The 112489-nt window shown below is 72.6% G+C and carries 111 protein-coding genes, 1 tRNA gene and 1 riboswitch (1 of these 113 only partly in view); of the genes, 40 read left to right on the forward strand and 72 right to left on the reverse strand.

Annotated features, from left to right (window positions below; all coding sequences use genetic code 11):
* The 6 genes from pafA to dop form a co-directional block, all read right to left on the reverse strand.
* A protein-coding gene (gene pafA, locus Q0858_RS12920; protein ID WP_299055003.1) for a Pup--protein ligase crosses the window boundary here: on the reverse strand, positions 1–1084 show its 5' portion. It extends 278 nt beyond the left edge of the window; the window shows 1084 of its 1362 coding nt (coding positions 1–1084); it begins with the start codon at positions 1082–1084; its stop codon lies beyond the left edge, outside the window.
* Positions 1085–1120: 36 nt separating this feature from the next.
* Positions 1121–2083 (reverse strand): hypothetical protein, encoded by a 963-nt coding sequence (locus Q0858_RS12925; RefSeq protein ID WP_299055004.1) that lies wholly within the window; start codon positions 2081–2083, stop codon positions 1121–1123.
* 283 nt (positions 2084–2366) lie between these two features.
* Positions 2367–3236 carry a proteasome subunit alpha gene (prcA, locus tag Q0858_RS12930; protein WP_299055007.1) on the reverse strand — a complete coding sequence of 290 codons (870 nt, stop codon included), beginning with the start codon at positions 3234–3236 and terminating at the stop codon, positions 2367–2369.
* A 10-nt stretch (positions 3237–3246) separates the two neighbouring features.
* Positions 3247–4086, reverse strand: coding sequence for a proteasome subunit beta (gene prcB, locus Q0858_RS12935; protein ID WP_299055010.1), 840 nt, complete (start codon positions 4084–4086; stop codon positions 3247–3249).
* Positions 4083–4286 (reverse strand): ubiquitin-like protein Pup, encoded by a 204-nt coding sequence (locus Q0858_RS12940; RefSeq protein ID WP_299055012.1) that lies wholly within the window; start codon positions 4284–4286, stop codon positions 4083–4085. The genes prcB and Q0858_RS12940 overlap by 4 nt, the downstream gene beginning before the upstream one ends.
* 102 nt (positions 4287–4388) lie before the next feature.
* A complete protein-coding gene (gene dop, locus Q0858_RS12945) occupies positions 4389–5897 on the reverse strand; it encodes a depupylase/deamidase Dop (protein ID WP_299055014.1) in 1509 nt (502 codons plus the stop codon).
* Between the two features lie 86 nt (positions 5898–5983).
* On the opposite strand from dop, the gene Q0858_RS12950 reads away from it, so the two are divergent.
* Positions 5984–6880, forward strand: a complete 897-nt coding sequence (locus Q0858_RS12950; RefSeq protein WP_299055017.1) for a sulfotransferase — start codon at positions 5984–5986, stop codon at positions 6878–6880.
* 30 nt (positions 6881–6910) lie between these two features.
* Here the strand turns inward: Q0858_RS12950 and Q0858_RS12955 are convergent, their stop codons facing one another.
* The 4 genes from Q0858_RS12955 to Q0858_RS12970 form a co-directional block, all read right to left on the reverse strand.
* The gene (locus Q0858_RS12955; RefSeq protein ID WP_299055019.1) at positions 6911–7330 is read right to left on the reverse strand and encodes a hypothetical protein; all 420 of its coding nucleotides are present in this window, start codon (positions 7328–7330) and stop codon (positions 6911–6913) included.
* A 135-nt stretch (positions 7331–7465) separates the two neighbouring features.
* A complete protein-coding gene (gene arc, locus Q0858_RS12960; protein ID WP_299055712.1) occupies positions 7466–9112 on the reverse strand; it encodes a proteasome ATPase in 1647 nt (548 codons plus the stop codon).
* A gap of 382 nt (positions 9113–9494) precedes the next feature.
* Complete coding sequence (locus tag Q0858_RS12965; RefSeq protein ID WP_299055021.1) at positions 9495–10481, reverse strand: tRNA (adenine-N1)-methyltransferase; 987 nt, start codon at positions 10479–10481, stop codon at positions 9495–9497.
* A 10-nt stretch (positions 10482–10491) separates the two neighbouring features.
* The gene (locus Q0858_RS12970; RefSeq protein WP_299055024.1) at positions 10492–11691 is read right to left on the reverse strand and encodes a site-2 protease family protein; all 1200 of its coding nucleotides are present in this window, start codon (positions 11689–11691) and stop codon (positions 10492–10494) included.
* Positions 11692–11740: 49 nt separating this feature from the next.
* On the opposite strand from Q0858_RS12970, the gene Q0858_RS12975 reads away from it, so the two are divergent.
* Entirely contained in the window at positions 11741–12631 is an 891-nt protein-coding gene (locus tag Q0858_RS12975) for a PD-(D/E)XK nuclease family protein (RefSeq protein WP_299055027.1), read from the forward strand.
* Positions 12632–12783: 152 nt separating this feature from the next.
* On the opposite strand, the gene Q0858_RS12980 is transcribed toward Q0858_RS12975, so the two are convergent.
* The 7 genes from Q0858_RS12980 to metH all read right to left on the reverse strand — a co-directional run bounded on the left by Q0858_RS12980 (position 12784) and on the right by metH (position 23226).
* Positions 12784–13881, reverse strand: coding sequence for an oligopeptide/dipeptide ABC transporter ATP-binding protein (locus Q0858_RS12980; protein WP_299055030.1), 1098 nt, complete (start codon positions 13879–13881; stop codon positions 12784–12786).
* Entirely contained in the window at positions 13878–14924 is a 1047-nt protein-coding gene (locus Q0858_RS12985) for an ABC transporter ATP-binding protein (protein WP_299055032.1), read from the reverse strand. The genes Q0858_RS12980 and Q0858_RS12985 overlap by 4 nt, the downstream gene beginning before the upstream one ends.
* Entirely contained in the window at positions 14921–15904 is a 984-nt protein-coding gene (locus tag Q0858_RS12990; RefSeq protein WP_299055035.1) for an ABC transporter permease, read from the reverse strand. The genes Q0858_RS12985 and Q0858_RS12990 overlap by 4 nt, the downstream gene beginning before the upstream one ends.
* Positions 15901–16905 (reverse strand): ABC transporter permease, encoded by a 1005-nt coding sequence (locus tag Q0858_RS12995; RefSeq protein WP_299055037.1) that lies wholly within the window; start codon positions 16903–16905, stop codon positions 15901–15903. Before Q0858_RS12995 ends, Q0858_RS12990 begins: the two co-directional genes overlap by 4 nt.
* A gap of 93 nt (positions 16906–16998) precedes the next feature.
* Complete coding sequence (locus Q0858_RS13000) at positions 16999–18654, reverse strand: ABC transporter substrate-binding protein (protein ID WP_299055039.1); 1656 nt, start codon at positions 18652–18654, stop codon at positions 16999–17001.
* A 107-nt stretch (positions 18655–18761) separates the two neighbouring features.
* Positions 18762–19484, reverse strand: a complete 723-nt coding sequence (locus tag Q0858_RS13005) for an HAD family phosphatase (protein WP_299055042.1) — start codon at positions 19482–19484, stop codon at positions 18762–18764.
* Complete coding sequence (gene metH / locus Q0858_RS13010) at positions 19477–23226, reverse strand: methionine synthase (protein ID WP_299055044.1); 3750 nt, start codon at positions 23224–23226, stop codon at positions 19477–19479. The genes Q0858_RS13005 and metH overlap by 8 nt, the downstream gene beginning before the upstream one ends.
* A gap of 97 nt (positions 23227–23323) precedes the next feature.
* Between metH and Q0858_RS13015 the strand changes: the two genes are divergently transcribed.
* A complete protein-coding gene (locus Q0858_RS13015) occupies positions 23324–24169 on the forward strand; it encodes a PAC2 family protein (protein ID WP_299055047.1) in 846 nt (281 codons plus the stop codon).
* 347 nt (positions 24170–24516) lie between these two features.
* Here the strand turns inward: Q0858_RS13015 and mshC are convergent, their stop codons facing one another.
* The 4 genes from mshC to Q0858_RS13035 are packed head-to-tail and all read right to left on the reverse strand — an operon-like array spanning position 24517 to position 27933.
* The gene (mshC, locus tag Q0858_RS13020) at positions 24517–25755 is read right to left on the reverse strand and encodes a cysteine--1-D-myo-inosityl 2-amino-2-deoxy-alpha-D-glucopyranoside ligase (protein ID WP_299055049.1); all 1239 of its coding nucleotides are present in this window, start codon (positions 25753–25755) and stop codon (positions 24517–24519) included.
* Between the two features lie 24 nt (positions 25756–25779).
* Positions 25780–26574, reverse strand: coding sequence for an SCO1664 family protein (locus Q0858_RS13025; RefSeq protein ID WP_299055051.1), 795 nt, complete (start codon positions 26572–26574; stop codon positions 25780–25782).
* A gap of 25 nt (positions 26575–26599) precedes the next feature.
* Positions 26600–27178: a DUF3090 domain-containing protein gene (locus Q0858_RS13030; protein WP_299055053.1), complete on the reverse strand. Its 579-nt coding sequence runs from the start codon at positions 27176–27178 to the stop codon at positions 26600–26602.
* 32 nt (positions 27179–27210) lie between these two features.
* A complete protein-coding gene (locus Q0858_RS13035) occupies positions 27211–27933 on the reverse strand; it encodes an MSMEG_4193 family putative phosphomutase (RefSeq protein ID WP_299055055.1) in 723 nt (240 codons plus the stop codon).
* A gap of 61 nt (positions 27934–27994) precedes the next feature.
* Between Q0858_RS13035 and Q0858_RS13040 the strand changes: the two genes are divergently transcribed.
* Entirely contained in the window at positions 27995–28978 is a 984-nt protein-coding gene (locus tag Q0858_RS13040; protein ID WP_299055057.1) for a magnesium and cobalt transport protein CorA, read from the forward strand.
* 138 nt (positions 28979–29116) lie between these two features.
* Here the strand turns inward: Q0858_RS13040 and Q0858_RS13045 are convergent, their stop codons facing one another.
* Positions 29117–29953 carry an undecaprenyl-diphosphate phosphatase gene (locus Q0858_RS13045; RefSeq protein WP_299055059.1) on the reverse strand — a complete coding sequence of 279 codons (837 nt, stop codon included), beginning with the start codon at positions 29951–29953 and terminating at the stop codon, positions 29117–29119.
* Between the two features lie 100 nt (positions 29954–30053).
* Here Q0858_RS13045 and Q0858_RS13050 point away from each other — a divergent pair, with 100 nt between their 5' ends.
* Together Q0858_RS13050 and Q0858_RS13055 are read left to right on the forward strand one after the other, a co-directional pair.
* Positions 30054–31001, forward strand: a complete 948-nt coding sequence (locus Q0858_RS13050) for an aldo/keto reductase (RefSeq protein WP_299055061.1) — start codon at positions 30054–30056, stop codon at positions 30999–31001.
* 22 nt (positions 31002–31023) lie between these two features.
* The gene (locus Q0858_RS13055; RefSeq protein WP_299055063.1) at positions 31024–31266 is read left to right on the forward strand and encodes a DUF5703 family protein; all 243 of its coding nucleotides are present in this window, start codon (positions 31024–31026) and stop codon (positions 31264–31266) included.
* A 113-nt stretch (positions 31267–31379) separates the two neighbouring features.
* On the opposite strand, the gene Q0858_RS13060 is transcribed toward Q0858_RS13055, so the two are convergent.
* Positions 31380–32705, reverse strand: a complete 1326-nt coding sequence (locus tag Q0858_RS13060) for a M20/M25/M40 family metallo-hydrolase (protein WP_299055065.1) — start codon at positions 32703–32705, stop codon at positions 31380–31382.
* Between the two features lie 62 nt (positions 32706–32767).
* Here Q0858_RS13060 and Q0858_RS13065 point away from each other — a divergent pair, with 62 nt between their 5' ends.
* On the forward strand, positions 32768–33991 hold the full coding sequence (locus tag Q0858_RS13065) for a GAF domain-containing sensor histidine kinase (RefSeq protein WP_299055067.1): 1224 nt from the start codon (positions 32768–32770) through the stop codon (positions 33989–33991).
* A gap of 4 nt (positions 33992–33995) precedes the next feature.
* On the opposite strand, the gene Q0858_RS13070 is transcribed toward Q0858_RS13065, so the two are convergent.
* Complete coding sequence (locus Q0858_RS13070; protein WP_299055069.1) at positions 33996–34424, reverse strand: hypothetical protein; 429 nt, start codon at positions 34422–34424, stop codon at positions 33996–33998.
* A gap of 63 nt (positions 34425–34487) precedes the next feature.
* Here Q0858_RS13070 and Q0858_RS13075 point away from each other — a divergent pair.
* Positions 34488–34573 (forward strand) — tRNA-Leu (locus Q0858_RS13075).
* A 179-nt stretch (positions 34574–34752) separates the two neighbouring features.
* Positions 34753–35856, forward strand: coding sequence for a site-specific integrase (locus Q0858_RS13080; protein ID WP_299055071.1), 1104 nt, complete (start codon positions 34753–34755; stop codon positions 35854–35856).
* A gap of 8 nt (positions 35857–35864) precedes the next feature.
* Here the strand turns inward: Q0858_RS13080 and Q0858_RS13085 are convergent, their stop codons facing one another.
* The 6 genes from Q0858_RS13085 to Q0858_RS13110 all read right to left on the reverse strand — a co-directional run bounded on the left by Q0858_RS13085 (position 35865) and on the right by Q0858_RS13110 (position 39042).
* Positions 35865–36278: a hypothetical protein gene (locus Q0858_RS13085; RefSeq protein WP_299055073.1), complete on the reverse strand. Its 414-nt coding sequence runs from the start codon at positions 36276–36278 to the stop codon at positions 35865–35867.
* Between the two features lie 35 nt (positions 36279–36313).
* The gene (locus Q0858_RS13090; protein ID WP_299055075.1) at positions 36314–36469 is read right to left on the reverse strand and encodes a hypothetical protein; all 156 of its coding nucleotides are present in this window, start codon (positions 36467–36469) and stop codon (positions 36314–36316) included.
* Positions 36466–36909 carry a hypothetical protein gene (locus Q0858_RS13095; RefSeq protein WP_299055077.1) on the reverse strand — a complete coding sequence of 148 codons (444 nt, stop codon included), beginning with the start codon at positions 36907–36909 and terminating at the stop codon, positions 36466–36468. The genes Q0858_RS13090 and Q0858_RS13095 overlap by 4 nt, the downstream gene beginning before the upstream one ends.
* Positions 36910–37118: 209 nt before the next feature.
* Positions 37119–37643, reverse strand: a complete 525-nt coding sequence (locus Q0858_RS13100) for a hypothetical protein (RefSeq protein WP_299055078.1) — start codon at positions 37641–37643, stop codon at positions 37119–37121.
* Between the two features lie 356 nt (positions 37644–37999).
* Positions 38000–38611 (reverse strand): hypothetical protein, encoded by a 612-nt coding sequence (locus tag Q0858_RS13105; RefSeq protein WP_299055080.1) that lies wholly within the window; start codon positions 38609–38611, stop codon positions 38000–38002.
* 71 nt (positions 38612–38682) lie between these two features.
* The gene (locus Q0858_RS13110) at positions 38683–39042 is read right to left on the reverse strand and encodes a hypothetical protein (RefSeq protein WP_299055082.1); all 360 of its coding nucleotides are present in this window, start codon (positions 39040–39042) and stop codon (positions 38683–38685) included.
* Between the two features lie 366 nt (positions 39043–39408).
* Here Q0858_RS13110 and Q0858_RS13115 point away from each other — a divergent pair, with 366 nt between their 5' ends.
* On the forward strand, positions 39409–39954 hold the full coding sequence (locus Q0858_RS13115) for a hypothetical protein (RefSeq protein WP_299055083.1): 546 nt from the start codon (positions 39409–39411) through the stop codon (positions 39952–39954).
* A 62-nt stretch (positions 39955–40016) separates the two neighbouring features.
* Here the strand turns inward: Q0858_RS13115 and Q0858_RS13120 are convergent, their stop codons facing one another.
* Positions 40017–41276: a hypothetical protein gene (locus tag Q0858_RS13120; RefSeq protein WP_299055085.1), complete on the reverse strand. Its 1260-nt coding sequence runs from the start codon at positions 41274–41276 to the stop codon at positions 40017–40019.
* A 293-nt stretch (positions 41277–41569) separates the two neighbouring features.
* On the opposite strand from Q0858_RS13120, the gene Q0858_RS13125 reads away from it, so the two are divergent.
* From Q0858_RS13125 to Q0858_RS13140, 4 genes are read left to right on the forward strand one after another with little or no spacing between them, the layout of a single operon-like run.
* The gene (locus Q0858_RS13125) at positions 41570–41737 is read left to right on the forward strand and encodes a hypothetical protein (RefSeq protein WP_299055087.1); all 168 of its coding nucleotides are present in this window, start codon (positions 41570–41572) and stop codon (positions 41735–41737) included.
* 35 nt (positions 41738–41772) lie between these two features.
* On the forward strand, positions 41773–41937 hold the full coding sequence (locus tag Q0858_RS13130) for a hypothetical protein (RefSeq protein WP_299055090.1): 165 nt from the start codon (positions 41773–41775) through the stop codon (positions 41935–41937).
* Positions 41934–42191: a holin gene (locus Q0858_RS13135; RefSeq protein ID WP_299055092.1), complete on the forward strand. Its 258-nt coding sequence runs from the start codon at positions 41934–41936 to the stop codon at positions 42189–42191. The genes Q0858_RS13130 and Q0858_RS13135 overlap by 4 nt, the downstream gene beginning before the upstream one ends.
* Positions 42188–42328 (forward strand): hypothetical protein, encoded by a 141-nt coding sequence (locus Q0858_RS13140; protein WP_299055096.1) that lies wholly within the window; start codon positions 42188–42190, stop codon positions 42326–42328. The genes Q0858_RS13135 and Q0858_RS13140 overlap by 4 nt, the downstream gene beginning before the upstream one ends.
* An 80-nt stretch (positions 42329–42408) precedes the next feature.
* Here the strand turns inward: Q0858_RS13140 and Q0858_RS13145 are convergent, their stop codons facing one another.
* Positions 42409–43194 (reverse strand): hypothetical protein, encoded by a 786-nt coding sequence (locus Q0858_RS13145; protein ID WP_299055098.1) that lies wholly within the window; start codon positions 43192–43194, stop codon positions 42409–42411.
* Positions 43195–43453: 259 nt separating this feature from the next.
* Here Q0858_RS13145 and Q0858_RS13150 point away from each other — a divergent pair, with 259 nt between their 5' ends.
* Positions 43454–44185, forward strand: coding sequence for a RusA family crossover junction endodeoxyribonuclease (locus tag Q0858_RS13150; protein WP_299055100.1), 732 nt, complete (start codon positions 43454–43456; stop codon positions 44183–44185).
* Between the two features lie 389 nt (positions 44186–44574).
* Here Q0858_RS13150 and Q0858_RS13155 read toward each other — a convergent pair whose 3' ends face one another.
* The 4 genes from Q0858_RS13155 to Q0858_RS13170 all read right to left on the reverse strand — a co-directional run bounded on the left by Q0858_RS13155 (position 44575) and on the right by Q0858_RS13170 (position 46704).
* Positions 44575–45345 (reverse strand): hypothetical protein, encoded by a 771-nt coding sequence (locus Q0858_RS13155; RefSeq protein WP_299055102.1) that lies wholly within the window; start codon positions 45343–45345, stop codon positions 44575–44577.
* A gap of 18 nt (positions 45346–45363) precedes the next feature.
* On the reverse strand, positions 45364–45609 hold the full coding sequence (locus Q0858_RS13160) for a hypothetical protein (protein WP_299055104.1): 246 nt from the start codon (positions 45607–45609) through the stop codon (positions 45364–45366).
* Positions 45610–45777: 168 nt separating this feature from the next.
* Positions 45778–46083 (reverse strand): DUF3263 domain-containing protein, encoded by a 306-nt coding sequence (locus Q0858_RS13165; protein WP_299055107.1) that lies wholly within the window; start codon positions 46081–46083, stop codon positions 45778–45780.
* Positions 46084–46119: 36 nt separating this feature from the next.
* The gene (locus Q0858_RS13170) at positions 46120–46704 is read right to left on the reverse strand and encodes a hypothetical protein (protein WP_299055110.1); all 585 of its coding nucleotides are present in this window, start codon (positions 46702–46704) and stop codon (positions 46120–46122) included.
* A 212-nt stretch (positions 46705–46916) separates the two neighbouring features.
* On the opposite strand from Q0858_RS13170, the gene Q0858_RS13175 reads away from it, so the two are divergent.
* Positions 46917–47288 (forward strand): hypothetical protein, encoded by a 372-nt coding sequence (locus Q0858_RS13175; RefSeq protein WP_299055113.1) that lies wholly within the window; start codon positions 46917–46919, stop codon positions 47286–47288.
* Positions 47289–47590: 302 nt separating this feature from the next.
* On the opposite strand, the gene Q0858_RS13180 is transcribed toward Q0858_RS13175, so the two are convergent.
* Complete coding sequence (locus Q0858_RS13180; RefSeq protein ID WP_299055114.1) at positions 47591–47944, reverse strand: hypothetical protein; 354 nt, start codon at positions 47942–47944, stop codon at positions 47591–47593.
* A 127-nt stretch (positions 47945–48071) separates the two neighbouring features.
* On the opposite strand from Q0858_RS13180, the gene Q0858_RS13185 reads away from it, so the two are divergent.
* The 4 genes from Q0858_RS13185 to Q0858_RS13200 all read left to right on the forward strand — a co-directional run bounded on the left by Q0858_RS13185 (position 48072) and on the right by Q0858_RS13200 (position 54960).
* Positions 48072–49430 (forward strand): glycoside hydrolase family 6 protein, encoded by a 1359-nt coding sequence (locus Q0858_RS13185; protein ID WP_299055116.1) that lies wholly within the window; start codon positions 48072–48074, stop codon positions 49428–49430.
* A 297-nt stretch (positions 49431–49727) separates the two neighbouring features.
* Positions 49728–51926 carry a catalase/peroxidase HPI gene (gene katG, locus Q0858_RS13190; protein WP_299055715.1) on the forward strand — a complete coding sequence of 733 codons (2199 nt, stop codon included), beginning with the start codon at positions 49728–49730 and terminating at the stop codon, positions 51924–51926.
* Between the two features lie 168 nt (positions 51927–52094).
* On the forward strand, positions 52095–52856 hold the full coding sequence (locus tag Q0858_RS13195) for an isocitrate lyase/phosphoenolpyruvate mutase family protein (protein ID WP_299055118.1): 762 nt from the start codon (positions 52095–52097) through the stop codon (positions 52854–52856).
* A 208-nt stretch (positions 52857–53064) separates the two neighbouring features.
* The gene (locus Q0858_RS13200) at positions 53065–54960 is read left to right on the forward strand and encodes a BCCT family transporter (protein WP_299055120.1); all 1896 of its coding nucleotides are present in this window, start codon (positions 53065–53067) and stop codon (positions 54958–54960) included.
* Between the two features lie 33 nt (positions 54961–54993).
* Here the strand turns inward: Q0858_RS13200 and Q0858_RS13205 are convergent, their stop codons facing one another.
* The 3 genes from Q0858_RS13205 to Q0858_RS13215 form a co-directional block, all read right to left on the reverse strand.
* Positions 54994–56442, reverse strand: a complete 1449-nt coding sequence (locus tag Q0858_RS13205) for a GuaB1 family IMP dehydrogenase-related protein (RefSeq protein ID WP_299055123.1) — start codon at positions 56440–56442, stop codon at positions 54994–54996.
* 11 nt (positions 56443–56453) lie between these two features.
* Positions 56454–56840: an ankyrin repeat domain-containing protein gene (locus tag Q0858_RS13210; RefSeq protein WP_299055126.1), complete on the reverse strand. Its 387-nt coding sequence runs from the start codon at positions 56838–56840 to the stop codon at positions 56454–56456.
* Between the two features lie 108 nt (positions 56841–56948).
* On the reverse strand, positions 56949–58436 hold the full coding sequence (locus Q0858_RS13215) for a S8 family serine peptidase (RefSeq protein WP_299055129.1): 1488 nt from the start codon (positions 58434–58436) through the stop codon (positions 56949–56951).
* 107 nt (positions 58437–58543) lie between these two features.
* On the opposite strand from Q0858_RS13215, the gene galK reads away from it, so the two are divergent.
* On the forward strand, positions 58544–59728 hold the full coding sequence (gene galK / locus Q0858_RS13220; protein WP_299055131.1) for a galactokinase: 1185 nt from the start codon (positions 58544–58546) through the stop codon (positions 59726–59728).
* Here the strand turns inward: galK and Q0858_RS13225 are convergent.
* Genes Q0858_RS13225 through Q0858_RS13240 form a run of 4 tightly spaced genes read right to left on the reverse strand, consistent with a single transcriptional unit; the run spans position 59719 to position 63386 of the window.
* Positions 59719–60384 carry a GntR family transcriptional regulator gene (locus Q0858_RS13225; RefSeq protein WP_299055132.1) on the reverse strand — a complete coding sequence of 222 codons (666 nt, stop codon included), beginning with the start codon at positions 60382–60384 and terminating at the stop codon, positions 59719–59721. The two genes, galK and Q0858_RS13225, sit on opposite strands and share 10 nt — an antisense overlap.
* Entirely contained in the window at positions 60365–61288 is a 924-nt protein-coding gene (locus Q0858_RS13230) for an EamA family transporter (RefSeq protein ID WP_299055134.1), read from the reverse strand. Before Q0858_RS13230 ends, Q0858_RS13225 begins: the two co-directional genes overlap by 20 nt.
* Positions 61289–61335: 47 nt before the next feature.
* Positions 61336–62658 carry a DUF2252 domain-containing protein gene (locus tag Q0858_RS13235; protein WP_299055136.1) on the reverse strand — a complete coding sequence of 441 codons (1323 nt, stop codon included), beginning with the start codon at positions 62656–62658 and terminating at the stop codon, positions 61336–61338.
* Entirely contained in the window at positions 62655–63386 is a 732-nt protein-coding gene (locus tag Q0858_RS13240) for a hypothetical protein (RefSeq protein ID WP_299055139.1), read from the reverse strand. Before Q0858_RS13240 ends, Q0858_RS13235 begins: the two co-directional genes overlap by 4 nt.
* Positions 63387–63471: 85 nt before the next feature.
* On the opposite strand from Q0858_RS13240, the gene Q0858_RS13245 reads away from it, so the two are divergent.
* Together Q0858_RS13245 and Q0858_RS13250 are read left to right on the forward strand one after the other, a co-directional pair.
* Positions 63472–63768: a YiaA/YiaB family inner membrane protein gene (locus tag Q0858_RS13245; RefSeq protein ID WP_299055142.1), complete on the forward strand. Its 297-nt coding sequence runs from the start codon at positions 63472–63474 to the stop codon at positions 63766–63768.
* A 98-nt stretch (positions 63769–63866) separates the two neighbouring features.
* A complete protein-coding gene (locus tag Q0858_RS13250) occupies positions 63867–64790 on the forward strand; it encodes a hypothetical protein (RefSeq protein WP_299055144.1) in 924 nt (307 codons plus the stop codon).
* Between the two features lie 81 nt (positions 64791–64871).
* Here Q0858_RS13250 and Q0858_RS13255 read toward each other — a convergent pair whose 3' ends face one another.
* Both Q0858_RS13255 and Q0858_RS13260 read right to left on the reverse strand, forming a co-directional pair.
* Entirely contained in the window at positions 64872–66098 is a 1227-nt protein-coding gene (locus Q0858_RS13255; RefSeq protein ID WP_299055146.1) for an acyl-CoA dehydrogenase family protein, read from the reverse strand.
* Between the two features lie 63 nt (positions 66099–66161).
* On the reverse strand, positions 66162–67523 hold the full coding sequence (locus Q0858_RS13260) for an acyl-CoA dehydrogenase family protein (protein ID WP_299055148.1): 1362 nt from the start codon (positions 67521–67523) through the stop codon (positions 66162–66164).
* A gap of 112 nt (positions 67524–67635) precedes the next feature.
* Here Q0858_RS13260 and def point away from each other — a divergent pair, with 112 nt between their 5' ends.
* The gene (gene def, locus Q0858_RS13265; RefSeq protein WP_299055151.1) at positions 67636–68271 is read left to right on the forward strand and encodes a peptide deformylase; all 636 of its coding nucleotides are present in this window, start codon (positions 67636–67638) and stop codon (positions 68269–68271) included.
* A 48-nt stretch (positions 68272–68319) separates the two neighbouring features.
* Here def and Q0858_RS13270 read toward each other — a convergent pair whose 3' ends face one another.
* From Q0858_RS13270 to cobA, 3 genes are read right to left on the reverse strand one after another with little or no spacing between them, the layout of a single operon-like run.
* On the reverse strand, positions 68320–68664 hold the full coding sequence (locus Q0858_RS13270; RefSeq protein WP_299055153.1) for a hypothetical protein: 345 nt from the start codon (positions 68662–68664) through the stop codon (positions 68320–68322).
* On the reverse strand, positions 68661–69464 hold the full coding sequence (locus tag Q0858_RS13275; RefSeq protein ID WP_299055155.1) for an RNA methyltransferase: 804 nt from the start codon (positions 69462–69464) through the stop codon (positions 68661–68663). Before Q0858_RS13275 ends, Q0858_RS13270 begins: the two co-directional genes overlap by 4 nt.
* 4 nt (positions 69465–69468) lie before the next feature.
* Positions 69469–70698: a uroporphyrinogen-III C-methyltransferase gene (cobA, locus tag Q0858_RS13280; RefSeq protein ID WP_299055158.1), complete on the reverse strand. Its 1230-nt coding sequence runs from the start codon at positions 70696–70698 to the stop codon at positions 69469–69471.
* 77 nt (positions 70699–70775) lie between these two features.
* On the opposite strand from cobA, the gene Q0858_RS13285 reads away from it, so the two are divergent.
* On the forward strand, positions 70776–71300 hold the full coding sequence (locus tag Q0858_RS13285) for a YbhB/YbcL family Raf kinase inhibitor-like protein (RefSeq protein WP_299055160.1): 525 nt from the start codon (positions 70776–70778) through the stop codon (positions 71298–71300).
* A gap of 19 nt (positions 71301–71319) precedes the next feature.
* Here the strand turns inward: Q0858_RS13285 and Q0858_RS13290 are convergent, their stop codons facing one another.
* Together Q0858_RS13290 and Q0858_RS13295 are read right to left on the reverse strand one after the other, a co-directional pair.
* Positions 71320–71994, reverse strand: coding sequence for a CE1759 family FMN reductase (locus tag Q0858_RS13290; RefSeq protein WP_299055162.1), 675 nt, complete (start codon positions 71992–71994; stop codon positions 71320–71322).
* A complete protein-coding gene (locus Q0858_RS13295; RefSeq protein ID WP_299055164.1) occupies positions 71991–73073 on the reverse strand; it encodes an LLM class flavin-dependent oxidoreductase in 1083 nt (360 codons plus the stop codon). The genes Q0858_RS13290 and Q0858_RS13295 overlap by 4 nt, the downstream gene beginning before the upstream one ends.
* A 120-nt stretch (positions 73074–73193) precedes the next feature.
* Here Q0858_RS13295 and Q0858_RS13300 point away from each other — a divergent pair, with 120 nt between their 5' ends.
* From Q0858_RS13300 to Q0858_RS13315, 4 genes are read left to right on the forward strand one after another with little or no spacing between them, the layout of a single operon-like run.
* On the forward strand, positions 73194–74402 hold the full coding sequence (locus Q0858_RS13300; protein WP_299055167.1) for an ATP-binding protein: 1209 nt from the start codon (positions 73194–73196) through the stop codon (positions 74400–74402).
* Entirely contained in the window at positions 74399–75424 is a 1026-nt protein-coding gene (locus Q0858_RS13305; RefSeq protein ID WP_299055169.1) for a tetratricopeptide repeat protein, read from the forward strand. The genes Q0858_RS13300 and Q0858_RS13305 overlap by 4 nt, the downstream gene beginning before the upstream one ends.
* Entirely contained in the window at positions 75421–76470 is a 1050-nt protein-coding gene (locus Q0858_RS13310; RefSeq protein WP_299055172.1) for a tetratricopeptide repeat protein, read from the forward strand. The genes Q0858_RS13305 and Q0858_RS13310 overlap by 4 nt, the downstream gene beginning before the upstream one ends.
* A gap of 31 nt (positions 76471–76501) precedes the next feature.
* Positions 76502–76951 (forward strand): Fur family transcriptional regulator, encoded by a 450-nt coding sequence (locus Q0858_RS13315; RefSeq protein ID WP_299055175.1) that lies wholly within the window; start codon positions 76502–76504, stop codon positions 76949–76951.
* 52 nt (positions 76952–77003) lie between these two features.
* Here Q0858_RS13315 and katG (Q0858_RS13320) read toward each other — a convergent pair whose 3' ends face one another.
* Positions 77004–79271, reverse strand: coding sequence for a catalase/peroxidase HPI (gene katG, locus Q0858_RS13320; protein WP_299055177.1), 2268 nt, complete (start codon positions 79269–79271; stop codon positions 77004–77006).
* Between the two features lie 105 nt (positions 79272–79376).
* Here katG (Q0858_RS13320) and Q0858_RS13325 point away from each other — a divergent pair, with 105 nt between their 5' ends.
* On the forward strand, positions 79377–80888 hold the full coding sequence (locus Q0858_RS13325) for a catalase (RefSeq protein ID WP_299055179.1): 1512 nt from the start codon (positions 79377–79379) through the stop codon (positions 80886–80888).
* A gap of 232 nt (positions 80889–81120) precedes the next feature.
* On the opposite strand, the gene Q0858_RS13330 is transcribed toward Q0858_RS13325, so the two are convergent.
* Positions 81121–81435: an SMR family transporter gene (locus Q0858_RS13330; protein WP_299055182.1), complete on the reverse strand. Its 315-nt coding sequence runs from the start codon at positions 81433–81435 to the stop codon at positions 81121–81123.
* 11 nt (positions 81436–81446) lie between these two features.
* Positions 81447–81511, reverse strand: a riboswitch (guanidine-III (ykkC-III) riboswitch).
* A gap of 119 nt (positions 81512–81630) precedes the next feature.
* Here Q0858_RS13330 and Q0858_RS13335 point away from each other — a divergent pair.
* Positions 81631–83049, forward strand: a complete 1419-nt coding sequence (locus Q0858_RS13335) for a glutamate decarboxylase (protein ID WP_299055185.1) — start codon at positions 81631–81633, stop codon at positions 83047–83049.
* 77 nt (positions 83050–83126) lie between these two features.
* On the opposite strand, the gene Q0858_RS13340 is transcribed toward Q0858_RS13335, so the two are convergent.
* From Q0858_RS13340 to Q0858_RS13365, 6 genes are read right to left on the reverse strand one after another with little or no spacing between them, the layout of a single operon-like run.
* Positions 83127–84836, reverse strand: coding sequence for an L-lactate permease (locus Q0858_RS13340; protein ID WP_299055188.1), 1710 nt, complete (start codon positions 84834–84836; stop codon positions 83127–83129).
* 25 nt (positions 84837–84861) lie between these two features.
* On the reverse strand, positions 84862–86277 hold the full coding sequence (glcF, locus tag Q0858_RS13345) for a glycolate oxidase subunit GlcF (RefSeq protein ID WP_299055190.1): 1416 nt from the start codon (positions 86275–86277) through the stop codon (positions 84862–84864).
* Positions 86277–87539, reverse strand: coding sequence for an FAD-binding oxidoreductase (locus Q0858_RS13350; RefSeq protein ID WP_299055193.1), 1263 nt, complete (start codon positions 87537–87539; stop codon positions 86277–86279). Before Q0858_RS13350 ends, glcF begins: the two co-directional genes overlap by 1 nt.
* A complete protein-coding gene (locus tag Q0858_RS13355) occupies positions 87539–89005 on the reverse strand; it encodes an FAD-linked oxidase C-terminal domain-containing protein (protein ID WP_299055196.1) in 1467 nt (488 codons plus the stop codon). The genes Q0858_RS13350 and Q0858_RS13355 overlap by 1 nt, the downstream gene beginning before the upstream one ends.
* 17 nt (positions 89006–89022) lie before the next feature.
* Positions 89023–89460, reverse strand: coding sequence for a heme-binding protein (locus Q0858_RS13360; RefSeq protein ID WP_299055198.1), 438 nt, complete (start codon positions 89458–89460; stop codon positions 89023–89025).
* Entirely contained in the window at positions 89457–91631 is a 2175-nt protein-coding gene (locus tag Q0858_RS13365; RefSeq protein WP_299055201.1) for a malate synthase G, read from the reverse strand. The genes Q0858_RS13360 and Q0858_RS13365 overlap by 4 nt, the downstream gene beginning before the upstream one ends.
* Before the next feature lie 110 nt (positions 91632–91741).
* Between Q0858_RS13365 and Q0858_RS13370 the strand changes: the two genes are divergently transcribed.
* Positions 91742–92530 (forward strand): IclR family transcriptional regulator, encoded by a 789-nt coding sequence (locus Q0858_RS13370; protein WP_299055203.1) that lies wholly within the window; start codon positions 91742–91744, stop codon positions 92528–92530.
* A gap of 30 nt (positions 92531–92560) precedes the next feature.
* A complete protein-coding gene (locus Q0858_RS13375) occupies positions 92561–93514 on the forward strand; it encodes an alpha/beta hydrolase (protein WP_299055205.1) in 954 nt (317 codons plus the stop codon).
* A 304-nt stretch (positions 93515–93818) separates the two neighbouring features.
* Here Q0858_RS13375 and Q0858_RS13380 read toward each other — a convergent pair whose 3' ends face one another.
* From Q0858_RS13380 to Q0858_RS13405, 6 genes are read right to left on the reverse strand one after another with little or no spacing between them, the layout of a single operon-like run.
* On the reverse strand, positions 93819–95069 hold the full coding sequence (locus tag Q0858_RS13380; RefSeq protein ID WP_299055208.1) for an MFS transporter: 1251 nt from the start codon (positions 95067–95069) through the stop codon (positions 93819–93821).
* Positions 95070–95076: 7 nt separating this feature from the next.
* On the reverse strand, positions 95077–95868 hold the full coding sequence (locus tag Q0858_RS13385; protein WP_299055211.1) for a sulfite exporter TauE/SafE family protein: 792 nt from the start codon (positions 95866–95868) through the stop codon (positions 95077–95079).
* Positions 95865–96950: an SPFH domain-containing protein gene (locus Q0858_RS13390; protein ID WP_299055214.1), complete on the reverse strand. Its 1086-nt coding sequence runs from the start codon at positions 96948–96950 to the stop codon at positions 95865–95867. Before Q0858_RS13390 ends, Q0858_RS13385 begins: the two co-directional genes overlap by 4 nt.
* A 56-nt stretch (positions 96951–97006) precedes the next feature.
* The gene (locus tag Q0858_RS13395) at positions 97007–97459 is read right to left on the reverse strand and encodes an NfeD family protein (RefSeq protein ID WP_299055216.1); all 453 of its coding nucleotides are present in this window, start codon (positions 97457–97459) and stop codon (positions 97007–97009) included.
* Positions 97460–97468: 9 nt separating this feature from the next.
* Positions 97469–97915, reverse strand: coding sequence for an SPFH domain-containing protein (locus Q0858_RS13400; protein WP_299055219.1), 447 nt, complete (start codon positions 97913–97915; stop codon positions 97469–97471).
* 8 nt (positions 97916–97923) lie between these two features.
* On the reverse strand, positions 97924–98718 hold the full coding sequence (locus tag Q0858_RS13405; protein WP_299055221.1) for an ABC transporter ATP-binding protein: 795 nt from the start codon (positions 98716–98718) through the stop codon (positions 97924–97926).
* Between the two features lie 61 nt (positions 98719–98779).
* Between Q0858_RS13405 and Q0858_RS13410 the strand changes: the two genes are divergently transcribed.
* Positions 98780–99538 carry a hypothetical protein gene (locus tag Q0858_RS13410; protein ID WP_299055224.1) on the forward strand — a complete coding sequence of 253 codons (759 nt, stop codon included), beginning with the start codon at positions 98780–98782 and terminating at the stop codon, positions 99536–99538.
* 10 nt (positions 99539–99548) lie between these two features.
* The gene (gene serB, locus Q0858_RS13415) at positions 99549–100778 is read left to right on the forward strand and encodes a phosphoserine phosphatase SerB (protein ID WP_299055227.1); all 1230 of its coding nucleotides are present in this window, start codon (positions 99549–99551) and stop codon (positions 100776–100778) included.
* Here serB and Q0858_RS13420 read toward each other — a convergent pair.
* Complete coding sequence (locus Q0858_RS13420; RefSeq protein ID WP_299055229.1) at positions 100775–101284, reverse strand: histidine phosphatase family protein; 510 nt, start codon at positions 101282–101284, stop codon at positions 100775–100777. The two genes, serB and Q0858_RS13420, sit on opposite strands and share 4 nt — an antisense overlap.
* A 23-nt stretch (positions 101285–101307) precedes the next feature.
* Between Q0858_RS13420 and Q0858_RS13425 the strand changes: the two genes are divergently transcribed.
* Positions 101308–102312 carry a cyanophycinase gene (locus Q0858_RS13425; RefSeq protein WP_299055231.1) on the forward strand — a complete coding sequence of 335 codons (1005 nt, stop codon included), beginning with the start codon at positions 101308–101310 and terminating at the stop codon, positions 102310–102312.
* Positions 102309–105074 carry a cyanophycin synthetase gene (gene cphA, locus Q0858_RS13430; protein WP_299055232.1) on the forward strand — a complete coding sequence of 922 codons (2766 nt, stop codon included), beginning with the start codon at positions 102309–102311 and terminating at the stop codon, positions 105072–105074. Before Q0858_RS13425 ends, cphA begins: the two co-directional genes overlap by 4 nt.
* A gap of 13 nt (positions 105075–105087) precedes the next feature.
* Here the strand turns inward: cphA and Q0858_RS13435 are convergent, their stop codons facing one another.
* From Q0858_RS13435 to Q0858_RS13455, 5 genes are read right to left on the reverse strand one after another with little or no spacing between them, the layout of a single operon-like run.
* Positions 105088–106362 carry a hypothetical protein gene (locus tag Q0858_RS13435; RefSeq protein WP_299055235.1) on the reverse strand — a complete coding sequence of 425 codons (1275 nt, stop codon included), beginning with the start codon at positions 106360–106362 and terminating at the stop codon, positions 105088–105090.
* Positions 106363–106370: 8 nt separating this feature from the next.
* Positions 106371–108104, reverse strand: coding sequence for a Mur ligase family protein (locus Q0858_RS13440; RefSeq protein WP_299055237.1), 1734 nt, complete (start codon positions 108102–108104; stop codon positions 106371–106373).
* A gap of 16 nt (positions 108105–108120) precedes the next feature.
* Positions 108121–108894, reverse strand: coding sequence for an enoyl-ACP reductase FabI (fabI, locus tag Q0858_RS13445; RefSeq protein ID WP_299055239.1), 774 nt, complete (start codon positions 108892–108894; stop codon positions 108121–108123).
* A 47-nt stretch (positions 108895–108941) separates the two neighbouring features.
* Complete coding sequence (locus tag Q0858_RS13450) at positions 108942–109646, reverse strand: beta-ketoacyl-ACP reductase (RefSeq protein ID WP_299055241.1); 705 nt, start codon at positions 109644–109646, stop codon at positions 108942–108944.
* 55 nt (positions 109647–109701) lie between these two features.
* Entirely contained in the window at positions 109702–109914 is a 213-nt protein-coding gene (locus tag Q0858_RS13455; protein ID WP_240236049.1) for a dodecin, read from the reverse strand.
* Positions 109915–109990: 76 nt separating this feature from the next.
* Here Q0858_RS13455 and Q0858_RS13460 point away from each other — a divergent pair, with 76 nt between their 5' ends.
* Together Q0858_RS13460 and Q0858_RS13465 are read left to right on the forward strand one after the other, a co-directional pair.
* On the forward strand, positions 109991–110329 hold the full coding sequence (locus Q0858_RS13460) for a DUF3099 domain-containing protein (RefSeq protein ID WP_299055247.1): 339 nt from the start codon (positions 109991–109993) through the stop codon (positions 110327–110329).
* 20 nt (positions 110330–110349) lie between these two features.
* Positions 110350–110577: a hypothetical protein gene (locus Q0858_RS13465; RefSeq protein WP_299055250.1), complete on the forward strand. Its 228-nt coding sequence runs from the start codon at positions 110350–110352 to the stop codon at positions 110575–110577.
* A 30-nt stretch (positions 110578–110607) separates the two neighbouring features.
* On the opposite strand, the gene moaA is transcribed toward Q0858_RS13465, so the two are convergent.
* Complete coding sequence (moaA, locus tag Q0858_RS13470; RefSeq protein ID WP_299055255.1) at positions 110608–111606, reverse strand: GTP 3',8-cyclase MoaA; 999 nt, start codon at positions 111604–111606, stop codon at positions 110608–110610.
* A 56-nt stretch (positions 111607–111662) separates the two neighbouring features.
* On the opposite strand from moaA, the gene Q0858_RS13475 reads away from it, so the two are divergent.
* Positions 111663–112478: an SURF1 family protein gene (locus tag Q0858_RS13475; RefSeq protein WP_299055256.1), complete on the forward strand. Its 816-nt coding sequence runs from the start codon at positions 111663–111665 to the stop codon at positions 112476–112478.
* The last annotated feature ends 11 nt before the right edge of the window (positions 112479–112489 follow it).

The following is a 112489-nucleotide window of genomic DNA, read 5'->3' on the forward strand; positions in this document are numbered from 1 at the left end:
GGATGTCGTGGTAGGCGAGGTCCAGCTGTGCGACGCGCGGGTGGCTCAGCGGCAGCCCGTGCTTGGCGCGGTAGGCCTCGATCAGCTTCCACTTGATGACCCAGTCGAGCTCCCGGTCGACGAGGCCCAGGTCGTCGGACTCGACCGCCTTGAGACCGCGCTCCCACAGGTCGAGGCTGCGGTCGATCACGGGGGTCCGCAGGCCGCGGCGGTCCACGAACTCCTGCGCCTTCGCCAGGTACTCGCCCTGGATCTCCAGCGCGCTCGCCTCGCGGCCGTTCGCCAGCGGGACCTTCCGCCGGCCGGTCATGTCGTGCGAGATCTCCCGAATTGCGCGAATCGGGTTCTCGAGGGTGAGGTCCCGCATGACCACGCCCTCCTCGATCATGCGCAGCACGAGGTCGCAGCTCGCGACCTTGAGCATCGTGGTGGTCTCGCTCATGTTGGAGTCGCCGACGATGACGTGCAGGCGGCGGTAGCGCTCGGCGTCCGCGTGCGGCTCGTCTCGGGTGTTGATGATGGGCCGGCTGCGGGTGGTGGCGCTCGAGACGCCCTCCCAGATGTGCTCGGCGCGCTGGCTCACGCTGAAGCTCGCGCCGCGCGGCGTCTGGGTGACCTTGCCCGCCCCCACCACGATCTGGCGGGTGACCAGGAACGGGATCAGCACGTCGGCGAGGCGCCCGAACTCCCCGGAGCGGGTGACCAGGTAGTTCTCGTGGCAGCCGTAGGAGTTGCCCGCGGAATCGGTGTTGTTCTTGAACAGGTAGATGTCGCCGGCGATGCCCTCGTCGTGCAGCCGCTGCTCGGCGTCGAGGAGGAGCCCCTCCAGCACCCGCTCCCCCGCCTTGTCGTGGGTCACCAGGTCGATCACGTCGTCGCACTCGGGCGTCGCGTACTCGGGGTGGGAGCCCACGTCGAGGTACAGCCGGGCGCCGTTGCGCAGGAACACGTTGCTGCTGCGCCCCCAGCTGACGACCTTGCGGAACAGGTAGCGCGCCACCTCGTCCGGGCTCAACCTGCGCTGCCCCCGGAACGTGCACGTCACGCCGTACTCGTTCTCGATCCCGAAGATCCGCCGGTCCACTCGTTCACCCTAGTCGGCCGAACGGCACGACCGGGCTCACCACCGCGCGATCGCGCCCATGGCGACCGCCCATCGGGAGCGCAACCGGGCGCGCCCCGCCGGGGTGTACGCCGAGTGGGCGACGAGGCTGCGCCACAGCTGCAGGCGTCGGAGGTGGGTGGTGCGCCCCAGGAGGCGGTCGAGCTCGGCCATCACCACCACGGGACGATCGAGCAGCTCCGGCAGGGTGTACGCCCGTCGCGGCAGGGCCAGGTCGGCGAGGAGACGCTCGCGCCGCAGGTCGGCGGCCTGCTGCGCGGGCTCGCGGTGCACCCCGCCGTCGTACTCGAGGATCAGGTCGGTGCCACGCACCCGGAGGTCAGCCCGACCCACCTCGCGCCCGTCGGTGTTGAGGATCGGGGACTGCACGAGGACCGGGACGTCCGCACACCACAGGAACAGCCGCAGCAGCGTCTCCATCGGGGACTCGCTGGCCGGCTCGGCCAGGGCGACGGCCTGGCGCAGCAGCCGGACGCCCGGCCGGCGGGTCGCGGTGATCGCGTCGAGGGCCTGGCGGGTCACGTGACGCTTGCGCAACGCGGACTCCACCAGGACGACGAGGTCGAGCAGGTCCAAGTCCCGTGCGCAGCGGAGGAGCACCTCGGCGGGGTGGTCGACCGGCAACCCCTCGAGCATCCACGGCTGGTCGTCCTTGGCGCGGCGGTGCTGGCTCGTCACCAGGCCGACGCGTCGCACGGTCGGGTCCGGTGCGGCCACGGCCGCGAAGACCGGCACCCAGTCCCGGGACACCGGGGGCAGCTGCCACCCCGCCAGCCGGGCACCCGTCAGACCGGTGAACCTCCCGCTGCCGGGCAGCACCAGCAGCCACGCACCGAGGTCGCGCAGCCACTCGCGCCGCTCGTCGGGTGCCTCGAGGACGGGCACGAACAGGCCGTGGCTGACACGGCGGAAGCGAGGGCTCCGGATGTTGCCCCGCACCGGGGCCGGATCAGTGCTCATGCAGCGAGCCTGACCCCGATCGAGCTCGGTCGCACACGGCCGGGCCCGGCCTGTGGGCAACTCGCCCCGCCGGTGGCCTGTGGACGGAACCCGACCGCGTCGGCGCGCTCGGTCGGCGCTCCGGGCCCGCGGTGGGTGGCGGGGCGGGAGTCGCGCCGTTTCGTCGGAAACGGCGGTCGAACGGCGCTTCCGGGTGCCGATTCGTGCGAAACGGGGGCGCTCGCGCCCGACACAGCAGCCGAGTTCGGCCCGCCGGCGCACGCGCCGACGAGCCGGACCGGCCTCAGGACGGCGGGGCGACCGGCGGCTCGTCGTCCGAGACGGGGAACGGCGCGGGCTCGGGTGACGTCGACGCGGCGCCGGTGGACGGTGCGGCAGCAGCGTCGTCCGCAGCGCCGGCCGGGGCTGCGGCGGAGTGCGCGCCGCCGTCCACGCCGGAGACCGCCGTGTCGGCGTCCCGCTCCCCCAGCAGCTCGGTGAGGCGGGCGGGGCGCAGGCGCGAGAACTTGCGGGCCCGCGACCGGGTGCGGTCGAGCACGGCGACCTCGAGGTCCTCGATCGGGATGACCCGGTCGGCGGTCTCGGAGTGGCCGAGCGCGGTGACCGCGATCTGCAGGGCGGTCGCGAGGTCCGAGCCGGCCCGGTACGACGCGGCGAGGGAGGAGGCCACCACGTCGGCGGCGCCGCCCATGACGGCGTACCCGTGCTCGTCGGCGACCTGGCCGTCGTAGGTGAGGCGGTAGATCTGGTCGTCCTCGGCGGACGCGCCCACCTCGGCGACGAACAGCTCGACCTCGTACGGCTTCTCCCCGCCCGAGGAGAAGATCGTGCCGAGGGTCTGGGCGTAGGCGTTGGCCAGGCCGCGACCGGTCACGTCGCGGCGGTCGTAGGAGAAGCCCCGCATGTCCGCGAGCCGGACGCCGGCGATCCGCAGGTTCTCGAACTCGTTGTAGCGGCCCACCGCCGCGAACGCGATGCGGTCGTAGATCTCGGAGACCTTGTGCAGCGCCTGCGACGGGTTCTCGGACACGAACAGGACGCCGTCGGCGTACTGCACCACCACGACGGACCGGCCGCGGGCGATGCCCTTGCGGGCGAAGTCCGCCCGGTCCTTCATCAGCTGCTCGGGCGAGACGTAGAACGGGGTGCTCATCTGGGGGTCCTCAGCTCAGGGCGGCGGCCGGGCCGTCGGGGCGCTGCATGCGGGCGGCGATCACGACGTCGGCCACGGCGGCGACGTCCGCGTCGGGCAGGCGGCGCCCGCCGTCGGCGGTGATGACGTGGACGACCGGGAAGATCCGTCGCGCGATGTCGGGCCCGCCGGTGGCGGAGTCGTCGTCGGCGGCGTCGTACAGCGCCTGCACGGTCGCGAGCACGCACTCGTCCTGGGTCAGGTCGTCGCGGTACAGCTTCTTCAGCGACCCGCGGGCGAACACCGACCCGGACCCGGTGGAGTGGAAGGCGGTCTCCTCGTACCGGCCGCCCGTGGCGTCGTAGGAGAAGATCCGGCCGATGCCCGCGTCGACGTCGTACCCGGCGAACAGCGGGACGACCGCGAGGCCCTGCATGGCGAGGCCGAGGTTGCCGCGGATCAGGGCGGCGAGGCGGTTGGCCTTGCCGTCCATCGACAGCGTGACGCCCTCGATCTTCTCGTAGTGCTCGAGCTCGGTCTGGAACAGCCGCGTCATCTCGACCGCGATGCCCGCGGCGCCGGCGATGCCGACCGCTGAGTGCTCGTCGGCGGGGAAGACCTTCTCGATGTCGCGCTGGGCGATGACGTTGCCCATCGTGGCGCGGCGGTCACCGGCGACGACCACGCCGCCGGGGAACGTCGCGGCGACGATCGTGGTCGCGTGGGGCGTCAGCCCCTCCCCCGCCGTCCCGGCCGGGAGCGCCCGGGTGGTGGGCAGCAGGTCGGGCGCCTGGGAGGCGAGGAAGTCGGTGAACGACGACCCGCCGGGGGCCAGGTACGCCGCGGGCAGACGGGGGCCGTCGGCGGTCATTCGCCGCCCTTCTGGATGAACGACTTCACGAAGTCCTCGGCGTTGGACTCCAGCACCTCGTCGATCTCGTCGAGGATGCTGTCGACGTCGTCGTCGAGGGCGTCCTTGCGCTCGGTCGCCTCGGTCGAGACCTCGGCGGTCTCCTCGGTCGACTCCTCGGTCTGCGAGGTCCTGCGGGGCTGCTTGTGCTCCTGGGCCACGGCACACCTCCTTCACCCGTCGGGCGGTCCCTGCGGTCCGGGCGGCGTGCCCGCGACCTCGTCGCCAACCTAGCGCGCGGGACCGACAGCGGGGGCGTTACCTCAGCCCGCGAGCGCGTCGACCAGCTGCTGGGCGTCGTCGCAGCGGTCGAGCAGGTCGCCGACGTGCGCCTTGCTGCCGCGCAGCGGGTCGGTGGTCGGCACCCGCTGCAGCGAGTCGCGCCCCGGCAGGTCGAAGATGACGGAGTCCCAGGACGCGGCGGCGACCTGGTCGGCGTACTTCTCCAGGCACCGGCCGCGGAAGTAGGCCCGGGTGTCGGTCGGCGGCTCGTGCATCGCGGCCTCGACCTCCTCGTCGCCCAGCAGACGGCGCATCCGGCCGCCGGCCACGAGCCGGTGGTACAGGCCCTTCTCGGGACGGGTGTCGGAGTACTGCAGGTCCACCAGGGCGAGCTTGGCGTCGTCCCAGCCGAGGCCGTCGCGGGAGCGGTACTGCTCCAGCAGCCGCAGCTTGGCGACCCAATCGAGCTCGCCGGCGAGCTGCATCGGGTCCTGCTCCAGCCGGGTGAGCACCGACTCCCACGTGGCGAGCACGTCGAGGGTCTGGCTGTCCGCGTCGGAGCCGAGCCGGTCCTCGACGTACTTGCGGGCGAGGTCGAGGTACTCCATCTGCATCTGCAGGCCGGTCAGACGGCGACCGTCGGTCAGGCGAAGCAGGTGCTTCAGCGACGGGTCGTGGGAGACCTCGCGGAGCGCGGCGACCGGCGTGGCCACGGTCAGGTCGCCGGCGAGCCAGCGGTCCTCGATCATGGCGAGCACGAGGGCCGTGGTGCCGACCTTGAGGTACGTCGAGGTCTCGGCGAGGTTCGCGTCGCCCAGGATGACGTGCAGGCGCCGGTACTTGTCCGGGTCGGCGTGGGGCTCGTCGCGGGTGTTGATGATGGGGCGCTTCAGCGTGGTCTCGAGGCCCACCTCGACCTCGAAGAAGTCGGCGCGTTGGCTGATCTGGAAGCCGTGGTCCCGACCGTCCTGGCCGATCCCGACCCGGCCGGCGCCGCACACCACCTGCCGGGACACGAAGAATGGCGTCAGGTGCCGCACGATGTCGGCGAACGGGGTGGAGCGGCGCATCAGGTAGTTCTCGTGGGCGCCGTACGACGCGCCCTTGTTGTCGGTGTTGTTCTTGTACAGCACGATCGGCGCCCCACCCGGCAGCTGCGCGGCCCGGCGCGCGGCGTCCAGCATCACCAGCTCGCCGGCCTTGTCCCAGCGCACGATGTCAAGCGGCCCGGTGACCTCCGGGGTGGAGAACTCGGGGTGGGCGTGGTCGACGTACAGCCGGGCGCCGTTGGTGAGGATGATGTTGGCGAGGCCCAGGTCCTCGTCGGTGAGCTGGGAGGCGTCCGCGACCTGCCGGCTCATGTCGAAGCCGCGGGCGTCCCGCAGCGGCGACTCCTCCTCGAAGTCCCACCGTGCCCGCCGGGCCCTCGCAGACGCTGAGGCGTAGGCGTTCACGACCTGCGACGACGCGAGCATCGGGTTGGCGTGCGGCTGGCCCGAGACGGTGATCCCGTACTCGACCTCGGTCCCCATCACCCGGCGCACGCTCATGCGGCGAGCCTACGCGGCAGCGGGGTGGCCGCTCGGGGCGCCAAGGTGCCGATTCGTGCGAAACGGCACGTGGGAGACTCGCCGCCGTGGAGCGAGGAGACCTGCCGCGACGCGTCGCGCGCCGTACCCGCAACCGGCTGAGGACCGTGGTCCCGGCCCGCCGCAGCGAGGTGGAGACCCTGCGCGCCGAGCTCGGAGCGGCGCGCGAGCGCGCCGAGGTCGCCGAGCGGCAGCGCGACCGGGCACGGACCCGGGTGGGTCGCCTCGAGGAGCGGACCCGGCAGATGCGCGCCCGCATCAAGCGGCTCGAGGGCTCCGACGACCTCGGCTACGTCTTCATCGTCACCTACGGACGCTCCGGCTCGACGTTGCTGCAGGGGATCCTGAACAGCACCCCCGGCGTCCTGATCCGCGGCGAGAACCGGCAGTCGCTGCGCCATGTCTGGCAGTACGACGCCGCCGTCCACAAGATCCGCCGCAACCAGCGACGCGAGCGCCGCCGCAAGGGCATCGAGGACGGCAACGACACCACCCACCCGTTCTTCGGGATGGACCAGCTGCCGAGCCGCCGCACCCGCCTCGCGGAGCGCAAGCTCGCCCTCGACTCCCTGCTGCGTCCCGAGCAGGACACACGGGTCACCGGGTTCAAGGAGATCCGCTGGGACGAGCCCGACACGCCGGGGTACGTCGCCTGGCTGCAGGAGGTGTTCCCGGGCGCCCGGTTCGTCGTGAACACCCGCGACCTCGACGCCGTCTCGGTCAGCAAGTGGTGGGGCAAGGACCCCGAGTCGCGGGCCCTGCTCGAGCAGACCGAGGCCGACCTGCTCGCCCTGGCCGCCGACCTGGGCGACGCGGCGTACCGGGTCCACTACGACGACTGGGTGGCCGACCCCGGCGTGCTCGAGGGCCTGTTCGCCTGGCTGGGCGAGGAGTGGGACCCCGAGCGGGTCCGCGCCACGATGGAACGGCCACACTCCTACTGAGGACGCGGCCGACCGCCCGGGCTGCGGCGCTCAGCGACGCCTGTCGTCCCGGTAGGCGTCCCGGTACTCGTCACGGCGACGCCGCGGACCGTTGATCGACGCCGCGTGGGCGACGTTCACGCCGACGATGCCGAGCCAGGCGATCACGACTGCGGGCAGGCCGCCGTCGGTCGCCACCATCGGCACGATCGTGAGGGGGATGCCCGCGACGAGGGAGACGACCCCGAGTGCGAACTGCCGACCCCTGTCACCGCCTGAGGGTGCCCCGGCGTACGGCGTGGGCTCGTCGGGCCGGCCGCGACGCCGCAAGCGCTCGTCGACCCGGTCCTCGACGGCCTTCTCGATCCGGTCGGCGAACGACTCCACCAGCTCCCGGTCGGACGCCGGCCCCAGCTCGCGTCTCGTCTCGAGCAGGGCCTCCGCCTCTGTCCGCTCGATGTCTTCAGCCATCGGTGCGTCCCCGGGTCGGAGCCGGCGCTGGGACCGCAGACCGGCCCCGTTTCGGCAGAAACGGCGGCGCCGGGCGTCCGGGAGCCACCGTTTCGGCAGAAACGGCAGCGCCGGGGTCGCCCGACGCCGGCCCGGTCACAGGTACTGACCGGTGTTCGAGACCGTGTCGATGGAGCGGCCGGGCTCGGTGCCCTGCTTGCCCGTGATGAGGGTGCGGATGAAGACGATCCGCTCGCCCTTCTTGCCGGAGATACGTGCCCAGTCGTCGGGGTTGGTGGTGTTGGGGAGGTCCTCGTTCTCCTTGAACTCGTCGACGCAGGCCTGCAGCAGGTGCTGGACCCGCAGACCCTTCTGGTCGTGGTCGAGGAGGTCCTTGATGGCCATCTTCTTCGCCCGGTCGACGATGTTCTGGATCATGGCGCCGGAGTTGAAGTCCTTGAAGTACAGGATCTCCTTGTCCCCGTTGGCGTAGGTGACCTCGAGGAACCGGTTCTCGTCGGTCTCGGTGTACATCCGCTCGACGGTGGCGCGGATCATGCCCTCGACGCAGGCCTGGCGGTCGCCCCCGAACTCGCCGAGGTCGTCGGCGTGCAGCGGCAGGCGCGCGGTCAGGTACTTCGAGAAGATGTCGCGCGCCGACTCGGCGTCCGGACGTTCGATCTTGATCTTCACGTCCAGCCGGCCGGGGCGCAGGATCGCGGGGTCGATCATGTCCTCACGGTTCGAGGCGCCGATGACCAGCACGTTCTCGAGCGTCTCGACGCCGTCGATCTCGCTGAGCAGCTGCGGGACGATGGTGTTCTCCACGTCGGAGGACACCCCGGAGCCACGGGTGCGGAACAGCGAGTCCATCTCGTCGAAGAACACGATGACCGGCGTCCCCATCGACGCCTTCTCCCGGGCCCGCTGGAACACCAGCCGGATGTGCCGCTCGGTCTCCCCGACGTACTTGTTGAGCAGCTCGGGGCCCTTGATGTTCAGGAAGTACGACTTCCCCTCCTGGCCGGTCTTGGCCGCGACCTTCTTCGCCAGGCTGTTCGCGACCGCCTTGGCGATCAGGGTCTTGCCGCAGCCGGGTGGGCCGTACAGCAGCACGCCCTTCGGCGGCTTCAGCTCGTGCTCGACGAACATCTCGGGGTGCAGGTACGGCAGCTCCACCGCGTCCCGGATCTGCTCGATCTGGCCGACGAGCCCACCGATGGACTCGTACGCGATGTCGGGCACCTCCTCGAGGACGAGCTCCTCGACCTCCGACTTGGGCACGACCTCGTAGACGTAGCCGGACCGGGTGTCGAGCAGGAGCGAGTCCCCGGCGCGCAGCGTCACGTCGGGGCGCCGCAGGGGCTCGGCCAGGCGGACGACGCGCTCCTCGTCGGCGTTCGCGATGACCAGGACGCGCTCGGCGTCGGCCAACACCTCCTTGAGCATGACGACCTCGCCGACCTGCTCGTAGTCGAAGGCGGCGACGACGTTCAGGGCCTCGTTGAGGAGCACCTCCTGGCCGCGGCTCAGGTCGTCGAGCCCGACGTTCGGGCTGACGTTGACCCGCAGCTTGCGTCCCCCGGTGAACACGTCGACGGTGTCGTCGTCGTTGCGGGTCAGGAAGGTGCCGAAGCCCGCCGGCGGCTGGGCGAGCCGGTCGACCTCCTCCTTCAGCTTCGTGATCTGGTCGCGGGCCTCGCGCAGCGTCGAGGCGAGCCGCTCGTTCTGCGAGGTCACCGACGCCAGCGACCGCTCGGTGTCGTTCAACCGCGCCTCGAGGCCGGACGTCGACCCCGACATCCGGCTCGGCGCGAGCCGGCGGCGCAGGTCCCCCACCTCGGCCTCGAGGTGCGCGACCTGGCGGCGCAGCTCCGCCGCGGTCTGGGCTTCAGGCTGTTCGGGCACGACGACCACCTCCGGTAGGTCCGCTCACTGTGGACATTACTGCCCCGTCCCCCGTCGCCACGAGGTTGGACGTCTCACACGCCGGGACGTCATCAACTCGTCACACCGCGGCACGCGGGCAGGTGGTTCCGGTGCCCGGACGAGGGCTCTGGTGCACGCCGTCCGGGCCCGCAGGACCGCCGTTTTGTCACAAACGGCAGCCGTTCGGCGCCGTGACTCGCCGTTTGTGACGAAACGGCGCGCGACCGGGGCCGGACCACGCCCACCGACCCAGAGCTCAGCGCGCGTCGTAGGCCTCGGAGATCACCTGGGGCGGCAGGTCGGGCGGGCGGGGGCCGGAGTAGTCGACGCCGTAGGCGCCGGGGGCCGGGCGGCGCTTCTTGGCGGGTGCCTGCTCGCCGGGTGCCATGCGGCGGGCGGTGACGAGGAAGGCGGTGTGGCCGGTCATCGAGTGGCCGGGGCGTACGGCGAGGCCCTCGACGTGCCAGTCGCGGACCAGCGACTCCCACGCCCGCGGCTCGGTGAACCCGCCGTGGGCGCGGAGCGTCTCGGTGACGCGGGAGAGCTGGGTGGTGGTGGCGACGTACGCGCAGACGATCCCGCCGGGCAGCAGGGCGTCGGCGACGTCGTCGACACACTCCCAGGGCGCGAGCATGTCGAGCACCACGCGGTCGGCCCGCTCGCCGGTCTCCTGCAGGCCCTCGACCAGGTCGCCGACCCGGAGGTCCCAGGCCGGGTGGTCGCCGCCGAAGAACTGGGTGACGTTTCGGTGCGCGACGTCGGCGAACTCTTCGCGTCGCTCGTAGGAGATCACCCGGCCGGTCGGTCCGACGGCGCGCAGCAGCGAGCAGGTCAGGGCGCCGGAGCCGACTCCCGCCTCGATGACGTGGGCGCCGGGGAAGACGTCGACCATCGCGACGATCTGGGCGGAGTCCTTCGGGTAGACCACGGCCGCACCACGCGGCATCGAGACGACGAACTCGCTGAGCAGCGGGCGGAACACGACGTACTCCCCACCCACCGACGAGGTGACCGCGAAGCCCTCCTCGCGACCGATCAGGTCGTCGTGCTCGATGTGGCCCCGGTTCGAGAAGAACCGCTTGCCCGGCGTGAGCTCGAAGTTGTGGCGCCGGCCCTTGGTGTCGACCAGTCGGATCCACTCCCCCTCGGCCAGCGGGCCACGGCGTACGCCGGCCCACGCGGGCGCGGCCTCGAGAGGGGGGTGACCGGCGTCGCCGGACGGGTCGGGATGCGGCTCGGACATGGCCAGCAGGCTAGTGGCCGGTCGTCGTCGCCCTCGCCGGGGAGGTGGCGTCGGTCGTACGCCCGGGGTCGCGGCCGGAGCGGCGGTCCAGGCGCCGGAACGCCCGCTCGACGTCGGCGGTGACCAGGACGCCGTGGAGGTGGCCGTCGGGCTCGACGACGAGGTACTCCGGCGCCGGCGACCGGCCGAGGGCCGCGACGAGGTCCTCGCCGGTCAGGTCGGCGGCCAGCGCGATCCGGTCGGACAGGGTCCGGGTCACGCTCGAGACCGGGAGCCAGGGCCGCCGGTCCTCGGGGACGGCCGCCAGGGCGGCCTCGTTCACCAGTCCGGTGGGCACGCCGTGGGCGTCGAGGGTGACGATCCCGCCGGCCTCGGCGGCGTGGGCGCGGCGGACGGCCTCGGCGACCGGCGTGTTCGCCGGGACGGTGAGGGACCGGCGCGCCAGCGAGCGGGCGGCCAGCCCGGGCAGGCGGCTGCGGACACGTGCCGACGTGATCGAGGCACCGGCCCCGGTCCACAGGAAGACCGCGACGATGAACGCGATGGCGTAGTCGATGAGCTGCGGCGTACGCCGGAACCCGAGCTCGAGCGCGACCGGCCACAGCAGCACGAGCAGCGCGACGACGCGTCCGCCCCACCCGGCGACGAGGGTGGCGCGGTGCTGGTCGCCGCTGACGGTCCAGACCGCGGACTTCAGCACCCGTCCGCCGTCCAGGGGCAGGCCCGGCACGAGGTTGAGGACGCCGACCAGCAGGTTCGCGCCCGCGAGCGCCTCGACCGCGAGGCGCGGGATGCCGTCGGGGGTGACGGGCAGGGCGGCGAGCGCCACCAGGCCCACCCCCAGGGAGGTCAGAGGGCCGACGACGGCGATCCAGAACTCCTGGCGGGGACGGCGTGCCTCGCCCTCGATCGCGGTCATGCCGCCCAGGAAGTGCAGCGTGATGGCGCTGACGCGGAAGCCGAAGAGCCGGGCGACGACCGCGTGGGAGGCCTCGTGGAGCAGCACCGAGCCGTACAGCAGCACGGCGAAGCCGAACCCCACGACGTACGCCCACGGCCCGAGGCCCGGGGCGACCAGCTCCGCGCGGGGGGCGACGAGGACGGCGATCAAGGCAGCGACGAGGAACCAGGAGCCGGACACCAGCACGTCGCTGCCGGCGACCCGGCCGAGCCGGATCGTCCCGCGGGGGTGGGCACGGTTCTCCGGCACTCCCCGAGCCTAGCCGGGTGGTGTCGGAGGGCTGGCCTACTGTCGAGCCATGGGTCCCGCGGAGCTGCTCTCGACGCCGGTGGACGGCGTCGAGGTGATCGGCTCGCTGTCGCCGAGCCGGGCCGGGGACTTCACGACCTGCCCGCTGCTGTACCGCTTCCGCACCATCGACAGGCTCCCCGAGCCGTCCTCCCCGGAGGCGGTGCGCGGGACGGTGGTGCACCGCGTCCTGGAGGACCTGTTCGACCTGCCGGCCGCCGAGCGCGTCCCCGAGCGCGCGCGGGCCCTGCTGCGGCCGGCCTGGGAGGCGGTGTGCGAGGCCGACCCGGAGGCGGCGACGGCGGTCGTGCAACCCCTGGACCTGTGGCTCGCGACGTGCGAGCGGGCGCTGGACACCTACTTCACCCTCGAGGACCCGACCCGGCTGGAGCCGGCGGAGCGTGAGCTGTACGTCGAGACGGTGCTGGAGTCGCGGCTGCTGCTGCGGGGCTTCGTGGACCGCGTCGACGTCTCCCCCGACGGTCTCGTGCGGATCGTCGACTACAAGACCGGACGGGCGCCCAGCGAGCTCTTCGAGGCGAGGGCGCTGTTCCAGCTGAAGTTCTACGCGCTCGTGCTGTGGCGCACGCGCGGCCAGGTGCCGGCGATGCTGCAGCTGATCTACCTCGGCAACGGCGAGGTCCTGCGCTACGCCCCCGACGAGCAGGACCTCCTCGCCACCGAGCGGAAGATCGAAGCCATCTGGGCCGCCATCCGCGATGCCGAGAGCACCGGCGACTGGCAGCCCAGCCCGGGTCGCCTGTGCGACTGGTGCGCCCACCAGGCGCTCTGCCCGGCGTACGGCGGCACGCCTCCGCCGTTGCCGACGCCCGCCGCGGACACCGACGCCGGCGGCGACGCGGGCAGCGACGCCGACGAGTCGGTCGTCACCGACGCCTGAGGGCGTCGCGGCCGGCGGTCCGGCGGGTCCTGTTGCGCCGCCGTTTTGCACGAATCGGCGCCGTGACCGGCGCGACCGCTGCCGTTTGCGCAGAAACGGCACACCGGCGGCGGGCCCGCGTGACTGGCCGCGCGCGTGGACGCCGCCGAGAGTCAGACCTCGGCGGCCTCCTCCGGCGTCACCTCGTGCGGGGTGACGGTGCCGGCGAGGATCTCCTCTGCGTAGTGGCAGGCCACGGCGTGGCCGGGGCGCAGCTCACGGAGCTGGGGGCGCTCGGTGTCGCAGCGCTCCGCCTGCCGGAAGGGGCAGCGGGTGTGGAAGCGGCAGCCGGTCGGCGGGTCGGCCGGTGAGGGCAGGTCGCCGGTGAGCAGGATCCGCTCCCGGGTCGCCTCGATGACTGGGTCCGGCACGGGGACCGACGACATGAGCGCCTTCGTGTACGGGTGCAACGGCTCGGCGTACAGGTCGTCGGAGGGTGCGCGCTCGACGATGCCGCCGAGGTACATCACGGCCACGACGTCGGAGACGTGGCGCACCACCGCCAGGTCGTGGGCGATGACCAGATAGGTCAGGCCGAGGGACTGCTGGAGGTCCTCGAGCAGGTTCAGCACCTGCGCCTGGATCGACACGTCCAGCGCCGAGACCGGCTCGTCGGCGATGATGAACGACGGCTCCAGGGCGAGGGCGCGCGCGATGCCGATGCGCTGGCGCTGTCCGCCGGAGAACTCGTGGGGGTACTTCGCCGACGCGGACGCCGGCAGTCCCACCTGGTCCAGCAGCTCCCGGACACGGGTGTCGGACACCGGACGCCGGTGGGCCCGCAACGGCTCGGTCAGGAGGGTCTCGACGCTCTGGCGGGGGTTCAGGCTGGCCAGCGGGTCCTGGAAGACCATCTGCATGTCCTGGCGCTTGGCGCGCAGGGCCTCCCCCTTCAGGGAGGCCACGTCGACGCCGTCGAACTCGACCCGACCACCGGTGGGCTCCACGAGCCGGAGGACGGCCCGACCCAGCGTCGACTTGCCGCAGCCCGACTCGCCCACCAGCCCGACGGTGCCGCCACGGGGGACGTCGAGGTCGACGCCGTCGACGGCCCGGACCGCTCCGACCGTGCGGTTCAGGATCAGCCCGTCACGGATCGGGAAGTGCACCTCGAGGTCCCGAATCCTGAGCAGGACGTCGGGGGCCGGAGGTGCCGTTTCTGACGAAACGGCGTCCCCGGAGGACGCCGCCGGCTTGCTGAGGTCGCTCATGTGCCGCTCCCGGGGGTGGCGGGTCGGTCGGCGTCCAGGGGGTGGAAGCAGCGCAGCTCCCCGTGGTCGTCGGCCTGGAGGGCGGGGGCCGTGGTGCGGCAGTCGTCCGCAGCGTTGGCGCACCGGGGTGCGAATGCGCAGCCGGTGGTCCACGGCAGGGTCTGGGTCGGTGAGCCGGGGATCGGCGTCAGCGGGCGGCCCCGGGGGGTGTCGAGCCGCGGGATGCTCGCCAGCAGTCCGCCGGTGTAGGGGTGGCGGGGCCGGGCGAACAGCTTCTCGCGGGTCGCTGACTCGACGATCCGCCCGGAGTACATGACGTTCACCTCGTCGCACAGGCCGGCGACGACGCCGAGGTCGTGGGTGATCATCAGCAGCGCGGCGTCGGTGTCGGCGACGAGGTCCTTGAGCACCTCGAGCACCTGGGCCTGGATGGTGACGTCCAGCGCCGTGGTCGGCTCGTCGGCGATCAGGAGCCGCGGCCGGCACGCCAGCGCGATCGCGATCAGCACGCGCTGGCGCATGCCCCCGGACAGCTGGTGGGGGTACTCCCGCAGCCGTCGGCCGGGGTCGGGGATGCCGACCTGGGCCAGGAGCTCGCGGGCGCGGTCCTGCGCTGCCGATTTGTTCGAATCGGTGTGCCGGGTGATCACCTCCGTCAGCTGCACGCCGATCCGGACGACCGGGTTGAGCGAGGTCATGGGGTCCTGGAAGACCATGGCGATCTCGCGGCCCCGCAGGCCGGCCATGGCCTTGCGGTCCTTGGTCAGCAGGTCCTCGCCGCGGTAGAGCGCCTGGCCGCCGACCTTGACGCCGCGCTTGGGCAGCAGGCCCATCAGGGCCAGCGAGGTGACGGACTTGCCGCTGCCGGACTCCCCCACCAGGCCGACGTGCTGGCCGGGGCGGATGTCGAACGACACCTCGTCCACGGCGCGGACGGCGCGCTGGCCGCGCAGACCGAAGGTCACCGACAGGTCGCGCACCGACAGCAGCGGCTCGCCGTGGTCGCTCACGGTGGGCTCCTTCTCCAGCGCGGGCCCGGTCATCGCCGCGTCCTCGGGTCGAGGGCCTCGCGCAGCGCCTCACCGAACAGCGTGAACCCGAGGGCGGTGATGGCGATCGCGACACCGGGGTAGATCGCGAGCTGCGGGGACTCGTCGAAGCGGTCCTGCGCCGCGACCAGCATGCGACCCCACTCGGCGACGGCGGGGTCGGCGGTGCCGAGCCCGAGGTAGGACAGGGCGGCGACCTCGATGATGGCGGTCGCCAGGTTCAGCGTGGCCTGGACGATCGTGGGTCCGACCGAGTTCGGCAGGACGTGGCTCATCACGATCCGCCGCTTCCGCAGTCCGAGTGCGCTCGCGGCGAGGACGTAGTCGGAGCGTCCCTGCGCCAGCATCGAGCCACGCAGCAGCCGCGCGAAGATTGGGACCTGCGCGGCGCCGATCGCGATCATCACCGCGTACGCCGACTGCGTGAGGATCGCGGCGATGCTGACGGCGAGCAGCAGGCTGGGGATGGAGAGCCAGATGTCCACGACCCGCATGACCGCGGTGTCGACCCACTGGCCGACCCGGCCGCCGACGGCGCCGAACCCGCCCGCCAGGGCGCCCATCGCCGTCCCGACGGCCAGGCCGATCGCGGTGGACACCACGCCGTAGATCAGCGACTGGCGGGCGCCGTACACGAGCTGGGTCCACAGGTCGGAGCCGAAGCTGTCGAGGCCGAGCCAGTGGTCCTCGGACGGGCCGGGGACGCTGCTGGGCGTGATCTCGCCGGCGTCCTGGGCCGCGCCGGGCTCGTAGCCGGTCAGCAGCGGCGCGAGCAGCGCGACCAGGATGAACGCCAGGACGATCACCGCGCCGACGATGGCGGTCGGGTTGCGGCGCAGGCGCCGGAACGCGCCGCGCCACAGGCTGACGCCGCGGTCCTCGTCGGAGGTGCCGGGGCCGGCGGCGCCGGGCGTGCCGGGTGCCGTTTCGGCAGAAACGGCACCTCCACCGGACGGCGGCAACGGGATGGTCACGAGACCCTCACCCTCGGGTCGATGACGCCGTAGGCGAGGTCGACCAACAGGTTGATCAGCGAGTAGATGATCGCGATGAACAGGATGTAGCCCTGCAGCACCGGGTAGTCGCGGCGTCCGATGGACTCGAACAGGTACTGCCCGATCCCCTGCAGGCCGAAGACCGTCTCGGTCAGCACGGCCCCGGAGAACAGCAGGCCCGCCTGGAGACCGATGGTGGTGACCACCGGCAGCAGCGCGTTGCGGAGCACGTGGCGGCGGGAGACGACGCCGGCGGAGAGCCCCTTGGACTCGGCGGTGCGGACGAAGTCCTCGTTCATCACCTCGGCCACCGACGCGCGGGTGATGCGGACGATGATCGCCAGCGGGATGGTCGCCAGGGCGATGCTGGGCAGCACGAGGTGGGCCACGGCGTTGATGGCGGCGTCCCACTCCCGGGTCAGGATCCCGTCGAGGACGTAGAAGTTCGTGATGTGCGTGGCGTCGATCGTCACGTCCTGCCGCAGCGACGACGGCAGCCAGCCCAGCCAGGTCGAGAAGACCAGCTTGAGCAGGATCGCGAGGAAGAACACCGGGGTGGCGACGCCGAGCAGCGAGCCCGAGACGACGAAGGTGTCGAGCGCGCGGCCCTGGTTGCGGGCGGCGAGGTAGCCCAGCGGCACGCCCACGATCACGGCGATCAGCAGGGCCGCGATGCCGAGCTCGGCGGTGGCGGGGAACTTCTCGAGGAACGTGTCGACCACGGGCCGGCCGTCGCGGACCGAGGCGCCGAAGTCGCCGCGCAGCAGCGACCCGACGTAGCGGAAGTACTGCTGCCACAGGGGGTCGTCGAAGCCGTACGCCGCCCGGACCCGCTCGACCGCCTCGGGCGTGGCGCGCTCGCCGAGCAGGGCGCGGGCGGGGTCGCCGGGCAGGGCACGGACCCACGCGAACAGCAGCACCGACAGGCCGATCAGCACCGGGACCAGGAGTCCGAGGCGTCGCAGCACGAAGCGGAGCATGCGTCAGGAGCCTTTCCGGCAGGGGGAGGGAGGTGGGGAGCGGACGTGACCGCGCCCGTCCCCGGGCGGACCGGGGACGGGCGCGGACGGTGCTCAGTCGAGGGTGACGGTGTTCCAGACCTCGTCCTGGACGGGGCTGGCCTCGTAGCCACTGACCCCGGGGCCGAAGGCGAGGGACGGCACCGGGTGCGCCAGCGGGACGCCGGGCAGCAGCTCCATGACCTCGCGGTTCAGGTCCTCGTACAGCGGGGCGGCGTCGTCGACGCTGGGCTCCTGACGAGCCTCGCTGAGACCCTGGAACAGCTGCGGGTCGTTGAAGCCCCACTCGGGCTTCTCCGAGCCGAAGAACTGCCCGATGAAGTTGTCGGTGTCGTTGTAGTCACCGGTCCACCCGAGCAGGTGGATGCCGTGGTTCTCCGAGCCCTGGATCTTGTTCAGGTAGTCCGGGTCCCAACGGTCGGCGACGGGCTCGATGTCGAGGCCCACCTCCTCGAGCTGGGTGCGGATCACGTTGAAGGTGTCCTCCGGCGAGGGCATGTACGGTCGGCTCACGTCGGTCGGGTAGTTGAACTGGATCGTGTCGCCCGCGACGCCCGCCTCCTCGAGCAGCTGGCGCGCCCGGTCGGGGTCGTAGTCGTAGGTCTCGACGTCGTCGGCCCAGCCGCTCACCGACGGCGGCATGAACTCGATGGCGACCTCGCTGCCCTCGGGCAGGGAGGCGCTGACGACCTCCTCCTTGTCGATCGCGTAGGCGATCGCCTGGCGGACCTTGATGTCGTCGAACGGGGCCTTGGCCTGGTTGAAGCCGAGGTAGAGCACGTTGAACGGGTCGCGGTTGACGACCTGGTAGCCCTCGTCCTCGAGCCCGCCGATGTCGGCGGGGCCCACGAGGTCGTAGCCGTCGATCTCGTCGGCGCGCAGGGCGTCGGCGCGACCGCGCGGCTCGGCGATCGGGACGACGACGGCCTCGTCGATGGTGGACGGCTCGCCCCAGTAGTCGTCGTACGCGGTGAGGCGGACGTCGGTGCCCTGGTTCCACTCCTCGAGCTGGAACGGGCCGGTGCCGCTGGGCTCGGCGGTCGCGTACTCGGTGGTCGTCGGGTTCTCCGCGCCGTCGTCCTGGAACTCCTGCAGCGCCGTCGGGCTCTGCATGGCGAACGCCGGCAGGGACAGCGCGGCGATGAAGCCCGAGAACGGCTGGGTGAGGGTGATCGTGGCCTCGGTGTCGCCGTTGGTCTCGCACGAGTCGTAGATCGCCTTGTCGGCGTTGTCGCCCGTGGCGAAGCCGCCGAACAGGGCGCCGTAGTAGTAGGCCAGCGACTCGACCTGGGAGGACTCCGGCATGTTGTACCAGCGGTCGAAGTTGAAGCAGACCGCGTCGGCGTTGAACTCGGAGCCGTCGTGGAAGGTGACGCCCTCGCGGAGGGTGAAGGTGTGGGTCAGGCCGTCCTCGGAGGACTCCCACTCGGTCGCGAGGCCGGTCGGGGCCGGGTCGGCGGTGCCGGGCTCGACACCGACGAGGCCCTCGAAGATCTGCCGCGAGACGCGAAAGCTCTCGCCGTCGGAGGCGAAGAACGGGTCCAGCGAGACGGGCTCGGCCGAGGCCGCGAAGCGGAAGGTGCCCCCGCCGTCGCCCTCGCCACCGCCGCCGGAGGACGAGTCGCGCTCGCTCTCCGCGCACCCCGTGAGGATCACCGCGCCGGCCGCGAGGCCGACCGTTGCCAGACGTACTTTCCTGCTGAGACCCACGAGCCACCTCTTGACCTGGCGCCCAGACACCGAATCGCCCGAGCAGACTGCCGCGGAATCTAGTCCGCGGGCGTGTCCCGGGTCACCCCGGAACCGCCCGACCGAGGTCACGATCGGCTAACAGACTCCTGGGCGCCGGGTGCGAGGCCGAGAAGGGCGTCCAGGGACACCGTTTCGAGCGAATCGGCGTGCACCAGCCCCGGCGCGGACGCCACCGGCACGTGGTGGGGGACGACGAGGGTCCGACACCCGGCGGCGACGGCGCTGGCCGCGCCGGTCGGGGAGTCCTCGACGGCGACGCAGTCCGCCGCGTCGAGACCGAGCAGCTCGGCGCCGCGCAGGTACGGGTCGGGGTGCGGCTTGCCCCGGCGTACGGCGTCGCCGGTGACGACCGCGTCGAAGGTCCCGGGCGGCAGCGCCGCGACGACCGGGGCGGCGAACCGCTCCCACGACATCGTCACGAGCGCGCAGGGGACGCCGGCCGCGCGGACCGCGCCCAGCAGCTCGCGTGCGCCCGGGCGCCAGGGGATGTCGGCGGTGACCACGCCGACGACACGGTCGAGGAGCTCCTCGACGATCTGGTGCGGGGTGAGATCCACTCCCCCGTGCTCGCGCAGGTAGGCGCCGGCGTCCAGCAGGTCCGCGCCCACGAGCGCCATCGCGTGCTCGTGGGTCCAGGTCCCGCCGTGCTCCGTGACGAGCGCGTGCTCCGCGGCGATCCAGGCTGGCTCGGTGTCGACGAGCGTGCCGTCCATGTCCCACAGGACGGCGCGGGCCCGCGGCCCGGCCGGCCCGGCTGGCTCGGCTGGCTCGGCTGGCCGCTCACTCATCGGGGTCGTAGCCCAGGCTCGGCGAGAGCCACTTCTCGGCCTCGGCCAGCGTCCAGCCCTTGCGCTCGGCGTACTCGGAGACCTGGTCGCGTCCCAGCCGGCCCACGACGAAGTACTGCGAGGCGGGGTGGGAGAAGTACCAGCCGGACACCGCCGCGCCGGGCCACATCGCCATCGACTCGGTCAGCGTGATGCCGGCCTTCTTCTCGACGTCGAGCAGGTCCCACAGGGTGAGCTTCTCGGTGTGCTCCGGGCAGGCCGGGTAGCCGGGCGCGGGGCGGATGCCGGTGTACCGCTCGGCGATCAGGTCCTCGGCCGACAGGCTCTCGGACGGCTCGTGGGCCCACGCCGTGGTGCGGACGTGCTCGTGCAGCCACTCCGCGAACGCCTCGGCGAGCCGGTCGGCGAGCGACTCGATGAGGATCGCCGAGTAGTCGTCGTGCTCGGCCCGGTAGGCCTTCACCCGCTCCTCCAGCCCGATGCCGGCGGTGACGGCGAACGCCCCGACGTGGTCGGGAAGGCCGGTCTCCTTCGGGGCGACGTAGTCGGCCAGGGAGCGGTTCGGCACGCCCTGGCGGTGCTCGCCCTGCTGGCGCAGGTGGTGCAGCACGGCGAGGACCTCGGTGCGGTCGTCGTCCGCGTACAGCTCGGTGTCGTCGCCGACGCCCGCGGCGGGGAAGAAGCCGTAGACGGCGCGCGCCGTCACCCACTTCTCCGCGATCATCGCGTCCAGCATCTGCTGGGCGTCCTCGTACAGCCGCGTCGCGGTCTCGCCGGTGGTCGGGTTGTGCAGGATGTCGGGGAAGCGGCCCTTCATCTCCCAGGCGTTGAAGAACGGCTGCCAGTCGATGTAGTCCCGCAGCACCGCGAGGTCCTGGTCCTCGATGACGTGGACGCCGGGCTGCGCCGGCGCGGGGGGCTCGTAGCCCTCCCAGTCGATGGGGGTGGCGCGCTCACGGGCCTGCTCCAGGGTGACCAGCGGACGGGTCTGCTTGCCGGCGTGACGCTGCCGCAGGCCGTCGTAGTCCGCCTTGACGCTGTCGAGCAGGGTGGCGCGGCGCTCGTCGTGCAGCAGCGCCGAGGCGGTGGGCACCGACCGGGAGGCGTCCTTGACCCACACCACGGGCCCGTCGTACGCCGGGTCGACCTTCACCGCGGTGTGCGCCCGGGAGGTGGTCGCGCCGCCGAGCAGCAGCGGGATGTCCATCCCGCGGCGCTGCATCTCGGTGGCGAAGCCGACCATCTCGTCCAGGGACGGGGTGATGAGGCCGGACAGTCCGATGATGTCGGCGTCGTGCTCGGCGGCGGCGTCGAGGATCTTCGCGGCGGGCACCATGACGCCGAGGTCGATGACCTCGTAGTTGTTGCACTGCAGGACGACGCCGACGATGTTCTTGCCGATGTCGTGGACGTCGCCCTTCACGGTCGCCAGGACGATCGTGCCGTTGGTCTCCTTCGCGGTGGCCAGCGAGGGGTCCCGGAGCTTCTCCTCCTCGATGAACGGGATGAGGTAGGCGACGGCCTTCTTCATCACGCGCGCGGACTTCACCACCTGCGGCAGGAACATGCGCCCGGCGCCGAAGAGGTCGCCGACGACGTTCATGCCGTCCATCAGGGGTCCCTCGATGACCTCGATCGGACGGCCGCCGCGGGCCGCGATGTCGCCGCGGAGCTCCTCGGTGTCGGCCTCGACGTGGGCGTCGATGCCCTGCACCAGGGCGTGGGTGATGCGCTCCCCCACCGGCAGCGAGCGCCACTCGAGGACCTTCTCCTCGACCTCGCCGGCCTCCTGGTTGTAGGTCTCGGCGACCTCGAGGAGCCGCTCGGCGGCGTCGGGGCGTCGGTTGAGGATGACGTCCTCGATGCGGTCGCGCAGCTCGACGTCGACGTCGTCGTACACGGCGAGGGCGCCGGCGTTGACGATGCCCATGTCCAGGCCCGCCTCGATGGCGTGCAGCAGGAAGACGGCGTGGATGGCCTCGCGGACCGGGTTGTTGCCCCGGAAGGAGAACGAGACGTTCGAGATGCCGCCCGAGACGCGGGCGCCCGGGAGGTTCTGCTTGATCCAGCGGGTGCCCTCGATGAAGTCCAAGCCGTAGGTGGCGTGCTCCTGGATGCCCGTGGCGACGGCGAAGACGTTGGGGTCGAAGATGATGTCCTCCGGGTCGAAGCCGACCTCGTCGACCAGGATCCGGTAGGCGCGACCGCAGATCTCCTGGCGGCGCTCGAGGTTGTCGGCCTGGCCGTCCTCGTCGAAGGCCATGACGACCGCGGCGGCGCCGTACTTGCGGCACAGGTGGGCGTGGGCGCGGAACGCCTCCTCGCCCTCCTTCAGGGAGATCGAGTTCACGATCGGCTTGCCCTGGACGCACTTGAGCCCGGCCTCGATGACCTCCCACTTCGAGGAGTCGACCATGACCGGGACGCGGCTGATGTCCGGCTCGGAGGCGATGAGCTTGAGGAAGCGGTCCATGGCCGCGACCCCGTCGATCATGCCCTCGTCCATGTTGACGTCGATGACCTGCGCGCCGTTCTCGACCTGCTGCAGGGCCACCGCGAGCGCGGCGTCGTAGTCGTTGTCGCGGATCAGCCGCCGGAACCGGGCGGAGCCGGTGATGTTGGTGCGCTCGCCGATGTTGAGGAAGAGGGAGTCCGCGTCGACGGTCAGCGGCTCCAGGCCGGACAGCCGCAGCGCCGGGGCGGGCGTCGCGGGCTCGCGCGGGGTCATGCCGCGGGCCGCGCGGGCGAGCGCGGCGACGTGCTCGGGGGTGGTGCCGCAGCAGCCGCCGAGGATGTTGACCAGGCCCGACGAGGCGAACTCGCCGACGATGCCGGCCATCTCGTCGGCGTCCTGGTCGTACTCACCGAACGCGTTCGGCAGGCCCGCGTTGGGGTAGCAGGACACGAACGTGTCCGCGACCCGGCCGAGCTCGACGACGTACTGACGCATCTCCTCGGCGCCCAGGGCGCAGTTGAGGCCGACCGCGAGGGGCTTCACGTGGCGCACCGAGTACCAGAACGCCTCGGTGGTCTGGCCCGACAGGGTGCGGCCGGACGCGTCGGTGATCGTGCCGGAGATGACGACCGGCCAGCGGCGGCCGCGCTCCTCGAACAGGGTCTCCAGCGCGAAGATCGCCGCCCGGGCGTTGAGGGTGTCGAAGATGGTCTCGATGAGCAGCAGGTCGGCGCCGCCGTCGACCAGGCCCGAGGCGGCCTCGTGGTAGGCCGTGACCAGCTCGTCGTACGTCACGTTGCGGGCGCCGGGGTCGTTGACGTCGGGCGAGATGGACCCGGTGCGGTTGGTGGGGCCGATGGCGCCGGCGACCCAGCGGGGCCGGTCCTCGGTCTCGACGGCGTCGCAGGCCTCGCGGGCCAGCCGCGCGGAGGCGTGGTTGAGCTCGTAGGCGACGTCCTCGAGGCCGTAGTCGGCCTGGGCGATGGACGTGGCGGAGAAGGTGTTGGTCTCGACGATGTCGGCGCCGGCGTCGAGGTACTCGGTGTGCAGCGATCGGATCAGGTCGGGCTGCGTGAGGCTCAGCAGGTCGTTGTCGCCCTGCAGGTCGCGGTGCCAGTCGGCGAAGCGCTCGCCCCGGTAGTCGGCCTCGCCGAGGGTCTGGCGCTGGATGAGGGTGCCCATGGCGCCGTCCAGCACGAGCAGACGCTGGCGCAGGGCAGTCGTCAGGGCCTCGGTGGCGTCGGGGCGGACGAGCTCGTCCGTGCCCGGATCTACAGCGGTGGACACGCGTTCCATGATCCCACCGGGCCGCGAGGTGACGTAATCGTGAACGCGCGTCGGACGGCGCCCCCGCCCGCGCCGGCCCGGCACCTAGGCTGGAGGGGTGATCGAGATCGAGGACGTCGGCGAGCTGGTCGACCCCGTCGTCATCGCCGCCTTCGAGGGCTGGAACGACGCCGCGGACGCCGCGTCGGGGGTGGTGGACCACCTCATCCGGGCCTGGGACGCGCGGGTCGTGGGGGCGATCGACCCCGAGGACTTCTACGACTTCCAGATGCACCGGCCCCTGGTCGGCACCGACCCCGCCGGGCACCGCCAGATCACCTGGCCGAGCACCCAGATCGCGATCGCCTCGCCGCCCGACCTGCACCGCGACGTCATCTTGCTGCGCGGGATCGAGCCGAACATGCGGTGGCGTCAGTTCTGCGCCGAGCTGCTCGCCGCCTGCGACGAGCTCGGCAGCTCGCTCGTCGTCACCCTCGGCGCCCTGCTCGCCGACACCCCGCACACCCGGCCGGTGCCGGTGACCGGGACGGCGACCGAGCCGGAGCTGCTCGACCAGCTGAAGGTCGAGGCGTCGACGTACGAGGGGCCCACCGGGATCGTCGGGGTCTTCTCCGACGCCTGCGGACGCCTCGACATCCCCAACGTCTCCTACTGGGCGGCGGTGCCGCACTACGTGGCGCAGCCGCCGTGCCCCAAGGCGACGCTGGCGCTGCTGGGCCACGTCGAGGACCTCCTCGGCGTCTCTGTCCCGCTCGGTGACCTGCCCGAGGAGTCCCGCGCCTGGGAGCGCGGCGTCGACGAGCTCGCCGAGGAGGACGAGGACGTCGCCGAGTACGTCAAGGCCCTCGAGGAGGCCCGCGACACCACCGAGCTCCCCGAGGCGTCCGGCGAGGCCATCGCCCGCGAGTTCGAGCGCTACCTCAAGCGGCGCGACACGGACTGAGCGCGGCGCGGTTCGGCTCGGCGGGTCTGGTTCGGCGGGTCTGGTTCGGCGGGCCGCGGGCCCGATTTGCGAGAAACGGTGGCCTGCAGGCCCGGTTCACCACCGTTTGTGACGAAACGGGGTGCCAGCAGCCACCCCGGTTCGGTGCGATCGGGCCGGTGCGCCGCTCGGCGGTCTGTGCCGTCGCGCAGGCTCGCGGCGCGCCCCGGGCGGCCGGCCGCGGGCCCGATTTGCGAGAAACGGTGGCCTGGAGGCCCGGTGGACCACCGTTTGTGACGAAACGGCACGCCGGGGGCCACGACAACCCTCTCAACCAGACCGACGAGCGCGGCCGGCGGGACGATGGGTCAGAGGCGGACGCCGAGGGCGGCGTCGACGACGGCGGAGACGGCGGCGCCGGCGTGGCGGTCGGTGGTGTCGGCGAGGCCGTCGACACCGAGGGTGTCGGCGGCCCAGCGGTCGACGACCGCAAGGGCGGTGGGGGCGTCGAGGTCGTCGGCGAGGGCCGCGAGGACCCCGCGGACGACGGGCTCGGACGGGGCGCCGGAGCCGACGGCGACGGCGCGGCGCCAGGTGTCGAGCTGGTCGAGGGCGCTGAAGAGGTCGGGGTCGGTCCACTCCCAGTCGGTGCGGTAGTGCTCGCGCAGCAGCCGCAGGCGGACGGCCATCGGGTCGACCTCGGCGTGGCGCAGCGCGGAGACGAAGACCAGGTTGCCCTTCGACTTCGACATCTTCTCGCCGTCGAAGGCGACCATGCCGGCGTGGGCGTACAGCTGCGCGAACGCCGTCCCGGGCGTCGCCGCGTGGGCCTCGGCGGCGCACATCTCGTGGTGGGGGAAGACGAGGTCCGAGCCGCCGCCCTGGACGTCGAACGCCCCGCCGAGGTGCTCGCGGGCGATGGCGGTGCACTCGATGTGCCAGCCGGGGCGGCCGCGGCCGTGGCGGGAGTCCCAGGCGGGCTCGCCCGGGCGCTCGGCGCGCCACACGACGCAGTCCAGGGGGTCCTTCTTGCCGGGACGCTCGGGGTCGCCGCCACGCTCGGGGTAGACCCGCAGCATCTCGTCGCGGCTCCAGCCGGAGACCTGTCCGAAGTCGGGGTCGGCGGTGACGGAGAAGTAGAGGTCGTCGTCGACGCGGTAGACCGACCCGCCGGTCTCGAGCTCGGCGATGAGGTCGGTGACCAGCGGGATCGACTCGACGGCGCCGACGAAGTGGTCGGGCGCGACGACGCGCAGGGCGGTCATGTCCTCGCGGAACAGCTCGGTCTCCCGCTCGGCCAGCGCCCGCCAGTCGGTGCCGACGGCCTCAGCGCGCTCCAGCAGGGGGTCGTCGACGTCGGTGACGTTCTGCACGTAGACGACGTCGTGCCCGGCGTGGCGCCAGGCACGGACGAGCAGGTCGAACGCGACGTACGTCGCGGCGTGGCCGATGTGGGTGGCGTCGTACGGCGTGATCCCGCAGACGTAGAGCCGCGCCGGGCCGTCGGGCCGCGTCTCACGCCGCTCCCCCGACGCCACGTCGTGCAGCACCACCGGCGGACCCGCCACGTCGAGGGTGGGCACCGACGGGGAGGTCCACGAACGCATGGGACCGAGCCTAGTGGGACCGGCTCAGAACGGCGGCCACGGGATCGCGGGGCTCATCCCCCGCGGCGCCGGCATCTCCGCGGTGCGCAGCAGTCGCAGGCAGCGTCGCAGCAGCACCGTGATCTCGGGCTCGCTGACGTGCTCGACGAGCTCGAGCGCCAGCGGACCGTCCAGGGTCTCGCTCAGGTCGGTCACGACCCGGCGCACCCCGTCGAGCTCCTCCTCGCCCAGCCGCTCGCCGACCCACCCCCACAGGACCGTGCGGAGCTTGGTCTCGACGTGGAAGGTCAGGCCGTGGTCGACGCCGTACCGGTGGCCGTCGGCCATCGCCAGCACGTGCCCGCCCTTGCGGTCGGCGTTGTTGGCGAGGACGTCGAAGACCGCCATCCGGCGCAGCGGGTCGGAGTCCTCGTGGACCAGGGAGACGTCGCGGTCGTCGGAGTCGAGACCGTCGAAGACGTGCAGCCACCCCTCGGGCACGTCGCCGGCCTCCACGATGTCGACGGCGTCCTGGGCCTCGTCGACGTCCTGCCAGAGCTGGACCATCCCCGGACCGTGGGGGCCGTCGCGCAGGACGGTCGGCGGGACGACGTCCCAGCCCAGCGCCTCGGACAGCAGGTACGCCGCGACCTCGCGGCCTGCGAGCGTGCCGTCGGGGAAGTCCCACAGGGGCCGCTCCCCCGCGACGGGCTTGTAGACCACCCGCACGCCCTCGATCTCGCCGAGGAAGGTGGCGTTCGACGCGGGCATAATGCGTCCGCGCAGCTCCAGCGGCGCGGTCAGCAGGGCCTCGTCGAGCAGGCCGGCGGGGTCGGTCACCTGCTCGCTGTACCCCGGAGGCGGCTCAGGGGTCACGCCGACGGAACCCGTTGGCCCGGACGCACAGGTGGCCGGCGGGGTCCATGGGGTGCCCGCAGAACGGGCACGCCGGGCGCCCGGCCTCCAGCACCTGCTCGGCGCGCTTCACGAACGCCCGCGCGTGGCCGGGGGCGAGGCGCACCAGCAGCAGCTCCTCGGGCTCCGGCTCGTCCACCTCCTCCTCGGGCTGCTCGGGGCGGACGACGGCGGCCTCGGAGTAGGGGAAGACCTCGATGACGACCCGCTTGTCCTCGGGGTCCCACGACAGCGTCATGGTCCCGGCGCGGAACTCCTCCTCGATCGGCTGCTCCAGCGGAGCGGTGTCCTCGAGGTCGAGAGGCGCCACGGCGGGGACGACGGCGTCGGCGCCGGCGGCGTCCATGACCTCGTCGAGGAGCTCGTCGACACGCTCGGCGAGCGCTTGGACCTGCTGCTTCTCCAGCGACACCGAGACCAGCTGCACGCCGGCCCGGGCCTGGAGGAAGAAGGTCCGCTGGCCGGGCTCACCGACCGTTCCCGCCACGAACCTCTCGGGCGGGTCGAAGGAGTGCACCACGGGCGGCATGGGTCCCAGCCTAGGACCGCGACCCACCCGGGCTACGCGGTGCCCGGGCCCGCGCCGCCGCCGACGACCGCGTCGGCGGGTCCGGCAGCGCCGCGACGGCGTCGTCCGGGCTTCTTCGGCGGCACGAGCCAGCCGAGGTCGCCGGCGTGGGTGTTGGTGCACAGCACGGACGGCGACCCGCCCGAGATGCGGACCACCGACACCGACGCCGGGTCGACGTGGAGCCGCTGGAACAGGTCGAGGTGGGTGCCGAGCGCCTCGGCGAGGATCGACTTGATGACGTCACCGTGGCTGACCGCGACCCACACCGCCTCGGGGCCGTGGGCGGCCTCGATCGCCGCGTCGTGGCGTCGTACCGCGTCGACCCCGCGCATCTGCATCGCGCGCATCGACTCCCCGCCGGGGAAGGTCACCGAGGACGGCGTGCGCTGCACGCTCGCCCAGAGCTTCTCCTTGGCGAGCTCCTTGAGCGGCCGGCCCTGCCACTCGCCGTAGTCGCACTCGGTGATCGCCTTGTCGAGCTCGGCCTCGACCGTGCCCGCCTGGGCGCCCGTGATGGCGGCGGCGGTCTGGCGGCAGCGCACCAGTGGGCTGGAGACGACGGCCGCGAGCGGCACCACGGCGAGGCGCTCCGCGGTGCGCGCGGCCTGGCCCTGGCCGACCTCGTCGAGCTTGACGCCCGGGGAGCGTCCCGCGAGGACGCCGGAGGCGTTGGCCGTCGTACGGCCGTGACGGACGAGGACGACGGTGGCCATGGCGCCCGAGCCTACGGGGCGGCGACGAGCCGGCGTCCGTCGCGCGGCCTAGCCTGAGGTCGTGATCGTCGACGCCGCCCGCTACCGCGACGGGCATCGCCTCTCCGACGCGCCCGGCCACGACCTGGACCACCTGCGCGACCTGCGCGCCGGCTGCTCCGACGGGGACGTCGCCTGGGTCGGCCTGCACGACCCGGAGGACGACGAGCTGGCCGAGGTCGCCGCCGTCTTCGACCTGCACCCCCTCGCGGTCGAGGACGCCCGCGACGCCCACCAGCGGCCCAAGCTCGAGCGGTACGGCCAGACGCTGTTCCTGGTCCTCAAGACGCTCTGGTACGTCGACGCCGACGACGCCGTGGAGACCGGTGAGATCGACGTCTTCGTCGGCCCCGACTTCGTCGTGACGGTCCGTCACGGCGTCGGCGCACCCCTCGACGGCGCCCGCAGCAGCCTGGAGTCCCACGAGGAGCTGCTGCGCCACGGCACCGCCGCCGTGCTCCACGCGGTGTGCGACCGGGTGGTCGACGAGTACGAGAAGGTCGTCGCCGAGCTCATGGTCGACGTCGACGAGGTCGAGGCCTCGGTGTTCTCCGACGAGAGGACCCAGGACGCCGACCGGATCTACGTCCTCAAGCGCGAGCTCGCCGAGATGCGTCGGGCGGTGATGCCGCTGCGCGAGCCGCTCCGGCGCCTGTCCGGCGGCGAGGTCGACGGCGTCGCCGTCAAGGCGGCGCCGTACTTCCGGGACATCGCCGACCACCTCGACCTGGTCGCCGAGGACGTCGAGTCGCTGGACGGGCTGCTCTCGACCGCCTTCGACGCCCACGCGACCCGGATCTCGATGCAGCAGAACGACGACATGCGCAAGATCTCCGCCGGCGCCGCGCTCGTCGTCGTCCCCACCCTCATCGCCGGCGTCTACGGCATGAACTTCGAGCACATGCCCGAGCTCGCGTGGCGCTTCGGCTACGCCTACGCCCTGCTGCTGATGGGCGGCACCGTCGCCGGCCTCTGGTGGCTGTTCAAGCGCTCCGGCTGGCTGTAGCGCGGGCGGCGGGGGCCCGTCGGAGCGCCGTTTCTGCACAAACGGCGGTCTCCCGGGCCCGGTCGGTGCCGATTCGGCAGAAACGGAGGGCCTGGAGCCCCGGGACCCGCCGGGACCGTGGCGGCGCGGCGGGACCCGTCAGGCGCCGGCGAGCGGCGTGAGGACGCCGAGGCCGAGCAGGGCCAGGACGGCGGCGCCGAGGAGGACCCGGTAGACGACGAACGGCGTGTAGGAGCGGGTGGAGACGTAGCGCAGGAGCCAGGCGATGGCGGCGTACCCGACGACGAACGAGACGAGGGTGGCGACGGCGGTCTCGCCCCAGCCGTAGGCGTTGGCCTCCTCGCCGATGTCCTTCAGCTTGTAGACCCCGGCGCCGACGACGGCGGGGATCGCGAGCAGGAAGGCGTAGCGGGTCGCGGCGGCCCGCTCGTAACCCAGCGCGCGGCCCATCGAGATGGTCGCGCCGCTGCGCGAGACCCCCGGGACGAGGGCAGCGGCCTGCGCGAGACCCATGAGGACGGCGTGGCGCAGGGTCAGCTTCTCGATCGGCTTGTCGTTGCGGCCGTACCGGTCGGCCACCCCGAGCACGACGCCGAAGACGATCAGCGTGGTGCCGACCACCCACAGGCTGCGCAGGGCGGAGTCGATGGCGTCCTCGAACAGCAGGCCGAGCACCACGATGGGCAGGGAGCCCAGGATGATGAACCAGCCCATCCGGGCGTCGCGGTGGCCCCTGTACTCCGGCTTCACCAGCGACCGCAGCCACGTCACGGCGATCCGCCAGATGTCCTTGCGGAAGTAGATGAGGACGGCGAGCTCGGTGCCGATCTGGACCACGGCCGTGAACGCCGCGCCCGGGTCGCCCCACCCGAACAGCTGCGGGTAGATCCGCAGGTGCGCGCTGGAGGAGATCGGCAGGAACTCCGTCAGGCCCTGGATCAGCCCGAGAACGACGGCCTGGAGGTAGTCCCACACGGGGAGCCAGGCTACGGACCCCGACCGACCGCCCGCGCGGGACCCGCGGGCGGCGTGCCGTGCGGATCGACGGGCGGGGCGGCCGGATAGGTTGACCCGCATGCAGCAGCGCTCCGTGGGTGCCACCGGCCTGCGGGTCTCCCGCCTCGGTCTGGGGACCATGACCTGGGGCTCGGACGTCGACGAGCACGAGGCCCGCGGCCAGCTCGTCGGCTTCGTGGACGCCGGCGGCACGCTCGTCGACACCGCGGCCTCGTACGGCGAGGGCGCCTCGGAGGAGCTGCTCGGCTCGATGCTCGGCACCGTCGTGTCGCGCGAGGACGTCGTCCTGGCGACGAAGGCGGGCCTCTCGCGCCGCGACGGCGTCCGCCACCTCGAGGCGTCGCGCCGGGCGCTGCTCGCCACCCTCGACGCGTCGCTGGACCGGCTCGGCACCGACCACGTCGACCTGTGGCAGGTCCACGCCTGGGACCCCGCGACCCCGGTCGCGGAGGTGATGGCGGCCCTCGAGACCGCCGTGACGTCCGGGCGGGCGGCGTACGTCGGGATCTCGAACTACGCCGGCTGGCAGACCGCGCAGGCCGCGACCTGGCAGGCCGCCGTGCCCGGCCGGGTGCCGCTGGCCTCGACGCAGGTCGAGTACTCGCTGCTCAACCGCGACGTGGAGGACGAGGTCCTGCCCGCGGCGCGGGCGCTCGGGCTCGGCGTGCTGCCGTGGTCCCCGCTGGGCCGCGGCGTGCTGACCGGGAAGTACCGCACCGGCACCCCCACCGCCTCGCGGGCCGCGTCACCGCGCTTCTCCGGCTTCGTCGACCCCTACCTCGACCCCGTCTCGGCGCGGGTGGTCGAGGCGGTGGCCAAAGCCGCCGACGGGCTGGAGTGGACGCCGCTGGAGGTGGCGCTGACCTGGGTGCGCGACCGGCCGGGCGTCACCGCCCCCATCGTGGGCGCACGGACGGCCGCCCAGCTGCGTGCCACCCTGGCGACCGAGGAGCTGGTCCTGCCCGCCGAGATCAGCGACGCCCTCGACGACGTCTCCGGCGCCTGAGCCCGCACCAGGAGGAGGACTGATGGCCCGCGACCCCTCGCAGCACCCCGCCCTCGCCGCCCGGCACGCCCAGCGCTCCGGCGTCGAGTGGGAGTTCGACCGCATCACCTACCACCGGGACTTCCCCCGCGGCGTGGTCACCCGGATGCTCGTCGACCGCGCCGAGCACGGCGGGTGGGAGCTCGACCGCGTCCGCATCACGCCCGACGGCACCCGCCGGGTCGTGCTGCGGCGGAGGATCATCCGGCAGGTGCGGACGGCCTGACGGGAGCGGTGCCGGCCGACTTCCGTCTCACCGGGTCTCGACACGCTCGGTCGTGACCTCGCGAGCTCGGTCACGCTCGCTGCTCGACCACCAGTGGTGAAGCCTTCGCAAGCTCAGGCTTCACCGAGGAACCGGTCCAGCACCCGCGCACCGAACTGCAGCGCGTCGACGGGCACGCGCTCGTCGACGCCGTGGAACAGGCTCATGAAGTCGAGGTCCTCGGGAAGCCGCAGCGGCGCGAAGCCGTAGCTGCGCATGCCGAGCTTGCGGAAGTGCTTGGCGTCGGTCCCGCCGCTCATCAGGTACGGCGCGACCATCGCGCCCGGGTCCTCGGCGAGGAGCGAGCGGGTCATGGTGTCCACGAGCGCGCCGTCGTACGGCGTCTCCCAGGGCTGCTGGTGGGAGACGAAGTCGATCTCGATCCCGGGGCCGCAGAGCTCGCGGAGGGTCTCGAAGAACTCCTCCTCGTGGCCGGGCAGGAAGCGCCCGTCGACGTGGGCGGTGGCCTCGGTGGGGATGACGTTCACCTTGTAGCCCGCGCCGAGCATCGTGGGGTTCGTGGTGTTGCGGATGACCGCCGACAGCATCCGGGCGGTGCCCCCGAGCTCCTCGACGAGGGCGTCGGCGTTCTCCGGGGTGGGGTCGACCCCGGCGAGCTGCCCGATGCTCGCGAGCAGGACCTCCATGGTCGGGGTCAGGCGGACGGGCCACTGGTGGGCGCCGATCCGCCCGACGGCGGCGGCGAGCTCGGTGACGGCGTTCTCGCGGTTGATCATCGAGCCGTGCCCGGCGCGGCCGCGGGCGGTGAGCCTCATCCAGGCCATGCCCTTCTCGGCGGCCTCGATGAGGTAGATCCGCTGGCCCTTGACGGTGGCGCTGAAGCCGCCGACCTCGCCGACGGCCTCGGTGCAGTCGGCCAGCAGGTCCGGGTGCTCCTCGACGAGCACCTGGGCGCCGTGGTGGCCGCCGGCCTCCTCGTCGGCGGTGAAGCACAGCACCATCGGGCGCTCCGGAACGGCGCCGGCCCGGGCCCGGGCACGGACGGCGGAGAGCAGCATCGCGTCGAAGTCCTTCATGTCGACCGCCCCGCGGCCCCACAGGTAGCCGTCGTCGGTGATCTCGCCGGAGAACGGGTCGACCTGCCAGTCGGACGCCTCCGCCGGGACCACGTCGAGGTGCCCGTGCAGCAGCAGCGGGTCGCCCTCCGAGCCGCCCCAGCGGGCGACCAGCGACGTCCGGCCGGGGGTGCCCTCGACCAGGGTGGACTCGATCCCCACCTCGTCGAGCAGCGTCGCGACGTGCTCGGCCGCCTTGCGCTCCCCCGGCCCGGAGTGGTCCCCGTAGTTGGAGGTGTCCATCCGGATCAGGTCGCGGCACAGGTCGACGACCTCCGCCGCGGGGTCGTACGCCGGCTGCTCGCTGCTGCGCTCTTCACCCATCGGTCCATCCTGACAGGCCCAACCTCCCTCGCGACGGACTCGTCGGCGATAACCTTCGGTTTGTGACTGACACAGCGGCGCCCGGGGCTGAGGTCGGACTGGATGCAGCGGTGCGGGCCGCGGCCATCGCACGGTACGGCGTCCTCGCCGACCCGCACCGCGACGACCTCCAGGCGCTGGTCGAGGTCGCGGCGATGGTGGCCGACGTCCCGATGGCGACGATCAACCTCATCACCGAGCACGAGCAGCACCAGGTCGCGGTCGTGGGCTTCGACGCGGCCGTCTGCTCCCGCGAGGACTCGATGTGCGCGACCGTGCTCCACGAGCCCGAGCCGGTGGTGCTGTCCGACGCCAGCGAGGACCCCCGTTTCGCCGCCAACCCGTTCGTCACCGGCGAGCTCGGATCGGTGCGCTTCTACGCGACCCACCAGCTCGTGACCCCCTCGGGGGAGACGATCGGCACGCTCTGCGTGTTCGACACCCGGGCCCGGACCATCACCACGGAACGGCGCGCGGCGCTGCAGGCGCTGGCCGACCGCGTCGTCGACCTGCTCGAGCTGCACCTGCGCTCGGAGGAGCTGGCCCTGGCGGTGGCGGACCTCGAGAGCGCCCGCAAGGAGCTGCAGCGCTCCAACGACCACCTCACCGCGTTCGCGGGCCAGGTCAGCCACGACCTGCGGGGACCGCTGACCGCCGTGTCGACGTCGCTCATGATGCTCGCCGACGACATCGGGACCCAGAGCAGCAGCGACTCGGACTTCCTCGTCACCCGTGCGCTGAGCGGCGCGACCCGGATGCAGTCCTTGATCGACGGGCTGCTCTCCTTCGCCCGCGTCGGGGGCGAGCTGCGTCGCGAGCCCGTCGACCTCGTGACGGCCGTGCGGACGATCCAGCAGGATCTCGCCGTCGACCTCGTCGGGGCCACCGTGGAGGTCGAGGAGCTGCCGATCGTGACCGGCGACCCCGTCCAGCTGCGGGCGGTGCTGCAGAACCTCGTCGCCAACGCCGCGAAGTACACGATGCCCGGCGAGCCCGCGCACCTCACCGTCCGCGGCGAGCGCCGCCCGGGCTGGTCGCGCATCGAGGTGCACGACCGCGGTCCCGGGGTGCCCCCGGAGCAGCGGGAGGCGGTGTTCCGGCCGCTCGTGCAGCTCGACAGCGGCGCCCAGGGCTCGGGGATCGGTCTGGCGACCTGCCGGCGGGTCGTGGAGTCGCACGGCGGCCGGATCGGCCTCGACGCCTCGCCGTACGGCGGCACGCTCGCCTGGTTCGAGCTGCCTGACTGACCCCTCAGCCCACCAGGCGCGCCGTCAGCGAGACCGCGCAGGCGACGAGCCCGACGCTCAGGGCCGTGAACGACGCCAGTGAGACCGCGACGTACGGACGGCTCGTGTACCAGCCCGACGAGAACGCCAGCGGCGCGAACAGCAGCGGGTTCACGATCGCGCCCGCGGTCACCAGCAGGTGCGCCCACGCCGGCGCGGTCGGGACGGCGAGGCCGACCGCCACCATCACGCAGCCCATGATGATCCAGTCGAGGTGCAGCTGCAGCACCCGTCGCGGGTGCCTCACCCCGACCCGGGCGAGCATCTGCGAGGGGTGGAACGCTGCCGCGACGGCCCACCCGGAGACCCCGCCGAGGGCCAGCGACCACACCCCCGCGGCGACCAGCAGGCTTGCCGTCGGGCCGGTCTCCAGGAGCGTCTCGGGGAGGGTCACGGGGTGCACGGTACGGCGATGTCAGGTCCGCCCGAGGCCTTTGCTAGTGTCGCCGTCGCACTCGTCCGGGTGGCGGAATTGGCAGACGCGCTAGCTTGAGGTGCTAGTGCCCGTATTAGGGCGTGGGGGTTCAAGTCCCCCCTCGGACACCCAGGTCAGAGGCCATATGGCCTAGGCCACGTACCCACAAGTACCCACCCCGGCTCCGGCCGGGGTGGGACTGTCGGTCGTCAGCCCTACTGTCCGGCTACATGGACCCACGGCCGAGCACACCGCGCCCCACAGGCTCGGGCCCGCGCGTTCTCACCGAACACCGCGAGGTGCACCCGTGAGGACCCCCAGCAAGCACGAAGGCCGCGACGGCGCCGTGACGTACAAGGTCCGGTTCCGCCACGGCCGCCGCCAGACCAGCGAGTCGTTCACCACGCTGAAGCAGGCGAAAAAGTTCGCCGCGTGGCTCGACGTCCTCGGACCCCAGGGCGCCTTGGACCAGCTGTACGCCGGCGAGCAGGTCGACTACGTGCCCACTCTCGACGAGCTCGCCGCCGACCACATCCGGCACCTGACCGGCATCGAACCCGGCACCCGGGTCACCTACACCCGGCTGTGGGAGCGCACGTGGGCGCCGCTCATCGGGCACCTCCCCGCGAACCTCGCGACCCGCGACGCGATCGCCGAGGCCGTGAACGAACTCGGCAACCGCTACTCGGCGAAGTCGCTGAAGAACCAGCGTGGCCTCCTCGCCGCTGTGCTCGGCCGCGCCGTCGATCAGGGCGTGCTCACGAAGAACCCGGTGGCCCGAATGCGACTCCCCCGCGGCCAGGAAGGCGACGCCGTCGAGATGCGGATCCTCGACCAACTGGAGTTCAGCACCGTCGCGCTGCGGATGCACCCCCACCACCAGCCGCTGCTCCGGTTCCTCTACGGCACGGGGTGCCGGTGGGGCGAGGCGGTCGCGCTCGAGGTCCGCGACGTGCAGCTCCCGAACGTGCGGATCCGCCGCGCGGTGAAGTGGTCACCGGAGGGTGGGCGGACCGTCGGCGCGACGAAGACCCGGAAGTCGAACCGCACGGTCCTGATCCCGCCGGCGCTGCACGGCGAGCTCGACATGCTCTGCGCCGGTCGCGCCTCGACCGACCTCGTCTTCACCGCCCCGCGCGGCGGCCCCGTGCTGCACCGGACGTTCTGGTCCGACATCTGGCTGCCCGCCGTGAAGCACCTCGACCCGCGGCCACGGATCCACGACCTGCGGCACAGCCACGCCTCGCTCCTGCTGGCCAACGGAACACCGATCCACGTCGTGCAGGCCCGCCTGGGGCACGAGTCGATTCAGACGACCGTCGACACCTACAGCCACCTCCTGCCCGACGCCCAGCTCGCAGCAGCGGCCGCCGCCGACCAGGCCTTCGGCGTCCTGCCCTCGGGCGCCTGAGTCGCGGCTCAGGCGACCGAGGGCCCGTCCTCGAGCCTGCGCTTCAGGTACGCCCGCTCTGCAGGGTGGAGGTGGGCCAGGCGCACGTCGAGTAGGTCGCGGTCCACCCAGAGCTCGTCGGCGGCCTCATCAAGCGTGTGAGACCACGCGATCGCCTCACCGAGCGGGCGAATGGCGATCAGCCGGCGGGCCGCCGCCTGGTCGCAGGCGAGCTCCTCACGCTGCGGGTGTCCCCCAGGGCCGCGCGCCCCGTGCTCAAGCTCGTGCGCCAGTGTCGAGCGCCGCTGAGCCTGGTCGAGCCCGGTCGTGATGGTGAGCGTCCGCGCGCTGAAGTCAGTCAGCCCGAATGTCCCGGCCGGCAGCGGAGCCAGATGGAACGTCCACTGGCCGAGCCGACGAAGGATCCCCCATGGGTTGTGCATGCCGGCGACCGTAGGTTGACGCGCCGACAGTCGGCTCAGGAGTCGCCGCGAGGGTCCTCCTGAGACCCGGTCTCGGCGGCATCCTGGGCATCGGTCTTCTTCTGCACGCGGCGAGGCCTGCTCGACTTCCGCGCAACCTTGGCGCTGTCGTCGCTGGTGGTGCGGTGCTGGTAGCCGTAGTCGTTGGTCACGACGTCCTACCGTGCGCTTTGTCCCACGCGCGCTCGAGGCTGTGGGTCTCGGCGAGGAACACGGCGAGGTGGTCGACCATCAGCTCGAACTCACGGCGCACCCGGCGGGTCCAGTCGCGGTGGTCGCCGTTGCGCATCAGGGGCTTGGAGTCCTCGATGACCGTGTCGGCCAAGCGCATGTGGATGAGGTGGCAGACCTCGTGGGTGATGGTCTCGCGGCGGGTGTCGTATGGCTGGGTCATCCAGTCCTCGCACAGCCAGATCCGGGCGGTCCACTTCCCGTCGACGGTGTCGACGGTGGCCATAGCGTCATCGCCGCACGGGTCGGTCATCACGAGGATCCGCCAGCGGGGGAGAGACAGGGCGTAGGCCACGTCGGTCGCGTAGTCCGCGACGGCTTGGGCTTCCTTCTTGTTGACGTGGCTCTTCGCCTTGCCCACCGTGTGACCTTCGACCGGGCATGCCGAGGGCCACGTCGCATGGGGTCGACGTGGCTCTCAGGATTGTGGGGCTGGTCCGACGCTGCGGAGCTAGAGCTCGACGTGGTCAGACCGTGCTGTGGATATACCTCTTCCGCTGGCGCAAAGATTACGCCTGCTTGGGCCAGCTCGCAAGAGTGGATGGCCGCGGCATACGGCGATGAGGGTGTTCAGTCAAGGATTTCTAGAGCGTGTGGGAAGCCTGTGACCGTCTGCCTGTAGTCGTCTTCGGTCTGATTCTGAAGTTCTTCGGGCGCGATGATCCAGCGATCAATCTGGTCTACCGCTAGCTCGATCGCGATCCACGTCCGCTCACGGTCCGTCACGTCGTCCTCCCAAGCAGACACTTTGGTGCACGCCTCTCTGCCAAATTCAGCCTGCAGCCATAGCCCATTGAGAGTTCGCGCAAGTTCGCTGTGGTGGGTTTGGGCCCACTTAGTTACCGCTAGGACATCGACCTCTGCGTCGTCGAACATTGGTCCGAACTCCGGTCTCGGATCGTGGGGGTAACCCTGGAGGACTTTCATCTTGCGACGCAGTGTGAGTAGCCGATCGAGTAGCCGTTCTTCATCCCGGCGGCGCTGTTCCATGTCCCATGCGGCCTGTCGAATGGCGTCCTCTTGCTTGCGTGCTTCGAGCCTGAGTTCGTCTTCGTATGAGCGGTCGGCAGCCCGACGGTTCTCGTCGTTCTGCATGTCCTTTCGGTGGCGGTCCTCCTGGAGACGCCAAGACCAGCGAAGCACCAAGATGGCGATTACTGCTGACAGAGCCGCGCCCACGAAACCAGCCATCGCCGTGTCTAGCCACCAGTCGGCGGTTGCCAATCGCTCCAAGTCGAGGCCCCCGCCAAAATTAGGATCGGCATCGCTCGAGCCAGTCAGCCGCGAGGGCCTCAAGCTCGGCGAGAGTGTATAGCGGGACAGGCCGGCCTGGCTGGTGCAGTTTTGCCAGGCCGATAGGGACGACACGCCCACGATGCTTCCACACCCGGATGGTGGACACCGGGATCCCGAGGACTGCAGATGCTTCTTCCGCAGTGACCTGCCGGGGGTCACTCATTGGTGGCACTCCTGCCAAATATGCCGCGCCGCGACCTCTCCCTTCGTCTTGCTTCAGTTTCCTCAATCTGCGCCCGAATGATGGCTAATTGGACATCAGAGCGAAACTGGCGACGACGCGCTTTGACGTAAGCCTCCATCCGGTATCTCTGGCGAACCAGCATGTAAATCACGGCGATAGCCGCCATCACGTACAAGCTTCCCAGGCCGACACTGGTGACCTGAATATCTAGGTATTCGAGAGGATTCGTGTCAATCGAGACCATGGTGCTAAAACCTCGCGGTTCCATGCCTTCAGCGGATCTTCCTTGGACTGTTTCTGATGGATCGATTATTTGCTCCGCAGCCAACTGCAGGTTGAAGGCCGTCGCTCCCGAGGCGATGGCAATGCCAGTGAATCCTAGAAGCAGAGACAAGAGACTCAAGGGCAGCGAGCTGCGGAGCTGCGCAACGTCCGTCTCCGTCTCTCGATAGAGAGTCAGGCATTCTGCTTTAAGGAGGTCTCGTCTGGCCCCGGTGACGTCGGCTTTGGCGGTGAGTCGTGATAGTTGGCGTCTCCGTTGGAACGGCGTTTCGCCCTGACTCTTTTTCCTAAGTGACTTCATGGTCTGAACTCCTCCCTTTCGCCACGAGGGTAAGGCGAGATCATGTCGCTGGGGCAGACCGAAGCAAGCCCTCAGGTGTTGGTGCCGTCGGCGACCGTGATGACGCCGTCGTCTTTGAGCCAGGTGCGATGGGCCGGCGGGGTGACCGCGAGCTCGACGGGCTCGAGGGTCGGGTTCTGCTCGGCGTGGAGGAGCCAGCCATTGCCGAGCGCCAGCGCCCGCTGGGACTCGACCAGCAGGTGGCAGCCCGCGGGACTGGTTGCGGAGCCGCAGATGAGCAGCAGGTTCGACGGCCGGTTCGTGGCCGGGTCGCTCGAGCCGCCCATCCGGCGGGGCCGGCGGTGGTGGAACGAGTGCTCGCCCACCCAGCCGTCGCCGTCGTGGATCAGGACCCCGCAGATCTCGCAGCATCCGTCAGCCCGGTCCAGCACTAGGCGTCGGGTCGCAGCGTCCGGCCCGGTGGCTTTCACCCGCTTCGCCGGCCGCGGCGCTGGACCATCCGTCCCCGTCCCACCCTCCCGGCCGCGGGACAACGGCTTCCCCCGCTGCAGCGGCGACACCACACGCAGCTCGGTGCGGCGGTTCAGCGGCGTGCGCTTCACGGGTGGTCCTTTCGGCAGCGGGGGCAGATCAGGCGTAGGTGGCGGCGGGCCGAGCGATGTCGATGTGCGCGCCGACACGGCGGGGCGAGGCGTTGAGGCAGCACGGACACGTCGGCGCGTTCGTGCGTGTCGAGACCCTGTGCAGGAACCTGCAGTGGAGCGCCGCTGCTGAGGTGGTTCGCGCATAGTTCACGCATGGCGATCATTGGTTTCTTGAGGCCGGCGGCGGTCGTGGCAGCCGCTCTGGTGATGTCGATGTCTCTTCTGGTGCAGCCCGCAAGCGCTGCAGACCGCTACGCGCCCACCTCCACGGACAGCGACAGCGCTCGCGTCGTCGAGGGGAGGGCGACCGGGAGGCAGCTTGCGAACACCAACGTGACTCGAGCCCAGTACCTCGTCCGAACCACTCGCGGCGGCAAGAAGCGGATGTTCATCGCTAAGTTGAAGATCGCGAACCTGCGTCCCTACCAGAGCGGACAGGCGACTCGAACAGGCGTTTACATCTACAACTTCAAGGGCTTCAATCAGAACTTCCAGTTCTCCAATTCGCAGAACCAGAGCAGCTGCCCAAGCGCGCGGCTCGCGAACTATCAGCGGCTGAATCTGGTCGTCATCAAGATGCGCGTGAACTGCATCTTCAGCGGCCCGACCCTCATTCAGGTGTCTCGCGAGATTTTCGCTCCGCGAGGTTCGACGGTGGACAGCACCAGGCAGGTGCGCTGGACCATCCGGCGCAACTGATCCGTCGATGCCGCGCTCATTCCTGTTGACGAGGGCGTAGGGCTCGGTTTCGGTACGGCCGCTCACGGGTGAGGCTCCAGACAGTCCCGCTCCCCGCACTTCCCCGGGACGTCCCGGGGCTCCACGGTGAGGATCGACCCGAGGTGCGCGGACAGCCACGACTCGACCAGACGGTCACGCTCCTCGTCGGTCAGCGACTGGTCATCGGTCCCAGGCACCCGCACCCGGGTGAACAGGCCACGGCGGCTGCGGAGCACCACGTCGCTCGCGTACCGCGGGGTATCGGCCAGCCGGCGTGGCCGCGCCGAGGCGACCTGCGAGCTGATCACTTCGACCTGGTCGACCTCGTCCAGACGGATCCAGGTCCACGGTGCCTGCGCGCCGACGGTGTCGAAGACGCTGACCTTCCACTGGCTGGTGAACCCGGTCAGCTGGGACAGCACGTAGATCCGCTGCCCGATCACCGTGAGACCCGCGACCGCGGTCGCCTGGGTCGTGGCGCCGGTGTGGAACGTGGCCTGCGCACCGGTGGTCTTCATCACCGACCGCAGGCCGACCCGCTGCGGGGTCTGCGAGGTGAACGGGACGACGTAGGCGGTGACCCAGCGGGCCGCGTTGCTGGGGTCCAGCGCCAGACCCGCCGTGCCGGCGGTGGTGGCCACCGCAGGCCAGTGCGGTGCGACGGTGGGCGCGAGGCTCGGGGCGGACACGCCGTCGGCGGCCATCGCGCGACGGCGGAACGTGACCCGGTCGAGGAACTCAGCGACACCCTGCACCGACAGGCGGGTCGCGATCAGGTCGATCAGCATCACCATCGGCGAGACCCCGTCGAACGGGATCCGCGACCACGTCCGGTCCCCGCCGTTGGGCGGCGGCGGGTTGGGGATCATGAACCCCTCGTCGGCGTCGATGTACGCCTGGCCGATGTCGAGCCGGTCGAGGATCGCACGGAGCGACTTGAGGGTGTCGGTGATGAGCGACCGGGGTCGGGACCGGTCCGGGCTGCCCGAGGCCGCCGGTCCCGCGGGAGCGTCACCCACGGCGTTGGAGGCGACGGCCCGGGCCCAGTACGTCGTGCCCTCGGTCAGCGGTGTGCCGTCGGGCAGCGTGGTCGGGGACGCGATCGACGACGCCGTCGCGGGGCCGACCGAGGTCGCGGCCGAGGGAACGAAGCTGCCGGCAGCGGTCTGGTCGCCGGAGAGGTGGAACGTCACGACGGCCCCGGCCTCGAGCTGGTCGACCAGCGCCAGGATCAGCCCGTCGGTCACCCCGCTCACCTCGACCGCGGGCGACGACGCCGGCGGGACGGTCGGCTCGAACACCACCCCGTCCGGCGGGGGCAGCGGCGGGAGGGTGTCGACGTCGACGCCGGTGCCGTCGATCCAGGGTTCGCGGCTCGACCGGCCTGGACTTCGACGCTCTCGCCCCGACATGCGCCCTGTGCGGCCAGCGGTCACCTCTGGTGGACTGCGAGACCGGCGCCTGCCCGGCCTGCGCGCCGGGTGTGCCGGCCAAGCCGAAGCAGGCCCCGCCGCCGGAGAAGAAGCCCGACGGGCGCAGGGGCCGCCGAGCGACATTCGACGTCGACCATGCCGCTCGCCTGTACCGCAGCGGGATGAACCTCCGCGACGTCGCGGAGAAGGTCGGCAGCAGCGCCCCGACGGTCCGGCGGGCCATCGTGGAGGCCGGTGTCGCGCTCCGCCCGAAGGGCCGCCAGGCGGCACCCTCCTCAGAGCCCTGGCCTGAGGACGACGAGTTCCAGGGGGCGACCCCCGACCGATGACGACGAGCTCGACGGCGGCTACTGGGTCACCCGCGGTGGTGTCGCCCACTGGGTCCAGGACGGCGAAGATCCGCAAGCTCCCCACCAAGGAGCAGGCCGCCGCGATCGCCCGCGAGCTCGAGCGGCTCGCCGAGGCCGTCGCCGGCGTCGTCGCCGACCTCGACGAGATCACCGACCAGGACGCGGTGGCCACCCCGTGAGCGCCGTGGTGTCGCGGGCCGTCCTGCTCGCGTTCGTGCTCGCCATGCTCGAGCGCGCGATCAAGACCGCCGCCCAGGTCTTCTTGGCGGTCGCGGTCTCTGGCGCGACCGGGGTCACCGACCTCGACTGGGCTCAGGTCGCCTCGGTCATCTGCCTGGCCGTCCTCGCGTCCGTCGCGACGTCGCTGCTGTCCATCAGCCTCGCCCCCGGCAGCGGCCCCGCCGCGTTCGGACCCGAGAAGGTCGAGCCGTGAGCGACAGCAACGGCCGCCTTGAGGTCGCGTTCGAGCCGCTGACCGTCCTCGCGGTCGGCGGGCTAATTGTCGGCCTCAGCATCGCTGCGGGGATCCTCGCCGGCGTCACCGCCTGGGAGCGCGCCCAACGCCGCTGACGACGTGCAGAGCAGCCCCGACGTACCGTCAGCCCGGCCGCCCCACCTTGACCCCATGCGAGGTTGGGGCGGCCTTCTGTCTAGTCGGCGCCCCGACGGCCGGGCAGCAGCGCGCGAACCTTGCGCAACTGCATGACGCGCCGGTTCTTCCATGCCTGCAGCCGCGGGTGTCGCGGCGGCTGGCGCGGGGGGTGGTGTTGAGGCGCCAACACCCCAGTCCTGCTCCACCGCAACCCCGCGGAGTCGGTGAAGTAGACGGTCACCTTCGTCCGGCCCGGCTCGAGCTCCGTGTTCGATCCGCGCAGCTTGAGGACGGCGTAGCGCTCGGAGTTCGGGCCTAGCCGCTTCAAGTCGTCCGGTCGCGTGCGCCCTTCAAGCCATCGAGGCCCCTCGCGCCGGACGCCAGACCGATCCCACATGCGACGAGGAATCTCGACCTTGACGCTGAGCCTGCCGATCGGGGCGTCGCTCGCGTTGTGCAGCTTGACGCCGACGTAGGTCGTCGCGGCGCTGTGGATCGAGCCCACCACGCCGTCCTGATCGACGCCGCGGGTGTAGTCGTCTGGCCGGTCGCCGAAGACGAAGGTGCCGTAGGGGACACCAAGGAGGTCATGGCGGTCGTGCGCAGCAGTCGCTGATCCGCCGGCCTTCACACCAAAGCGGCCCGTCGGGTTTGCCCAAACCTGGCGCGCCTGCGCAACACGTCCCTGATCAAGGCTCTGCTGGTAGCTCCGCTGACTGATCCTGAGATTGCGGTAGGTGTTCAACGCCGCAGCGACGGCAGCCAGAGCGGTGATCCACGCCAGCACGCCGTCGAACCCGCCCAGGTCGACGGCGGTCTCTGCCGTTCCTTGCCCCATGCTCACGACGGCTCAGGCTAGACGTTCTCGCTACGCGGGCGGTGGAGGCAGCGGGACCGACCGCAGCTCCGCCTTGTGTATCCGATCCCGCCGCCGGAAGGCGCCCCGGACACCGCCCCGCAGGTGACCGCGGGGGCCGCTGGGCCGAGGTAGTCAGTTCCTAAGCGCCAGATGTAGGACACGCCCCCGCTTGGCTACTGCCGCGCGGGGGCCTTTACTGTTCGGCAGCCCTAGTCACCTCCCGGCTGATGCGAGAATCCCCCGGGTGGACTGGCCGCAGTTTGAGCAGCAGGTCATTGCGAGTTCACACCTGCCTCCCGACACCCGGCTCGAACTCGTGTGGGCGGCCTTCGAGCGTGACTACGACACCACGCTCAGCAGGCCGCCTACCGCTCATGAACGCGCGGCCGTCTCCATCTGGTTCCACGACCACCAGGCCCGTAACGACGCACTCTCCGTCGTCATGGCCGACCGGACTCTGCGCCATCTACTTCATCGCACGCCGAGCGAGAAGTCACTGACGCTGACACCCTTCACGTGCAGGTGTTGCGAGGAAGTGGAGACCAGCCCGGGCGTCCCGCTGTTGTCGATGCAGGCTTCGATCAACGTCGAACCATGGACTGCCCAGTCGACCCGGGATCGGCAGACCAACAAGAGCGCGGTGGCGCAAGGCCTGGCCGAACGGAACTGGCACCGCCCAGTCGCAGACCAGCAGCTCTGTCTGACCATCCTCTCCATCGTCCCCCGGTCCCGGGGGCATATGGACGTCGACAACCTCGTCAAGGGATTGCTCGACAGCCTCGTCGGGATGCTCTATGCGGACGACTACCAGGTGCAGTGCCTGACCACACGTCGCTTGCTGACCGCCGGACCGAGCGGGAGCTACCGCCTCTCCGCCCGCGTCGTCCACCCCTACGACGCAGATGTCATTCACGAAGACGGCGAGTCAATCCGGAACCTCTTTCCACGTATCGACCGCGGCCCGCACCCGAGCTAACTGTTCGGCGTGGTCACGACGGACCCACCACCTGCCGCCGTGCTTCGTCGCAGGGATCCGCCCCTCCCACGCGCGCAGCTTCACCCAGGAGCGGGACACGCGGAGGACGGCCGCGGCCGCGTGGTCGTTGAGCCACACGTGCTCATCGTCGGGTGGGGTGCCGCGGATGGCTGCGCGCTCGGCGGCCGCGGCCCGCTCGGCGCGTCGCTGCTCCCGAGTCGCGCGGAGCCTCTCTACGGACGCTGCATTGACGGCGGGGTCCCGCCGGCGCCTGTCCTGGTCCCGCGCACCCGGCCGACGGACGAGGTCGCCGCGGTTGAGCATCTCTCGTACCGTGCCCGGCGTCACGCCCAGGCGGCGGGTGGCCTCGAGGTAGGTGAGCCACTCGGTCATCGCTTGCCAGCAGAACCAGGATCGCCATCTCGCCTGTCGCCCCGGCGGGGTTCCTGGCTGCCGGGTGACCTGTCGTCGGGCTCGTTCTCGAGCTGCTCGATGATGCGCTCGATCTGGTCGTAGGTGGGTGGCTCGGGCGAATCCGCCGTCACGTGGAGGTAACTCAGGAGGGCGATGGCCAAGCCTGCGAGCGCGATGCCGCGGTCGACGAGCTTGCCGCGGTTGGCGATGAGGTATTCGCGGACGAATGCGGCGCGAGGTTCTCGCCCCAGGACAGACAGGACCTCATCGAAGGTGGCACCTTCCTGCAGGGATCGGAGTTCGTGCAGAACAGAGTCGATCCATGCCTGGCCGTCGGGCCCGTCGATCGCGAAGCCCGCGATTGCGTGCTCGTTGTCCGAGGCCTCGTAGACGTTGATGCCCATGCCCATGCCGCCGCATCGGGGGCACATCGAAGAGAAGATGCGCTCGGTGTGGATCTCGACTCCCGCGGTCGACACGGCGCTGTTACCCACGACGACGTCTTCGTTCTCGGTCCACTCGTGCCCGCAGCTCTTGCAGCGGTACTCCGCGACGGTGCGGGCCCCCTTGCTGCGACCGACAAACAGGTCGATCTCTCCCCCGCCGTCGGCGAGCGTCAACTTGACGGAGTGTCCGGGATGGTCGTCATCGATCGGTCTGTACGAGTCGTCGCGCCGTCGTCGGGCGCGGTCCAAGGCGCGACGACCCTTTCGCGTGCGGGGTTGGCCCAGCTCGTCCATCCCCATCCGCCGGAGCCTACGGGCTCAGACCGGCGTCGCCCAGGCATCCAGAGGGGACAGCACCTCAGCTCGCTCCCACCACACCCTCATCGCTCCGCCCTGGTAGGCGACCGCGACGAGGCCCCGCCAGTGGGGTTCGGCGGCTCGAGAGTGCGCGGGCCCGTCGTGCTCGACGCGACGCCACTCGAGGAGCAGCGCGATCATCGGCGGCTTCCGGCTGTTCGTGGAGTGGTCGACCAGCCAGACGTGCGCGGGGAGGGTGACGGTCACGACCTCCAGCGTAGAAACCCGAGCGAGGTCAGCGGTTCCCGTGCCGCACAGCGGTGCGGATGATCAGGTACAGGCCTCCACCGACGACGGCGAGCAAGACGAAGAGGATCAGCAGCACCCAGAGCATGGGGCGGACGGTACTCGGGCCGGGAGCTGAGCGCGACGGGCTCAGACCGGCCGGCGGCCCAGGGTCCGCTGCCGGCAGGCGCCGCGGATCCACTGGAGTCGGTGGATCAGGTGCGGGTCGTAGGCCTCGGCGGCGGGGTTCGACAGGAGCGCGTTGAGGATCATCGCGTACCGGGTCTCGGAGATCCCGAGGGAGTCGAAGATGACGCCCCGCTTGTGCGGGCTGATCATCGGGCCCTGAGCGGTGGCCTGGGTGGCGGGCCACTGGATGCGCTCGATCTCAAGGACGGCGCGCTGCTGGTCGGTCAACGGCTCGACTGCCGGCTGGGTGGCTGAGGGGGCGCTCATGGCCAGGACGCTACGACCGGGCGCCGACAGCAGACGCTAGGCGGGCGGGTCGATGCCGATCGTGATCGACTTGTCCATGCCGTTGAATGTCAACGTCGCGGGCTCTCGAGGAACGTCGACCATGCTGCACCCGATGGTCCGCTGACCCGGCTGAAGGTCGTACTCGAGCTCGGGCTCACAGAACACGCCGACATCTGTGTCGACCAGCTGCTCGTCGTTCGCCCAGTCGAACCCAAACGACCGCAGGTCCGCTGCCTCCTCACCGATGTTCTCGGCCTCGAAATCGAGGATGGCGTACACGTTGCCGCGGGTGTTGGTGCTGTCTTCATAGCGGATGCCGGTCAAGGTCATCTCGACGTAGGAGGGCGGCTGGGAGTCGTCGCTGAAGGTGTTGGGCGGGATGACCGTCTCGAAGGTGTCACCCACCACGATCTCGTCACTGAAGTCGAAGTCGTCGCCGTAGGTCTCGAGGTCCTTGGGGTCGCCCTCGATCAGGGTGTCGCCGTCTGGCGCTTCGATGACCGTCACAGTCTCCGAAGGTTGCTCGGCCGCGGTGTTGCTGCCGCCGCCACAGCCCGTCAGTCCGGTCAGCAGCAGCGCGCCTGCGATGGCTCGTCTCATCGGTCTCCCATGTCGGTAGAGCGGCATCATAGGTGACATCCGCAGTCCTTTCGCCCCGGTGAACTGCGCCCTCACACGTCTTCCGAGGGAGCGGAGAATCGGCCGCCGACGTCGGCTAGGTCAAACTCGTTGGGCGTGTCTACTATTCGGCGTCTGCCACGACGCATCGCCCACTCGGGGCCTGTCGTTACGCGGCGACGTGGGGGTTTCAAATGAACAAGATCTTCGCCGCGCTCCTCGGAGCCCTGCTGTCCACCGCTCTGCTGCTTGGTGTATCGCCGGCCATGGCTAGCGCCGCACCCGCGGCAGCTTCTTCTGCCGGAGCTGAGACTCAGGCGAAGCGCGGCATCGCCACCCGCAAGGAGTTCCGACGAGTCAAGAAGAACATGCCTATGCAGCGCGTTCACCGTATCTTCGGAATTGGCGGCAAGCAGACCTACTTCTCCTCCGGATGCTGTGGCGGAGAGGTCCCGGCCTATCAGAGCCGCGAGTACAACGCCGGCCGGTTCAGCTATGTCAACGTCAACTACGAGCGCCGCAACGGGACCTGGCGGGTGGAGTCGAAGTACGGCTACTGGTACTGAGTCCTGACCACACCCGAAGGCCTCGGTCGACAGCTAACGCCGCCGGCCGGGGCCTTTTGTCGGCCTCGTCATGCGCTGGGAATGCAGCCACCACCGGCGGTAGCGACAAGCCGAGGGTCCCGGCCGCCGGTTCGTCTCAAGGCTGCCGCGCGGTGGGTACGGTGTACCCACTTGTAGCGTCAGCAAGGGGCTACTACCGACTACAACCGCAGAGAACGTGCAGGTCAGAGCCACAACAGGCGACTGGGCCGCGACGGCGAATGGGGTTCAGGTCCCCCCTCGGACACCCAGCATCACCAGCATCACGGGACGCAGGGCCCCGTCCACGGGGCCGCCGGCACCACGCCGCGTCGGAGGTCCTCGAGGGCCTGGGCCGCGCGGGCGTCGTGCTCGGCGTGCGTGATCACCTCGAAGCCGAGCGCCCGGCGGCCGAACGCGGCCTCGACGGCGTCCACCCCCGTGGTGGCCGCCCCGTGCGCCGTCGGGGCGGGGACGTCGACCGTGACCTGCCAGGGCCGCCGCCGTCCGGTGAGCGGGTCGGCGGTGCCCCCGTCGAGCATGGGCGTCAGGTCGGCGAGCTCGTCCAGCACCTCGGTGACGTCGTAGACGTCGAAGACGGTCGACGGGACGGTGGCCAGGACGATCCAGGTGCTCATCGGCACTTCCCTTCCGAGATGCCCAGTAGACGCCCTCGGCCCCCCTCACACATCGGCTCGGGGGTACAAGGTTCTCGCAAGACGGGTGCCGCCGCGGGCCCGACCGCCCGCGACCTACCCTGACCCGGTGACGAACGGACCCGGAGGCGACCTCGACGTCCTGGCGGACCGCCGGGCCGTGCTGGGGACGGTCGCCGCCGTCGTCGCCCTGCTGCTGGTCGCCGGTCTCGTGTGGACGGTGACGCGCGCGAGCGGTGAGGACTCCCCCGTCGCGGCGACCGAGGCGACCACGGCCGCCACCCCGCAGGCCACCCCGGAGGCCACCCCGGAGGCCACCCCGGCTCCCCGGGCCACGGAGCGCCCGCAACGCCGCCCGCGCGAGCCGGAGCTGACGGTGCCGCCCGGCCTGCAGACCCCCGAGGCCCGGACGTCGGCGCGCAAGGCCGCCCGCGCGGCCCGGGCGATGTCGGAGAACCCGTTCGAGGCCCACCCCTGGGGCAGCTACACCGGTCCGGGCGACCACGCGCACCCGCCGTACACGCAGGCGACCGGCGCCACCCGCGACATGCTCGGACGCATCGCCCTGACCCCCAAGGCCATGTGGTTCGGGGCGTGGATGCCGAACGACCAGATCGCCGGACGGATCGCCGAGTACATCGAGAACTCGCAGGACGGCGACCCCGACGCCCTGGTCCAGATGACGCTGTTCCGGCTCGACCCCTGGTACACCGACTCCTGCAAGCGGGCGCCGACGGCGGAGCAGGCGGCGTCGTACCGCGACTGGTTCGACCGGGTCGCCGCCACGATCGGCGACACCCCGACCGCGATCGTCCTCCAGCCCGACCTGACCTTCGCCCTGTGCGCACCCGACGGTCCCGAGGGCGTGGCGACCAGCCTCGTCGACTACTCCGCCGAGGTGCTCTCGGAGCTGCCGAACACGACCGTCTACCTCGAGGCCGGCGCCTCCGACTGGCCGCACCCCGGCCAGGGCGGCGTGGACAGCGTCCTGCGCTACCTGATCCCGGCCGGCATCGAGCACGCCGACGGGGTGGCGCTGAACTCGACCCACTTCGCGGCGACCGAGGACGAGGTACGCCGGGTGGCCGACCTGTCGCAGGCGCTCGCCGCCCGCGGCATGCCGGGCAAGACCGGGGTCATCAACACCTCGTCGAACGGCAACCCGTTCGAGTTCGGCACCTACCGCGGCAGCGGCGAGAACACCATCGCCGACAACGCGCGGGTGTGCACGACCCCCACGCCGGCGCCGGGCGACACCTGCGTGCAGCTCGGCATCCCCCCGACCGCGGACGTGGACGCCGCGACGTGGGGCCTCGACGCCGAGACCCGCCGCCTCGCCCGCCAGTACGTCGACGCCTACCTGTGGTTCGGGCGGCCGTGGCTGTTCTGGCAGAACTCGCCGTACCAGGTGGAGCGCGCCCTTCCCCTGGCCCAGAACTGGCCGTACGCCGACGAGGCGGGCTTCTGACGCTCCTCCGGGAGACCGCCGGCCCGCTTCAGGGCGGCGCGACCTCGCCCGAGGCCGCGACCGCCGCCGGCAGCAGCAGGACGACGGCTCGGAGGCTCCGAACCGGCGGACGGACGACGGGCACGGAGGGGCCTGCCCACCGGCGCGACGGCCCGTGCCCCCCGCCCGGTGAAACCTGTGACGGACAGATCTGGAATCGTTCCAGAAAGTGAGGCAGAGTGGGGACCAGCCCCGCACCCGACGTACGCAGGAGGATCGCCCGTGTCGCAGCAGGACCACGAGACCGTCGAGGCCGACATGAACACCGAGGAGGCCGGGGGCTGCCCCGTCCACTCCGGTGCCATGGGTCACCCGACCGAGAGCGCCGACAACACCGACTGGTGGCCCAACCAGCTGAACCTGCGGATCCTGCGCAAGCACCAGCAGGTCGCGGACCCGATGGACGCCGATTTCGACTACGCGAAGGAGTTCCAGCGCGTCGACCTCGACGAGCTGGCCCGCGACGTCGACGCCGTGCTGACCACCTCGCAGGACTGGTGGCCCGCCGACTTCGGCCACTACGGCGGCTTCATGATCCGGATGGCCTGGCACTCCGCCGGCACCTACCGCGTCGGGGACGGCCGCGGTGGCGCGGGCGCCGGCATGCAGCGCTTCGCGCCCCTGAACAGCTGGCCCGACAACGGCAACCTGGACAAGGCCCGCCGTCTGCTGTGGCCGGTCAAGCAGAAGTGGGGCCGCCAGGTCTCCTGGGCCGACCTCATCATCTTCACCGGCAACCGCGCGCTGGAGACCATGGGCTTCTCGACCTTCGGCTTCGCCGGCGGCCGCGCCGACGTGTGGGAGCCCGACGAGGACGTCTACTGGGGTCCCGAGCGCACCTGGCTCGGCGACGAGCGCTACACCGGCGACCGTGAGCTCGAGAAGCCGCTCGGCGCCGTCCAGATGGGCCTCATCTACGTGAACCCCGAGGGCCCGAACGCCAACCCCGACCCGCTGGCCTCCGCGCGCGACATCCGCGAGACCTTCGGCCGGATGGCGATGAACGACGAGGAGACCGTCGCGCTGATCGCCGGCGGTCACACCTTCGGCAAGACCCACGGTGCCGCCGACCCCGACGAGTACGTCGGCGCGGAGCCCGAGGGTGCGTCCATCACCGAGCAGGGCCTGGGCTGGAAGCAGAAGTTCAACTCCGGCAAGGGTCGCGACACCATCACCAGCGGCCTCGAGGTCACCTGGACCTCCACCCCCGTTCGGTGGTCGATGGGCTACTTCGACAACCTGTTCAAGCACGAGTGGGAGCTCACCAAGTCCCCCGCCGGCGCGTGGCAGTTCGAGGCCAAGGGCGACGAGGCGGCAAACACCATCCCCGACCCCGAGACGGGCGAGATGAACCGGCGTCCCACGATGCTGGTCTCCGACATCGCGCTGATCGCCGACCCGGTCTACAAGGAGATCTCGCAGCGCTTCCACGAGAACGAGGCCGAGTTCGCGGACGCCTTCGCGCGCGCCTGGTTCAAGCTGACGCACCGCGACATGGGCCCGATCCAGCGCTACCTCGGCCCCCAGGTGCCGTCGGAGGAGCTGCTGTGGCAGGACCCGGTCCCGGCCGTCGACCACCCGCTCGTGACCGACGCCGACGTGGCTGCGCTGAAGCAGCAGGTCCTGGACTCCGGGCTCACCGTGTCCCAGCTGGTGAAGGCGGCGTGGGCCGCGGCGTCCTCGCACCGCGTCAGCGACAAGCGCGGTGGCGCCAACGGCGGTCGCATCCGCCTCGAGCCGCAGCGCGGCTGGGCCGCGAACGACCCCGACGAGCTCGACCGCGTCATCCGGGTGCTGGAGGGCGTCAAGGCCGACTTCGACGCCCAGGGCGAGACGAAGGTCTCCTTCGCCGACCTGGTCGTCCTCGGCGGCGTCGCCGCCGTGGAGAAGGCCGCCAAGGACGGCGGCGTCGACGTCACCGTGCCGTTCACCCCGGGCCGCACCGACGCCACGCAGGAGCAGACCGACGTGGACTCCTTCGCGTGGCTCGAGCCCGACTCGGACGGCTTCCGCAACGTGCTCGGCAAGGGGGGCCGCCTGCCCGGCGAGTACCGCCTGGTCGACCGGGCCAACCTGCTCGGTCTCTCCGCCCCGGAGATGAGCGTGCTCGTCGGCGGTCTGCGGGTCCTCGGTGCGAACACCGGCGACAACCCGAAGGGCGTGCTCACCGACCGCGTCGGCGTGCTGTCGAACGACTTCTTCACCCAGCTCCTCGCCCCCGGCCTGGAGTGGCACGAGGTCGAGGGTGACGAGGACGGCTTCGTGGCCACCGACGCCGCCACCGGCGAGCAGCGGTGGACCGGTAGCCGGGTGGACCTGGTCTTCGGCTCGAACTCCGAGCTCCGCGCCGTCGCCGAGGTCTACGCCAGCGCGGACGCCGGGGAGAAGTTCGTCCGGGACTTCGTCGCCGCGTGGGACAAGGTGATGATGCTCGACCGGTACGACATCCAGGGCTGATCACGTCCGAGCCTGAGACCGCTCGAGGAACGAGAGCGGAATCAACGCGAGGAGGTCGAGCGAGCCCGCGACCGAAGGATGAGGTCGCGAGGGCGGGTCGAGACCCGGTGAGCTGACTGACCACCTCGGCGACGGAACAAGCACAGGGCGGTGCGCCTTGTCGGAGGCATGACTTCCGACAAGGCCACCGCCCTGCTGCGTCTCCACACCGACCCCGAGCTGCTCACCGTCGTCAACGTCTGGGACGCGATCACCGCCCAGGTCGTCACCGACCTCGACGGCACCCGGGCGCTCGCGACCGCGAGCCACTCGATCGCCGCCTCGCGCGGCTACGAGGACGGCGAGAACATCCCCGTGGACGAGATGATCGCCGAGGTCGGCCTCATCGCCCGGTCCACGCACCTGCCGGTCAGCGCCGACCTCGAGGGCGGGTACGGCGACGCCGCCGCCACGGTGCGGAAGGCCATCGGCGTCGGCATCGTCGGCGCGAACCTCGAGGACCAGCTGAAGCCGGTCGCCGAGGCCGCCGCGCAGGTCGAGGCCGTCATGGCCGCCGCGGCTGCCGAGGGTGTGGGCGACTTCGTGCTGAACGCCCGCACCGACGCGTTCGTCCGGGGCGCCGAGGACCCGCTGGCCGAGGCCGTCACCCGCGGGAAGGCCTACCTGGACGCCGGCGCGCCGGTCGTCTTCGTGCCCGGCAAGCTGGACGAGGAGCAGATCCGGACCCTGGTCGACGCCTTCGGCCCCCAGCGGCTGACGACCATCGCCGTGCCCGGCTCCGTGGCCCTGTCGCGCCAGGCCGAGCTGGGCGTCGCGCGGGTCTCGTACGGCCCGTGGTCGCAGCGCGTCGCCCTGACGGCGCTCGCCGAGCTGGTGGAGTCGGTGCACGCGGACGGCGGCCTTCCGGACGGCACCCGCCCCCTGAACTGAGCGTGGGCCGCCGTCGCTCGCCGGGTGACGGCGGTCTCGTCGTGGTCGTCCCGTGACTGTGCGGGTCGAGCTATCCGGGCGACAGGCGTACCGTTGCACCTCGCTGCACAACTTTGCTGAGGCAACAATTGGACAGCGTGGACCGCTTCGCTGCCGACTCGGGCCGCACTCGGGGCACGCCGTCCTCGCCCCCGCCGGAGAGGACTGCATGACGACTTACCAGACGCCCCGCACGGGCAACGAGGGCCCCGAGAGCTCTCAGGAGAAGCCGCACTCGAGCCGCACGGAGCGGGCCAAGGGCGCGCTGAGCCGGGCCATGCACCAGCCGTCCGTCCGGACGCACCCGGCCCTCGACGTGGACCACCCGGTCGACGAGGCCCGGCACCCGATGGACAAGGTCGTGTTCGGCGTCACCGCCGTCCTGGCGATCGCCTTCTGCGTCTGGGGGGTCGTCGACACGAGCAGCCTGTCCGGCAGCGCCCAGACCGCGCTGAACGGCACCATGGGCGGCGCCGGGTGGCTGTTCGTGCTGGCCGCCACCGGCTTCGTGATCTTCGTGCTGTGGCTCGCGGCCAGCCGCTTCGGCAACATCACGCTCGGTCGCGACGGCGAGAAGCCCGAGTTCCGGACCGTGTCCTGGATCGCGATGATGTTCAGCGCCGGCATGGGCATCGGCCTGATGTTCTACGGCGTCAGCGAGCCGATCTCGCACTTCACCGCTCCCCCGCCCGGCACGGGCGCGGCGGGCAACCCCGAGGCCGCGCAGACCGCGATGGCGACGACGCTGTTCCACTGGACGCTGCACCCCTGGGCGATCTACGCGGTGGTCGGTCTCGCGATCGCCTACGGCACGTTCCGCAAGGGCCGCAAGCAGCTCATCAGCGCGGCCTTCGAGCCGCTCCTCGGCAAGCGGGTCCACGGCCCGGGCGGCAAGGTCATCGACATGCTGGCGATCTTCGCCACGCTGTTCGGCTCCGCCGCCTCGCTCGGCCTCGGTGCCCTGCAGATCACCTCGGGCCTCGAGATCGTCGCCGGGATCGGTGAGGTCGGCAACGGCGTCCTCGTCGGCATCATCGCCGTGCTGACCGCCGCGTTCGTGGTCTCGGCCGTGTCCGGCGTCGCCCGCGGCATCCAGTGGCTCTCGAACATCAACATGGTGCTGGCGCTGCTGCTGGCGGCGTTCCTGTTCATCGTCGGACCGACCATCTTCATCCTGAACCTGCTCCCGACCTCGCTCGGGACCTACGCCGCCGACCTGCCGATGATGTCGGCCCGCTCCGGCGCGGAGGGCGCGGCGGTCGACGAGTGGCTGGCCAGCTGGACGATCTTCTACTGGGCCTGGTGGATGTCTTGGACGCCGTTCGTCGGCATGTTCATCGCCCGCATCTCGCGGGGTCGGACCATCCGCCAGTTCGTGACCGGCGTCCTGCTCGTCCCGAGCGTCGTGAGCCTCGTCTGGTTCGCGATCTTCGGTGGCACGGCCATCGACCTGCAGGAGAGCGGCGTCGACATCGCCGGGGCCGGGGGCCAGGAGTCGCAGCTGTTCAACACCCTCGCCGAGCTGCCGTGGGCGACGCTCACCAGCGTCGTGGTGATGCTGCTCGTCGCGATCTTCTTCGTGTCCGGCGCGGACGCCGCGTCGATCGTCATGGGCACGCTGTCCGAGCGCGGCACCATCGAGCCCAGCAAGCCGACCGTGATCTTCTGGGGCATCGCGACGGGGGCCGTCGCGGCCGTGATGCTCATCTCCGGTGGCGCCGACGCGCTGACCGGGTTGCAGAACATCACGATCGTCGTGGCACTGCCGTTCGTGTTCGTGATGACCGCGCTGTGCGTCTCGCTGGTGAAGGACCTCCGCAACGACCCGATGGTGGTGCGCAAGGAGTTCGCCGGTGTCGCCATCGAGCACGCGGTCGTGACCGGGGTGACCCAGCACGGCGACGACTTCGCGATCCACGTCGAGCGCGACGAGTCCGGCGCGGTCAGCAAGGCCTGGCAACGGACCCACCCGGGCCCCTGCCCCACCGGGGAGAACCCCGAGCCCGGCCCCGCCGACGACCCGGAGCGCTCCGACGTCGTGGTCGAGGACCAGAGCAGGGCGTAGCCGGACCCGGCGCCCGACCCGGACGCCCTCTCCTCACCAGCTGGTGGGGAGGGGGCGTCCTTCTGCGTAGCCGGCGGCCGACTGGACCCCGACCACCGCGCGCTCGCGGAACTCCGCCAGCGACGACGCGCCGGCGTACGTGCAGGCGGAGCGGACGCCGGAGCAGATCTCGTCGATCAGGTCCTCCACCCCGGGGCGGGCCGGGTCGAGGTACATCCGTGCGGAGGAGATGCCCTCCTCGTAGAGGCCCTTGCGGGCGCGGTCGAACGCCGACTCGCCCCCGGTGCGGTTCGCCACCGCGCGGGCCGACGCCATCCCGAAGGAGGTCTTGTACGCGCGGCCGTCGGCGTCCGTGACGAGGTCGCCCGGCGACTCGTGGGACCCCGCGAACCACGACCCGACCATCACCGACGACGCCCCGGCGGCGAGGGCGAGGGCCACGTCGCGCGGGTGTCGTACTCCCCCATCGGCCCAGACCCGGGCGCCGAGGGCGCGGGCCGCCTCGGAGCACTCCAGGACGGCGGAGAACTGCGGGCGGCCGACGCCGGTCATCATCCGGGTGGTGCACATGGCGCCCGGGCCGACGCCGACCTTCAGCACGTCGGCGCCCGCGGAGACGAGGTCGCGGACGCCGTCGACGGTGACGACGTTGCCCGCCACGACGGGCACCGACGGGTCCTGGGCGCGGATCGCCTCCAGCGCCTCGAGCATGCGCGCCTGGTGGCCGTGCGCGGTGTCGACCACGAGGGCGTCGACGCCCGCGTCGAGGAGCGCGCGGGCCTTGCCGGCGACGTCGCCGTTCACGCCGATGGCGGCGGCGACCGCGAGGCGGCCCTGGGCGTCGGTGGCGGGGCGGTAGACGGTGGCGCGCAGCGCGGCGGCCCGGGTCAGCACGCCCAGCAGGTGGCCGTCGGCGTCGACGGCCGGGGCGACGCGGACGCGACCCCGGTCGAGCGTCTCGAAGGCGGTGCGGGGGTCGGCGTCCGCGGCCAGGGTGACCATCTCGGTCGTCATCACCTGGCCGACCTGGGCGAAGCGGTCGACGTCGGTGCAGTCCTCCTCGGTGAGGATCCCGACGGGCCGGACCTGCCCGTCGACCTCCTGCACCACGACGGCCGCGCGGTGGGCCCGCTTGGGCAGCAGCGACAGCGCCTCGGCGACGGTCTGGGTGGCCTCGAGCGTCACCGGGGTGTCGAACACGAGGTGGCGGCCCTTGACCCAGGAGACCACCTCGGTGACCACCGGCAGCGGGATGTCCTGCGGCAGCACCGTCAGGCCGCCCCGCCGGGCGGTGGTCTCGGCCATCCGGCGACCCGCGACGGCGGTCATGTTGGCCACCACGAGCGGGATCGTCGCCCCGGTCCCGTCGTCGGTGGACAGGTCGACGTCGTACCGGCTGGCGACCGCGGAGCGGGCCGGGGCCATGAAGACGTCGCCGTAGGTGAGGTCGTACGGCGGGGTGATGTCGTTCAGGAAGCGCACGGGTCGCGAACCTACAGGTCCGTGCCGAACATCTCCGCCGTCGCGCGTGCGGTGGGGTGACCGGCGTCGAGGTCGGCGCCGTGGTCGCGGAGGACCGCGACGACGTCGGTCTCCCCCTTGAACACCGCGCCCGCGAGCGGCGACTGGCCGCGGTCGTTGAGGCGGTCGACGTCCGCGCCGCGCTGCGCCAGCCCCCGGACGACCTCCGGGTGGCCGTGGTAGGCGCCGAGCATCAGCAGGGTGTTGCCCTGCGCGTCGGTGAGGTCGACGGGCACACCGGCGTCGACGTAGGCGAGCAGCTCGTCCGCCGCGCCCTCGCGGGCCAGGTCGAGGAGTCGCTGCGCGAGCGCGACCGCCTCCTCGGACGGTCCGTCCGCCTCCGTCCCGGGAACGACCATGGCCCCAGTCTCACACCCGCGTGCGGAGCGGGGGTGGGACCGGGGCCGATGGTCACCGAGACACCGTGCCGTCGGGGTCCGAGATCCCCGACGGTCCGGACGTGTGGGTCAGCTCAGCGCGTTCGCGGCGGCGACGACGTCGACGAGGCCCGCGCCCTTGTCGAACGACGTGGTGCCGCCCGTGCCGCCGGCCTCGTACGGCGCGCCGAACTCGTACTGGTGGGCGGTCGAGGTGATCGCCTGCTCGATCTGCGCGGGTGTCGCGTCAGGGCTGTCCTGGAACAGCTGGGCGACGATGCCCGCGACGTGCGGGGCCGCCATCGACGTGCCGCTGATGGTGTTGAAGGTGCCGATGTCGAGGGCACCCGGGCCGTTGCGGGGGTCCATCCCGGTGCTGCAGATCACCAGGTACGGGCGGCAGGAGGACGTGATGGTGTCGCCGGGGGCGGACACGTCCGGGTAGGTGCCCTGCGCGCCGGCGCGACCGCGGGAGGAGAACTCGCTGAGCTCGCCGTCGCGGGTGCCGGTCCCGAGGTCGTTGTACGACGCGACCGAGAGGATGCCGCCGGTCGGGTCCTGGCCGGGCGGGTTCGTCAGCGACTGCGAGCCGTCACCGCCGTCGTTGCCGGCGGCCCACACGGTCACGACGCCCTCGGCGGCCAGCGCGCGCTGGAGCTTGACGGTCGCGGACTGCGGGTCGAACTCGCCGCCGCCGGTGGGGCCGTAGGAGTTGTTCGTGACCTTGATCGGCGGGCACTGCGCCGCGCTGACGTCGGGGCCGCAGGGGGCCTCGTGGTTCTCCAGCACCCAGTTCAGGGCGGCGTCGGCGCCGACGATGACCAGCGCCGCGCCGGTCGACAGAGAGACCACCTTGGCGCCCGGGGCGGCGCCCTGCAGCCTCCCGCCGTCGGTCAGCTCGGTCGGGCGGCCGGCGGCGATGCCGGTGACGTGCGTGCCGTGACCGCCGACGGACAGGGTGTCGGTGTCGACGGAGGTGCCGACGTCGATCACCTGGCAGGCCGCCTCGAACGGGTCGCAGAGCACCTTCTGGTTCGAGACGACGGCCTTGGTGCCGTCCGCGTCGCGGAGGTACGGGTGGTTCGGGTCGACGCCGGAGTCGATGACGCCCACGCTGACGCCGCGGCCGGTGAGGGCGGTGCCGTCGGCGCCGGTGAGCGTCTCGGCCGCCTCCTTGCCGCGCGTGGCGATGTTCGAGGTCTCCTGCGTGAACGCGATCGGCTGGTTGCCCTCGAGGTAGGTCACGCCGGGCTCGGTGCGGGCCTGCTCGACCTGCTCCGCGGTGCCGCGGGCGACGACGACGCCGATGGCGTCGAACGTGGTCGCGGTCCGCATGCCGGTGGCCTCGACCGCGGCCTCGGCGGCCGCGAGGTCGGTGCCGTGGACCAGGACCGTGGTGCGGTCGCCGGCGGCGAGGTCACCCAGCTCGCCGGCGAGGAAGTCCTGCACCTCGGCGAGCGGCTGACCCGCGGCGGCGGGCGCCGGGGCGGCCTGGGCGGTGAGCTGGGCGGTGAAGATGGACGCGAGCGCGGCCCCCGAGGCCACTGCCAGCGTCGCGGTGCGCGCGGTTCGGCGCATCGGAGCACTCCTGTCGTCGACGACTCTCCCACCACGACAACGGCGCGGTCCCCGGAAGGTCACGGCGGGACCGGGCCGGGACTGGGCCGGCACTAGGTTGGGGTCCCGTGGAGATCCTCGACCCCGGTTCACCGATGGCCCTGGCGCAGCGCGTGGGCGAGGTGTTCACCGCCTGGACCGGGCAGGGCCCGGAGGCCGTGGTCCGCGCCCCCGGCCGGGTGAACCTCATCGGCGAGCACGTCGACTACAACGGCGGGCCCGTGCTGCCCTTGGCGCTCCCCCACGCCACGTACGCCGCCGCCCGGCGCCGCGAGGACGGCGTCCTGCGGCTGCGCAGCGACGACCCGGCCGCCGAGGACTGGACCGGGGCCGTCGCCGACCTGGCCCCCGGCGCCGTGCCCGGCTGGGCGTCGTACGCCGCAGGGATGGTGTGGGCGATGGGCGCGGACGGGATGGCGGACGGGCTGGCCGGCGGGCTCGACCTCTGCGTCACGAGCACGGTGCCGACCGGCGCCGGGCTGTCGAGCTCGGCGGCGCTGCTGTGCGCGGTCGGGGTGGCCGTCACCGAGTGCCTCGGGCTGCCGTTGGACGACCCGCTGCGCGACCGGCTCGTCGCGGCCGGCGTCCGCGCCGAGTCGGAGATGGCGGGCGCGCCCACCGGCGGCATGGACCAGACCGTCGCCATGCACGCCCGGCGCGGCGAGCTGCTGCTCGTCGACTTCGCCGACGGTCACCGGCGGCGTGTGCCGTCGTCCTTCGGGGCCGCAGGGCTGTCGCTGCTGGTCGTCGACACCCGCGTCTCGCACACCCACACCGACGGCGGGTTCGCCGAGCGGCGGGCCTCGACCGCTGAGGCGGCGCGGGTCCTCGGCGTCGAGCACCTGGCCCGGGCCACCCCCGAGCAGGTCGCGACGCTCGAGGACGCCCGGCTGCGGCGTCTCGCCGGCCACGTCGTGACGGAGACCGGGCGGGTCCACGACGCCGTGGCCGCACTCGAGGGCGAGGACTGGGTCGGGCTCGGTCGCCTGCTGGACGCCTCGCACGCCTCCCTGCGCGACGACTACGAGGTCTCGTGCGCCGAGCTGGACCTCACCTGCGAGGTCGCCCTCGCCCACGGCGCGTTGGGGGCGCGGATGACCGGCGGGGGGTTCGGCGGCTCGGCCGTGGTCCTCCTCGGCCGCGAGCACCTGCCCGGGGTCGCCGCCGCGCTGGAGGCGGCGTACGCCGACCGCGGCTGGCGCCCGCCCCACCTGCTGCTGGGCGAGCCCGCAGCGGGCGCCGGTCACTGCTGAGGCGCCCCCCGGCCGCTGCGCAGCAGCGCGGTGGAGCGCGCGACGTGCCGGCGTACGGCGTCCGTGTCCCCGCGGCGCACCTCCTCGACGTAGGCGCGGTGCTCGGCAGCGAGGGCGCCGGGCGGGTAGTGCGGCCGCACGCCGCGGAGCAGCAGGAGCAGCTCGGCGTCGAGGCCAGCGCAGACCTCGCTGATGCGGGGGCTGCCCGCCGCGTCGACCAGCGAGCGGTGGACGGCGGCGTGCGCACGGGCCGTCGCGGCCGGGTCGCCCGCCTGCTCGGCGGCCTCCAGGGCGGCGAGCGCGGCCTCGACGGGGGCGCGGACGGCGGTGGGCCAGGCGTCGCCGTGGGCGTCGTGCAGCAGCCGGACCGCCTCGGTCTCCAGGGCGCAGCGCAGCTGCTGGAGCGCGACGAGGGCGTCGTCGTCGAGGTCGGCCACGCGCGCGCCGCGGTAGGGCTCGGCGACCACGAGTCGCTCGGCGACCAGGGTCGCCAACGCGCTCCGCAGCGTGTGGCGGGACACGGCGTGGCGCTCCGACAGCTCCTCCTGCCGCAGCGGCTGTCCGGCCGCGAGGCGTCCGTCGAGGATCTGCTCGCGCAGCGCGCCCGCCAGGACCGCCGCGGAGGTGGGCCCCGGGTCAGGCCGGCGCGACGGCACGCGCCTGCTCCCGGTCGCGGACGGGGGCGGTGAGCACGAGGATGCCGACCGCGATCAACGCGAGACCCCCGGTGGCGGCGGGGGTGAGCCGCTCCCCCAGCACCACGAGGCCGAGCAGCGTGGCCGTCAGCGGCTCCGCGAGGGTGAGCGTGGCCGCGGTCGTCGCGCGGAGCCGGGCGAGCCCCCAGCCGAACAGCAGGTAGGCCACCGCGGTGGTGACCAGGCCGAGCCAGAGCCCGAGGGCGACCCCGCGGGCCCCGAGCAGGGACGGCGTCGCGGTGAGGGCGAGCAGCGGCACGCTGCCGAGGGCCGCGAGGCCGAAGACGGAGCCCATCGTCTCCGTCGGGCCCCACCCCGAGTCCATCAGCACCTTCCCGACCACCGCGTAGACCGCGTACGACGCCCCCGCCCCGACCGAGGCCAGGACACCGAGCGGGTCGACCGACCCGGGGTCGACCCCGACGGCGCCGCTGACCAGGACGACGCCCGCGAGCGCCACGGCGGTCGCGACCGCCCAGCGGGCGCCGGGCGCCCGACGACGGACCACGCCCTCGAGGACGCCGGTCGCGATCGGGGCGGTGCCGAGGGCCACGACGGTGCCGACCGCGACGCCGTTCGCCGCCGTCCCCGCGAAGAAGGTGGGCTGGTAGGCGAGCACCCCGAGGGCGCCCACCGCGGCCAGCCCGAGACCGGGCCCCGCCCGCCGGGGCGCCGCCGGGTCCGCACGGCGACGTCCTCGGGCCGCGAGCAGCGCCACCACCCCGAGGACGCCGCCGCCGACGAGCACCCTCAGCGCGCCGACCGCCATCGACGACGCGTCCACGTCCGCGAGGGCCACGGCACTGCCGGTGGTCGCGAAGCAGACGGCGGCCGCGAGCACGGCGAGGTGGGGCGTCGATCGCACGGACGATTGTTACACAATCAGCCCGGCCGCGGAGTGGCCGAGTGGCCTCAGGTGGCGCTGACGCCCACCCGTCCCTCGCGGAAGGCCTCGACGAACAGCGCGTGGTCGGCGCGCACCTGGCCGGCGTAGGAGATCCCGAAGTCCACGACCCACTCGGTGAACTCCCGGCGACGCGACCGCAGGCTCTTCTCGACGGCGTCCTCGACCTGGAAGTCGACGAGCGTCTGGTCGGAGTCGGAGTCGGAGGCGCAGTGGATCTTCGCGGTCGCGCGACCGAGGTCCTCGACGACGGCCTTGATCTCGTCGGGCTCGACGAGGTCGTCCCAGTCGAGGTCGATCTCGTACGGCGACACCTCGGAGACGACGTACCCGACACCGTCGATCTCCGTGTAGCCCAGCAACGGGTCGGTGTGGACCTGGAGCGCCCGCTGCGACACGACGGTCCGGTGTCCCTCGTGGTCGAAGTAACGCTCGACGTCCCCCATCTCGACGAAGCGGCCCATGGCGGGGGTGTTGGCCTGCTTCATCGACAGGAGGACGTCGTTCTCGAGGGCCTCGCTGTGTCCCTCGACCAGGACGCTGTACGCCGGGAGGCCCGCGCTGCCGATGCCGAAGCCGGACTTCCCCACGATGTCGTGGACCCGGTAGAAGAGGTCGCGGTCGAAGCGCTTGTCCGCCGGGATGGTGTCGAGGTAGGCGTCGAAGGCCTTCTCGACGGTGCGGCGCTCCTTCGCGGGCAGCCGGCGGGTGGTCGCGTCCTCACGGAAGACCCGTGAGCCGCCGGTCACCGTCGACGACTTGGCCAGCAGCGCTGACCGGCTCTGCTCCCGCGCCTCCTGCAGCGCGTCGTGGATCGGCCCCTCGGTGTTGTCGAGGCGCAGCGCGAAGTCCTGGTCGTCGGCGACCTCGCGGTAGTGGTCGACCTGGCTGAGGTAGCCGCGCAGGTAGGTCCGGATCATCTTCCGCACCTCCTCGGTCGGCAGCGCCTTCTGCCAGCCCACGAGCGCCAGGGAGGCGGCGAAGCGACGCAGGTCCCAGGTGAAGCTGCCGAGGTAGGCCTCGTCGAAGTCGTTGACGTCGAAGACCAGACGGCCGTCGGAGTCGAGGTAGGTGCCGAAGTTCTCGACGTGGAGGTCGCCGTGGACCCAGATCCGGCCGCTGCGCTCGTCGACGTACGGGTCCTCGGCCGCGGTCACGTCGGCGTAGTACAGGCACGCGGTGCCGCGGTAGAACGCGTGCGGGTCGGCGGCCATCTTGCGGTACTTCACGCGGAACGCGGCCGGGTCGGCCTTCATCAGCGGCGCGAAGGCGTCGTTGAGGGTCGAGATGATGGTGTCGGTGCGGGCGTCGTCGGTGTCCTGGGTGGTCACGGGCGGTCCTCTCGTGGTGCCGGTCGTCGGATGGCGGTGGTGGAACCACCTGGCGGACCAGGGGGCGGAACGGGACGTCCGGAGGCGGGCCCGGACGGCGGGGACGCGGGGGCGCGGACACCGCAGGCTCGCAGCTCCAGCGCCGCGAGGTCACGGACGACGGCGGGGTCGCCCTCCCGCCAGCGGGCCGCGACGTCGTCGCCGAGCCCACGCAGGACGGCGAGCGGCTCGCGGGTGAGGGCACGCAGGGCCAGCAGGTCGAGCTCGGCCGGCCCGAGGCCGCGACCGCCGAGGCGGCGCAGGGCGAGGGCCTCGCGGACGAAGCCGATGCGGCCGGGCAGGTACTGCACGCTCACCGCGAGAATCGGGATGGCCGCCACGACCACGGCGAGCCAGAACGCCAGCCGCTCGATGGCCGCGGACGCGTCGTCCCCGGCCGAGGCCATGGAGTCGGCGCCGGCCGCGGCCCGGTCGAACGGCACCGCGACCTCGTCGGCGATCTGGTCGCCGATCAGCGGGATGCCGCCCAGGAAGTCGCCCGCGTCCTGCAGGCCGCCGCCGAGGTCGCGCCCGGCGTCCCCGACGTCGCTGGTGGGTCCGGTCAGCCCGAGCACCGCGTCGTTGACCCGCAGCGCCAGCCACACGGCCGCGGCGAGCACGAGGACGTAGAGCACGTCGGAGACGATCTGCCGCGTACGACGGGCCGGCTGGACGGCGTACAGGCTCATGAGGGTCATCCTTGAGTACGCGGGCTCAGGGAGTCGAGTAGGCCGACGGCTCCGCGCGTCCCTCCCGAGCAGGATCCTCGTCGGCATGAGCAAGGACACCTCCACCCCGCCCAGCAGCACCACCACCGCCTTCTACGCCCAGGCCGCGCTCTCGTTCGCCCTGGCGCTGCTCACGATGGTCGGCTCGGTCTTCTACCTCCCGGTCGACCCGTGGGTCCGCGCCTTCATCGGTCTCGGCCTCCTCTACCTCACGACCTCGACCTTCACCCTGGCCAAGTGCGTCCGGGACCACCAGGAGTCCCAGCAGGTCGTCACACGTCTCGACCAGGCCCGCGTCGAGGCGATCCTCAGCCAGCACGACCCGTTCAAACCCCTGTCCTGAGGCGGCATCCTGGGCCCCGTGTCGTACGACAGGCCCGCCCGGCGGGCATGCTTGACTCCGGGAGGGATCCCCCTCGGCCCGACAGACAGGAGCGTCACGTGGCGCGAAAGAACCCGCTGAACAAGATCAAGGACGCGGCGAAGGACACCCTGAGCACGGCCACCGACGTCGGCATCGGCGTGGGCCGCACGGCCGTCGGTCTCGCCGGCGAGGCCGTCGAGGCCGTCCGCTCGCGCGTGGTCCCGGACTCCGGGTCCGGCGACTCGGCCTCGTCGTCCGCTCCGACGCGTACCCCCGAGCCCGCCTCCGCCCGCGGTGACTCCGCGTCCGCCGCGGCCGCGACGCCGCCGGCGAAGAAGGTCGCCCAGCCCACCAAGAAGACCGCCGCCAAGAAGACCGCCGCCAAGAAGGCCGCGAAGACGACGGCCAAGAAGACCGCCGCCACGACGACCGCCGCGGCCCGGACCGTCGAGGAGACCACCGCGGCCCCGGCGACGACGACGGCCACCCCCGCGAAGAAGGCGACCGCCAAGAAGGCGCCGGCGACGAAGACTGCGTCTGCGGCGAAGAAGGCCCCGGCGACGAAGACTGCGCCTGCGGCGAAGAAGGCGCCCGCCGCGAAGAAGGCGACCACGGCCACCACCGCGGAGGCCCCGGCCGCGACCACGTCTGGGTCTGCTGCGACGAAGAAGGCACCCGCGGCCACGAAGAAGGCGACCGCGAAGAAGGCCACTCCCGCCACGAAGGCTCCGGCGGCCAAGAAGGCCCCGGCCAAGAAGGCCCCGGCCACGACGGCGCCGGCGTCGGAGAAGCCCGCGGAGAAGCCCGCGGAGAAGAAGCCGGCGGAGAAGCCCGCGGAGCCGAACAGCCCCGCGGCGGACACGGCTCCCGAGCCGACGCCGACCACGCCGCCGCCCCCGGCGACGCCCGCGGACATCGCGGAGAACGTCGGCACCGACGGCCCCACCCCGGACGAGACGCCGGGCGCGCAGCTGCCGCCGAGCAGCACCGACCTGTCGTAGTCCGGGGCGGACACGACACCGTCGTCCGCCGGCCTCCCCCCCGGACGGCCGGCGGACGAGGGTGGTTCAGGGAGCCGGGCGCTACTTGAGCTCGGCGCTGGAGAGGCCGAGCACGCGACGGGCGATGATCAGCTGCTGGATCTGCTGGGTGCCCTCGAAGATGTCGAGGATCTTGGAGTCGCGGGCCCACTTCTCGAGGAGCTCGCCCTCGCCGTACCCCACGGCACCGCACAGCTCGACGCACCCGAGGGTGACGGCCGAGCCGACCCGGCCGGCCTTGGCCTTCGCCATGGAGGCCTCGAGCGAGTTCGGCTTGCGGTTGTCCGCCATCCACGCCGCCTGCATCGTGAGCAGCTGGGCGCCCTCCCACTCGGACTCGAGCTCGAGGAACCGTGCCGCGGCCGCGGACTGCAGCTGACCGGGACGGTCGTAGTCGACCTCGACGCCGGCGTCGGCCAGCAGCTCGCGGGTCAGGTCGAGCGCGGCGCGCGCGCAGCCGACGGCCATCGCGGCGACGAGCGGACGGGTGTTGTCGAAGGTCGCCATGGCGCCGCCGAAACCGGCCTTGACGTCGACCTCGGGCGAGCCCAGGAGGTCCTCGGCCGGCACCCGGCAGTCGGAGAAGATGATGGTCGCGGTGTCGGAGGACTTGATGCCCAGCTTGTGCTCGAGCCGCTCCACCCGCATCCCGGGGTTGTCCTTCTGCACGACGAACGACTTGATGGCCGCGCGGCCGAGCGACTTGTCGAGGGTCGCCCAGACCACGACGGCGTCGCAGCGCCCGCCGGCGGTGACGTAGATCTTCTCCCCGTTGATGACGTAGGAGTCACCGTCCTTGACGGCGGTGGTGGAGATGTTCGCCGAGTCCGACCCCACTCCGGGCTCGGTGATGGCCATCCCCGCCCACACGCCGGCGAAGCGCTCACGCTGCTCGGGGCTCGCCACCGCGGCGATCGCCGAGTTCCCGAGCCCCTGACGGGGCATCGACAGCAGCAGGCCCACGTCGCCCCAGCACATCTCCGCGATGGACAGCACGGAGGCGAGGTTCGAGCCGTTCTTGGTGCGGCCGTCGTCGTCGGGCCGCTCCTTCTTCTTCTCACCGCCCCCGACACCGGAGGCGCCCGCACCGTTCGCCGCGCCGGACTCGGAGAGCCCGTCGATCATCGCGGCGAGCATGTCGAGCTCCTTGGGGTACTCGTGCTCGGCCTTGTCGTACTTGCGCGAGATGGGTCGCAGCATGTTCATCGCGACCTGGTGGGCCTGGTCGACGAGCGCGCGGTGCTTCTTCGGGGCGTCGAGGTTGATCACGGTGTCTCCTGGCTGTGCGGCGGGACGACTGGTCGGGCGGGGCGGACGGGGTGGAGGCGGTCCTCAGACGAGGACGGCGCCCTCCATCACCCCGATGGCGCGGAGGTCGCGGTACCACCGCTCGACCGGGTGCTCCTTGACGAAGCCGTGGCCGCCGAGCAGCTGGACGCCGTCCAGGCCGATGCGCATGCCGTGCTCGGCGCAGGCGCGGCGGGCCAGGGCGACCTCGCGGGAGAAGTCGCGGCCCTGCGCGGCGCGGGAGGCCGCCTTGTACGTGAGCAGCCGCATGGCCTGCAGCTCGGTGGCGATGGTCGCGACCATGAAGGCCACCGACTGGCGGTGGGCGACGGGCTCGCCGAACGCCTTGCGCTCCTTCACGTACGGCGTCACGTAGTCGAGGACCGCCTGGCCCACGCCCAGCGACAGGGCGCACCAGGCGAGGCGGGAGAGCCGCACGCACTCGGTGTACGTCGACCCGTCGGCGGCACCGAGGAGGTTCTCGGCGGGGATGCGGACCCCGTCGAGGTGCAGGCGGCCGAGACCCGCGGCACGGACGCCCATGCCGGGGTCGGCCTCGATCCCGACGCCGTCGGTGCCGGACTCGACGAGGAACAGCGCGGGGCTGCCGTCGAGGTCCGCCCCGACGACGAACAGCTCGGCGGTCGAGGCGAGCGGGACCAGGGCCTTGGTGCCGTCGAGCACGTACTCGGCGCCCTCGGCGCGGGCAGTGGTCGCGGGGCTCAGCACGTCGAAGAGCACGGTGGGCTCGGTGAGCGCCAGGGCCGCGGCGGGCACGTCGTTTCCGGTGAACGCGGGGAGGTAGGTCTGCTGCTGGGCGTCGGTGCCCCACAGCGAGATCGTGGTGGCCACGGCGCCGGGGGCCAGGCTGGCCACGGCCAGGCCGAGGTCGCCCTTCGCCAGCGCCTCGGCGACGAGGGTCCCCGCCATCGCCGAGCGCTCCTCGGAGATACCCCCGAGGGCCTCGGGGACCCCGAGGGTGGGCAGCCCGAGCTCGTGGCCGGCGGCGAGGACCTCCGCGGGGGCCTCGCAGGCCTCGTCGGCGTCGTGCGCGGCCGGGCGGACGACGTCCGTGGCGAGCTCGGTGACGACGTCGACGAGCATCTGCTCGTCCTCGGTCGGGGTGAGGTCGAAGACACCGGGCCGGCTCGCCGCGGGGACGCGGGCCCCGGCGCTGCCGCGCTTGCCGGCGCGCTGGAAGGTGCGTCCGGCGGCGCCCACCGTGGTGAACCCGCCGCGGGTCAGCGTGAAGACCGCCTGCTCGGTCTGCTTGCGCAGCCCGAGCCGGTCGATCAGGTCGCTGCGCGCGACGGCGCCGAGCGCGGCGACGGCGTACCCGATGGGGTCGCGCCGCTCGCTCGAGGCGAGTCCGTGACGGCTGGAGCGAGGTGACTTCGTCGTGGACATGTGTTCACTGTAACTCGGAGTTACACCTCGCACCACACCGGCGCGGCGTGGCCCCACCCACACGGTCGGCCGCCCCGGCGGGCCCACGCAGGGCTCGTTACGATGACGCGCCATGAGCAGGAGCGCCACCGACGACCCGCCGCCGCTGGCACCCCACGGGCCGCTGCCCACCGGCGGGACGGTCCGACCGATCACCCGCTGGGGCACCCCGGTGATGCACCGCGTCAACACCGCCGTGACGTCGTACGACGACGAGCTGCGCGGCCTGGTCGCCGACATGGTCGCCACGATGTACGCCGCCGACGGCGTCGGCCTCGCGGCCTGCCAGATCGGCGTCGACGCCGCGGTCTTCTGCTTCGACTGCCCCGACGACGAGGGCCAGCGCGTCGTCGGCGTCGTCTGCAACCCCGAGCTGACGCTGCCGGAGGGCGGCGAGCGCCACCTGGACGACGGCGACGAGGGCTGCCTGTCCTACCCCGGCGCGTTCGTGGAGCTCGCGCGCCCCGACTTCGCCACGGTGACCGGCACCGGCGTCGACGGCGAGCCGGTCACCTTCTCCGGCGACGGCCTCCTCGCCCGCTGCCTCCAGCACGAGACCGACCACACCCGCGGCACCGTCTTCGGCGACCGCCTGCCCACCAAGCAGCGCAAGCGCCTCGCCAAGGACCACGACCGCTCGGCCGAGGACTACCCGGTGGACTGGCCGGCGGTCGACGGCGGCGCCGTTTCTGCAGAAACGGTGGTCTAGGGGGTCCGGAAGGTGCCGTTTCTGCAGAAACGGCGGTCCTCCGGACCCCTACGAGCAGACGCCGCCGAGACGCCCGAGCCCGGTGAGCAGGTGGTAGACGCCGAGGCCGCCGAGGAACACGACGAGGCCCATCAGCAGCTGCGGCTGGCAGCGGCGCTCGCGGGGGCGGCGCACCTGGACGACGATCCCGGCGAGCACGAGCAGGACCGCGAGCGAGCCCGAGACCAGGTCCGCCCAGTCCAGCAGCGCGCAGCCGGCCAGGTCCGCCGGCCATCCCTGGACGACGTCGCGCCAGCTGACGACGAAGCCGGCGAGGACGGGCAGCACGGCCCACCACATCGGCTCGGGGACCCGTCGCCACCAGGGCGCGGTCGGGCCGGCGGGCTCGCTCACCGCCGTGCCGCCACGTAGCAGGCCACGGCGCTGGCCGCGGCGACGTTGAGGGAGTCGATGCCCGCCGCCATGGGGATGACGGCCCGGCGGTCGGCCGAGGCCTGCCAGCGCTCGGAGAGTCCGTGGCCCTCCCCGCCGAGCACCAGCGCGAGCCGGTCGACCCCGGCGACGGCCTCGGTCACGTCGACGGCGTCGTCGGCGAGGGTGAGCGCCACAGTCGTGAAGCCGCGCGCCGACAGCGAGGGCAGGGCGTCGTGCCAGTCGGGGAGGCGGGTCCAGGGCAGCGCGAACACCGCACCCATCGCGACCTTCACCGCGCGGCGGTAGAGCGGGTCGGCGCAGCGCGGCGAGAGCAGCACCGCCTCGAACCCGAGCGCTGCGCCGCTGCGGAAGATCGCGCCCACGTTCGTGTGGTCGACGACGTCCTCGAGCACCAGCACGGAGCGGGCGCCCGCGAGGACGTCGTCCACCGTCGGCAGCGGCTGCCGCTCCAGCGACGCGAGGGCGCCGCGGTGGACGTGGAAGCCGGTGACCTCCTCGGCCAGCCGCTCGTCGAGGACGAAGCACGGCGCGTCGCTGCGGTCGAGGACGTCGGCGAGCCCGTCCAGCCACCGCGGCGCCATGAGGAACGACCGCGGCGTGTGACCACCCTCCACCGCCCGCCGGACGACCTTCTCCCCCTCCGCCAGGAACAGTCCGTGCTCGGCCTCGAGGTGCCGGCGCAGCTGGACGTCGCGCAGGTCGCGGTAGTCCGCGAGCCTCGGGTCGGCCGGGTCGGTGACGTGCTGGATCGTCGCCACGCCGTCACTCGCCGGTCCGGGACACCCGAGGGTGCGCGACGCCCACGACGTCGCCGACGACGAGGATCGCGGGCGGACGGACCTGCTCGGCCTCGAGGTCGTCGGCCAGCGTCGCGAGGGTGCTGAGCACCAGCCGTTCGGTCGGCATCGTGCCCTCGACGACGACGGCGACCGGGAGGTCGGCGGGCCGGCCGTGCTCGACCAGGACCGAGGCGATCGCGGGGGCGTTCTCGACCGCCATCATCAGGACCAGGGTGCCGCGCAGACGGCCCAGGGACGGCCAGTCGACGAGCGAGTCGGGGTGGTCCGGCGGCAGGTGGCCGGACACGATCGTGACCTCGTGCGCGACCCCCCGGTGGGTGACGGGGAGCCCCAGCTGGGCGGGTACGGCCAGCGACGAGCTGAGGCCGGGCACGACGGAGACCGGGACGCCGGCCTCGCGGCAGGCGAGGACCTCCTCGAACCCCCGGCCGAAGACGAACGGGTCGCCGCCCTTGAACCGCACCACCCGACGTCCCGCGCGGGCGTGCTCGACGAGCGTGTCGTTGATCTGCTCCTGCTTCACGTGCCGCCCGCGCGGCAGCTTCGCCACATCGATCACCTCGACGTCGGACGGCAGCTCGTCCAGGACCTCGCGGGGGGCGAGCCGGTCGGCGACGACGACGTCGGCGCTCGCCAGCGCCCGGCGGGCGGCCGCACTGACGAGGCCCGGGTCCCCCGGTCCCCCGCCGACGAGCACGACCTCGCCCGGGCGGACGGCGTCCTTCCGCGAGGCCTCGAGCGTGCCCGACCGCAGCCCGTCGAGGACGGCGTCGCGCAGCGCCGCCGAGCGGCGCGGCTCCCGGTTCGCGAGGACGCCGACCCCGACGTCGCCGTACCGCCCCTGCGCGGGCGTCCAGGCGGTGGCCCGGGTGGCGTCGTCGGCGCGGACGCAGAAGACGCGCCGCTCCTCGGCGGCCGCGGAGACGGCCTCGTTGACGGCCGTGTCGTCGGTGGCGGCCACGACGTACCAGGCCTCGTCGAGGTCGCTCGCGGTGAAGCCGCGGGCGTGCCAGGTGATCTCGTGGGCCAGGCCCTCGAGCGCCGGGGTGACCTCCGGCGCCACGAGGACGACGTCCGCGCCCGCTGCGATCAGCGTCGGCACCCGCCGCTGCGCGACCGCTCCCCCGCCCACCACGACCACGCGGCGGCCGGCGAGGCGCAGGCCGGCGAGGTACGGCGGGGCGTCGGTCACGCCCCCATCCTCCCGGATCGCGTCCGAGGACGGGGATCCGGTGGTCCGGCTTCGTGCCGGGGGTTAGCGTCTGCCCCATGAGCCTCGACCGCCCCGTGCACCCCGATCCCTACGAGCTCCTCCCGACGGTCCCGTCCTTCGACGTGACCAGCACCGACGTCAGCGACGGCCAGCCGCTCGCCCCCGCGCAGGTCGCCGGCGACGACGGCAACGTCTCCCCGCAGCTGAGCTGGTCGGGCGCGCCGGAGGGCACCAAGTCGTTCGTCGTCACCTGCTTCGACCCCGACGCCCCCACCCCGTCCGGCTTCTGGCACTGGGGCGTCGTCGACCTCCCGGCCGACGTGACCTCGCTCGACACCGGCGCCGCCTCGGGGAGCCTGCCCGGTGGCGCGTTCCAGCTCCGCAACGACGGCGGCGAGCACGGCTTCATGGGCGCCGCCCCGCCGGAGGGCGACCAGGTCCACCGCTACTACTTCGTCGTCCACGCGGTCGGCGAGGAGAAGCTGGGCGTCGACGAGAACGCGTCGTTCGCGGTGACCTCGTTCAACCTCGCGTTCAAGACCCTGGGCCGCGCGATCCTGACCGGTACCTACCAGCACTGAGACCCGGCCCGCACCAGCGTCAGCGCGGGTGCAGCAGCTGCTCGAACGGCACGGGCTCGGGGAGGTCGTCGACCTCCTCGGGCCCGTTCCGCGTCCCGGCCCCGTCGTCGTCGGGCACCGCGTGCAGCGGCGCACGGCGGGTGGGCAGACCGGCGACCAGGGCGGCGAGCTCACGGGCGGCGCGGGTGACCCGCGACCCGAGCGCGTCGACGCCGTCGGTCGCGCCGGCGCCGAAGTCCTCGCTGGCCGCGAAGACGCCGGTGGGGACAACGACCGCCCGCAGGTAGGCGAACAGCGGCCGCAACGCGTGGTCGAGCACGAGCGAGTGGCGCGCGCTGCCGGCCGTGGCCGCCACGAGCACCGGCGTCCCGACCAGCGCGTCGGGGTCGAGGGCGTCGACGAACGTCTTGAACAGCCCCGAGTACGACGCGGTGAACACCGGCGTGGCCACCACGAGGGCGTCGGCCCGGGACACCGCCCGCAGGGCGTCGGCCAGGTCCCCGGTCGCGAAGCCGGTGAGCATCCGGTCGGCCAGCGCGTGCGCCAGCGGCCGGAGCTCCACGTGGGTGACCTCGACCTGATCCCCCGCCCCGCGCAGCGCCTCCGCGGCGGCGACGCCCAGGCGCTCGGCCAGCGCCGTGGTGGACGACGGGACGCCCAGGCCGGCGGACACCAGGACCAGCGATCGGGTCACGCGGCGACCTCGTCGCGGGCCGACAGCCGGCCGGCGTGGGTCGGCGCGTCGGGCACGTGGGCCGGACGGCCCTCGGCGAAGCCCGCCCGCAGGTCCGGGAGGATCTCGCCGAGCAGGTCGAGCTGCTCGAGCACCGTCGACAGCGGCAGACCCGCGTGGTCGATGAGGAACAGCTGGCGCTGGTAGTCGCCGACGTAGTCGCGGAAGCCGAGCGTGCGCTCCAGCACCTGCTGGGGCGAGCCGACCGTCAGCGGGGTCTGCGCGGAAAAGTCCTCGAGCGACGGGCCGTGGCCGTAGACGGGCGCGTTGTCGAAGTACGGACGGAACTCCCGCACGGCGTCCTGGCTGGTGCGACGCATGAAGAACTGACCGCCGAGGCCGACGACGGCCTGGTCGGCCGCGCCGTGGCCGTAGTGCTCGAAGCGCCGGCGGTAGAGCGCGACCATCTGCCGGGTGTGCGAGGCGGGCCAGAAGATGTGGTTCGAGAAGAACCCGTCGCCGTAGTAGGCGGCCTGCTCGGCGATCTCGGGGGTGCGGATCGAGCCGTGCCACACGAACGGGGGCAGGCCGTCCAGCGGGCGCGGGGTGGCGGTGAAGCCCTGGAGCGGCGTCCGGAACTGCCCCTGCCAGTCCACGACGTCCTCACGCCACAGCCGGTGCAGCAGCGCGTAGTTCTCGACGGCGAGCTCGAGGCCGCGACGGATGTCCTTGCCGAACCAGGGGTACACCGGCCCGGTGTTGCCGCGGCCGAGCATGAGGTCCATGCGGCCGTCGGTGAGGTGCTGCAGCGTGCCGTAGTCCTCGGCGATCCGGACCGGGTCGGTCGTGGTGATCAGCGTGGTGGACGTCGACAGCAGGATCCGCTCGGTGCGCGCCGCGATCCAGGCCATCGTGGTCGTCGGGGACGACGCCACGAACGGCGGGTTGTGGTGCTGGCCGAGCGCCACGACGTCGAGGCCCACCTCCTCGGCCTTCTCCGCGATGCGGACCTGGGCCTTGATCCGCTCGTGCTCGGTGGGCGTGCGACCGGTGGTCGGGTCGGTGGTGACGTCCCCGACGCTGAAGATCCCGATCTGCATGACTGCCTCCCGCCTGCGCGACGACCGCTGCCGCCCTGGTTCGTGGAACCCTGGTTGTTGAAGATCGAACAATAACGGAACCGGGTTTGGGGAGTCCCTATTCCGAGGAGGATGGGGGACGTGACCGACCTCATCGCCAGCCTCACCCGCGCCGTCGAGGCGGCCCCCGACGACCTCCCGCTGCGGCTGCACCTCGCCCGCCAGCTGGTGGACGCCGGCCGCGGCGCCGAGGCCGTCGAGCACGCCGCCGCCGTCCTCGCCCGCGACCCCGGCTCGACCGAGGCCCGCACGCTGATGCAGGACGCGCTCACCCCGCCCGGCCAGGCGCCCGCCCCGCTGGAGACCGGGGCGCCCCGGACGGGCTTCGACTGGACGCGGGCCGAGCAGGACCTCGGCTCGCCGGTCGAGCCCATGTTCGCGGAGGCCGCCCCGCACGACTCCCAGGTACCGGCGTACGACGTCGAGGGCGCACGGATCACGCTCGCCGACGTCGGCGGCATGACGGACGTCAAGAAGCGCCTGCACGCCGCGTTCCTCGCGCCGCTGCGCAACGAGAGGCTGCGCACGATGTACCGCAAGAGCCTGCGGGGCGGCCTGCTGATGTACGGCCCGCCCGGGGTCGGCAAGACCTTCATCGCCCGCGCCCTGGCCGGCGAGCTCGACGCGCAGTTCCTCGCGGTCGGCATCGCCGACATCTTCGAGATGTACATCGGCAGCTCCGAGCGCAACGTCCAGGAGCTGTTCGCGACCGCGCGGGCCAGCGCGCCCTGCGTGCTGTTCCTCGACGAGGTCGACGCCCTGGGCCGCAAGCGGTCGCAGTCGACCTCGGACGCCTACCGGTCGGTCGTCAACCAGCTGCTCTACGAGCTCGACAGCGTCGGCAACGAGAACGAGGGCGTCTTCGTGCTGGCCGCCACGAACGCGCCCTGGGACGTCGACCCGGCCCTGCGGCGTCCCGGGCGGCTGGACCGGACGCTGCTTGTCCTGCCGCCCGACCGCGACGCCCGGGAGGCGATCTGGCAGACCCACCTCCGCGAGCGTCCCATCGCCGGGGTCGACGTACGGCGGCTCGCGAAGCTCACCGACGGCTACACCGGCGCCGACATCGCCCACCTCTGCGAGAGCGCCGCCGAGATCGCCCTGATGGACTCCGTCGAGACCGGCGAGCCCCGCATGATCGGCCAGGCCGACCTCGAGGCCGCGCTGCGCGACCTGCGGCCCTCCGTGGGTCCCTGGTTCGAGTCGGCCCGCAACGTGGCGATGTTCGCCAACGACGACGGGTCGTACGACGAGCTGCTGGCCTACCTGCGCAAGCACAAGCGGCTGTGAGCGACGGGCACCGGCCGGGCGCGGAGGAGCGCGCCGGGCTGCTCCTCGACCTCGGACGCCACGCGGAGGCCCGACGGGAGGTCGAGGCGGCGCTGGCCGCGGAGCCGGACTCGGCCTCACTGCACGGGCTGCGGTCCCGGGCCCTCGACGGCCTCGGCGAGCACGGGGAGGCGCTGGCGTCCGCGGAGAGGGTCACGGCGCTCCTCCCCGGGTCGGCCGCCGGCCACCGGCAGCGGGCGGTGGCCCTGCTGCGCCTCGGGCGGACGCCGGAGGCGCTGGCGGCCGCGCAGGAGACGGTCCGTCTGGAGCCGCAGCACTGGCCGCACCACGCCCTGCTCGCCCAGGTCGCGGCCGACGACCCCCGCTCCCTGCGGCTGGCGTGGGGCGCCGCCCTGCACGCCGTCTCGCTGGCCCCCGAGCAGGCGGACACCCACTTCAGCGTCGGGTTCGTCGCCAGCCGCCGCCGTGACCACCGCACCGCCGTGACCGCCTACGAGCGCGCCCTCGCGATCCACCCGGGCCACGCCACGGCCCTCCACAACCTCGCGCTCGAACGGGGAGGCGACCTGTCGCAGCAGGCACGCGGCGTCGGCGCCGCCCTGCGCCTCGACCCGCAGCGCGCCGACTTCCGCGCCTCCCTCGACCGCGTCGTGCGGCGGACCCTCGTCGCCGCGTGGCTCGCGGCCCTGGTGGCGCTGCTGCTCGGCGTCGGGGCGTCCGCGGACTCCCCCGCCGACCAGGTCGTCGTCCTCCCGGCGGCGCTCGGACTCGTCGGGGTGGTCGCGTGGCTGGCGATCACCCTGCACCGGCTGCCCGTCGGCGTCCGCCGCCACGCGGTGGCCTACGTCCGCGGCCGGGCCGGCACCGTCCTCCTGCTCCTCGCGACGACGGTCGGGCTGACGGCGCTGGCCGCGACGGCGGCCCTGCCGGGACGCCTCGCCCCCGGGCTCGTCGGCGCGCCGCTGTCCCTGCTCGTCGGGCTCGTCGGCGTCGGGGTGACGCACCAACGACGGGACCGATGAGCCCCGGGCACCCCGGGCACCCCGAGCACCCCGACCAGGTGGGGCGCGTCGAGCTCCTCCTCGACCTCGGCCGGGCCCAGGAGGCGCTCGGGCTCGCCGGGCGCCTGCTGGCCTCGAGCCCCGACGACCCGGACCTGCACGTGCTCCTCGGCCGGGCCCTCGACGGTCTCGGGCGGCACGACGAGGCGCTGGCCGCCGCGGGCCGCGCCCTCGCGCTGCGCCCCGACGACGCCGACGGGCTGCTGCTGCGCGCCGAGCTGCTCGTCGGGCTCGACCGGGGCGTCGAGGCGGAGGAGGCGGCGCGGGCGCTGCTCCGCCTCGACCCCGAGCACCCGGGCGCCCACGTGGTCCTGGTCGGGAGCCTGCTGCTCCAGCAGCGCACCGACGAGGCCTGGGAGGCGGCGAGACGCCTGCGGACCCTGGTCCCGCACGACGCGGACGCGCACCACGTGGCCGGCCTCGTCGCGGCGTTCGTCCCTGGCGAGGACGCGGCGGAGTGCCACCGGCGGGCCCTGGCCCTCGACCCCCAGCACGCCGAGGCCCGCCACGAGCTCGTGCGCGCCGAGCCGGGGTCGCTGCGGGAGCACGCGCGGACGCTGGCCGGGGTGGTGGGGGCGCACCCCCAGGACACCGAGTACCGCCGCAGCATCCAGGACTGGGCCGACCGGACGGCGCGGCGCGCCCTGCTGGGAGCGGTGCTCGCCTGGTGCGTGGCCGGGCTCGGCGGCGTCGGCGGTCTCGCCGCCACGGTCCTGCTCCTCTGGTGGTGGCGCCGCCTGCTGCGCGACGTGCCCGACCCGATCCGGGGCGAGGCACGCCGCCGGCTGGTCCGGACGCCCTACCTCCTCCTCACCTGGACGGTCACCGTCGTGACGGCCGTGGCCGCCGTCGTCCTGACGTTCGCCCCCGAGCCCCGGACCCTGGCGTGGTCGCTGCTGGGGTGGCTGGTCGTGCCCTGGCTGCTGGTGCCCCTCTGGGGCGCGACCCGCTGGCTGCGGGTCCCGCTGTGGTTCACCCCACGGCTCGTCCGGGCGCTCTTTTCTTGACTCGTTCCAGAAAGGCTGGAACTCTCGAGGAGTGAGCACCCACCCGTCGAGCGCCCCCGAGACCGTCCTGCGGTCCGCGGGTCTCCGGGTGACGCGTCCGCGTCTCGCGGTGCTGCGCGCCCTGGCCTCGGCGCCGCACTCCGCCGCCGACGCCGTCCTCACCGCCGTGCGCACCGAGGCCGAGGTCTCCACGCAGGCGGTGTACGACGTCCTCAACACGCTGACCTCGCACGGAGTGGTCCGCCGCTTCCAGCCCGCGGGCTCGGTCGCGCGCTACGAGCTGCGGGCCGGCGACGACCACCACCACCTCGTGTGCCGCGGATGCGGCGCCGTCACCGACGTGGACTGCTCCGTCGGCGCGGCTCCGTGCCTCGACCCGGTCGCGGCGGGGACCCCTGTGCCGGGCTTCGTCGTCGACGAGGCCGAGGTCACCTTCTGGGGCCTGTGCCAGGACTGCGGCGCCCGCACGAGCGAGGCCTAGTCCCCGGTCGCGGCCGACCCCCGGGGGGGCCGACCGCGACGGGGCCGTTGGGTCAGCCCGGCTTGACGTCGTACCGGTCGCTCATCATGACCTTGTCCCACACGGCGACGAAGTCGGCCACGAAGCGCTCGTGGGCGTCGCTGCCGGCATACACCTCGGCCACGGCACGCAGCTGCGCGTTGGAGCCGAAGACGAGGTCGTTGCGGGTGGCGCGGTACGTCGTGCCGCTCCCGTCGCGGGGCTCCAGGGTGAACGCCGTCCCCGCCTCGTCGGTCTTCCGCCACTCGTGGTCGGTGCTCGTGAGCACGTCGAGGAAGTCGGTGGTCAGGGACCCCACCCGGTCGGTGAAGACGCCGGCGTCGGAGCCGTCGTGGTTGCAGCCCAGCACCCGCAGGCCCGCGGTGAGCACCACCCACTCGGGGGCGCTCAGGTCGAGCAGCGCCGCCCGGTCGAGGAACATCTCCTCGGGGGCCAGGGTGGAGACCGTCGAGAACTCCGGCAGCACGTAGTTGCGGAAGCCGTCGACCACGGGGGCCAGCCACGCGAACTGCGTCACGTCGGTCTGGTCCTGGCGCGCGTCCACCCGTCCCGGCGTGAACGGCACCGTGACCTTGACACCGCCGGCCGCGGCGGCGTCCTCCACGGCCACGCAGCCGGCGAGCACGATGACGTCGGCCAGGCTGACCTTCGCCTCGCCCTCGGCGTTGAACGCCTCGGTCAGCTCCTTCAGCCGCGCCACCACCGGCACGGTGCGGGCGTTGACGGCCCAGTCCTTCTGGGGCTCCAGCGCGATGCGGGCCCCGTTGGCGCCGCCCCGCTTGTCGGAGTGGCGGTAGGTGGCCGCGGACGAGAAGGCGGTGAAGGCGAGGTCGGACGTCGACAGGCCGGCGTCCCGCACGGCCTGCTTGAGGCGGGCGATCTCGGCCTCCCCGACCACGGCGTGCTCCCAGGCCGGCAGCGGGTCCTGCCAGATGAAGTCCTCGGCGGCGACCTCGGGGCCGAGGTAGCGAGACTTCGGGCCCATGTCGCGGTGGGTGAGCTTGTACCAGGCCTTCGAGAACTCCTGCGTGAAGTAGTCGAAGTCGGCGAGGAACCGCTCGCAGATCTCCCGGTAGACCGGGTCGACCTTCAGCGCGATGTCGCTGGTCATCATCATCAGCGGGTGCTCGACGCCCTCGAGGTGGGCGTCGGGGGTGGTGGGCGCGTCGTCGTCCACCGGCATCCACTGCAGGGCGCCGGCGGGGCTCTGCGTCTGCTTCCACTCGTGGCCGAACAGGTTCTCGAGGTAGGTGTTGTCCCACTGGGTGGGGTTCTGGGTCCACGAGCCCTCGATGCCGTTGGTCATCGTGTGCTCGGCGTTCCCGGACCCCTCCGGGTTGTGCCAGCCGAGGCCCATGGCCTCCATCGGCGCGATCTCCGGCGGCGGACCGATGCGGTCGGTGCTCACCTGGCCGTGGCTCTTGCCGAACGCGTGGCCGCCCGCGATGAGGGCCACGGTCTCCTCGTCGTTCATGGCCATCCGGCCGAACGTGATGCGGATGTCGACGGCGGACGCCGCGGCGTCGCCGTCCCCGAGCGGGCCCTCGGGGTTCACGTAGATGAGGGACTGGTGGGAGGCGGCCAGCGGCTGCTGCAGCTCGTAGTCGCTGCTGCCGGGCTCACCGGTCCAGCGCTCGTCCCGCGTGACCATGTCGTCCTGGGCGTCGGGGTGCATGTTGTTGATCCACTCGGGACCCCAGTACGTGCGGTCGTCGGCCTCGTAGGAGTCGCGCCGCCCGCCCGCGAAGCCGGTCGTCGGGAAGCCCATGACCTCCAGCGCGCAGTTGCCGGTGAGGATCATCAGGTCGGCCCACGACAGCGCGTTGCCGTACTTCTTCTTGATCGGCCACAGCAGGCGGCGGGACTTGTCGGTGTTGCCGTTGTCCCACCAGCTGCTGATCGGGGCGAAGCGCTGCAGGGCCTGCCCGGCGCCGCCGCGGCCGTCGGCGATGCGGTAGGTGCCGGCCGAGTGCCAGGCCATGCGGATCATCTGCGGCGCGTAGTTGCCGTAGTCGGACGGCCACCACGACACCGAGGTGGTGAGGAAGGTCTTGATGTCGTTCTTGAGCTCCTCGAGGTCGATGGCCTCGAAGGCGGCCTCGTAGTCGAAGTCGCGCAGCGGGTCGGCCTGCGGGCCGTCGGTGTGCAGCTGCTCCACCCGCAGGCGGTCGGGGTACCAGTCCTGCAGCGTGGGGCGCGAGGTGTACGCACCGCCGATGGTGTTGCCGCCGAAGGGGCACTTGCCCTCCAGCACGTCGTCGTACTCGGCGTAGTCCGTCATGGTGGATCTCCTCAGAGGTGGGGGCTTGCGCGGAGGTGCCCCCCGGCCCCCCACCCCAAGCCGGTCGGCGCTGCATCGTAGGCATCGTGCCGGGTACGGGGGCGCATGACCGACACCTACGTGAACGGCGGGTCGACGCTCGGCAACGGCTCCCCCGCCGCCAGCGACCGGAACAGCCTGACGATGGGCCACACCGGCCCGATCCTGCTGCACGACCACCACCTCATCGAGCAGATGGCGCACTTCAACCGCGAGCGTGTGCCCGAGCGCAACGTGCACGCGAAGGGCAGCGGCGCCTTCGGCACCTTCACCACCACCGAGGACGTCAGCCGCTGGACGAAGGCCGCCCTCTTCCAGCCCGGCGTCGAGACCGACATGCTCGCGCGCTTCTCGACCGTCGCCGGCGAGCAGGGCTCCCCCGACACGTGGCGCGACCCCCGCGGGTTCGCGCTGAAGTTCTACACGACCGAGGGCAACTACGACCTCGTCGGCAACAACACCCCGGTCTTCTTCGTCCGCGACACGATGAAGTTTCAGCACTTCATCCGCAGCCAGAAGCGCCGCGGCGCCAACGGCCTGCGCGACAACGACATGCAGTGGGACTTCTGGACGCTCAACCCCGAGTCGGCCCACCAGGTCACCTACCTCATGGGCGACCGCGGCGTGCCCGCCTCGTGGCGCGAGATGAACGGCTACGGCTCCCACACGTTCATGTGGATCAACGCCGCGGGCGAGAGGTCGTGGGTGAAGTACCACTTCCTCTCCGACCAGGGAGTCAGGAACCTCACCCAGGAGGCCGCCAACCAGATCGCCGGTGAGGACACCGACTTCCACCGTCGCGACCTGTTCGACACGATCGCCGCCGGCGACTTCCCGTCCTGGACCCTGCACGTGCAGGTGATGCCGTACGAGGACGCGAAGACCTACCGCATCAACCCGTTCGACCTGACCAAGGTGTGGCCGCGCGGCGACTACCCGCTGATCAAGGTCGGGACGATGCAGCTGAACCGGAACCCGGAGAACCACTTCGCGCAGATCGAGCAGGCCGCCTTCGAGCCGAGCAACGTCGTGCCGGGCATCGGGTTCAGCCCCGACAAGATGCTGCTCGGCCGGGTGTTCTCGTACGCCGACACGCACCGCTACCGGATCGGCCCGAACTACCAGCAGCTCCCGGTCAACCGCCACCGCGTCGAGGGTGCGTACTCCTACCAGTTCGACGGCCCGATGGCCTACGACCACGCGGGTGACCGCTCGAAGTACGCCCCGAACTCCTACGGCGACCCGTACTCCGACGTCACCGGCACCCCGGAGGACTCCTGGGAGACCGACGGCGAGATGGTCCGGACGGCGTACGAGCTGCGGGCGGACGACGACGACTTCTCGCAGGCCGGCGCCCTGGTCCGCGAGGTCTGGGACGACGCGCAGCGCGACCGCTTCGTCGGCAACGTCGCCGGCCACGTGCTCGGCGGCGTGACCGACGAGCTCCTGCCGAAGGTGTTCGAGTACTGGAAGTCCGTGGACCCCGACACCGGCAAGCGCATCGAGGAGGCGGTGATGGCGGGCAAGGACGAGAAGGCCCCCGCCCCCGGCCCCACCGAGCGCGTCGGCGTCATCTGAGTCCGAGCCCGGCCCGTCACGACGGCCCCGTCACCGCGAGGTGGCGGGGCCGTCGTGCGTGCGGCGCCTACCGCGCTGGTCGAGCAGCGCAGTAGGTCTCCGTCATCTCGGTGGTCGAGCAGCACGCGAGCGCAGCGAGCGCGCGTCGTCGAGACCATGCCGACCTGGAGCCGACCGGCGGTCTCGACGCGGTCGCTCGCCAGGGCTCGCTCCCTGCTCGACACCTCAGAGGTCAGCTGACGACCTTCAGCCCCACGACGCAGCCGATGAGGCCCAGGACGAGCAGGACCTTCGCGACGCTGGCCGCCTCCTCGCCGGTGGCGATCGCGTAGACGACGGTGAGCGTGGCGCCGATGCCCACCCAGACGGCGTACGCCGTGCCGGTCGGCAGGGTGCGCATCGCGTAGGCCAGCCCGGCCATGCTGGCGGCGAGCGCGACGCCGAAGACGACCGACGGCGTCAGCCGCGTGAAGCCCTCCGTCCGACCCAGGGCGGTGGCCCAGACGGCCTCCAGCACACCGGACACGACGAGAACGATCCATGCCATGACGACTCCTCGAGCAGTCGTCTTGTCGGGCCGGGTACGTCTGCGCTCGTCCGGGTCGCCGCGACGGCGGCGCCCCGCCATCCTCCCACGACACCCCGATCCGTAGCCGAGGACGACGCGGGTGCGCTATGCAAGGGTCGCCGGCTGACCGCCGGCCGACCCCTCGGGGTCGCGCCCCCACCGGAAGGCTCGTGCATGCCCAGGTACAACTCGCCCCGCGACCTGCAGGAGGGCCTGGACGTCAGGCCCCAGTTCAGCCGCGACGGCGCCGTCGTCGAGATCCCCCGGCGCCGGATGTCGGAGCACTCGGTGGACCCGCAGACGGCGTACCACGTCATCGCGGACGAGCTGATGCTCGACGGCCACGCCCGGCTCAACGTCGCGACCTTCGGGACGACGTGGATGGAGCCGGAGGCCGAGCGGCTGATGGCGGAGTCGGCCGACAAGAACCTCGTGGACCGCGACGAGTACCCGCAGACGGCCCAGCTCGAGGACCGCTGCCTCGACATCATCGCCGACTTCTGGAACGCCCCCGAGCCCGACGACCCCATCGGCTGCTCGACGATCGGCTCCTCGGAGGCGTGCATGCTCGCCGGGATGGCGCTCAAGTGGCGCTGGCGCGACCGGCAGCGCGAGGCCGGTCGGTCCACCGAGCGGCCGAAGCTCATCGTCGGCGCCAACGTGCAGGTCTGCTGGCACAAGTTCTGCCGCTACTGGGACGTCGAGGCCGTGGAGGTCCCGATCCGCAAGGGCGAGACGACCCTGCACCCCGACGACGTGGCCGCGGCGTGCGACGACGACACGATCGGCGTGGTCGCCATCCTGGGCTCGACCTTCGACGGCGCCTACGAGGACGTCGCCGGCATCTCCAAGGCCCTCGACGCCCTCGAGGCCCGGACCGGTCTGTCCGTCCCGATCCACGTCGACGCGGCGTCCGGCGGGCTGTTCGCGCCGTTCGTCGACCCCGAGCTGGTCTGGGACTTCCGGCTGGAGCGGGTGAAGTCGATCAACGCCTCGGGGCACAAGTACGGCCTGGTCTACCCCGGCGTCGGGTGGGTGCTGTGGCGCGAGGCGGCCGACCGCCCCGAGGACCTCGTCTTCCGCGTCGACTACCTCGGCGGGGACCACCCGACCATGTCGCTGAACTTCACCAAGCCCGGGTCGGGGGTGGTCGCGCAGTACTACCAGTTCGTGCGGCTCGGCTACGAGGGGTTCCGGCGGGTCCACCAGCACAGCCGCGACATCGCGCAGTCGATGGCGCTCGCGATCGACTCGATGGAGGAGTTCGAGGTCATCGCCGACGGCAGCGACCTGCCGGTGGTGGCGTTCTGCTTCAAGGGCGCCAACACCAAGACCGGCCGGCCGCGGAAGGGCAGCTACGCCGAGAAGGTGGGGTTCACCCTGGACGACGTCGCGAGCTCGATGAAGCAGGGCGGCTGGTCGGTCCCGGCGTACCCCTTCTGCGCGGACCGCGAGGACATGGAGATCATCCGGGTGGTCGTGCGCAACGCCTTCAGCCGCGACCTCGCCGAGATGTTCCTGCTCGAGCTCGGACGGGCCGTCGGGCGGTGCGACGGCACGGGTGAGGACCCGGGCCGCCCCTTCCGGCACTGAGCCGCTGAGCCGCTGAGCCGCTGAGCCGCTGAGCCGCTGAGCCGCTGCGGGCCCCCGAGCGGGGGCCCGCAGCGGGCTCACGGGGCCGCGGGGACCATCCAGTCGAGCACCGGGGTGGCCTGCAGGCCGACGAGGATGCACATGAGGACGAGCAGCCCGAGGCTCCACCCGATGACCTTGCGGAAGATGTCGCCCTCCCTGCCCGCGAGGCCGACGGCGGCGGCGGCGATGGCGAGGTTCTGGGGGCTGACCATCTTCCCGAGCACGCCGCCGGAGGTGTTCGCCGACGCCATCAGGACGGGGTCGAGGCCGGCCTGGGCGGCGGTCTGCACCTGCAGGGCGCCGAAGAGCGCGTTGGCGGAGGTGTCCGAGCCGGTCACCGCGACGCCGATCCAGCCGAGGATCGGGGAGATGATCGCGAAGGCCGCACCGGTCTGGGCCAGCCAGGCGCCGAGCGACACGGTCATGCCCGACAGGTTCAGCACGTAGGCGAGCGCCAGCACCGCCATCACGGTGAGGATCGCCCACTTGAGCTCGGCGTACGTCTTGCCGTACGTCGCCAGGCCACGGGCGGGCGAGACCTTCAGCACGATCATCGTCAGCAGGCCGGCGAGGATCATCAGGGTGCCCGCGGCGGGCAGCCAGTTGAAGGTGTACATGGTGGTGGAGACCGGCTCGCCGGACGGGTTGAGCACCTCGAGGCCGGGCCAGCTGAACACGATCGTCCACGGCTCGGCGGCGAAGAACTCCTTGACCGCGGGGATGTTCACGATCGAGAAGATCGCGATGATGATCAGGTACGGCGCGTAGGCCTTCGCGACCTCGCCGCCCGAGTCCTTGACCGGACCGCCCTGGTCGACGGCGACGCCCCCGGTGCTCGCGGAGGCCGACGTGTCGCCCCCGGTGCGCTTCGCGTTCTCGCGGATGGCCTCCGCGTCGGCGGTGATGGTCTCGGCGGGCTGCCAGACACGGCTCAGCGCGACGACGGCGAGCGCGCCGCCGAGCGCGGCGATGATGTCGGCGAGCGGGACGGAGATGAAGTTCGCGGCGACGTACTGCGAGACCGCGAAGGCGAACCCGCACACGAGGGCGGGCAGCCAGGTCTGCCTCACGCCACGCTTGCCGTCGACGACGAGCACCAGGATGAGGGGCACGAAGATCGCCAGGATCGGCGTCTGGCGCCCGACCATCGCGCCGAGGGTCTCGACGGTGAGGCGGGAGTCGTCGTTCACGCCCGACGTCACGGCGGCCAGGGTGACGATCGGGGTCGCGAGGGCGCCGAAGGCGACGGGCGCGGTGTTGGCGATCAGGGCCACCACGGCGGCCTTGATCGGCTCGAAGCCGAGCGCCATCAGCATGACCACGGTGATCGCGACCGGCGTGCCGAAGCCGGCGAGCGCCTCGAGCAGCGCGCCGAAGCAGAAGGCGATGATGATGGCCTGGACCCGCTGGTCGGGGCTGACCTTCTCGAACGAGCGACGCAGCACGTCGAAGTGGCCCGACGCGACCGTGAGGTTGTAGACCCAGATCGCGTTGATGACGATCCACAGGATCGGGAAGAACCCGAACACCGCTCCCTGGGTGGTCGCGAGGAGCGCCTGGCCGACCGGCATGGAGAACGCCAGCACGGCCAGCACGATGGTGACGGCCAGCGAGATGAGTCCCGCCTGCCAGGCCTTCATCCGCAGCGCGCCGAGCAGGACGAACAGGGTGAGGAGCGGGACGGCGGCGACGAGCGCCGACAACGTCAGCGAGCCTCCGACGGCTTCGAGGTCCTGCTGGAACATGGGGTCTCCCGAGATCGTGGGGTGGTCAGTGGTCCATGAGCGCCGAGAGCGGCGCTCCGTGGATCGAGGCGTCGAGCACCTCGATGGTGTGGGCCATCCCCATCGGCGGGGTGCCGTTCTGCTCGGCGTGGCGGTCGAGCGCGGAGGTCACCTGCATCAGGCAGCCGGGGTTGGCCGTCACGAGGAGCTCCGCGCCCGTCCTGACGATGTTCGCGGCCTTGCGGTCCCCCAGCTCCTGGGCGGGCCCGGGGTTGAGGATGTTGTAGATCCCGGCGGAGCCGCAGCAGATCTCGCCCTCGGGGATCTCCTTGAGCGTCAGGCCGGGGATGTCGGCCAGCAGGTCGCGGGGCTGCTTGCGCACGCCCTGGGCGTGGGCGAGGTGGCACGCGTCGTGGTAGGCGATCGTCACCTCGAGGGGGTGCCGGACGGCCCGGGGTCCGAGCTCGAGCAGGACCTCGGAGATGTCGCGGGTCTTCTCCGCGAACGCCTTCGCGCGGTCCGCGTACGCCGGGTCGTCGGCGAGCAGCGCCGCGTACTCCTTCATCGTGGAGCCGCAGCCGGCGGAGTTGACGACGATGCGCTCGACCCCGGCGTCGTCGAAGGCGTCCACGAGCGCCCGGGCGAACGACGCGCCCTCGTCCTCGCGGCCGGCGTGCACCGACAGGGCGCCGCAGCAACCCTGCTCCTTCGGGACGACGACGTCGCAGCCCTCGGCCTGCAGGACCCGCGCCGTGGCGGCGTTGACACCGGGGAAGAACGCCCCCTGCACGCACCCGACGAGCATCCCGACCGTCATCCGGCGCTCGCCGGTGGCGGTGATGTGCTCCGGCAGCGGCATGGCCTTGCCCAGCCTGGGCGCCAGCTTCTCCATCGCGGCGAGCTGGGGCGCCGTCCTCTCCAGCAGCCCGGTGCGCCGCATGGCCCGGTCGAGGCCGGTGGCCTGCAGCACCTTCAACGGCCCCCGCATCAGCTTGAGCCGCTTGGGGTGCGGGAAGAGCGAGAAGATCAGGCCGCGCAGCGCCTTGTCGGCGGCGGGACGCTCGTAGTTGCGCTCCACCTGGGCGCGGGTCTGCTCGATGAGCGTGTCGTACTGCACGCCCGACGGGCACGCCGTCACACAGGCCATGCAGCCGAGGCAGGCGTCGAAGTGGCCGACCATCTCGTCGGTCATCGGCTCGCCCTCGAGGCCCTCCTTCATGAGGTAGATCCGCCCGCGCGGGGTGTCCATCTCCTCGCCCCACAGCACGTACGTCGGGCAGGTCGGCAGGCAGAAGCCGCAGTGGACGCAGTCGCCGATCAGCGCGGCGTCCGGCGGGTGGTGCTCGTCGAACGCGCCCGCCCTCATGCCGCCCAGCACGTCGGCGGGGTCGGCGGCCAGCGGGTTCGCCCCCTGGGTGCCCGCCATCCCGTCGATCTTGTCGACCTCCTGCTCCTGCGTCATCAGATGCCTCCCACGTAGCGGCCCGGCGCGAGCCGGTGGTCGGGGTCGAACTGGTCCTTCACGCGGCGCATGAGCGCGAGCGCGGGCACGGGGCCCCACACGTCGACGGCGTCCTTGACGGCGGCCGGGGCGTCGACGACGGTCGTGGCGCCGCCGTGGCGGGTGGTCGTCGCGCGCAGCCGGTCGAGCAGTCCGGAGACCTCGCCGACCGGCGTGGTCGACGGCAGCGCGGCGTACGCGACGCCGGAGCCCGCGGACCCGCGCAGCACCGCCGGGGTGCCGTCGAGGGCGGCGAGCACGTCGGCGAGACCGGAGAGGGCGAAGGTGACCTTGAGCGCGGTGCTGCGGTCGTCGCCGCGTGCGGCGGTGTCCCAGGGGTACGTCGCTCCCCCGCCCGGCGCGTCCTCGCCGACCTCGACGTCGCCGCCGAGCAGCGGGGCGAGCTCGTCGACCCGGCCCTGGACGCCGGACTCGCGGCCCTCGAGGAGCACGCTCACCGTGCCGGCGCCGGCCTCCCAGCCGACCTCGACGGCGGCGGGCACGACCTGGCTGTGGACGGCGGCCTGCGCGAGCTCGAGGGCCGCCGCGGCGCTGCCGGCCCTGGCGGTGACCCAGCGCGACGCGGCGGGCAGCGGGTGGAGGCGGAAGGTCGCGTCGACGACCACGCCGAGCGTGCCCATCGAGCCGATGAGCAGCTTGCCGAGGTCGTAGCCCGCGACGTTCTTGACGACCCGCCCGCCGGCCTTGGCGACGACCCCGTCGTGGCGGACCATCGTCACGCCGATGAGCAGGTCGCGGACGGTGCCGACCGCCGTACGACGGGCGCCGGAGGCGTTGGTCGCCAGGACGCCGCCGATCGTCGAGCCGGCGACGGTCTCGTCGACCGTGAGGCGCTGGCCCTCCGTCGCCACCGTCTCCTGCAGCCGAGCCAGCGGCGTGCCGGCCCGGGCGGCGACGATGAGGTCGCCGGCGGCGTGGTCGGTCACCTCGTCGAGCGCGGACAGGTCGAGGAGGACCTCCACCCCGGAGGGCGGGAGGCCCCAGGACAGCTTGGTCGCGCCGCCCCGCGGCACGACCCGCAGGCCGTGGGCGGCGCAGGCGCGCATCACCTCGGACACCTGGCCGACGTCGCCGGGGCGCGCCACCAGGGCCGGGGCGACGCCGTCGACGGCGTCCCGTTCGCCGGCGTCGCGGACGTCGCCGCACGCGGAGCCGAGCGCCTCACGGGCCGCGGTGTCGAGGCCCCCGAGACCGGTCGTCATCAGAACACCTCCGCGAGGCCGGCGGCCTGCAGCGGGTGGGCGCCCTTGTGCCGGCCGGGGACCTCGCCGCACAGCCGCGGCGTCGGGAAGAGCTTGCCGGGGTTCGAGATCCCGGCGGGGTCGAAGGCGCACCGGACCAGCTGCATCGTGTCCAGGTCCTCGTCGGAGTACATCCGCGGCATGTACTTCGCCTTGTCGACGCCCACCCCGTGCTCGCCGGTGATGGAGCCCCCGTGCTCGATGCAGAGGTCGAGGATCGCGCCGCTCACCTTCTCGGCCGCCTCCCCCGCGCCCTCGACGGCGTCGTCGAACAGCACGAGCGGGTGCAGGTTGCCGTCGCCGGCGTGGAAGACGTTGGCCACGCGGACCCCCGACGACCGCGACAGCTCGTCGATGGCGGTGAGGACCTCGGGCAGCGCGGTGCGCGGGATGACGCCGTCCTGGACGATGTAGTCCGGGCTGATGCGGCCGACCGCGGCGAACGCCGACTTGCGGCCCTTCCAGATCAGCGCCCGCTCGGTGGGGTCGGTGGCGACCCGGATCTCGAAGGCGCCGTTGTCGCGGCACATCCGCTCGACGTCCTCGAACTCCGCCCCGACGTCCGCGGTCGAGCCGTCGAGCTCGATGACCAGCACCGCGCCGGCGCCGTCGGGGTAGCCGCAGGAGACGGCGGCCTCGGCGGCCTCGATCGCCAGCGCGTCCATCATCTCGATCGCGGCGGGGACGATGCCCGCGGAGATGATGGCCGACGTCGCCGCGCCGGCCTGGTCGGTCGAGGCGAACCCGACCAGCAGGGTGCGGACGTCCTGCGGCAGCCGGGTCAGCTTCACCTCGACGGTGGTGACGATCCCCAACGTCCCCTCGGAGCCGATGACGGCGCCGAGCAGGTCGTAGCCGGGCGCGTCCGGGGCCGTCGTCCCGAGCCGCACCGTCTCCCCGTCCGGGGCGACGAAGTCGGCGGCGGCGACGTGGTTGGCGGTGAACCCGTACTTCAGGCAGTGGGCGCCGCCGGAGTTCTCGGCGACGTTGCCGCCGATGGAGCAGATCTGCTGGCTGGAGGGGTCCGGGGCGTAGTAGTACCCGTCGCCGCTCGCCGCCTTGGTGACGTCGAGGTTGATGACGCCGGGCTCGACGACGGCGCGCTGGTCCGCGCGCCGTACCTCGAGGATCTCCCGCATCCGGGAGGTCACCACGAGCACGCCCTCGGCGTGCGGCAGCGCCCCGCCGGACAGGCCCGTGCCGGACCCGCGGGCGACGTACGGCACCCGGTGCTCGGCGCACGCGGCGACGACGGCGGCGAGCTGGGCGGCGTCCTCGGGGATCACCACGAGCGCGGGCGTCACCCGGTAGTGGGCCAGCCCGTCGCACTCGTAGGTCCGCAGCCGGGTGCGGTCGTCGATGACGCCCACGGCCGGGACCACCCGTCGCGCGACCGCCGCGACGGCCTCGATCTGCTCTGCACCCATGCGTTCTCCCCGGGTTCTCAGTCGACCTGGGCGACCAGGCCGGCCGCCTCGATGCCCGCCACGGCTGCGGCCTCGTCGTTGTCGGAGGTGTCACCCGTGATCCCGACCGCGCCCACGAGCTCGCCGCCGGAGTCCTTCACGAGCACCCCGCCCGGCACGGGCACCAACGACCCGCCGACGGCGCTCGTCACGGACGCGATGAAGTAGGCCTGCTGCTCGGCGCGACCCATGATCGAGCGCGAGCCCATGCCGAGGGCCAGCGCGCCGTGGGCCTTGCCGAAGCCGATGTCGAACCGTCCGATGGAGGCGCCGTCCTCCCGCTCCACGGCCACGACGTGCCCGCCGGGGTCGAGGACGACGACGGTCAGCGGCTTGAGGCCCTGCTCGCGGCCGTGGGCCCGGGCGGCGGCGACGATCGTGCGGGCGGTCTCGAGGTCGAGGTGGACGTGGGTCATGCGGACTGCTCCTTCTTGACGGCGCGCTGGCGGTGCAGGATCGGCTCGGTGTAGCCGCTGGGCTGGGCGAGGCCGTCGAGGACGAGGCCCTTCGCGGCGACGTACGCCGGGCCGTCGAAGGACGGCGCCATCGGCGTGTAGCCGGCGTCGCCGCTGTTCTGCTCGTCGACCACGGCGGCCATCTTCTGCAGGGTCTGCTCGACCTGCTCGCGGGTGACGACGCCGTGGTGGAGCCAGTTGGCGACGTGCTGCGCCGAGATGCGGCAGGTCGCGCGGTCCTCCATGAGCGCCTCGCCGGACAGGTCGGGCACCTTCGAGCAGCCGACGCCGGCGTCGACCCAGCGGACGACGTACCCGAGCAGGCTCTGCAGGTTGTTCTCGATCTCGGCGGTGCGGTCGGCGTCCGACCAGTCGGCGGCGTCGCCGAGCGGGAGGACGAGCAGCTGCTCGCGGTCCTTGCGGCGTCCGCCGGCGGCGAGCTCCTCCTGACGGGCCTTCACGTCGACCTGGTGGTAGTGCAGCGCGTGGATGGTCGCGGCCGTCGGCGAGGGCACCCAGGCGCAGGTCGCGCCGGCCCTCGGGTGGCCGATCTTGGCCTCGTACATCGCGGCGAGGCTGTCGGGCGCCGCCCACATGCCCTTGCCGATCTGGGCGCGACCGAGCAGACCGCACTCGAGGCCGATGTCGACGTTGAGGTCCTCGTACGCCTCGATCCACTGCGTCTGCTTCATGTCGGCCTTGCGGACCACCGGCCCGGCCTGCATCGAGGTGTGGATGTCGTCGCCGGTGCGGTCGAGGAAGCCGGTGTTGATGAAGACGACCCGCTCGCGGGCGCGCTCGATGCAGGCCTTGAGGTTCAGCGAGGTGCGCCGCTCCTCGTCCATGATCCCCATCTTGATCGTCAGCGGCTCCATGCCGAGGAGCCGCTCGACGCCCGCGAAGAGGTCGACGGCGAGCTGGACCTCGTCCGGCCCGTGCATCTTCGGCTTGACGACGTACGCCGAGCCGGTGCGGGAGTTGGGGCGCTCGGTGCGGCCCTGGACGTCCTTGAGGCTGCCGAGGCCGGTCATGACGGCGTCGAGCAGGCCCTCGGGCACCGGGTCGCCCTGGGCGTCGCGGACCGCGTCGGTCGTCATCAGGTGGCCCACCTGGCGGATGAAGAGCAGCGACCGGCCGTGGAGGGTGACCTCGCCGTGCCCGTCGGGCGCGGTGTACACGCGGTCGTCGTTCATCGCGCGGGTGAACGTCTTCCCGCCCTTGGTCACCTCCTCCGCCAGGGTGCCGTCCATCAGGCGCATCCAGTTGCGGTAGCCGAGCACCTTGTCCTCGGCGTCGACGGCGGCGACGGAGTCCTCGAGGTCCATGATCGTGGAGACCGCGGACTCCAGCAGGAGGTCCTTGACCCCCGCCTTGTCGGTGCTGCCGATCTGGTCGTCGGCGTCCACCTGGATCTCGACGTGCAGGCCGTGGTGGACGAGCACGACGGCCTCGGGGGCAGCGGCGTCGCCGCGGAAGCCGACGAGCTGCTGCGGCTCCGCGAGGCGCTTCACCTCGCCGTCCACGGTGGCGGCCAGGCCGTCGTCGTCCACGGCGTACGCCGTCACGTCGGCGTGGGACGCCCCGGCCAGCGGCCAGTGCGCGTCGAGGTGCTCGCGGCCGCGACGGATGACCTCGTCGCCGCGGGCCCTCGTGTAGCCGTCGCCGGGGGCGAACTCGCCGTCGGTGGGGACGACGTCGGAGCCGTAGAGCGCGTCGTACAGCGAGCCCCAGCGGGCGTTCACCGCGTTGGTGGCGAACCGCGCGTTGAGCAGCGGGACGACGAGCTGCGGGCCGGGGATGCCGGCGACCTCCGGGTCGGCGCCGTCGGTCGTGACGGCGACCTCGGCGGGCTCGTCGAGCAGGTAGCCGAGCTCGCGCAGGAACGCGGTGTACGCCTCGGTGTCGGGGGTCCCCGGGTGCTCGCGGTGCCAGTCGTCGAGCGCGGCCTGGATCCGGTCGCGCTCGGCGAGGAGCTCGCGGTGGCGCGGCGAGAGGTCGGCGACCAGCGCCGCCAGGCCCTCCCAGAAGGCGTCGGACTCCAGCCCGGAACCGGGCAGGCCCTCCTCCTCGACGAAGCGGTGCAGCTCGGCGGCGACGTCGAGCCCTCCTGCTTGGACACGCTGAGAAGTCATCCGGCTCCCTACCGTCGGCGGCGAAGACCCGGGTCCGCATGCTTGCCCGAGTTTCCGCATTGTGGAAGTGTGTTTCCTGTCCACGGAAAACTACGGAGGGCGCGGAGACCATGTCAACCGCAGGTGACCGACAGCCGGACCGCGCCACCGACCGTCCCGGCGACCGCGGCGGCGTCCAGTCGCTCCACCGGTCCCTGGACCTCGTCGAGATGCTGGCCTCCCGGGGCGGCGCCATGACCATCGCCGACCTCGCGTCGGCCACCGGCACGGCCCTGCCGACTGCGCACCGCCTGCTCGGGACGCTGCGCTCGCGCGGGTACGTCCGCCAGCTCCCGGACCGCCGCTACGCGCTCGGGTTCCGCCTGGTCCCGCTCGGCGCGACGGCCGGCTCGAGCGTCGGGGTCGGGGCGGAGCGGGCCCTCGCCGGGCTGGTCGACGTCCTCGGGGAGACCGCGAACCTGGCCGTCCTGGACGGCGACCGGATCGCCTACGTCGCCCAGGTGCCGGGGAAGCACTCGATGCGGATGTTCACCGAGGTCGGCCGCCGCGTCGACCCGCACTGCACCGCCGTCGGCAAGGCGATCATGGCCCGGATGCCGCGGGAACGGGCCCGCGCGCTGCTGACCCGCACCGGGATGGCGCCCCGGACCCCGCACACCCTCACCGACATCGAGGAGCTGTGCGCGGGCCTCGACGAGATCGACCGCCTCGGCTACGCCCTCGACGAGGAGGAGCAGGAGGTCGGCGTCCGCTGCGTGGCGGTCGTCGTCCCGACCGAGGACCCCCGGGTCGCGATCTCCGTGTCCGGCCCCGCGCCCCGCATGACCGACACGCTCGTGGCCGACGCGGTGCCGCGGCTGCGGCGTACGGCCCAGGAGCTGGCGGCGGCGCTGGTCTGAGTCGCACCGGTGGGGTGCGAGGATCCCGCCATGCAGGACGTCCTGGGCCCGCCGTGGACCGCGGAGACCATCCCCCTCGCGGACGATGCCGAGGGCCGGGTGGTGGCGACCCTCGTGCACGCCCCCGCCGACGCGGGAACGGCGCCGCGGGGCGCGGTGCTGCACGTCCACGGCTTCGCCGACTACTTCTTCCAGACCGACTACGCGGCCTGGTGGACCGCTCGCGGCTGGGACTTCTACGCCCTCGACCTGCGCAAGTACGGCCGCTCCCTGCTGCCGCACCAGACACCGACCGACGTCCACGACGTGCGTGCGTACGCCGAGGAGCTCGACGCGGCGTACGAGCGGATCACCGGGCGTGACGGCCACGACCGGCTCGTGGTCTCGGCGCACAGCACGGGTGCGCTGGTCGCGGCGCTGTGGTGCGAGGACCGCCGGGCGGAGCAGGCCGGCACGCTGGTCGGCGTCGTCCTGAACGCCCCCTGGCTGGACCTGCAGGGCTCGGAGCTGATGCGGACCGTCGGCACCCGCGTCATCGACGTGGTCGGCGCCGTCCTGCCCGACGTCGTGGTGCCGCGGCAGGTCGACGGCGGGTACGGCCGCAGCCTCCACCGCGACCACGGCGGCCGGCAGGTCTACGACCTGACGTGGAAGCCCGTGGAGTCCTTCCCCGTCAGGCTGGGCTGGCTGCGGGCCATCCGGCGCGCCCACGCCGAGCTGCACCGGGGCCTGCACGTCGACGTCCCGGTGCTCGTGCTGACCTCCGACCGCAGCGCGGAGCCGCCGTACACCGCCGAGGACCTGCGCTCCGCCGACGTCGTCCTCGACGTCGAGCACATGTGGCGCTGGGCCCCCCGCATCGGCCCCCGCGTCGAGGTCGTGGCCGTCGAGGGTGCCCGCCACGACGTCGTCCTGTCGGAGGAGCCGGCCCTCGGGCGGGTGTACGAGGTCCTGGCGGGCTGGGCCGACCGCTTCCTCCCCTGACCGCCGAGTCGGCACGTCTGCGCAGGCGCACGGCGTCCAGTCGGCACATCTGCGCAGCTGTACGAGGTCGAGTCGGCAGATCTGCGCAGCCTTAGAACGCCGAGCCGGCACGACTGGGCAGCCCGAGTCCGCGCCGTGGCTGCGCGAGCCCCGGACTGACCCCTCACGCCTGTTCAGACACCCGCCGCTGGGTGCGACTCGAACCCCCTTGGCTGCGCAGACGTGCCGACTCGAGCCCCCTTGGCTGCGCAGACGTGCCGACTCGAGCCCTCTCAGCTGCGCAGACGTGCCGACTCGAGCCCTCTCAGCTGTGCACGAGTGCCGACTCGGCCAGGTGGCGCTGCCGGACGACGACGGGGACGAGGAGGAGCGCCAGCGCTCCCCCGCCCAGCGACAGGACGGCGAAGCTGGTGGCGTCGACGACGAGGCCCGACAGGACGCCGCCCGAGGCGCCCGCCAGGGCGATGAGGACGTCGACCGTGCCCTGGGTGCGGGCGCGCTGCTCGGGGAGGGTCCCGTCGACGAGGAGCGCGGTGCCGCTGATGAGGCCGAGGTTCCACCCGAGCCCGAGCAGCACCAGCGCGAGCGACAGGGCCACCATCGAGTCGACCGGGGCCGCCGCGGCCACCACGCCCGCGAGGAGCAGGGTGACGGCCGCCGCGACCGCCATGGGCAGCCGGCCCACGCGGTCGACCAGGCGGCCGGTCACGAGCGACGGCAGGAACATGGCCGCGACGTGCAGCCCGATCACGAGGCCGACGTCGCCGAGGTCGTGGCCGTGGGCGCGCATGTGGACCGGCGTCATGGTCATGATCGCGACCATCGCGACCTGGGTCAGCACCATGACGGTGGCGCCCACGGCGACCCCGCCGGGCAGCACGACGGTCGGCACCGCCGCGGGGTCCGTCGCCGCGGGCACCGCCTCGTCGGCGAGCCGGCGGGCGAGGAGCAGCGGGTCCGGTCGCAGGAACGCGAGGAGCACCAGCCCGGCGGCGCCGTACGCGACGCCACCGAGGAGGAAGGGGCCGGTGAGGGGCGGCAGCCCGAGGGACGTCGCGAGCCCGCCCAGCAGGTCCACGGACGCGGGGCCCGCGACGGCGCCGAAGGTCGTGGAGACCAGGGCCACCGAGATGGCCCGGCCGCGCTCCTCGGGGGTGGCCAGGTCGGTGCCGGCGTAGCGGGCCTGCAGGTTGGTCGCCGTGCCGGCGCCGTACACGAGCAGGGAGACGAGGAGCAGGGGCACGGCGTCCAGGACGGCGGACACGACGATGCCGCCGGCGCCGAGCGAGCCGGCGAGGAAGCCCGCGGCGAGGCCGGTACGTCGGCCGGCACGCTGGGAGACGCGGCCGACCAGGTACGCCGCCAGCGCGGAGCCCAGCGTGAACAGCGCGACGGGCAGGCCGGCCGCGCCGGTGCCGCCCAGCATGTCCTGGGCGAGCAGGGCGCCGACCGTGATGCCCGCGGCCAGGCCCGCCCCGCCGAGGACCTGGGAGGCGACGACGACCCGCAGGGTGCGGCGCTGGACCGTGGCGCGGTCCGCGGTCGTCGTGCTCACGGGAGCCTCAGCTGCCGACGAGGAACGACACGACGGCGGCCACGCCGACGACCACGATCACGAGCCGCAGCCCGAACGGCGGGAGCCTGCGACCGACCTTCGCGCCGATCTGGGCGCCGATCACGGCCCCGATCCCGATGTACAGCACGATCCACCAGTCGACGTACGGCTCGACGAGGAAGTGGACGGCGACGAACACGACGCCGGAGACGCCGTTGACGATCGCGGCGAGCACGTTCTTGACGCCGTTGAGGCGCTGGAGGTCCTCGTCGATGCCGATGCCCATGACGGCCATCAGCAGGACGCCCTGCGCGGCGCCGAAGTACCCGCCGTACACGCCGGTGCCGAGGATCGACGGCCACACCCACCAGCCGCCGTGCTCGGGCCGCTCGCCGGCCGTGCCCTTCGCCTCGTGGCGGCGGGCGACCCACCGCGAGATCCGCGGCTGGGCCAGGACGAGCAGGACGCCGAGGATGATCAGCACCGGCACGATCGCCGCGAAGGCCGACGGGGGGAGGAAGATCAGCAGTGCCGCGCCGGCCACGCCGCCGAGGAACGAGGCGACGCCGAGCCGGACCACCCGGCCCCGCTGCCCGGCGAGCTCGCGGCGGTAGCCGATGGCACCGGAGATCGAGCCGGGCACCAGCCCGATCGAGTTCGAGACGTTCGCGGTGACCGGCGGGACGCCGAAGGCGATCAGGGTGGGGAAGGTGATCAGGGTCCCCGACCCCACGACCGTGTTGATGAGGCCGGCGCCCATCCCGGCCAGGACGATCGCCGCGATCTCGGCCGGGCTCACTCCTCGGTCGGGGCGCCCGGGTTCGCGGCCCGCTGCGCCTCGGCGATGGCGGCGCGGACGTCGGCCTGGGCCTCCGACAGCGACTCGTCGGTCTCGGCGTCGGTCTCCTTCGCGAGCGAGGGCGTGGCCGCGGTGTCGACCCGCACGCGGGGTCCGTCGACCTGGTCGGGGATGCCGCGCACGCTGCTCATGGTCGAGCCCAGCCCCTCGAGGGCCTTGGTGATCTCGCTGGGGACGATCCAGACCTTGTTCGCGTCGCCCTCGGCGATCTTCGGCATCATCTGCAGGTACTGGTAGGCCAGCAGCGACTGGTCCGGGTTGCCGTCGTGGATGGCCTGGAAGACGGTCTGGATGGCCTGGCCCTCACCCTGCGCCCGCAGGATGGACGACTCCCGCTCGGCCTGCGCCCGCAGGATGGCGGACTCGCGCTCGCCCTCCGCGGTCAGGATCGCGGACTGCTTGCTGCCCTCGGCGGTGAGGATCGCGGACTGCCGCTGGCCCTCGGCGGTGAGGATGAGCGCGCGCTTGTCGCGGTCGGCGCGCATCTGCTTCTCCATCGAGTCCTTGATGGACGGCGGCGGGTCGATGCCCTTGATCTCGACGCGGCCGACGCGGATGCCCCACTTACCGGTCACCTCGTCGAGCACGCCGCGCAGCCCGCCGTTGATCGAGTCGCGGCTGGTGAGGGTGTCCTCCAGCGTCATGCCGCCGACGATGTTGCGCAGCGTGGTCATGGTGAGCTGCTCGACGGCCTGGATGTAGTCACCGATCTCGTACGTCGCCGCCACCGGGTCGGTGACGCGGAAGTAGATGACGGTGTCGATCGAGACGGTCAGGTTGTCCTCGGTGATCACCGGCTGCGGCGGGAACGAGACCACCCGCTCGCGCAGGTCGATGAGGTACCGGACCCGGTCCATGAACGGGACGATCAGCTTCAGCCCGGGGTCCAGGGTGCCCTGGTACTTCCCGAAGCGCTCCACGATCCCGGCCCGGGCCTGCGGCACGATCTTGACGGTCTTGGCCAGCACGGCGACCGCGAGGAGCGCGATCAGGACCAGCAGGACGAGCACGGTGATGCTCATGGTTCCCCCTCGGACTCGAGTGTCCCCAGGCTACTGGGGGCCCGGGGCACGCAGGTTCAGGGCTCGAGGCGCGCCACCGGGTGCACGTACGCCGTCGCGCCCCGGATCTCGAAGACCTCGACCGTCTCGCCGGGGGCGATGACCAGGTGCTCGTCGTACGGCGCCGCGGACCAGATCTCGCCGTCCAGCTTGATCCGGCCGGTGCTCGTGGCCGTGATCTCCTCGGTGACCAGCGCCTGGCTGCCGACCAGCGCGGTGTGGCCGTGGCGCAGCTCGGGGCCCTGGTGGAGTCGCTTCAGGACCGAGGGCCGCACCAGCGCGAGCATCGCCACGGACACCAGCGAGGCGACGACCACCTGGGCGATCACCGGCAGGCCGACCAGGGCGACGACCATGCCCCCGACCGCGCCGACCGCGAGCATCAGCAGGATGAAGTCCGTGCCGGTGACCTCGGCGATGGCGAGCACGACGCCCAGGCCGAGCCAGGCCTGCCACGGGTCGACGTCCATGGGCCGAGCCTATCGACGGACCCGTGAGGGCTTCGTCACCCCGGTGGGCTGCAGGGCGACGCCCCACCGCCCGCCCACCCCGGTCAACGTCAGGTGCAGGTCGTCGAGCAGGCGCGCGGGATCGGCGATCACGTCCTCCGCCCTCCGACCACCGATGTGACGGCGCACGGTGGCGGTCGCGAGCTGCTCAAGCCCGGCGCCGACGTCGGCGACCTCGGACGTCGCGGCGGCCGGGTCCTTCACGGTCCAGCGGAGCACCAGGCCCAGGCGGAGCACCTCGCCGTCGCGGTCGACGGCCTCGATGGAGGCGGCCGCGCGATGCTGCGGGCGGAGGTCGACCCGGGTCAGGCTCTCGAGCCCAGGCACGAACATGCGCACGCCGGGGTCGAGGACACGGTGGTGGCGACCGCGACGCCGGACGACCGCGACATGCTCGCGGGGGACGACGGTGAACACGCCCGTCCTCAGCGCTGCCGGGTGCGCCGACGGGCGGCCCAGCGGCCGTCGACGTGGTCGAGCGCGAGCGGCATCCCGAACGTCGCGGACAGCGACTCGGGCGTCAGGACGTCGGTGATCGGCCCCGCCTCGACGACCTTCCCCTGGCGCAGCAGCAGGGCGTGGGTGAAGCCGGGCGGGATCTCCTCGACGTGGTGGGAGACCAGCACGGTGGCGGGCGACTCGGGGTCGTAGGCCAGCGTCGACAGCGTGGACACCAGGTCCTCGCGGCCGCCGAGGTCGAGGCCGGCGGCGGGCTCGTCGAGCAGGAGGAGCTCAGGGTCGGTCATCAGCGCCCGGGCGACCATGACCCGCTTCCGCTCACCCTCCGACAACGTGCCGAACGTGCGGTCGGCGAGGTGGACGACGCCCACCTCGCGCAGCAGGTCGTCGGCGCGGCCGTGGTCGAGGTCGTCGTACGACTCGCGCCAGCGGCCCACCACGCCGTACGACGCGGACAGGACGAGGTCGCGGACCGTCTCGCCGCGCGGCACGCGCTCGGCGAGGGCCGCGCTGGTCAGACCGATGCGGGGCCGGAGCTCGAACACGTCGACGCGCCCGATCAGCTCGCCGAGGACCCCGACGTATCCCGACGTGGGGTGCATCTGGGCGGCCGCGACCTGCATCAGCGTCGTCTTGCCGGCGCCGTTGGGCCCGAGGATCACCCACCGCTCACCGTCCTTGACGACCCAGGTCACGCCGTCGAGCAGCGTGGCGCTCCCCCGGCGCACGACCACGTCGGCGAGCTCGAGGACGGCGGGCATGGCCCGACCCTATCCAGACCGCGGGCCGGGCCGCTGGCCGGACTCCGTAGCCTGGCCGACCGTGGACGCAGGACTCCCGGACGCCGGACGGCTGGCGTGGTGGCTCACCGCCTGGCTCCGGTCCGACGCCTCCCCCGACGACGCCCTCGCGGCGATCACCGCCGACGACGCGGCCCACCGGGTGGTCGGCCTGCCCGGCCACCCGGAGCCGGTGGGCTGGGCGCTCGCCGTCGGGGCGCTGCGCTCGGCGGGGGCCCAGGAGGCCGGCCTCGCGCTCCCGGTGGACGGCGACCCGGTCGGTCTCGGCGGGCCCCGCGCCTTCAACGACGCCGCGCTGGAGGCCGGGGAGGCCGTCGTCCTCGGCCCCCTCCTGCCCGGTCAGGACGGGTGGGGCCTCGTGCCCGAGCGGGTGGGCCGCGGCGTGCTGTGGACGGCCCACGTCGCCCGGCGCCGGCAGGTCCCCGACGTCGGCGAGGCCGACCGGGCGCTGCGGCAGGCGCTCACCCTGGGCGCGACCGCGCTCGCGGACCTCGACGTCGCCCGGTGGCGCCCCGACGTCGCCGACGACCTCATGGACCTGCGCCGCACGGCCGCCGCCGAGCCCGTGCCGGGCGTCCCGCCGCGGTGCGTGGAGCTCGCCGGGCGTGCGCTGCGGGTGCTCGGGATCGTCGACCTGGCCCTCGCGGACGACGGCGGCGCGCGGACGGCGTACGACGTGGCGGCGCGACGCGCGGTGCTCGACCCCCTGGCCCGGGCGGGCCGCCGCGGCCTGGTCGCGGCCTGCTCGCCCGAGGGCTGGCCCCAGGAGCCGCCCCGCTAGCCTCCGAGGGATGTCCACCCCGCACCCCGCGACCCTGCTGGTCACGCTCACCGGCCGTGACCGCCCCGGGGTGACGGCGACCCTGCTGGCCACGCTCGCGCAGGGCGGGGTCCAGGTGCTCGACGTCGAGCAGGTGATCCTCCGTCGCCGCCTGATCCTGGGCGTCCTGGTCACCGTGCCCGACGAGGGCGGCGGCGCGCTGCAGGACCGCATCGAGCAGGCCGCCGCCGAGCTCGGGATGCAGGTCGAGCTGGAGCGCGGCACCGGCGACAACTCCTCGCGGCCCTCCGGCCGGTCGCACGTCACGCTGATCGGGGCGCCGCTGCTGGCCACCGCGATGGCCGACATCACGGCCCGCATCGCGGAGTCCGGCGCCAACATCGACCGCATCGAGCGGATGGCGCGCTACCCCGTCACCGCGATCGACCTGCACGTGTCGGGCGCGGACCCGGAGGTGCTGCGCACCACGCTCGCCGAGGAGTCGGCCCGGCTCGGGGTCGACCTCGCCGTCCAGCCGGCCGGCCTGCAGCGCCGCGGCATGCGCCTGATCGTCATGGACGTCGACTCCACGCTCGTGCAGGGCGAGGTCATCGAGATGCTCGCCGCGCACGCCGGCTGCGCCGAGGAGGTCGCCGAGGTCACCGAGCGCGCGATGCGCGGCGAGATCGACTTCGCGACCTCCCTGCACGAGCGGGTGGCGCGCCTGGAGGGGGTCCCGGAGACCGCCCTCGACGAGGTGTACGCCGACCTGCGCCTCGCCCGGGGAGCCCGCACCATGGTCCGGACCCTCAAGCGGCTCGGCTACCGCTTCGCGATCGTGTCGGGCGGGTTCAGCCAGGTCACCGACCGCCTCGCCGCCGACCTGGGCATCGACTTCGCCCGCGCCAACGAGCTCGAGATCGTCGACGGTCGGCTCACCGGGCGCATCCTCGGCGACGTCGTCGACCGCCCGGCCAAGGCCCGCGCGCTGCGGGAGTTCGCCGCCGCCGCCGGGGTCGCCGAGGGCGCCACCATCGCGATCGGCGACGGTGCCAACGACCTCGACATGCTCGCCGCGGCCGGGCTGGGGATCGCCTACAACGCCAAGCCCGCGGTCCGCGAGGCCGCGGAGGTCAGCGTCAACGTGCCCTACCTCGACACGATCGTCTACCTCCTCGGGGTCACCCGCGAGGAGGTCGAGGCCGCGGACGCCGCCGACGGCACGGACAGCACGGACGGCACGGCCCCGACGGCCGGCTAGCCGCGACCCACGTGGACGGCGCGCACCGTCGCCGCGCCGGGCGCCAGGTCCGCCCACGCGACGTTGACGTCCAGCACGGTGGCGGCGCTGGTGGGGTAGCTCGACGCGATGGCCGCGCGGGCCTCCGCGTCACCGTCGCCGTCGTCCAGCCACACCGCGAGGGCGTGCATGGTCGGGTTGTGGCCGACGACCACGACGGTGCGGGCGTCCTCGTCGACCTCGCGCAGCTGCGTGAGGACGCCGTCCTCGTCGGCGAGGTAGAGCGTGCGGGACAGCCGGGGCCGGCAGGTCCAGCCCGCGGCGGCGGAGACGACGTCCCAGGTCTCGTCGGTGCGCTGGGCCGCCGAGACCAGTGCGGCGTCGGCGTGCACGCCCTGCTCGGCCAGCCACGACCCCAGCGCGGTGCCGTCGGCGCGGCCCCGGTCGGACAGCCGCCGCTCGAAGTCCGTCGGCGCCTGTCGTTCCGCCTTGCAGTGCCGCACGACGACCAGGGTCCGGGGGGCCATGGCCACACCCTAGGGTGAGCGCCATGTCCCGCGGACCCCTGATGATCATCGGCGGTGCCGAGGACAAGCTGCGCGGTCGCGCCATCCTCAAGGCGTTCGTCGCCGCCGCCGGTGGTGCCGACGCCCGGATCGCCGTGATCCCGACCGCCTCGTCGCTCGGCCCCGAGATCGTCGAGGTGTACGACGCGCTCTTCCGGCGCGAGGGCGCGGGGGACGTGGTCGCGGTGCGGCCGGAGTCCCGCGAGGAGGCCGGTGACCCGGAGCTCGTGCGGCGCCTCGACGAGGCCACGGGCGTCTTCATGACCGGCGGCAACCAGCTGAAGCTGTCCGCGACCGTCTGCGGCACGCCGGTCGGCGACGCGATCGTCGCCGCGCACCACCGCGGCGCCGTGGTGGCGGGGACGTCCGCGGGCGCCAGCATCCAGTCGAGCCACATGGTGGCGTTCGGCGGGCCGGGCTCGACCCCGAAGCAGCGGATGACCCAGGTGGCCGCCGGTCTGGGACTGCTGGACGCCTCGGTGATCGACCAGCACTTCGACCAGCGCAACCGCTACGGCCGGCTGCTGATGATCACCGCCCAGTCGCCGCAGCTCCTCGGCATCGGCGTCGACGAGGACACGGCGGCGATCGTCGAGACCCTGCCGACCGAGGGGGGCGAGGACCAGGTGCTCCGCGTGCTCGGCAAGGGCGCGGTGACGATCTTCGACCCCTCCCGCATCGTGACCAACGCCTACGAGGCCAAGCGCAGCGCCACGATCCTGGCCAGCGGCGTCGTCCTGCACGTCCTGCCGCAGGGGTCGGCGTTCGACCTGACCACCCGGACGCTGGTGCCGCGGGAGACCCGCGTCAGCGCCGAGGATGCCGCCGAGCTCGCCGAGGCCGGGAACGACCTGCGGAGGATGGCCCGCGACATCGCCGCGGACGACGTCTCCCCCACCACGCTGCGCCGGCGCAAGGCCCGCGCCGCCCGCCGTACCGAGACCAGGCCAGCCGGACCAGACGCCGAGCAGAGGAGCGAGCAGGCATGACGGAGCGCCCCACCCCCGACCTGACGATCGTCGAGACGCGGGTCTACCGCGGCCCGAACGTGTGGTCGTACGACCGCGCGATCCACCTGGTCGTCGACCTCGGGGTGCTCGAGGAGTACCCGACGAACACGCTGCCCGGCTTCACCGACAACATCGTCGAGATGCTGCCGGGCCTCCGCGAGCACACCTGCTCGCGCCGCAAGCGCGGCGGCTTCGTCGAGCGCCTGCACGAGGGCACGTGGCTGGGTCACGTCGCCGAGCACGCCGCGCTGGCGCTGCAGCAGGTCGTCGGCCACGACATCCGCCGCGGCAAGACCCGCATGGTCAAGGGCCACCCGGGTCGCTACAACGTGATCTTCGGGTACGCCGACGAGCAGGTCGGGCTCGCCGCCGGCAGGCTCGCCGTCCGCCTGGTCAACCACCTCGTCGAGGCCGACCCGGAGTTCGACTGGGAGGTCGAGCTCGACGACTTCATCCGCCGGGCCCAGCGCACGGCGTTCGGTCCCTCGACCCAGGCGATCATCGACGAGGCCGTCTCCCGCGACATCCCGTGGATCCGGCTCAACCAGCACTCGCTGGTCCAGCTCGGGCAGGGCGTCCACGCCAAGCGCATCCGCGCCACGATGACCTCGGAGACCTCCGCGATCGCCGTCGACGTGGCCTCGGACAAGGACCTCACGACCAAGCTCCTCGGCGCCGCCGGCCTCCCGGTCCCCAAGCAGGACTCGGTCCGCACCGCCGACCAGGCCGTCCGGGTCGCCGAGCGGATCGGCTACCCGGTCGTCGTGAAGCCGCTGGACGGCAACCACGGGCGCGGCGTGTGCCTCGACCTGACGGACGCCGACGCGGTCCGCGAGGCCTTCGAGATCGCCAAGGGCGAGTCGCGCCGCGGGTGGATCGTGGTGGAGTCGTTCATCACCGGCAAGGACTACCGCTGCCTCATCATCGACGGCCGCATGGCCGCGGTGGCCGAGCGCGTTCCCGCGTCGGTGACCGGCGACGGGGTCAGCACCGTCGAGCAGCTCGTCGACACCGCGAACGCCGACCCCCGCCGCGGCGTGGGCCACGAGAAGGTCCTGACCCGCATCAAGGTCGACGCGGCCGCCACGGAGCTGGTCCGCGACCAGGGCTTCGAGATGTCCGACGTCCCCGACGAGGGCGTCACGGTCAAGCTGGCCCTGACCGGCAACATGTCGACGGGCGGCATCTCCATCGACCGGACCTTCGAGGCCCACCCGGAGAACGTCGAGATCGCCGAGGAGGCGGCCCGGATGATCGGGCTCGACATCGCCGGCATCGACTTCATCTGCCCCGACATCACCGAGCCCGTCCGCGAGGCCGGCGGCGCGATCTGCGAGGTCAACGCCGCGCCCGGCTTCCGGATGCACACCCACCCGACCATCGGCGAGCCGCAGTTCATCTCGAAGCCGGTCGTCGACATGCTCTTCCCGCCCGGCGCCCCCTCGCGCATCCCGATCGTCGCCGTGACCGGCACGAACGGGAAGACGACGACGTCGCGGATGATCTCCCACATCTTCAAGGGGATGGGCCGCAAGGTCGGCATGACCTCCACCGACGGTGTCGTGATCGACGAGCGGCTGCTGATCCGCGCCGACGCCTCCGGCCCCCGGTCCGCCCGGATGGTGCTGCAGAACCCGCGCGTCGACATGGCCGTCTTCGAGGTCGCCCGCGGCGGCATCCTGCGTGAGGGCCTCGGCTACGAGCGCAACGACGTCGCGGTCGTCATCAACGTGCAGCCCGACCACCTCGGCCTGCGCGGCGTCGACACCGTCGAGCAGCTCGCCGACGTCAAGGCCGTCCTCGTCGAGGCGGTGCCGCGCAACGGCGCCGCCGTGCTCAACGCCGACGACCCGCTGGTGCGCGAGATGCGCCGCAAGTGCTCCGGCGAGGTCGTCTGGTTCTCCATGGCGGAGCCGGGCAGCGAGACCCGCGACATGATCGACGCCCACTGCCGCCGGGGCGGCAAGGCGCTCGTCCTGGAGCCGTCCGAGCGCGGCGAGCGGATCGTCGTCCGCCACGGCCGTCGCGAGATGCAGCTCGCCTGGACCCACCTGCTGCCCGCCACCTTCGGCGGCCGGGCCCGGATGAACGTCCAGAACACCCTCGCGGCCGCCGCGGCGGCCTTCGCGCAGGGCGCGCCCCTGCACGACATCCGTCAGGGGCTGCGGACCTTCTCCACGAGCTACTACCTCTCCCCCGGCCGCCTCAACGAGGTCGAGGTCTCGGGCGTCAGCGTCATCGTCGACTACTGCCACAACGCCCCGGGCATGGCGATGCTGGGCGACTTCGTCGACCGCGTCGGCGACTCGATGGCCGCCAACGCCGCGGACCGGCCGTCCCGGATCGGCATCATCGCCACCGCCGGCGACCGCCGCGACGACGACATGCGCGAGCTGGGACGGATCGCGGCGCGCCACTTCGACGTCGTGATCGTCCGCGAGGACGAGGGTCTGCGCGGACGCGAGCGCGGCGAGGTGGCCGGCTTCGTCGTCGAGGGGGTCCGCGAGGCCATGGCGGACGGCGCCCGCTGCCGCCAGGTCGAGGAGGTCCTCGACGAGATCGAGGCCGTCCGCCACGCCATGGGCCGCGCCAACCGGGGCGACCTCGTCGTGGTCTGCGTCGACAAGCACGCCGCGGTGATGTCGGAGCTGGAGAACTGGTCGAACCAGGCTTACGCCGGCTCCGGCGCGTCCGAGGACGCGCCGGGGGCCGACCCGGACTACTACGCGGGCAACGAGTAGGTCGGCAGGCGGGTCACCGCTCCTCGAGCGCCGCGCGCACGAGCCGGGTGGTCTGGCGGACCATGGCGGCCCGCCGGCCCTCGTAGGCCGCGTCGGTGAGCTTCTCCTCGCCCGGCACGCCGAGCACGGGCGTGTGGACGTGCCCGCCGACGTTCCAGCTGCGGACGCCGTCGCGCAGCAGCGTCGCGCGGTAGGCGATCTCGTTGGAGAGGTAGTCGCCGGGTCCGCCGGCGACGGCGAGGAAGCCCGGGGTGGGCCCGTCGGTCGTCGTCCGCTCCTCGCCGGTGGCGGGGTCCTTCTCGGTGATCTCGTGGTTGACGACGACCTCGTAGCGCCCGGTGTCGCGGGCCGCCATGGCCTCCATCGGCAGGTCGCTCAGGGTGAACTGCGGCTGCGGACGCACCGTCGGGTAGCCGTCGGGGATGGGCACCAGCCCGGTGCGCTCGACGTTCTCGTTGTCGGCGAAGCCGCCGCGGTTGGCGCCGTTCCACACCTCGAGGTCGAACTGGTCGGGCCGCCCCTGGCTGACCGTCACGAGCGCGTCGAGGCCCTGCGGCCCGCGCTGCACGTACGGCGCGAGGGTGCGCTCGACCTCGCCGGCGGCGAAGTCGTCCCACCGCACGGGGAACATGGCGGTCTCGATCCGGACGGGGCCGTCGGCGGTGCGGAGCGTCCGGCCGTCGAGGGCCAGCGCGACGGCGCCGGACGGGTTGCCGATGCGGGCGTCGACGTCGAGGGTGAACGGGTCGAAGCCGGTGACGACGACCTTGGTCGCCCGCCGCTCGGTGGGCACGTCGACCGTGTCCTGGCCGCGGCTGGTGGTCTCGAGCCGGTCGGTCAGCCCCGTGACGGGCTCGTCCTGCGCGGCGCCCCACTGGGCCAGCACGCGGGTCATCGAGACCCGGGCCCAGTACAGCGGGCGGTCGTCGCCGCCGGGCAGCGAGCCGCGGACGCGCTCACGGCCCTGGGCGCGGTCGGTGGCCCACGTCCACAGGTCGCGCCCCTCGTCCACGACCACCCGGCGCGCAGCGGCGCGGTCGTCGGCGGCGCACAGCGCCTCGGTGAAGGCCTCGACGCGCTCGTCGGCGCGGCTGCGCCGCAGGATCGCCTGGGGCGCGGCCCGGTCGACGCGCGCCTGCTCGACGGTCGGCTCGACCGAGGTGTCGAGGCAGTCGGCGGGAGCCGCCGTGGCGGAGGACGTCGTGGCGACGCCGAGGCCGGCGGTGCCGGCGAGGAGTCCGGAGAGCAGGAGCAGGGTCGGCCGCAGAGGGCCCCGAGAGTTGGCCATGCCCCTTCCTACCCCGTCGGCTGCTCCTGGGCCGCGGCGGCCCGCACCTTCGCGGCGAGCTCGGCCGGGCCGTCGGAGGTCGCGCCCGCGGAGGCGAGCCAGTCGTAGACCTCCTGCCGCTCGGCGTGGCACATCAGCCCGACGACGTCCCCGGGGGCGGCCACCCCGACCAGCGCCTGCAGCGACGCGAGCTCCGTGGGGTACGACGTCACGTCCTCGACGCCGACGCGGGCGGCGCCCGCCCGCAGCAGCGCGTCGAGGTCGTCGACGTCGCGACCGCGCAGGTACTTCTCCTTGTGGCCGATCGCCAGGACGTCGGAGTCCCGCGCGCCGATCTCGGCGAGGGTGCCGATGAGCTCGTCGGTCCGGTCGCCGACGACGCCGAGCCCGAGCAGCAGCCGCCCACCGGGTCGCCGTACGCCGGCCATGATCTCGAGCAGCGCCTCGAGCCCGGCCTCGTTGTGGGCCAGGTCGACGACGACCGTCGGCCCGTCGCCGCCGTCCGGCCCGGGGACGGAGAAGGTGTTCATGCGGCCCGGGTTGTGCTCGGCGTCCGGCAGGAACGAGCGCAGCCCCTCGACGACGGAGGCGCGGTCGAGGCCGATCGCGAGGCCGGCGGAGGCGGCGGCCAGCGCGTTCTCGACGTTGAACCGCGACAGCCCGGCGAGCGTCATCGGCACGTCGACGAGCTCGACGAGCGGGTCCGCGTCGGCGTCGGGCAGCAGGACGCTGATCCAGCCGTCGATGACGGACGTCGCCCGCCCGCCCTCGGCGAGCACCTCGCGGACGCCGGGCGAGTCCGGGTCGCGCGAGAACACCCAGGGCCGGGCCCGGGCGACCTGGCGCATCGCGAGGACCCGCGGGTCGTCGCCGTTGAGGACGGCCCAGCCGTCCGCCCGCGTGATCCGGGGGACGACGGACTTGACCTCGGCGAGCTGGTCGACGGTGTCGATGCCCTGCAGGCCGAGGTGGTCGGCGGTGACGTTGGTGACGACCGAGACGTCGTTGCGGGTCAGGCCGATGCCCTTGAGGAGAATGCCGCCGCGGGCGGTCTCGGTGACGGCCAGCTGCACCTCGGGGTGCGCGAGCACGCGCCCGGCGCCGCTGGGACCGGAGTAGTCGCCCGCCTCGACCATGACGCCGTCGACGTAGATGCCGTCGGTGTTCGACCAGCCGACGAGGCGTCCGTCGACGCGGCCCATGTGCGCGATCCACCGCGACGTCGTCGTCTTGCCGTTCGTGCCGGTGACGGCGACGACCGGGACCCGCGGCACGAGGGTCCGCGGCCGCTCGCCGGCCTCGCTGGCCGCGACGGCCGCAGCCGCGCGCTCGACCACGCCCTCGGGGTCCGCCTGCGCCTCGGGGGTCCGGAGCATGTCGAGGACCTCGGCGACCGCGCGGCCCATGGTCTGGGCGCGCTCGCGGTGCCGCCAGGGGTAGGCGACGACGAGCTGGTGGGGCTCGTTGGTCCCGCGGACGCGGACGGCCAGCCGGTTGGTGCCGGACTCCGCCGCGAGCGCGCGCACGAGGCGCGCGAGCGCCCGGGCGACGAAGCGCTGCCGGAAGCCGGAGTCGGGCTCCCCCGGCCTGCTGCTCGGCATGCCGATGCGCGCGGCGAACCGACGCGCGACGTCCACGGGCAGGCCGCTGAGGCTCTCCACGTCGAGCGTCAGCTTCACGGCCGCACGGGGGAAGTAGAGGTTCGGCCCCTCCAGGACCCGGAGCTCGACGAGTGAGGTCACGGCGTGACGCTACAAGTCACGCACCGATCGCGTGGAAGCCCCCGTCGACGTGGACGATCTCGCCGGTGGTGGCCGGGAACAGGTCGGACAGCAGCGCGCAGACCGCGCGGGCCGTGGGGCCCTGGTCGCCGTTGTCCCAGCCCAGCGGGGCGCGCTCGTCCCAGGTCTCCTCGAGCTTCTCGAACCCCGGGATCGCCTTCGCGGCCAGCGTCTTCAGCGGGCCCGCCGAGACCAGGTTGACCCGGACGCCCTCGGGACCGAGCGTGCGGGCGAGGTAGCGCGAGGTGGACTCCAGCGCAGCCTTGGCCACGCCCATCCAGTCGTACGCCGGCCACGCGGTGGTGGCGTCGAAGGTGAGCCCGACGACGGACGACCCCGCGCCGAGCAGCGGACGGGCGGCCTCGGTCAGCGACTTCAGCGAGTACGCCGAGACCTGCACGGCCTGGGCGACGTCCTCCCAGGGCCCGGTCATGAAGTCGCCGCCGAGCAGCGTCTCCGGGTTGCCGTACGCGATGGAGTGGACGACGCCGTCCAGGTGCTCCACGCCGTGGCCGCGCAGCGTCTCGGCGAGCCCGTCGAGGTGGGACTGGTCGGTGACGTCGAGCTCGAGCACGACCGGCTCGACCGGGAGGCGCTTCGCGATGCGGCGGGTGATGCCGAGCGCGCGCCCGAAGTTGGAGATGAGCACGGTCGCGCCCTGCTCCTGGGCGAAGCGCGCGGTCGCGAAGCCGATGGACGAGTCCATCGTGACCCCCGCGACGAGGATGGTCTTGCCGTCCAGGATGCCCATGGCGTGGCCTTTCGTCGTCTCTGTCGTGGGTCTCGTCGGGGTGGGGCTCAGTGGCCCATGCCGAGGCCGCCGTCGACGGGGATGACGGCCCCCGACACGTACGCCGCGGCGTCCGAGGCCAGCCAGGTCACGGTGCCGGCCACCTCCTCGGGGCTGGCGAACCGGCCGAGCGGGATCTGCTGCTTGTACGCCGCCTGCTGCTCCTCGGGGAGCCCCGCGGTCATGTCGGTCTCGACGTACCCGGGTGCGACGACGTTCGTGGTGATGGAGCGGCTGCCCAGCTCGCGGGTCAGCGAGCGGGCGATGCCGATCAGGCCGGCCTTCGACGCCGCGTAGTTCACCTGTCCGGGCGAGCCGAGCAGCGCGACGACCGACGACATCAGCACGATGCGGCCGCGGCGCAGCCGGAGCATGCCCTTGGAGGTGCGCTTCACGAGCCGGAAGGTGGCGGTGAGGTTGGTCTCGATGACGCGGGACCACTGGTCCTCGCTCATGCGCAGCAGCAGCGTGTCGTCGGTGATGCCGGCGTTGGCGACCAGCACCTCGACGGGGCCGTGCTTCTCCTCGATCTCCGCGAACGCCGCCTCGACGGCGGCCGGGTCGGTGAGGTCGCAGACGAGGTCGAGCGCCCCCTCGGGGCCGCCTCCGCCACGCGAGGTCACCGCGACCTGGTCGCCCTGGGCGAGGAACGCCTCCGCCACGGCGCGACCGATGCCGCGGCTGCCTCCGGTCACCAGCACTGATCTGCTCACGCCTGGTGACGCTAGCGACTACCGGCGGGTAAGGGAGAACCCGCCGGGCGCCCGCTCAGTCGTCCTCGAGCCTGAACCCGAGCTTGAGCCCGACCTGGAAGTGGTCGACCTGGCCGTCGATGACGTGGCCGCGGACCTGCGTCACCTCGAACCAGTCGACGTGCCGCAGGGTCTGGCTGGCGCGCTCGACGGCGTTGCGGATCGCCTGGTCGATGCCGTCCGGGGAGGTGCCGACGACCTCGGAGATGCGGTAGGTGCGGTTGGTCATCTCTGACCTCTCTGCTGGGTACCGGGAGTGACGGGTGCGGCGACGATACCCATCGACCGAGACGTAAGGTGGAGCAGTGGCCGACCAGGGTGGAAAGCAGCGCGACAGGCAGGGCGGTCAGCCGCAGGCGGTCCGCATCACCACCGCGGCGGACGACCCCCGAGAGGACCAGAAGCGACGACAGAAGCGCTACCTCTGGTCCATGAGCCTCCGCACGATCTGCTTCATCGGGGCCCTCGTGGTGGGCGACAACATCTTCCGCTGGATCCTCGTGGCCGGGGCGGTCTTCCTGCCCTACATCGCCGTCGTCCTGGCGAACGCCGCGTTCCAGCGCGACGACGACTTCACGATGGCGCCCGTCGACCCGCAGGTGCGCCAGCTCGGCCCCGGCGAGTCCGCGCCGCGCGCCTCCTGAGCCCTCGGCCGGTGGACGACGTGAGCGAGCGCCCCGGACCGCCGGCGCCCCGGTGCTCGGCCCGGGGTTGCACCGCGGACGCCCGGTGGGCGCTGCGGTGGAACAACCCCAAGATCCACACCCCGGAACGGCGCAAGGTGTGGCTCGCGTGCGACGAGCACCGCTCGACGCTGGGCGACTTCCTGGGGGCGCGGGGCTTCCTCAAGGAGACGCGCCCGCACTCCGCGGACGACGCCGACGAGGTCTGAGCCCCGCCGGCGCCCGCCGTCCGCCGGGTCTCAGCCGCCGATGGCGGACATCGGCCGGTCGGGCTGCAGGAACGACGGGTCGTCGATGCCGTGCCCGGCGGCCTTCCCGAACATCGCCGTGCGCCAGCGCTCGGCGATCTCCTCGTCGGACGCCCCGCCGCGCAGGGACGCCCGCAGGTCGGACTCCTCGCGGGCGAACAGGCAGGTGCGGACCTGGCCGTCGGCGGTGAGCCGGACCCGGTCGCAGGCGCCGCAGAACGGACGCGTCACCGACGCGATGATCCCGACGGTGCCGGGCCCGCCGTCCACGGTGAACAGCTCCGCAGGCGCACTGCCGCGGGGCTCCTCCGCGGGGGTGAGGGTGAAGGACTTCTCGAGCAGCGCCAGGGTCTCCTCGGCGGTGACCATCTTCTCGCGGCTCCAGCCGTGCTGGGCGTCGAGCGGCATCTGCTCGATGAAGCGCAGCTCGTAGCCCTCACCCAGCGCCCAGGCCAGCAGCTCGTCGGCCTGGTCCTCGTTGTGGCCGCGCAGCAGCACGGCGTTCACCTTGACGGGGCCGAGACCGGCGTCACGGGCGGCGGCGAGGCCGTTGATGACGTCGTCCAGCCGGTCACGCAGGGTGATCTGGGCGAAGGTGTCGCGCCGGATGGTGTCGAGGCTGGCGTTGACGCGGGTCAGGCCGGCCTCCTTCAGCGCGTGCGCCGTCCGGGCCAGGCCCAGCGCGTTCGTGGTGATGGACTGCTCGAGGTCCGGGTGCGCCTCGTGGACGCGACGGACGATGTCCATGAGCCCACGACGCACCAGTGGCTCCCCGCCGGTGAAGCGGACCTCCTCGACCCCCAGCCGCGTCACACCGATGTCGACGAGTCGTACGACCTCGTCGTCGGTGAGCACCTGGTCGGTGGGCATCCAGTCGAGACCCTCGGGCGGCATGCAGTAGGAGCAACGCAGGTTGCACCGGTCCGTCAGAGAGACCCGGAGGTCGGTCGCGACACGGCCGTACCGGTCGGCGAGCGGCAGGGGGATCATTTCCCCACCCTACGTGGCGGGGGGCACATCGGGGGCCTCCGGATAGCCTCGTGGACGTGGGATCCTTCCGCTTCCTCCTGTCCCGGCGGTGGGTGCTGTTCCTCGTCGTGGTGGTGCTCCTGTCGTGGCTCGCCTACGCCCTCGGCGAGTGGCAGTTCCACCGGCTCGACGAGCGCCGCGAGCGCAACGCCGTCATCGAGCGCAACGAGGTCGCCCCACCGGCGGCACCGGGCGAGGTCATGCCCGTGGGCGGCGACGTGGCCGCCGCCGACCAGTGGCGTCGCGTCGAGGCCACGGGCACCTACGTGCCCGAGGACACCGTGATCGTCCGCTACCGCACCCGCGAGGGACAGGCGGGCGCCGACGTCGTCGTCCCCCTGGAGACCGCGGACGGACCGTCCCTGCTGGTGGACCGCGGCTGGGTGCCCACCGCCAACAGCGGCGCGACCCCGACGGAGGTGCCCGACCCCCCGACCGGCGAGGTCACCGTCGTCGGGTGGGCGCGCACGGACGCGACCGACTCCACCACGGTCACCGACCAGTCGACGCGGGCCATCGCCAGCTCCGAGATCGGCCCGGCGCTCGACCGCGAGGTGTACGGCGGCTTCGTCGACCTCGAGTCCGAGGACCCGGCCCCCGAGGTGGCGCCCAGCCAGAACGGCCTGCCCGAGCTCGACGAGGGCCCCCACTTCTTCTACGGGCTGCAGTGGTGGTTCTTCGGGCTGCTGGCCATCGTCGGCCTCGTCTACCTCGCGTACGACGAGTGGCGCGGCCCGCGGCCGGGGCGTCGTGGCACGAAGGGGTCGCGGCCCGCTGCTGCCCGCAGGACGGACGACGACAGGGAACCGGTCACCACCCGCCCCTCGTCGTGAGCGGTCGGGTC

Origin of the sequence: uncultured Nocardioides sp. (genome assembly GCF_947489365.1) — a bacterium.
GTDB lineage: Bacteria > Actinomycetota > Actinomycetes > Propionibacteriales > Nocardioidaceae > Nocardioides.

Coding starts and splice junctions, on each gene's coding strand:
- Q0858_RS13105 (WP_299055080.1), bottom strand. CDS start 38,611: ATGAAGTCACTTAGGAAAAAGAGTCAGGGCGAAACGCCGTTCCAACGG.
- moaA (WP_299055255.1), bottom strand. CDS start 111,606: ATGATCCCCCTGCCGCTCGCCGACCGGTACGGCCGTGTCGCGACCGAC.
- Q0858_RS13180 (WP_299055114.1), bottom strand. CDS start 47,944: ATGAGCACCTGGATCGTCCTGGCCACCGTCCCGTCGACCGTCTTCGAC.
- Q0858_RS13050 (WP_299055061.1), top strand. CDS start 30,054: ATGCAGCAGCGCTCCGTGGGTGCCACCGGCCTGCGGGTCTCCCGCCTC.
- Q0858_RS13325 (WP_299055179.1), top strand. CDS start 79,377: ATGACCGACACCTACGTGAACGGCGGGTCGACGCTCGGCAACGGCTCC.
- Q0858_RS13215 (WP_299055129.1), bottom strand. CDS start 58,436: ATGCGCCGAACCGCGCGCACCGCGACGCTGGCAGTGGCCTCGGGGGCC.
- cphA (WP_299055232.1), top strand. CDS start 102,309: ATGACGGAGCGCCCCACCCCCGACCTGACGATCGTCGAGACGCGGGTC.
- Q0858_RS13060 (WP_299055065.1), bottom strand. CDS start 32,705: ATGGGTGAAGAGCGCAGCAGCGAGCAGCCGGCGTACGACCCCGCGGCG.
- Q0858_RS13175 (WP_299055113.1), top strand. CDS start 46,917: ATGAACAAGATCTTCGCCGCGCTCCTCGGAGCCCTGCTGTCCACCGCT.
- Q0858_RS13035 (WP_299055055.1), bottom strand. CDS start 27,933: ATGGCCACCGTCGTCCTCGTCCGTCACGGCCGTACGACGGCCAACGCC.
- Q0858_RS13340 (WP_299055188.1), bottom strand. CDS start 84,836: ATGTTCCAGCAGGACCTCGAAGCCGTCGGAGGCTCGCTGACGTTGTCG.
- dop (WP_299055014.1), bottom strand. CDS start 5,897: ATGAGCGTGCGCCGGGTGATGGGGACCGAGGTCGAGTACGGGATCACC.
- mshC (WP_299055049.1), bottom strand. CDS start 25,755: ATGCGTTCGTGGACCTCCCCGTCGGTGCCCACCCTCGACGTGGCGGGT.
- Q0858_RS13355 (WP_299055196.1), bottom strand. CDS start 89,005: ATGGGTGCAGAGCAGATCGAGGCCGTCGCGGCGGTCGCGCGACGGGTG.
- glcF (WP_299055190.1), bottom strand. CDS start 86,277: ATGACGCAGGAGCAGGAGGTCGACAAGATCGACGGGATGGCGGGCACC.
- Q0858_RS12975 (WP_299055027.1), top strand. CDS start 11,741: ATGGGTCCCGCGGAGCTGCTCTCGACGCCGGTGGACGGCGTCGAGGTG.
- Q0858_RS13005 (WP_299055042.1), bottom strand. CDS start 19,484: ATGAGTGAGCGGCCAGCCGAGCCAGCCGAGCCAGCCGGGCCGGCCGGG.
- katG (WP_299055715.1), top strand. CDS start 49,728: ATGAACACCGAGGAGGCCGGGGGCTGCCCCGTCCACTCCGGTGCCATG.
- Q0858_RS13435 (WP_299055235.1), bottom strand. CDS start 106,362: ATGGCCAACTCTCGGGGCCCTCTGCGGCCGACCCTGCTCCTGCTCTCC.
- Q0858_RS12965 (WP_299055021.1), bottom strand. CDS start 10,481: ATGTCCGAGCCGCATCCCGACCCGTCCGGCGACGCCGGTCACCCCCCT.
- Q0858_RS13395 (WP_299055216.1), bottom strand. CDS start 97,459: ATGGACGTCGACCCGTGGCAGGCCTGGCTCGGCCTGGGCGTCGTGCTC.
- Q0858_RS13100 (WP_299055078.1), bottom strand. CDS start 37,643: ATGCAGAACGACGAGAACCGTCGGGCTGCCGACCGCTCATACGAAGAC.
- Q0858_RS12985 (WP_299055032.1), bottom strand. CDS start 14,924: ATGACCGGGCCCGCGCTGGAGAAGGAGCCCACCGTGAGCGACCACGGC.
- Q0858_RS13055 (WP_299055063.1), top strand. CDS start 31,024: ATGGCCCGCGACCCCTCGCAGCACCCCGCCCTCGCCGCCCGGCACGCC.
- arc (WP_299055712.1), bottom strand. CDS start 9,112: ATGTCGGGGTCGACGTCCGGCCTCGAGGCGCGGTTGAACGACACCGAG.
- Q0858_RS13390 (WP_299055214.1), bottom strand. CDS start 96,950: ATGAGCATCACCGTGCTCGTCCTGCTGGTCCTGATCGCGCTCCTCGCG.
- Q0858_RS13370 (WP_299055203.1), top strand. CDS start 91,742: ATGTCAACCGCAGGTGACCGACAGCCGGACCGCGCCACCGACCGTCCC.
- prcA (WP_299055007.1), bottom strand. CDS start 3,236: ATGAGCACCCCGTTCTACGTCTCGCCCGAGCAGCTGATGAAGGACCGG.
- Q0858_RS13350 (WP_299055193.1), bottom strand. CDS start 87,539: ATGACGACCGGTCTCGGGGGCCTCGACACCGCGGCCCGTGAGGCGCTC.
- Q0858_RS13085 (WP_299055073.1), bottom strand. CDS start 36,278: ATGCACAACCCATGGGGGATCCTTCGTCGGCTCGGCCAGTGGACGTTC.
- Q0858_RS13155 (WP_299055102.1), bottom strand. CDS start 45,345: ATGGGGATGGACGAGCTGGGCCAACCCCGCACGCGAAAGGGTCGTCGC.
- prcB (WP_299055010.1), bottom strand. CDS start 4,086: ATGACCGCCGACGGCCCCCGTCTGCCCGCGGCGTACCTGGCCCCCGGC.
- Q0858_RS13425 (WP_299055231.1), top strand. CDS start 101,308: ATGTCCCGCGGACCCCTGATGATCATCGGCGGTGCCGAGGACAAGCTG.
- katG (WP_299055177.1), bottom strand. CDS start 79,271: ATGACGGACTACGCCGAGTACGACGACGTGCTGGAGGGCAAGTGCCCC.
- Q0858_RS12955 (WP_299055019.1), bottom strand. CDS start 7,330: ATGGCTGAAGACATCGAGCGGACAGAGGCGGAGGCCCTGCTCGAGACG.
- Q0858_RS12925 (WP_299055004.1), bottom strand. CDS start 2,083: ATGAGCACTGATCCGGCCCCGGTGCGGGGCAACATCCGGAGCCCTCGC.
- Q0858_RS13260 (WP_299055148.1), bottom strand. CDS start 67,523: ATGTCCACGACGAAGTCACCTCGCTCCAGCCGTCACGGACTCGCCTCG.
- Q0858_RS13455 (WP_240236049.1), bottom strand. CDS start 109,914: ATGACCAACCGCACCTACCGCATCTCCGAGGTCGTCGGCACCTCCCCG.
- Q0858_RS13125 (WP_299055087.1), top strand. CDS start 41,570: ATGAACCTCCGCGACGTCGCGGAGAAGGTCGGCAGCAGCGCCCCGACG.
- Q0858_RS13365 (WP_299055201.1), bottom strand. CDS start 91,631: ATGACTTCTCAGCGTGTCCAAGCAGGAGGGCTCGACGTCGCCGCCGAG.
- Q0858_RS13200 (WP_299055120.1), top strand. CDS start 53,065: ATGACGACTTACCAGACGCCCCGCACGGGCAACGAGGGCCCCGAGAGC.
- Q0858_RS13420 (WP_299055229.1), bottom strand. CDS start 101,284: ATGGCCCCCCGGACCCTGGTCGTCGTGCGGCACTGCAAGGCGGAACGA.
- Q0858_RS13195 (WP_299055118.1), top strand. CDS start 52,095: ATGACTTCCGACAAGGCCACCGCCCTGCTGCGTCTCCACACCGACCCC.
- Q0858_RS13170 (WP_299055110.1), bottom strand. CDS start 46,704: ATGAGACGAGCCATCGCAGGCGCGCTGCTGCTGACCGGACTGACGGGC.
- Q0858_RS13210 (WP_299055126.1), bottom strand. CDS start 56,840: ATGGTCGTTCCCGGGACGGAGGCGGACGGACCGTCCGAGGAGGCGGTC.
- serB (WP_299055227.1), top strand. CDS start 99,549: ATGTCCACCCCGCACCCCGCGACCCTGCTGGTCACGCTCACCGGCCGT.
- Q0858_RS13405 (WP_299055221.1), bottom strand. CDS start 98,718: ATGCCCGCCGTCCTCGAGCTCGCCGACGTGGTCGTGCGCCGGGGGAGC.
- Q0858_RS12980 (WP_299055030.1), bottom strand. CDS start 13,881: ATGAGCGACCTCAGCAAGCCGGCGGCGTCCTCCGGGGACGCCGTTTCG.
- Q0858_RS13030 (WP_299055053.1), bottom strand. CDS start 27,178: ATGCCGCCCGTGGTGCACTCCTTCGACCCGCCCGAGAGGTTCGTGGCG.
- fabI (WP_299055239.1), bottom strand. CDS start 108,894: ATGGGCATCCTGGACGGCAAGACCATCCTCGTCGCGGGGGTCACGATG.
- Q0858_RS13375 (WP_299055205.1), top strand. CDS start 92,561: ATGCAGGACGTCCTGGGCCCGCCGTGGACCGCGGAGACCATCCCCCTC.
- Q0858_RS12995 (WP_299055037.1), bottom strand. CDS start 16,905: ATGCTCCGCTTCGTGCTGCGACGCCTCGGACTCCTGGTCCCGGTGCTG.
- Q0858_RS13240 (WP_299055139.1), bottom strand. CDS start 63,386: ATGAGCCTGTACGCCGTCCAGCCGGCCCGTCGTACGCGGCAGATCGTC.
- Q0858_RS13285 (WP_299055160.1), top strand. CDS start 70,776: ATGAGCCTCGACCGCCCCGTGCACCCCGATCCCTACGAGCTCCTCCCG.
- Q0858_RS13360 (WP_299055198.1), bottom strand. CDS start 89,460: ATGACCCACGTCCACCTCGACCTCGAGACCGCCCGCACGATCGTCGCC.
- def (WP_299055151.1), top strand. CDS start 67,636: ATGAGCAGGAGCGCCACCGACGACCCGCCGCCGCTGGCACCCCACGGG.
- Q0858_RS13330 (WP_299055182.1), bottom strand. CDS start 81,435: ATGGCATGGATCGTTCTCGTCGTGTCCGGTGTGCTGGAGGCCGTCTGG.
- Q0858_RS13245 (WP_299055142.1), top strand. CDS start 63,472: ATGAGCAAGGACACCTCCACCCCGCCCAGCAGCACCACCACCGCCTTC.
- Q0858_RS13310 (WP_299055172.1), top strand. CDS start 75,421: ATGAGCCCCGGGCACCCCGGGCACCCCGAGCACCCCGACCAGGTGGGG.
- Q0858_RS13115 (WP_299055083.1), top strand. CDS start 39,409: ATGGCGATCATTGGTTTCTTGAGGCCGGCGGCGGTCGTGGCAGCCGCT.
- Q0858_RS13335 (WP_299055185.1), top strand. CDS start 81,631: ATGCCCAGGTACAACTCGCCCCGCGACCTGCAGGAGGGCCTGGACGTC.
- Q0858_RS13295 (WP_299055164.1), bottom strand. CDS start 73,073: ATGCAGATCGGGATCTTCAGCGTCGGGGACGTCACCACCGACCCGACC.
- Q0858_RS13165 (WP_299055107.1), bottom strand. CDS start 46,083: ATGAGCGCCCCCTCAGCCACCCAGCCGGCAGTCGAGCCGTTGACCGAC.